At 39.3% G+C, this 115,343-nt stretch carries 90 protein-coding genes, 7 tRNA genes and 1 pseudogene (1 of these 98 running past the window's edge); 46 read left to right on the top strand and 52 right to left on the bottom strand.

Annotated features, from left to right (window positions below; all coding sequences use genetic code 11):
• The 9 genes from ACJAZP_RS07785 to ACJAZP_RS07745 form a co-directional block, all read left to right on the top strand.
• Positions 1 to 401: the final stretch of a DNA internalization-related competence protein ComEC/Rec2 gene (locus tag ACJAZP_RS07785; RefSeq protein ID WP_415230174.1), read on the top strand. Its footprint begins 1,996 nt before the window's first position; the window shows 401 of its 2,397 coding nt (coding positions 1,997-2,397); its start codon lies off the left edge, out of view; its stop codon occupies positions 399 to 401.
• Between the two features lie 19 nt (positions 402 to 420).
• Complete coding sequence (gene msbA / locus ACJAZP_RS07780) at positions 421 to 2,172, top strand: lipid A ABC transporter ATP-binding protein/permease MsbA (protein ID WP_415230173.1); 1,752 nt, start codon at positions 421 to 423, stop codon at positions 2,170 to 2,172.
• The gene (gene lpxK, locus ACJAZP_RS07775; protein ID WP_415230172.1) at positions 2,172 to 3,134 is read left to right on the top strand and encodes a tetraacyldisaccharide 4'-kinase; all 963 of its coding nucleotides are present in this window, start codon (positions 2,172 to 2,174) and stop codon (positions 3,132 to 3,134) included. The genes msbA and lpxK overlap by 1 nt, the downstream gene beginning before the upstream one ends.
• Positions 3,128 to 3,307: a Trm112 family protein gene (locus ACJAZP_RS07770; protein WP_415230171.1), complete on the top strand. Its 180-nt coding sequence runs from the start codon at positions 3,128 to 3,130 to the stop codon at positions 3,305 to 3,307. Before lpxK ends, ACJAZP_RS07770 begins: the two co-directional genes overlap by 7 nt.
• 2 nt (positions 3,308 to 3,309) lie before the next feature.
• Positions 3,310 to 4,077, top strand: a complete 768-nt coding sequence (kdsB, locus tag ACJAZP_RS07765) for a 3-deoxy-manno-octulosonate cytidylyltransferase (RefSeq protein ID WP_415230170.1) — start codon at positions 3,310 to 3,312, stop codon at positions 4,075 to 4,077.
• A gap of 8 nt (positions 4,078 to 4,085) precedes the next feature.
• Positions 4,086 to 5,024, top strand: coding sequence for a hypothetical protein (locus ACJAZP_RS07760; RefSeq protein WP_415230169.1), 939 nt, complete (start codon positions 4,086 to 4,088; stop codon positions 5,022 to 5,024).
• An 11-nt stretch (positions 5,025 to 5,035) separates the two neighbouring features.
• Complete coding sequence (locus ACJAZP_RS07755; RefSeq protein WP_415230168.1) at positions 5,036 to 5,935, top strand: DUF350 domain-containing protein; 900 nt, start codon at positions 5,036 to 5,038, stop codon at positions 5,933 to 5,935.
• Positions 5,936 to 6,074: 139 nt separating this feature from the next.
• Positions 6,075 to 7,787 carry a polyamine aminopropyltransferase gene (locus ACJAZP_RS07750; RefSeq protein WP_415230167.1) on the top strand — a complete coding sequence of 571 codons (1,713 nt, stop codon included), beginning with the start codon at positions 6,075 to 6,077 and terminating at the stop codon, positions 7,785 to 7,787.
• 77 nt (positions 7,788 to 7,864) lie between these two features.
• Positions 7,865 to 8,626, top strand: coding sequence for a DeoR/GlpR family DNA-binding transcription regulator (locus ACJAZP_RS07745; protein WP_415230166.1), 762 nt, complete (start codon positions 7,865 to 7,867; stop codon positions 8,624 to 8,626).
• 115 nt (positions 8,627 to 8,741) lie between these two features.
• On the opposite strand, the gene ychF is transcribed toward ACJAZP_RS07745, so the two are convergent.
• The 10 genes from ychF to nadK all read right to left on the bottom strand — a co-directional run bounded on the left by ychF (position 8,742) and on the right by nadK (position 25,310).
• Positions 8,742 to 9,833, bottom strand: a complete 1,092-nt coding sequence (gene ychF, locus ACJAZP_RS07740; protein WP_415230165.1) for a redox-regulated ATPase YchF — start codon at positions 9,831 to 9,833, stop codon at positions 8,742 to 8,744.
• 54 nt (positions 9,834 to 9,887) lie between these two features.
• Positions 9,888 to 10,481, bottom strand: coding sequence for an aminoacyl-tRNA hydrolase (pth, locus tag ACJAZP_RS07735; protein ID WP_415230164.1), 594 nt, complete (start codon positions 10,479 to 10,481; stop codon positions 9,888 to 9,890).
• A 2-nt stretch (positions 10,482 to 10,483) separates the two neighbouring features.
• Entirely contained in the window at positions 10,484 to 11,128 is a 645-nt protein-coding gene (locus ACJAZP_RS07730) for a 50S ribosomal protein L25/general stress protein Ctc (protein WP_415230163.1), read from the bottom strand.
• A 281-nt stretch (positions 11,129 to 11,409) separates the two neighbouring features.
• The gene (locus ACJAZP_RS07725; protein WP_415230162.1) at positions 11,410 to 12,354 is read right to left on the bottom strand and encodes a ribose-phosphate pyrophosphokinase; all 945 of its coding nucleotides are present in this window, start codon (positions 12,352 to 12,354) and stop codon (positions 11,410 to 11,412) included.
• 94 nt (positions 12,355 to 12,448) lie between these two features.
• The gene (ispE, locus tag ACJAZP_RS07720) at positions 12,449 to 13,303 is read right to left on the bottom strand and encodes a 4-(cytidine 5'-diphospho)-2-C-methyl-D-erythritol kinase (protein WP_415230161.1); all 855 of its coding nucleotides are present in this window, start codon (positions 13,301 to 13,303) and stop codon (positions 12,449 to 12,451) included.
• 231 nt (positions 13,304 to 13,534) lie between these two features.
• Positions 13,535 to 16,285 carry a sulfide/dihydroorotate dehydrogenase-like FAD/NAD-binding protein gene (locus tag ACJAZP_RS07715; protein WP_415230160.1) on the bottom strand — a complete coding sequence of 917 codons (2,751 nt, stop codon included), beginning with the start codon at positions 16,283 to 16,285 and terminating at the stop codon, positions 13,535 to 13,537.
• Entirely contained in the window at positions 16,282 to 21,306 is a 5,025-nt protein-coding gene (locus ACJAZP_RS07710; RefSeq protein WP_415230159.1) for a 2-oxoacid:acceptor oxidoreductase family protein, read from the bottom strand. Before ACJAZP_RS07710 ends, ACJAZP_RS07715 begins: the two co-directional genes overlap by 4 nt.
• Positions 21,307 to 21,742: 436 nt before the next feature.
• Positions 21,743 to 22,354 (bottom strand): lipoprotein insertase outer membrane protein LolB, encoded by a 612-nt coding sequence (gene lolB, locus ACJAZP_RS07705; protein WP_415230158.1) that lies wholly within the window; start codon positions 22,352 to 22,354, stop codon positions 21,743 to 21,745.
• 275 nt (positions 22,355 to 22,629) lie between these two features.
• Entirely contained in the window at positions 22,630 to 24,306 is a 1,677-nt protein-coding gene (recN, locus tag ACJAZP_RS07700) for a DNA repair protein RecN (protein ID WP_415230157.1), read from the bottom strand.
• Positions 24,307 to 24,410: 104 nt separating this feature from the next.
• Positions 24,411 to 25,310, bottom strand: coding sequence for an NAD(+) kinase (nadK, locus tag ACJAZP_RS07695; RefSeq protein WP_415230156.1), 900 nt, complete (start codon positions 25,308 to 25,310; stop codon positions 24,411 to 24,413).
• Positions 25,311 to 25,532: 222 nt separating this feature from the next.
• On the opposite strand from nadK, the gene grpE reads away from it, so the two are divergent.
• The 4 genes from grpE to ACJAZP_RS07675 all read left to right on the top strand — a co-directional run bounded on the left by grpE (position 25,533) and on the right by ACJAZP_RS07675 (position 30,528).
• Positions 25,533 to 26,147 (top strand): nucleotide exchange factor GrpE, encoded by a 615-nt coding sequence (gene grpE, locus ACJAZP_RS07690; RefSeq protein WP_415230155.1) that lies wholly within the window; start codon positions 25,533 to 25,535, stop codon positions 26,145 to 26,147.
• Positions 26,148 to 26,352: 205 nt separating this feature from the next.
• Positions 26,353 to 28,290 carry a molecular chaperone DnaK gene (gene dnaK, locus ACJAZP_RS07685; protein WP_415230154.1) on the top strand — a complete coding sequence of 646 codons (1,938 nt, stop codon included), beginning with the start codon at positions 26,353 to 26,355 and terminating at the stop codon, positions 28,288 to 28,290.
• A gap of 128 nt (positions 28,291 to 28,418) precedes the next feature.
• Complete coding sequence (gene dnaJ, locus ACJAZP_RS07680; protein ID WP_415230153.1) at positions 28,419 to 29,543, top strand: molecular chaperone DnaJ; 1,125 nt, start codon at positions 28,419 to 28,421, stop codon at positions 29,541 to 29,543.
• Positions 29,544 to 29,907: 364 nt separating this feature from the next.
• Positions 29,908 to 30,528 carry an FKBP-type peptidyl-prolyl cis-trans isomerase gene (locus ACJAZP_RS07675; RefSeq protein WP_415230152.1) on the top strand — a complete coding sequence of 207 codons (621 nt, stop codon included), beginning with the start codon at positions 29,908 to 29,910 and terminating at the stop codon, positions 30,526 to 30,528.
• A 95-nt stretch (positions 30,529 to 30,623) separates the two neighbouring features.
• On the opposite strand, the gene mtnN is transcribed toward ACJAZP_RS07675, so the two are convergent.
• Positions 30,624 to 31,319 (bottom strand): 5'-methylthioadenosine/S-adenosylhomocysteine nucleosidase, encoded by a 696-nt coding sequence (gene mtnN, locus ACJAZP_RS07670; protein ID WP_415230151.1) that lies wholly within the window; start codon positions 31,317 to 31,319, stop codon positions 30,624 to 30,626.
• Between the two features lie 146 nt (positions 31,320 to 31,465).
• On the opposite strand from mtnN, the gene tyrS reads away from it, so the two are divergent.
• The 3 genes from tyrS to ACJAZP_RS07655 all read left to right on the top strand — a co-directional run bounded on the left by tyrS (position 31,466) and on the right by ACJAZP_RS07655 (position 34,416).
• Positions 31,466 to 32,737, top strand: coding sequence for a tyrosine--tRNA ligase (gene tyrS / locus ACJAZP_RS07665; protein WP_415230150.1), 1,272 nt, complete (start codon positions 31,466 to 31,468; stop codon positions 32,735 to 32,737).
• A gap of 4 nt (positions 32,738 to 32,741) precedes the next feature.
• Positions 32,742 to 33,422, top strand: a complete 681-nt coding sequence (locus ACJAZP_RS07660; RefSeq protein ID WP_415230149.1) for a hypothetical protein — start codon at positions 32,742 to 32,744, stop codon at positions 33,420 to 33,422.
• A gap of 88 nt (positions 33,423 to 33,510) precedes the next feature.
• Entirely contained in the window at positions 33,511 to 34,416 is a 906-nt protein-coding gene (locus ACJAZP_RS07655; RefSeq protein WP_415230148.1) for a TIGR01212 family radical SAM protein, read from the top strand.
• Positions 34,417 to 34,753: 337 nt separating this feature from the next.
• Here ACJAZP_RS07655 and folE2 read toward each other — a convergent pair whose 3' ends face one another.
• Complete coding sequence (gene folE2 / locus ACJAZP_RS07650) at positions 34,754 to 35,674, bottom strand: GTP cyclohydrolase FolE2 (protein WP_415230147.1); 921 nt, start codon at positions 35,672 to 35,674, stop codon at positions 34,754 to 34,756.
• Positions 35,675 to 36,127: 453 nt separating this feature from the next.
• Between folE2 and arcB the strand changes: the two genes are divergently transcribed.
• Positions 36,128 to 38,386: an aerobic respiration two-component sensor histidine kinase ArcB gene (arcB, locus tag ACJAZP_RS07645; protein ID WP_415230146.1), complete on the top strand. Its 2,259-nt coding sequence runs from the start codon at positions 36,128 to 36,130 to the stop codon at positions 38,384 to 38,386.
• Between the two features lie 84 nt (positions 38,387 to 38,470).
• Positions 38,471 to 39,430 carry a S49 family peptidase gene (locus ACJAZP_RS07640; protein ID WP_415230145.1) on the top strand — a complete coding sequence of 320 codons (960 nt, stop codon included), beginning with the start codon at positions 38,471 to 38,473 and terminating at the stop codon, positions 39,428 to 39,430.
• A 64-nt stretch (positions 39,431 to 39,494) separates the two neighbouring features.
• On the opposite strand, the gene ACJAZP_RS07635 is transcribed toward ACJAZP_RS07640, so the two are convergent.
• Complete coding sequence (locus ACJAZP_RS07635; RefSeq protein WP_415230144.1) at positions 39,495 to 40,940, bottom strand: M48 family metalloprotease; 1,446 nt, start codon at positions 40,938 to 40,940, stop codon at positions 39,495 to 39,497.
• 215 nt (positions 40,941 to 41,155) lie between these two features.
• Between ACJAZP_RS07635 and ACJAZP_RS07630 the strand changes: the two genes are divergently transcribed.
• Positions 41,156 to 41,443, top strand: a complete 288-nt coding sequence (locus tag ACJAZP_RS07630; protein ID WP_415230143.1) for a sulfurtransferase TusA family protein — start codon at positions 41,156 to 41,158, stop codon at positions 41,441 to 41,443.
• A gap of 183 nt (positions 41,444 to 41,626) precedes the next feature.
• Positions 41,627 to 42,712, top strand: a complete 1,086-nt coding sequence (locus ACJAZP_RS07625; RefSeq protein WP_415230142.1) for an AI-2E family transporter — start codon at positions 41,627 to 41,629, stop codon at positions 42,710 to 42,712.
• A 37-nt stretch (positions 42,713 to 42,749) separates the two neighbouring features.
• Here the strand turns inward: ACJAZP_RS07625 and bcp are convergent, their stop codons facing one another.
• The 11 genes from bcp to ccoN all read right to left on the bottom strand — a co-directional run bounded on the left by bcp (position 42,750) and on the right by ccoN (position 52,418).
• Entirely contained in the window at positions 42,750 to 43,214 is a 465-nt protein-coding gene (gene bcp / locus ACJAZP_RS07620) for a thioredoxin-dependent thiol peroxidase (protein ID WP_415230141.1), read from the bottom strand.
• A 10-nt stretch (positions 43,215 to 43,224) separates the two neighbouring features.
• Positions 43,225 to 44,160: a universal stress protein UspE gene (gene uspE / locus ACJAZP_RS07615; RefSeq protein WP_415230140.1), complete on the bottom strand. Its 936-nt coding sequence runs from the start codon at positions 44,158 to 44,160 to the stop codon at positions 43,225 to 43,227.
• Positions 44,161 to 44,280: 120 nt separating this feature from the next.
• Entirely contained in the window at positions 44,281 to 45,030 is a 750-nt protein-coding gene (locus ACJAZP_RS07610) for an FNR family transcription factor (protein WP_415230192.1), read from the bottom strand.
• A gap of 154 nt (positions 45,031 to 45,184) precedes the next feature.
• The gene (locus ACJAZP_RS07605; RefSeq protein WP_415230139.1) at positions 45,185 to 45,880 is read right to left on the bottom strand and encodes a sulfite exporter TauE/SafE family protein; all 696 of its coding nucleotides are present in this window, start codon (positions 45,878 to 45,880) and stop codon (positions 45,185 to 45,187) included.
• A complete protein-coding gene (gene ccoS / locus ACJAZP_RS07600; protein ID WP_415230138.1) occupies positions 45,873 to 46,085 on the bottom strand; it encodes a cbb3-type cytochrome oxidase assembly protein CcoS in 213 nt (70 codons plus the stop codon). Before ccoS ends, ACJAZP_RS07605 begins: the two co-directional genes overlap by 8 nt.
• 79 nt (positions 46,086 to 46,164) lie before the next feature.
• Positions 46,165 to 48,570 (bottom strand): heavy metal translocating P-type ATPase, encoded by a 2,406-nt coding sequence (locus ACJAZP_RS07595; RefSeq protein ID WP_415230137.1) that lies wholly within the window; start codon positions 48,568 to 48,570, stop codon positions 46,165 to 46,167.
• A complete protein-coding gene (locus ACJAZP_RS07590) occupies positions 48,567 to 49,046 on the bottom strand; it encodes a FixH family protein (protein WP_415230136.1) in 480 nt (159 codons plus the stop codon). The genes ACJAZP_RS07595 and ACJAZP_RS07590 overlap by 4 nt, the downstream gene beginning before the upstream one ends.
• Positions 49,047 to 49,164: 118 nt before the next feature.
• Positions 49,165 to 50,130 (bottom strand): cytochrome-c oxidase, cbb3-type subunit III, encoded by a 966-nt coding sequence (ccoP, locus tag ACJAZP_RS07585; protein ID WP_415230135.1) that lies wholly within the window; start codon positions 50,128 to 50,130, stop codon positions 49,165 to 49,167.
• The gene (locus tag ACJAZP_RS07580) at positions 50,130 to 50,321 is read right to left on the bottom strand and encodes a cbb3-type cytochrome oxidase subunit 3 (RefSeq protein WP_415230134.1); all 192 of its coding nucleotides are present in this window, start codon (positions 50,319 to 50,321) and stop codon (positions 50,130 to 50,132) included. Before ACJAZP_RS07580 ends, ccoP begins: the two co-directional genes overlap by 1 nt.
• A 48-nt stretch (positions 50,322 to 50,369) precedes the next feature.
• Entirely contained in the window at positions 50,370 to 50,972 is a 603-nt protein-coding gene (ccoO, locus tag ACJAZP_RS07575; protein WP_415230133.1) for a cytochrome-c oxidase, cbb3-type subunit II, read from the bottom strand.
• Between the two features lie 15 nt (positions 50,973 to 50,987).
• Positions 50,988 to 52,418, bottom strand: a complete 1,431-nt coding sequence (gene ccoN, locus ACJAZP_RS07570; protein ID WP_415230132.1) for a cytochrome-c oxidase, cbb3-type subunit I — start codon at positions 52,416 to 52,418, stop codon at positions 50,988 to 50,990.
• Between the two features lie 230 nt (positions 52,419 to 52,648).
• Between ccoN and ACJAZP_RS07565 the strand changes: the two genes are divergently transcribed.
• Positions 52,649 to 53,128, top strand: a complete 480-nt coding sequence (locus tag ACJAZP_RS07565) for a hypothetical protein (RefSeq protein WP_415230131.1) — start codon at positions 52,649 to 52,651, stop codon at positions 53,126 to 53,128.
• A 101-nt stretch (positions 53,129 to 53,229) separates the two neighbouring features.
• Here ACJAZP_RS07565 and ACJAZP_RS07560 read toward each other — a convergent pair whose 3' ends face one another.
• From ACJAZP_RS07560 to ACJAZP_RS07540, 5 genes are all read right to left on the bottom strand, one after another.
• Positions 53,230 to 53,667, bottom strand: coding sequence for a DoxX family protein (locus ACJAZP_RS07560; RefSeq protein WP_415230130.1), 438 nt, complete (start codon positions 53,665 to 53,667; stop codon positions 53,230 to 53,232).
• 8 nt (positions 53,668 to 53,675) lie between these two features.
• Positions 53,676 to 54,422: a DNA-binding domain-containing protein gene (locus tag ACJAZP_RS07555; RefSeq protein WP_415230129.1), complete on the bottom strand. Its 747-nt coding sequence runs from the start codon at positions 54,420 to 54,422 to the stop codon at positions 53,676 to 53,678.
• A gap of 175 nt (positions 54,423 to 54,597) precedes the next feature.
• On the bottom strand, positions 54,598 to 55,323 hold the full coding sequence (locus tag ACJAZP_RS07550) for a CAP domain-containing protein (protein WP_415230128.1): 726 nt from the start codon (positions 55,321 to 55,323) through the stop codon (positions 54,598 to 54,600).
• Positions 55,324 to 55,445: 122 nt separating this feature from the next.
• Positions 55,446 to 56,279, bottom strand: a complete 834-nt coding sequence (locus ACJAZP_RS07545) for a DUF692 domain-containing protein (protein ID WP_415230127.1) — start codon at positions 56,277 to 56,279, stop codon at positions 55,446 to 55,448.
• Positions 56,280 to 56,376: 97 nt separating this feature from the next.
• Positions 56,377 to 56,640 carry a DUF2282 domain-containing protein gene (locus tag ACJAZP_RS07540; RefSeq protein ID WP_415230126.1) on the bottom strand — a complete coding sequence of 88 codons (264 nt, stop codon included), beginning with the start codon at positions 56,638 to 56,640 and terminating at the stop codon, positions 56,377 to 56,379.
• 269 nt (positions 56,641 to 56,909) lie between these two features.
• On the opposite strand from ACJAZP_RS07540, the gene ACJAZP_RS07535 reads away from it, so the two are divergent.
• From ACJAZP_RS07535 to ACJAZP_RS07510, 6 genes are all read left to right on the top strand, one after another.
• Entirely contained in the window at positions 56,910 to 57,419 is a 510-nt protein-coding gene (locus tag ACJAZP_RS07535; RefSeq protein WP_415230191.1) for a sigma-70 family RNA polymerase sigma factor, read from the top strand.
• Entirely contained in the window at positions 57,412 to 58,125 is a 714-nt protein-coding gene (locus tag ACJAZP_RS07530; protein ID WP_415230125.1) for a DUF3379 family protein, read from the top strand. Before ACJAZP_RS07535 ends, ACJAZP_RS07530 begins: the two co-directional genes overlap by 8 nt.
• A gap of 308 nt (positions 58,126 to 58,433) precedes the next feature.
• Positions 58,434 to 58,509, top strand: a tRNA-Asn gene (locus tag ACJAZP_RS07525).
• Between the two features lie 336 nt (positions 58,510 to 58,845).
• Positions 58,846 to 58,921: transfer RNA gene (locus tag ACJAZP_RS07520), tRNA-Asn, on the top strand.
• A gap of 622 nt (positions 58,922 to 59,543) precedes the next feature.
• A tRNA-Asn gene (locus ACJAZP_RS07515) sits at positions 59,544 to 59,619 on the top strand.
• Between the two features lie 122 nt (positions 59,620 to 59,741).
• Positions 59,742 to 59,817, top strand: a tRNA-Asn gene (locus ACJAZP_RS07510).
• Between the two features lie 418 nt (positions 59,818 to 60,235).
• On the opposite strand, the gene ACJAZP_RS07505 is transcribed toward ACJAZP_RS07510, so the two are convergent.
• Genes ACJAZP_RS07505 through ACJAZP_RS07495 form a run of 3 tightly spaced genes read right to left on the bottom strand, consistent with a single transcriptional unit; the run spans position 60,236 to position 63,631 of the window.
• A complete protein-coding gene (locus ACJAZP_RS07505; protein ID WP_415230124.1) occupies positions 60,236 to 61,987 on the bottom strand; it encodes an FAD-binding protein in 1,752 nt (583 codons plus the stop codon).
• 5 nt (positions 61,988 to 61,992) lie between these two features.
• Positions 61,993 to 62,208, bottom strand: a complete 216-nt coding sequence (locus ACJAZP_RS07500; RefSeq protein ID WP_415230123.1) for a ferredoxin family protein — start codon at positions 62,206 to 62,208, stop codon at positions 61,993 to 61,995.
• A gap of 25 nt (positions 62,209 to 62,233) precedes the next feature.
• Positions 62,234 to 63,631, bottom strand: a complete 1,398-nt coding sequence (locus ACJAZP_RS07495; RefSeq protein ID WP_415230122.1) for a ferric reductase-like transmembrane domain-containing protein — start codon at positions 63,629 to 63,631, stop codon at positions 62,234 to 62,236.
• Between the two features lie 503 nt (positions 63,632 to 64,134).
• Between ACJAZP_RS07495 and ACJAZP_RS07490 the strand changes: the two genes are divergently transcribed.
• From ACJAZP_RS07490 to ACJAZP_RS07480, 3 genes are all read left to right on the top strand, one after another.
• A tRNA-Met gene (locus ACJAZP_RS07490) sits at positions 64,135 to 64,211 on the top strand.
• 226 nt (positions 64,212 to 64,437) lie between these two features.
• Positions 64,438 to 64,514, top strand: a tRNA-Met gene (locus ACJAZP_RS07485).
• Positions 64,515 to 64,740: 226 nt separating this feature from the next.
• Positions 64,741 to 64,817, top strand: a tRNA-Met gene (locus tag ACJAZP_RS07480).
• Positions 64,818 to 65,282: 465 nt separating this feature from the next.
• Here ACJAZP_RS07480 and ACJAZP_RS07475 read toward each other — a convergent pair.
• The 12 genes from ACJAZP_RS07475 to ACJAZP_RS07420 all read right to left on the bottom strand — a co-directional run bounded on the left by ACJAZP_RS07475 (position 65,283) and on the right by ACJAZP_RS07420 (position 82,154).
• Positions 65,283 to 66,302 carry a hypothetical protein gene (locus ACJAZP_RS07475; RefSeq protein ID WP_415230121.1) on the bottom strand — a complete coding sequence of 340 codons (1,020 nt, stop codon included), beginning with the start codon at positions 66,300 to 66,302 and terminating at the stop codon, positions 65,283 to 65,285.
• 160 nt (positions 66,303 to 66,462) lie between these two features.
• Positions 66,463 to 67,014 carry a PEP-CTERM sorting domain-containing protein gene (locus ACJAZP_RS07470; protein WP_415230120.1) on the bottom strand — a complete coding sequence of 184 codons (552 nt, stop codon included), beginning with the start codon at positions 67,012 to 67,014 and terminating at the stop codon, positions 66,463 to 66,465.
• Between the two features lie 609 nt (positions 67,015 to 67,623).
• Positions 67,624 to 70,266, bottom strand: a complete 2,643-nt coding sequence (locus ACJAZP_RS07465; protein WP_415230119.1) for a tetratricopeptide repeat protein — start codon at positions 70,264 to 70,266, stop codon at positions 67,624 to 67,626.
• Positions 70,267 to 70,321: 55 nt separating this feature from the next.
• Positions 70,322 to 71,674, bottom strand: coding sequence for a PEP-CTERM-box response regulator transcription factor (prsR, locus tag ACJAZP_RS07460; RefSeq protein WP_415230118.1), 1,353 nt, complete (start codon positions 71,672 to 71,674; stop codon positions 70,322 to 70,324).
• A 259-nt stretch (positions 71,675 to 71,933) separates the two neighbouring features.
• The gene (locus tag ACJAZP_RS07455; RefSeq protein ID WP_415230117.1) at positions 71,934 to 73,229 is read right to left on the bottom strand and encodes a hypothetical protein; all 1,296 of its coding nucleotides are present in this window, start codon (positions 73,227 to 73,229) and stop codon (positions 71,934 to 71,936) included.
• 7 nt (positions 73,230 to 73,236) lie between these two features.
• Positions 73,237 to 73,989 carry an AAA family ATPase gene (locus ACJAZP_RS07450; protein ID WP_415230116.1) on the bottom strand — a complete coding sequence of 251 codons (753 nt, stop codon included), beginning with the start codon at positions 73,987 to 73,989 and terminating at the stop codon, positions 73,237 to 73,239.
• A complete protein-coding gene (locus tag ACJAZP_RS07445; RefSeq protein WP_415230115.1) occupies positions 73,986 to 75,551 on the bottom strand; it encodes an XrtA system polysaccharide chain length determinant in 1,566 nt (521 codons plus the stop codon). Before ACJAZP_RS07445 ends, ACJAZP_RS07450 begins: the two co-directional genes overlap by 4 nt.
• Before the next feature lie 2 nt (positions 75,552 to 75,553).
• The gene (locus tag ACJAZP_RS07440) at positions 75,554 to 76,162 is read right to left on the bottom strand and encodes an XrtA/PEP-CTERM system exopolysaccharide export protein (protein ID WP_415230114.1); all 609 of its coding nucleotides are present in this window, start codon (positions 76,160 to 76,162) and stop codon (positions 75,554 to 75,556) included.
• Positions 76,163 to 76,211: 49 nt separating this feature from the next.
• Positions 76,212 to 78,284 (bottom strand): XrtA/PEP-CTERM system histidine kinase PrsK, encoded by a 2,073-nt coding sequence (prsK, locus tag ACJAZP_RS07435; protein ID WP_415230113.1) that lies wholly within the window; start codon positions 78,282 to 78,284, stop codon positions 76,212 to 76,214.
• A 126-nt stretch (positions 78,285 to 78,410) separates the two neighbouring features.
• Positions 78,411 to 79,661 carry a UDP-N-acetyl-D-mannosamine dehydrogenase gene (wecC, locus tag ACJAZP_RS07430; protein ID WP_415230112.1) on the bottom strand — a complete coding sequence of 417 codons (1,251 nt, stop codon included), beginning with the start codon at positions 79,659 to 79,661 and terminating at the stop codon, positions 78,411 to 78,413.
• 37 nt (positions 79,662 to 79,698) lie between these two features.
• Positions 79,699 to 80,871 (bottom strand): non-hydrolyzing UDP-N-acetylglucosamine 2-epimerase, encoded by a 1,173-nt coding sequence (wecB, locus tag ACJAZP_RS07425; protein ID WP_415230111.1) that lies wholly within the window; start codon positions 80,869 to 80,871, stop codon positions 79,699 to 79,701.
• A gap of 590 nt (positions 80,872 to 81,461) precedes the next feature.
• The gene (locus ACJAZP_RS07420) at positions 81,462 to 82,154 is read right to left on the bottom strand and encodes a PKD domain-containing protein (RefSeq protein ID WP_415230110.1); all 693 of its coding nucleotides are present in this window, start codon (positions 82,152 to 82,154) and stop codon (positions 81,462 to 81,464) included.
• Positions 82,155 to 82,405: 251 nt separating this feature from the next.
• On the opposite strand from ACJAZP_RS07420, the gene ACJAZP_RS07415 reads away from it, so the two are divergent.
• Positions 82,406 to 83,530 carry a GNAT family N-acetyltransferase gene (locus ACJAZP_RS07415; RefSeq protein WP_415230109.1) on the top strand — a complete coding sequence of 375 codons (1,125 nt, stop codon included), beginning with the start codon at positions 82,406 to 82,408 and terminating at the stop codon, positions 83,528 to 83,530.
• 7 nt (positions 83,531 to 83,537) lie between these two features.
• On the opposite strand, the gene ACJAZP_RS07410 is transcribed toward ACJAZP_RS07415, so the two are convergent.
• Together ACJAZP_RS07410 and ACJAZP_RS07405 are read right to left on the bottom strand one after the other, a co-directional pair.
• Positions 83,538 to 85,544, bottom strand: coding sequence for an alginate lyase family protein (locus tag ACJAZP_RS07410; protein WP_415230108.1), 2,007 nt, complete (start codon positions 85,542 to 85,544; stop codon positions 83,538 to 83,540).
• A gap of 9 nt (positions 85,545 to 85,553) precedes the next feature.
• On the bottom strand, positions 85,554 to 87,041 hold the full coding sequence (locus ACJAZP_RS07405) for an exosortase C-terminal domain/associated protein EpsI (RefSeq protein WP_415230107.1): 1,488 nt from the start codon (positions 87,039 to 87,041) through the stop codon (positions 85,554 to 85,556).
• A 530-nt stretch (positions 87,042 to 87,571) separates the two neighbouring features.
• On the opposite strand from ACJAZP_RS07405, the gene ACJAZP_RS07400 reads away from it, so the two are divergent.
• The 8 genes from ACJAZP_RS07400 to ACJAZP_RS07365 all read left to right on the top strand — a co-directional run bounded on the left by ACJAZP_RS07400 (position 87,572) and on the right by ACJAZP_RS07365 (position 97,658).
• Positions 87,572 to 88,375, top strand: a complete 804-nt coding sequence (locus ACJAZP_RS07400) for a WecB/TagA/CpsF family glycosyltransferase (protein ID WP_415230106.1) — start codon at positions 87,572 to 87,574, stop codon at positions 88,373 to 88,375.
• A 24-nt stretch (positions 88,376 to 88,399) separates the two neighbouring features.
• A complete protein-coding gene (locus ACJAZP_RS07395) occupies positions 88,400 to 89,392 on the top strand; it encodes a sulfotransferase (RefSeq protein ID WP_415230105.1) in 993 nt (330 codons plus the stop codon).
• A gap of 2 nt (positions 89,393 to 89,394) precedes the next feature.
• Positions 89,395 to 90,945 (top strand): lipopolysaccharide biosynthesis protein, encoded by a 1,551-nt coding sequence (locus tag ACJAZP_RS07390; RefSeq protein WP_415230104.1) that lies wholly within the window; start codon positions 89,395 to 89,397, stop codon positions 90,943 to 90,945.
• A 38-nt stretch (positions 90,946 to 90,983) separates the two neighbouring features.
• Positions 90,984 to 92,195 carry a hypothetical protein gene (locus ACJAZP_RS07385; RefSeq protein ID WP_415230103.1) on the top strand — a complete coding sequence of 404 codons (1,212 nt, stop codon included), beginning with the start codon at positions 90,984 to 90,986 and terminating at the stop codon, positions 92,193 to 92,195.
• A 13-nt stretch (positions 92,196 to 92,208) separates the two neighbouring features.
• A complete protein-coding gene (locus ACJAZP_RS07380) occupies positions 92,209 to 93,630 on the top strand; it encodes a phenylacetate--CoA ligase family protein (RefSeq protein WP_415230102.1) in 1,422 nt (473 codons plus the stop codon).
• Between the two features lie 92 nt (positions 93,631 to 93,722).
• Entirely contained in the window at positions 93,723 to 95,063 is a 1,341-nt protein-coding gene (locus tag ACJAZP_RS07375; RefSeq protein WP_415230101.1) for an O-antigen ligase family protein, read from the top strand.
• A 202-nt stretch (positions 95,064 to 95,265) separates the two neighbouring features.
• A complete protein-coding gene (locus tag ACJAZP_RS07370; RefSeq protein WP_415230100.1) occupies positions 95,266 to 96,543 on the top strand; it encodes a glycosyltransferase in 1,278 nt (425 codons plus the stop codon).
• A complete protein-coding gene (locus ACJAZP_RS07365) occupies positions 96,543 to 97,658 on the top strand; it encodes a CapA family protein (protein WP_415230099.1) in 1,116 nt (371 codons plus the stop codon). Before ACJAZP_RS07370 ends, ACJAZP_RS07365 begins: the two co-directional genes overlap by 1 nt.
• Positions 97,659 to 97,819: 161 nt before the next feature.
• On the opposite strand, the gene ACJAZP_RS07360 is transcribed toward ACJAZP_RS07365, so the two are convergent.
• Both ACJAZP_RS07360 and ACJAZP_RS07355 read right to left on the bottom strand, forming a co-directional pair.
• Entirely contained in the window at positions 97,820 to 99,565 is a 1,746-nt protein-coding gene (locus ACJAZP_RS07360; RefSeq protein WP_415230098.1) for a hypothetical protein, read from the bottom strand.
• A 512-nt stretch (positions 99,566 to 100,077) separates the two neighbouring features.
• The gene (locus ACJAZP_RS07355) at positions 100,078 to 102,024 is read right to left on the bottom strand and encodes an acyltransferase family protein (protein WP_415230097.1); all 1,947 of its coding nucleotides are present in this window, start codon (positions 102,022 to 102,024) and stop codon (positions 100,078 to 100,080) included.
• Between the two features lie 860 nt (positions 102,025 to 102,884).
• On the opposite strand from ACJAZP_RS07355, the gene ACJAZP_RS07350 reads away from it, so the two are divergent.
• The 7 genes from ACJAZP_RS07350 (at position 102,885) to ACJAZP_RS07320 (ending at position 111,568) form a co-directional block, all read left to right on the top strand.
• Positions 102,885 to 104,042 (top strand): glycosyltransferase family 4 protein, encoded by a 1,158-nt coding sequence (locus ACJAZP_RS07350; RefSeq protein WP_415230096.1) that lies wholly within the window; start codon positions 102,885 to 102,887, stop codon positions 104,040 to 104,042.
• A 167-nt stretch (positions 104,043 to 104,209) separates the two neighbouring features.
• Entirely contained in the window at positions 104,210 to 105,487 is a 1,278-nt protein-coding gene (gene tviB, locus ACJAZP_RS07345) for a Vi polysaccharide biosynthesis UDP-N-acetylglucosamine C-6 dehydrogenase TviB (protein ID WP_415230095.1), read from the top strand.
• 253 nt (positions 105,488 to 105,740) lie between these two features.
• Positions 105,741 to 106,766, top strand: a complete 1,026-nt coding sequence (locus ACJAZP_RS07340) for a polysaccharide deacetylase family protein (protein ID WP_415230094.1) — start codon at positions 105,741 to 105,743, stop codon at positions 106,764 to 106,766.
• A gap of 125 nt (positions 106,767 to 106,891) precedes the next feature.
• Positions 106,892 to 108,019, top strand: a complete 1,128-nt coding sequence (locus tag ACJAZP_RS07335) for a glycosyltransferase family 4 protein (RefSeq protein ID WP_415230093.1) — start codon at positions 106,892 to 106,894, stop codon at positions 108,017 to 108,019.
• Positions 108,020 to 108,030: 11 nt separating this feature from the next.
• Positions 108,031 to 109,176 (top strand): glycosyltransferase family 4 protein, encoded by a 1,146-nt coding sequence (locus ACJAZP_RS07330; protein WP_415230092.1) that lies wholly within the window; start codon positions 108,031 to 108,033, stop codon positions 109,174 to 109,176.
• A gap of 120 nt (positions 109,177 to 109,296) precedes the next feature.
• Positions 109,297 to 110,265: a carbohydrate binding domain-containing protein gene (locus tag ACJAZP_RS07325; protein ID WP_415230091.1), complete on the top strand. Its 969-nt coding sequence runs from the start codon at positions 109,297 to 109,299 to the stop codon at positions 110,263 to 110,265.
• Between the two features lie 262 nt (positions 110,266 to 110,527).
• Positions 110,528 to 111,568, top strand: a complete 1,041-nt coding sequence (locus tag ACJAZP_RS07320) for a LacI family DNA-binding transcriptional regulator (protein ID WP_415230090.1) — start codon at positions 110,528 to 110,530, stop codon at positions 111,566 to 111,568.
• 264 nt (positions 111,569 to 111,832) lie between these two features.
• Here ACJAZP_RS07320 and ACJAZP_RS07315 read toward each other — a convergent pair whose 3' ends face one another.
• The 4 genes and pseudogenes from ACJAZP_RS07315 to ACJAZP_RS07300 all read right to left on the bottom strand — a co-directional run.
• Positions 111,833 to 112,858, bottom strand: a complete 1,026-nt coding sequence (locus ACJAZP_RS07315) for a LacI family DNA-binding transcriptional regulator (protein WP_415230089.1) — start codon at positions 112,856 to 112,858, stop codon at positions 111,833 to 111,835.
• 163 nt (positions 112,859 to 113,021) lie between these two features.
• Positions 113,022 to 114,458 (bottom strand): 6-phospho-beta-glucosidase, encoded by a 1,437-nt coding sequence (locus ACJAZP_RS07310; RefSeq protein WP_415230088.1) that lies wholly within the window; start codon positions 114,456 to 114,458, stop codon positions 113,022 to 113,024.
• A gap of 16 nt (positions 114,459 to 114,474) precedes the next feature.
• Complete coding sequence (locus tag ACJAZP_RS07305) at positions 114,475 to 114,831, bottom strand: PTS lactose/cellobiose transporter subunit IIA (protein ID WP_415230087.1); 357 nt, start codon at positions 114,829 to 114,831, stop codon at positions 114,475 to 114,477.
• A 113-nt stretch (positions 114,832 to 114,944) separates the two neighbouring features.
• Positions 114,945 to 115,343, bottom strand: a pseudogene (locus ACJAZP_RS07300) (hypothetical protein); the annotation flags it as partial.

The raw sequence follows: 115,343 nt of genomic DNA, 5'->3' as shown, positions 1-115,343 counted from the left end.
ATAACAACTCTTGTGTTTTACGTATTGATGATGGTAATTATTCACTTTTGTTGACTGGAGATATTGAGAAAAAGCAAGAGCTTAAGTTAGTTGCAAAATATGGGCAAGCTTTGAAAAGCACACTTTTGCTGGCCCCTCATCATGGCAGCAAATACTCATCAAGCGAAACCTTTATCAAAACCGTGGCGCCGCAATGGGTGATTTTTAGTGCCGGATTTATGAATCAGTGGGGATTTCCGGCTACGCAGGTAAAGTTACGTTATCAAGATCAAAATGTTAGAATGGTAAACAGTGGTTTAAATGGATTTATTCGTTTTAAAATAACAACAGAAAACATTATCATGCAAACATATAGAGAAGATCTTGCCCCTTATTGGTATCATCACTCTTTTTCTCTCTAACAAAAGTACTTGGTGAATCATGGAAAATAAAGAAGTAAATAGCTGGCTGGTTTTTAGGCGTCTATTGGGATACGTTAAAGAGTTTAAATTAGGCTTAGCTGCTGCGATTATCGCTATGATTGGTTATGCCGCCATTGATACCGCTTTTATCTATTCAATTAAACCCCTGATGGATAAGGGGTTAACCGGGCAGAGTCCGGAAATTTTAACCTTTATGCCTATTTTTGTTATCTTAATTGTTGCAGCAAGGGGATTGGTTTCCTTTGTCAGTTCATACTGTATGTCCTGGGTCGGTACCCATGTGGTCATGAAATTACAACGGCAGTTATTCAGCCATTTAATTGCTTTACCTATTAGTTTTTTTGATAAAACTAACACCGGTGATTTGCTCTCTAAAATCACCTACGATGCAAACCAGGTCACCACCGCTTCAACCAAGGCCCTGATAAAAATATTCCGCGATGGTGCTACTATCATTGCTTTGGTCGGTCTGATGTTTGTCCAAAGTTGGCAGTTATCATTAGTTTTCTTTTTGATTGCACCTATCGTCGGTATCGCTATTCGCATTGTCAGCAAACGTTTTCGTAAAATCAGTAAAAAATTACAAGATGCAATGGGCTCAGTGACCACAGCGTCAGAGCAGATGTTAAAAGGACATAAAGAAGTTTTAATGTTTGGCGGCCAAAAACTTGAAAATAAAAAGTTTGATCAGGTCAGTAATTCGGTTCGTTCGCAAAATATGAAAATGGTCAGTGCGCAGGCGATCAGTACGCCAATAGTACAAAGCATTGCCTCTTTGGCTTTAGCTTTTATTTTATTTCTGGCAACCAAACCCTCAATTATTAACGACTTAACCTCGGGTACCTTTATTGTCATTATTTCTTCTATGATGGCTTTAATGAAACCGGTAAAAGTTATTACCGAGGTGGTTGGTGATATACAGCGTGGTATTTCTGCCAGTGTGAGTTTATTCAAGGTGCTAGATACAACGGCTGCGGTAGATTCCGGCACTAAAGTGATTAAACGTGCCAAGGGTAATATTGAACTGCAGAACATTGTGTTCACCTACCCAACCACTGAAAAACCGGCATTAAATAATGTGAGTTTTAAGATCAACGCGGGAGAAACCTTTGCCTTAGTTGGACGCTCGGGTAGTGGGAAATCAACCATTGCCAATTTATTAACCCGTTTTTACGATATTAATAGCGGGGCGATCAGCATAGATGGGGTCAATATTCAGGAATATACCCTTTCGTCGTTACGCGATCAAGTGGCGATAGTTTCACAAAGTGTACATCTGTTTAACGATACTATTGCCAATAATATCGCCTATGCAAGTGATGGTAAATTTACTCGGGAAGATATTATAAAAGCGGCTGATACAGCCAATGCGATGGAGTTTATCAAGCAGTTTCCAAACGGATTAGACACTATTATTGGTGAAAATGGGGCCCTGTTGTCGGGCGGACAACGTCAAAGATTGGCCATTGCACGTGCATTGTTACGTGATGCTCCTATTTTAATTCTTGATGAAGCGACCTCCGCGTTAGACTCTGAATCTGAACGTCATATCCAAACGGCACTTGATATATTACAAAAAAACAGAACCTCTATTGTTATTGCCCATCGTTTATCAACCATTGAACATGCCGATCAAATTTTAGTGATTGATGATGGTCGTGTGGTAGAGCGCGGCACGCATGCAGAGCTTATTGAGAAAAAAGCGATTTATCACAGCCTCAGTAAAATTCAAGCAGCTGGAGAGTTATAATGCCGTTTTGGTACCGCCCTGTTAGTTGGGCGTGGTTACTTTTGCCCCTTGCTTTGGTGTTTAAAATAATCAGCCTATGCCGCCGCTTGGCTTATCAAAAAGGTTTTTTAAAAAGCTATAAGAGTCAATTACCCGTTATTATCGTTGGTAATATTTCTGTTGGCGGCAACGGTAAAACACCTTTTGTTATCTGGTTATGCGAAGTGTTGATTTCTGCAGGTTACAAACCCGCGGTGATTAGCCGCGGTTATGGCGGGAAAAGCAACCATTATCCGTTGCTTGTTAGCGAGCATATCAAGGGTAGCGAGGCGGGCGATGAGCCGATATTAATTCATCAGCGCCTGGGGATTCCGGTGGTGGTTGACCCGATCCGTAAAAATGCAGTTAAATATATTGAGCAGCATTGTTTAGCTGATATCATTATCAGCGATGACGGATTGCAGCATTATGCATTACAACGGGATATTGAAATCGTTATTGTTGATGGCAAACGCCGTTTTGGTAACCAGCAGCTTATACCGATGGGTCCGTTGCGGGAAAATTTATCACGTTTAAGCAGTGTTGACTTTGTGATTAATAACGGTGAACAGCAGGTTAATGAAATGACCATGTTATTAAAAGCGCAAAGCTGTAAACGTGTAGATGGAAAAGCGGCACAACTTAGCAGCGGCCTTAAAGTCAATGCCTGTGCGGCGATTGGATATCCACAACGATTTTTTGAGACCCTTAACCAGCAGCAGTTTGAAATATTAAAAGCCGTTGGTTTTAATGACCATCATGCCTTTTCAAAAGATGACTTCAGTCAATTTGAAACCTCTGTTCCACTATTAATGACCGAAAAAGATGCGGTTAAATGCACTGATTTTGCGCAGCCAAACTGGTGGTATTTACCTGTTTCGGCGGAATTGCCGGCGCACTTTGAACAACAATTATTAAATAGGATTAAGGAAATAAAATGTTAGACATTAGGTTACTTGATATTATCGCCTGTCCATTATGCAAAGGTAAGTTAAGTTATAAAAAAAACACCAATGAACTTATTTGTAAATTTGATCATCTTGCTTACCCCGTTATTGACGGTATTCCCGCTCTGTTGAAAGTCAAAGCGCGGACCATTACGTCCGATGAGGAATAATTATGTCATTTATTGTGGTGATACCCTCTCGTTATCATTCAACTCGTTTACCGGCTAAACCTCTGCTTGATATTTTGGGGAAAACCATGATTGAGCGGGTCACCCAACAAGCTTTAAAAAGTGGTGCAAAACAAGTTATCGTGGCCACCGATGATCAACGCATTGTCGATGCTTTAAAGCATATTAAGAAGATAGATGTATGCATGACATCCAAGGAACATCAGTCCGGAACGGACCGTTTAGCCGAGGTTTGCCAGCAGTTTAACTTTGCCGATGATGAGATCATCGTTAATGTGCAGGGAGATGAGCCGTTAATTCCCCCGTCAGTCATTAAACAGGTTGCGAGCAATCTGCAACAAAACAGTCATGCCAGTGTCGCGACATTAAGTGCGCCGATTGATGAAGTTGACGATGTTTTTAATGTTAATGCAGTGAAAGTCGTTTGTGATAAAAACAACATGGCGTTGTATTTCAGTCGCGCCACCATTCCATGGGATCGTGACCATTTCAGTTTAGAAAATCAGACTGACAAATCGCTAAATTGTACTGCCCTACGACGTCATATTGGCATTTATGCCTACCGTGTTAGTTTTCTTCAAGAGTATGCGACATTATCTGTTTCACCGCTGGAGTTGATCGAGAAGCTTGAGCAGCTGCGCGTATTATGGCATGGCTTTAAAATTCACGTTGAGCAGGCAAAGGAAATTCCGCCACCTGGCATTGATACTCAGGATGATTTGCAGCGTGTTATTGATTTTTTGTCAAACTAGGGAAGCGCATGAAAACTAAAATGTTACTTATTTTGGGGCTGAGTTTTTTACTGCTTGCCTGTGGAGATGAGCGCCCCGAACAACTTCAGGCTAATATCAGAAGCACCGAATATTTAACAACTAACCTGGGTGAAAATCTTGATACAAAGGCATTACGTAATGCCACTATTTTACGCGAATATGCAAGACTGTTAGCTGAAGATAAGCCGCAGCTTGCGCCTTTATTAAAGGAATTAAGTCGTGATGCAACGCGTCAGGGACCTATCTATCAAGGTCTGCTGCAGCGCTTAAAAACACTTAAAGAACAGCCGCAGGTGCTCGGCGATATCGAAATTCAGCTGTTTGAAAGTGAAAATCTGATGGCGGCATCGGATCCGGCTTTATTTAATGATGCCTTGTCTGATCCGGTTAATGTTATTGCGGATCTGTCCGATGGCAAATTAGCACGCGTTAATGCCATCAGTAAGCAGCAGAGTCTGCAGGCAAATGCGGCGGCAGATAATGGTGCAGGCAGTCAGTTAATCGGTAATCCGGGCTACGGGCAATGGCAAACTAACAGTAGCGGTAGCTCATTTTGGCAGTGGTATGGCATGTATGCCATGTTTTCAGCTATCTCGCCGAACCGTACTCGCTTTGACAGCTGGTCATCCCGTCGGGATTACAGTTATTACAATGATGTCGGGCGTAACCGTTATACCTCACCACAGCAAGCAAAATCTCAGGATAATTTAGCCGCCAGAACCAAAAAACAATTTGCTAATAAGGGCGGCTTTCAAAGCCCCTACGCAAAATCTAAAACCGGATCAAGCCGTATGTCAACTGCCAGTCGGCAGGCGCAGCAAACAACCTCTTTTGCCGGAAAGTCTAATTACTCAAAAGCAAAATCATCGAGTAGTTTTAGAAATAGTAAAACAACGACCTCTCGCGGTATAAGTCGCGGAAAATAAGGCTAAAAAATATGAATGAATTGATGGCAACATTAGAGCAGAACGGCGGTTTGGTCATTTACTTATTAATTGATATGGCGGTTGCGATTATTTTATTAGGTGGAATGCGTTATAGCATGGGCATTACCGGTAATATTAACAGTAAAAATGAGCTGTCGGTAAATGATAACTTTGCCTACGGTATTAGCCTCGCGGGCAGTGTCGCAGCCATGGGTATCGCCTTAAGCGGTGCCATCACCGGCGCGCTAGCCGGGTCCTATTCAGCCGAGCTGATAGGAATGTTAACCTACGGATTGATTGGATTATTATTGATCAAAGCGGGACGTTACATTCACGATAAATTCGCTCTCCCGGATTTTGATAAACAGGATCAAATCCTGAAAAAAAATATTTCCGTGGGGGTGGTTGATGCCGCATCCGTTATTGCCACTGCGATTGTGGTCCGTGCCGCACTGCTCTGGGCAGAGGGGCTTGATATTAGAACCTTTGTAGCAATTTTCTGTGCGTGGATAATTTCACAAATTATGCTGGTGATGATCACGCGCATATTTGAATGGCGATTTTCTCAAAATAACGGTATTAGATTTCAGGCCACCTTAGAAAAAGGGCAGCTGGCTTTAGCTATTCGTTACTCCGGGTATTTGATTTCAACCGCTATGTCAGTGACAGCCGCAAGTTATTTTGTGGTCTACGACGCGCAATCTTTGTGGGTTGGAATAACACAATGGGTCATCATGAGTGTCATTTTGATGCTGGCATTAACATTATTAAACGCCATTGCTAAGTTTATCGTGCTTTGGGGAATAAACCGCCGCGAAGAAGTTGAAGATCAGAATAATATTGGTATTGCCACGGTCGAGCTGATGACCTCTTTTGCAATCGCATTGTTACTGATGGCATTAATGGCTTGAGCTACGATTTGCGATTTGCGATTTGCGATTTTCTAGTTGCTAGCTAATAACTAAGAACTAAGAACTAATAACTAAAAACCAAACGTTTATTTAATCGGTCATCTTTGATGACCTTTTTTTATCCCTGTTAGAGAAAAAAATGGTCCACTCAAAAAAATTAAGACTCCTGATCGATGACAGTCTGTTGATATTAATCATGGCGGTACTGGCCTGCTGCGGTCTGATTTATGAGTATCTGCTTTCTCATTATTCCGCGCGTATTCTCGGCAGTGTTGAAACCGTTATTTATGCGATTATTGGTATTATGATTGTATCAATGGGGCTGGGCGCCTTTGCCGCCAAAAAAATATCCAACGCCTTTCAGGGTTTTGTTATTTTAGAGTTAGCGGTTGCGTTGATTGGTTGTTGTGCGACCTTGTTTATCGCCTCTGTTATCGGCTTTGGGCAGACCTTACCGCATCTTCTGGCTGAAACCTATCAAATTCCCATGGACACAAGACCCGAGGGGGGAATCATTGCCCAACTAAACTGGTTGAGCATACAATTACCTTACTTTTTTGCCTTTCTGCTGGGTTTTTTGATCGGCATGGAGATCCCGCTTATTGCGCGCATTCGCGAAACCGTATACGGGCATCATTTAGCCCATAACGCCGGGACGATTTATGGGGCTGATTATATTGGAGCGGGTTTTGGTGCAGCGATTTGGGTGTTGTTTATGCTGCGCATTGAAATCAGCCAGGCTGCCGCGCTCACAGCTTCTCTGAATTTAGTGGCCGGGTTTGTTTTTCTGATCCGCTTTAAGCACTATTTAAGGCACATAAAAAAACTGTTGCTGGGACATGCACTGTTAACTATTTTAGTGTTGCTGGTGTTCCACTATGGTGGTCATTGGCAGCAACAAATGCAGAATCTTCTGTATCAAGATAAGGTCGTTTATCAAACCCAAACGCCTTATCAAAATTTGGTATTTACGCAGCGTAATTTAGGCGGCAATCTTGAGCCCATTTATAATTTTTATATTAACGGACGCTTACAATTTTCCAGTCTGGATGAAAAAATTTACCATGAGTTTTTAGTGCATCCCGTGATGCAGGCCGCAGCACATCACAATAAGATATTGATTATTGGCGGAGGTGACGGTTTGGCGGTGCGCGAGGTGTTAAAATGGCAGCCCGAGCAGGTCACATTAATTGATTTGGATGAAAAGTTAGTTGGATTATTTAAATCTCCCGAAGCTGAACTACCACCTTATTTAGCAAACAAAATTAGCGGGTTAACTGAAAACAGCTTTAATGATAAACGGGTCACCGTTATTAATGATGATGCATTTATAACCATTGATAAGTTATTACAGAATAAACGAATTTTTGATGTGATTATTATTGATCTGCCGGATCCCAGTCACCCGGATTTAAACAAGCTTTACAGCGTTAATTTTTATTACCGGCTTAACCATTTGCTAAATGGGGATGGCGCGATAGCAATCCAGTCCACATCGCCATTTCATGCTAAAAATGCTTTTATATCAATCGCTAAAACCCTAAAAGAAGCTAAATTTCCCTTTGTGGAGCAATACCATCAAAATGTACCTTCATTTGGTGAGTGGGGCTGGACCATTTCCACAAAATTAGGCGCTAGTGCCAGTACACGTTTACAAAAAACAACAGAACTTTCGGTACCAACAAGCTGGCTAACCTTGCCTTTGTTAAAAAGTGCTTTTGTTTTCAATAAAGGTTTTTATGATGATATCAATGCCGTTAAAGTAAACTATTTAGGATCAAATCAACTCTACCTATACCATCAGCGGGCATGGGAAAGAGAGACAGAGTTGCCGCCTGCAAATAGCGATTGACGGTTATATAACGCGGACAGTATCAATTCGCTATAGACTGAAAAATAAAATTAGGCAATAAATATCGAGGAAAAAATATGTTACAACAAGAAAGGCATGAGAAAATATTAGATTTGATCAGCCAGTTAGGCCGGGTTTATGCCGCCGGATTAAGTCAAACCCTGCAGGTCTCTGAAGATACAATCCGTCGTGATTTAAAACAATTAGATGAGCTTAAAAAGTTGCGCAGGGTGCATGGCGGGGCATTGCCGCTGCAGCAGGAATTTCAAGAGTATCGGGATCGCCAGGATGAAGTTGATCCTCTAAAAAAGCGTGTTGCATTGGCTGCCATTCCCTTTATTCAAGCTGAGCAAACGATTCTGATTGACTCGGGCACGACCTGTTTGCAGTTAGCCATGAATTTACCGACTCATTTTAATTTTACCGTGGTCACGCCAAGCCCTTTGGTTGCCACTAAATTAATGCATCATAATAATATCGAATTAATTTTATTAGGCGGTAAAGTATCTAAATCTGCGGTGATGGCGCTTGGCGCGACAACCAATGCGATGCTCAGGAAAATTCATTTTGATGTCTGTTTCTTAGGCGTTCACGCGTTACACCCAAGTCAAGGCTTGACCATTAATCGTTTAGACGAAGCTGAAACATTAGCCGCAATCATTGAACAATCTGAGTTGGTTATTAGTTTAGGATCCGCCTTTAAACTCGGGAAGGTGGCGACTTATAAAATTTGTGACAGTAACAAATTAGATGTGTTGGTGACTGATTCAGAATCGAATCCGAAGGAACTGAAGTTATTGCAGAATAAAGGTGTGAAAATAACTATTTGTAGTGATTAATTAAAAATAAAAGACCATTTAAAGTGCTATCAAAAAGGCAACCGAAGTTGCCTTTTAATGATAAGAAGTTGCCTTTTAATGATAAGAAGTTGCCTTTTAAAGATAAATTATAGCGTTAAACGTTAAAGCGGAAATGGATAACATCACCGTCTTTTGTCACGTAGTTTTTACCTTCCAAACGCCATTTACCCGCTTCTTTAGCACCGGCTTCGCCTTTGCATGCAATAAAGTCATCATAACTGATAATCTCTGCACGGATAAAACCACGCTCAAAATCAGTGTGGATAACACCCGCTGCCTGGGGTGCTGTTGCACCGACTTTAACCGTCCAGGCACGCACTTCTTTAACACCTGCGGTAAAGTAGGTTTGTAAATGCAATAATTGATAGCCGCTGTTGATCACACGGTTTAAGCCAGCTTCTTCCTGACCAATTCCCTCAAGGAATTCTTTTTTGTCTTCTTCATCAAGCTCGGCGATTTCAGATTCAATGGCAGCACAAACAGGCACCACTACTGAACCTTCTTTTTCGGCGATTTCACGGACAATATCTAAGTACGGGTTATTTTCAAAACCATCTTCACTGACATTGGCAATGTACATGGTCGGTTTACCGGTCAGAAAGTTAAGGTAGGCAACCGCGGCTTTTTCTTCTGTCGTTAATTCAAGCCCGCGCACTAAACCGTCGGCTTCAAGATGTGCTTTTATTTTTTCCAATACAGGCACTTCAAATTTGGCATCTTTGTCGCCACTTTTGGCTTTTTTGGTGAGACGTAAAAGAATGCGCTCACAACTTTCTAAGTCGGCCAATGCCAGCTCTGTATTGATAATATCAATATCGTCTTTAGGATCGATTTTACCGGAAACGTGAACAATGTTGTCATCTTGGAAGCAACGTACAACGTGGCCAATGGCATCTGTTTCACGAATATTTGCGAGAAATTTATTACCCAGCCCTTCACCTTTAGAAGCGCCTTCAACTAAACCTGCGATATCAACAAATTCCATTGTTGTTGGTAAAACGCGCTGCGGGTTAACAATTTTAGCTAATTCATCCAGGCGATGATCCGGTACCGGCACGATACCCGTATTAGGCTCAATCGTACAAAATGGAAAGTTAGCAGCTTCAATGCCCGCTTTTGTTAACGCGTTAAATAATGTTGATTTACCAACATTGGGTAAACCGACTATGCCACATTTGAAACCCATGATTTGTATCCTATTTTGTTAGTTATTTGTGTTGATTGCGGGGTGTTAAGCGGATTATTTTTCTGCTTTAAAACTGTGTAAGCGATTCATCGCTTTTGCGAGTCCGTCCAGCCCTAAAATTTGGGTGCAACGTGCTGCTTCATCAATACTTTGGTCAATTAAGTTTTGTTCGCTACTGGGCGCTTTGCCGAGCACATAACCACTGACTCTGTTTTTGTCACCCGGGTGACCGATGCCAATGCGCAGGCGATAGAAATTCTTATCATTCCCCAGTTTGGAGATAATATCTTTTAAACCGTTATGTCCACCATGACCGCCACCTAATTTAAACTTTGCTATACCGGGAAGCAGATCCAGCTCATCGTGTGCAATGAGGATCTCTTCAGGTTTAATGCGATAGAAATTCGCCATAGCAGCAACGGATTTTCCGCTGAGATTCATAAAGGTAGTTGGAACAAGAAGACGCAGGTCATTACCGGCAAACTGAATTCTGCCCGTTAGGCCGTAAAATTTAGCTTCGGCTTTAAGTTGAATGTTTTCTTGAGAGGCGAACCGTTCTACAACCCATTGTCCTGCATTGTGTCTGGTTTGTGCATATTCGGGGCCTGGATTAGCCAGGCCCACAAGCAATTTAATAGTAACTGACACTATTATTCTGCAGTTGGTGCTTCTGCTGCTGCTACTGCTGCTGCGGCTTCTGCTTCATCTTCTTCAGTCGGAGCTGTTTTAGAAACTGCAATTGAAACCATAGGAACGTTGTATTCTTCGCCTTTATTAAGTGCAACAGACTCAACGTTAGCAGGAAGTAGGATATCAGAAAGATGTAATGTATCACCAATTTCCATTTTAGAGATATCTACTTCAATGAATGAAGGTAGATCTGCAGGTAGACATAGAACTTCAATGTCGTTAATAGAGCGGTAAACTACGCCACCATTTTTAACAGCTTCTGTAATATCTTCGTTGATGAAGTGCAGAGGAACTGTTGTGTGAAGTTTATGTTTTGCATCAACACGCAGTAGATCTAAATGTTGAATGCGTTCTTTAAAAGCATGACGTTGTAAGTCTTTAAGCACTACTTGCTCAGAAACACCATCAATTTCCAGATTTAATATTGAAGAGTAGAACGATTCAATACCTTCTGCTTTGCTGATTTCTTTATGTGTAAAAGTAAGAGAAACTGCTTCTTTATTAGCTCCGTATACGATTGCTGGTACTAGATCCGCATGACGCAGGCGGCGGCTCGCACCTTTCCCTAGGTCTGTACGGGTTGTTGCTGTTAATTTAATAGACATGGTATAACTCCAATAGAGAGGATACTGTTATAAAGTTCCTCAAATTTAAAATAGGTTTCATCTTGCGACCAGATAAAACCACCTTATCGACAGTTTTAAACTGCGGATAAAAAAGGCGCGCCATAATAGCGTGCCCGAATGATTTTGTACAACATTAAAACTAATTTCGCGATCGAAAAAGACTTCATGGTAAGACCATGAAGTCTTTTTTATGCTGCAAGGCAATTAACAAAGGTTAAAAAGGCTAACTTAACAGTTGTTAATAGCGGAATATACAGAGATTAGTGGAACATTGCCGAAATTGATTCTTCGTTACTTACGCGACGAATTGCTTCAGCCAGCATACCACTTAAGGTTAACTGCTTAACTTTACCGGTTGCAATGATTTCTGCTGAAAGTGGAATTGAATCAGTAACAATAAATTCATCAATAACAGAGTTTTTGATATTTTCAGCGGCTTTTCCAGAGAACACCGGATGCGTAGCATAAGCGTAAACAGAGGTTGCACCACGTTCTTTAAGCGCTAAGGCTGCCTGGCACAATGTACCGCCGGTATCTATCATATCATCAACGATAATACAGTTACGTCCTTCAACATCACCGATTAGGTTCATTACTTGTGCAACGTTTGCTTTTGGACGACGTTTGTCGATGATTGCCAAATCGGCATCATCGAGTAATTTTGCATGTGCACGTGCACGCACAACACCACCGATATCAGGGGACACAATCATTGGATTATCCAGTTTCTTCTCTAACATATCTTCAAGAAGCACCGAGCTGCCAAATACATTATCCACAGGCACATCAAAAAACCCTTGAATTTGCTCTGCATGTAGATCTACAGTCAATACACGGTCTACACCGACATTGGACAAGAAATCTGCAACCACTTTTGCGGTGATCGGCACACGACTGGAGCGCACTCTGCGATCTTGGCGGGCATAACCAAAATAAGGAATAACAGCCGTAATACGTCCGGCTGATGCACGACGAAATGCGTCAATCATAACGATTAATTCCATTAAATTATCATTGGTTGGTGCACAGGTCGATTGTACGATAAAAATATCATCACCACGTACGTTTTCATTAATTTGCACGTGGATTTCGCCATCGCTAAAGCGCCCAACATCCGCATTTCCTAGTTTAATGAAAAGACGATCTGCAACTCTCTGGGCTAGATCGGGTGTCGCGTTACCTGAAAATAGTTTCATATTTGGCACTGTGAGGACCTCTGTAATCCTGATGGGTGTGTGTTAAAAAGCAATAATGCTAATTAACTTTTGTTATTAATTACTTTGACGCAATTAATAAATTTTATTTAAGTGTTGCTAATAATTCGTTTAATGGAGAATTATTCAATCCTTTTGCGGTAAATGCTGCTAACCAGTCAGGAGTGTTATTTAACACAATTTTAGCTTCATGAATACTGTTAAATGTGCTAAAAACACATGCACCAGTGCCAGTCAACTGAGTAGGTGCGTATTCTACCAACCACTGTATAACCTTGGCAACCTTAGGATATTTTTTTTTCACGTAGGGCTGGCAGTCGTTCAGCCAATTTTGATTTATTAACTGCAAATGTGTTCTTTTTTTTGTATTGCGAATCAGGTCACTTGCTCGAAAAACGGCAGCTGTTGAAATATGGCAATCAGGCACAGCAATCAGATAACTCTGCTCTGCGGGCGAAGCCGGACTTAATTTTTCACCTATGCCTTCTGCTATCGCAGCTTGGCCAAATATAAAAACAGGTATGTCAGCCCCCAATGAAACTCCAATTTCTGCCAGTTTGTTTTTTGTAAAATTGACATTCCAGTGATAATTTAATGCAGTCAGGGTTGTGGCGGCATCGGATGACCCTCCACCAAGTCCTCCGCCCATAGGTAAATTCTTTTCCAGATTAATGTGCGCCCCGTTGATCTCTGCCGTATGGGCTTTTAACCTCATGGCGGCTTTATAGATTAGATTATTTTCTAATGGTAAACCTTCGATGTCTGGGGAGAGGGTAATTTTTCCGGAGAGATTTGGCGTGACAGTTAAATAATCGCATCGGTCGATAAATTGGAATAGCGTTTGTAATTCATGATAACCGTCTTCTCGCCGACCGGTTATATATAAAAACAGGTTAAGTTTAGCGGGAGCAGGCCAACGAATAGTTTCAGTCTTTGTCATGCGTCATATCTCTGTCTGGCAATGATTATCGTTAAGGACGTTATTTTAAAGAGCAGATAGTAGCGATTTATGGCTTATAAATACAGCTCAGAACAGAATAAGTTTTAATTCTGTTTTCCCTGATCGCTTTAGCGCAGCTTAGATGAAAAGAATAAAGCTAACTCTTTAAAGGTCGACCTTGTTGGTCGAAGAGTTAGCTTGCAGATATTACAACTGTCTTCAGAAGATGCATTACTCATCGATTAAGTGATGATCGATTTCGCTCTGATGTTCCTGCACTTTAAATTGATTAAACCGCGGTAAGAACTTATCCCAGTCGATAACATGGCTGTTTATTTCCGGACCATCAATGCAGGCATGCTTACGGATCAGTTTGCCATCTTCCATGACCGGTACCATACACGCCCCGCACATTCCCGTTGCGTCGACCATGATCGAGTTAAGGCTGGCCATACAGGGCACATTATAATCTCGCGTTAAATCACTCACTGCGCGCATCATCATTGGCGGACCAATAGTAATGACTTGAGCAATGACAATAGGCTCTCCGATACCGTCCCTATGACTGATTAACATCTCTTCAAGGGGCATAGTGACAAAGCCTTTAATGCCAAATGAGCCATCGTTACTTGTATAAATGACTTCAAGCTGATCCGGGTATTGGCGGCGCAGGGTTTCAATACGGCCGTCTTTTTCTGTCCAAAAGCAAAAATCCAACCCTCTGAACCCTGCTATCAGGGTGACCTTGTTACCTGTTTCAAGATGCGCGCGCACAATCGGGTATACCGCAGGTAATCCGACCCCGCCGGCGGTGAAGATGATCCGTTGATTATCTGGATGTTTGAGCAGATGACTTGCCTGACCAAGCGGACCCGCAATAGCCGCAAAACAATCTCCGACTCGCATTTTGTTGATGATTTTTGAGCTGCTACCCAGACCTTGAATGACCAGCATAATAGTACCGTCACTTTCGTTCCAGTCAGCCAGAGTTAGAGGGATCAGTTCCCCCTTATCATCGGCTAACAGACGGACAAACTGACCGGCTTTGGCTGACTTTGCAATTAAGGGCGCTTTGATGGTGAATTCCACAACACCAGCGGTTAATTGAGTGCGTTTAACAATTTCAGCGCGGGTTTGCGCCAGGTCTGTATAGCGACTGGCTTGCGTCACAAGATTGAGCACTTCTTTCGGATTGAAATGTGCATCCTGCATAATTTCTTTGGCTGCAGCCTGGCCATCACCCGCGGCTTTAATCGCAGTCGACCCCCCGCGGGTTGCATCACCGCCACTGTAAATACCGCTTAAGGAGGTTTGTTGTGAGTCTTTATTAAGCAATACTGTGCCCCATTTAGATGTTTGTAAATCGGGCTCTGCATCTTTGACTATCGGATTGGAGCTATTACCGAGCGCCATGATTACTAAATCAACGGGCATCAGCTCAGTATCACCCGTGGCTTTCGGGCGACGACGACCCGATGCGTCGGGCTCACCCAGTGTCATTACCTCAAGTTTGCTACTGGCAACTGCGTGGTTTTGATCACCGATAAACTCACAGGGAGAACGCAGCTCTTTAAGCATGATCCCCTCTTCCTGTGCATGCTGCAGTTCTTCAACGCGGGCAGGCATTTCCTGCTGGGTACGGCGATAAACTATCGTTACATTAGCGCCCAAACGGCAAGCGGTACGGGCGGCATCCATGGCGGTATTGCCACCACCAAGCACCATCACCTGTTTACCTTTTACCTCAGGCAGGGGAGTTTCATACTCGGCTTCATTGGCATGCATCAGGTTGACCCGGGTTAAAAACTCATTAGCGGACATGATATTGAGCAGGTGTTCACCCGGTATATTCATAAAGCGGGGTAAACCCGCGCCGGTTCCCACAAATATTCGCGTAAAGCCTGCGCGTTTTAAGTCAGCAAGCGTAGCGGTTTTACCGACAATGTAGTTAGTCACAAAGCGGCCACCCAGCGCTTTGATTTTGGCAACCACATCATCGATTAATTGATTCGGTAAACGGAACTCGGGAATGCCGTAACGCAGTACACCACCGAGTGCGTGGAATGCTTCAAATACCGTAATAGGGTAACCCGCCTTGGCCAGCAGGTAAGCGTTAATCAACCCTGACGGGCCTGAGCCTACGATAGCCACCGGCGGTTTAGTTGCCACTGCCCAAGGGTTGCAGAGCAGTGCATCCGTTGCTGCACCGCCGTCCAACTGACGTTGTCGTTGTGGTAAGAACCATTCGAGCTGCCCGATCTCAATGGGGCGTTCTTTGAGAGTACAGGAACCCTGACATTGCACCTCTTGAGGACAAACTCGCCCCGTTACATTGGGCAGCGGGTTGGCATTGCGAATAAGTTCAAAGGCGTCTTTAAACTTGCCTTCTCCCATCAGATTCAATACTTGAGGGATATGAATTTTTACCGGACAACCGCCCTCATTATCGGAGGTTGTTTCTCCCTGCTGGTTATCGTGTGGGATCCCTATTTCACAGGGCCTGTCCTGGCACTGTTTGTCGCGCAATACTTCGAGCCATACAAACAGCTCAACTTCCCGTAAACTGTAACCCAGCCCCATGTAACCAAGATAACCCTGATTAACCAGATTAAAGTCTTTGCGCCGCTCAAGAGCCGGCCGAACATAAGGCGGAATATTGTTTTTACCCGGCCAGCCCTCGGACAAGCCTTTAAACATAGGATAACGCTTGCTTAGGTGCTCGTCTAACCCTTGGATAAAAGTGCGTTTTTGTTTAAGGGTAACGCGCCATAGATAGCGTTGTAAGGCGATGCTGAGGGCATTATTCACCACTAACAGCTCCCACAGTTTTTTGGTAAAGGCCGCGTTGAGTTTGCCCTGTTTGAGCATTTTTTGAATAGCCTTCTGACTATCGTCAATGATCATTCGCTGAAAGCGCTGCGGATCCTGTTCCATCCGCTGCATCAACAAGTCGCGTTGCGGCCCTGATAATGTGGCTGTCATAATGATACCTCCACCATTACTGGCGCATTGAAGTGGATAATTCCCGCATCACACTGATCGGCGATACGAGCTGCCCGGCTAACCAATTCATCGGTTATTACGATATTCTCCAGTGCGCCTGGAATAACCCGGCTGACGACCTTCGCGACACCGTTATCGACAATGGTGACCTTCTCAAATAATTCACTTAATTGCTGATAACATGTTTTGCAGTCAGTACATTCATGTTGATCTTCATCCAGAATGACGACTAAGGGTTTGGCTACTGGACTGCTTACTGATGGTGCTGCTTCTACCTCAGTAACCGGGATAGACTGCGAAGGTGCTAAAGCATCGGCTGTCATCGCCAGTTCCGCTAAGCCATTGGCGATGCTGTCGATTGCCTGCTCTTTGGATTCAACAGCTTGTTCATAACGTTGCTGCCATTGTTTGATCTGCAGTTGGTGATCCTGCTCAATTTTAACAAGGTGCTGACCGCTGATATATTGCAGCATTCGCCAATTGCGCAAACGTTCTTCCGTGAGGCGAATAATAGAATCAGTAACACTTAATTGGATAAGATGGCGCTGCTTATCCGTTGACCAGATAAAGGGCACTTTTCCGATCCGCTCGGATCTGCTCAGTACTATGTAATCTGCTACTTCTACGAGCGATGCATTACTTTCGAATAGTTTGCTGTCGATCACTTGGAAATGTTTTTTAAAGCGTCCTTCCTGCAGCGCAAAATCTGCCGGGGTAAATGGCAGCTGTTTTAATTGGGTCATGCCGTCGGGATCGTTATAAGTAATAGTTTGTATTGCCCAATCCTGCACAATTTCAGGATTTCCTTCTAATGAAAAGCGCTCTGCTAATGTTTCTCCCTTACGCGGATCATGAACAAAAACAGGGTTCATTCGACTTTCAACAGCCCATCTTGAATGGCGGGTACTGGCATCATCGGCAATACCGTGTTCACCCATGCAGGGTGTGTATACGTCAAGCAGAGCAGGGGCATCCTGATAGTTCAAGTAGTTCATCAAGTTTGACATAAAGTGACCCTGCAGCGCAGTTGAGGTTTGGACAACCAGCACTTTCGGGTGGAAGGTTGCAATAATGCCTAACTCTTTGCGCGCTTCCTCTTTACCGCTGTGCTCACGGCCAAAACGACTAAGATCCGAGTCTTGAGCCGTGAAGCTTGCGGTAGATGCTTGACCACCGGTGTTAGAGTAACTGCCGGTATTAAGCACCACGACTTTTATGGGCGTCGATGTGGTCAGCAAGCGCGACAGGGCACCGAAACCAATATCATAAGTTGCACCGTCACCTCCGATGCTGAAGACGGTTGGCAGTAACGCCAGTTCTTGTTCGGAAAGGTGGGTCCATTCAAGATAGCGTAGTTGATTGTCATGGATTTGCGGGTCATAAAGATCGCCAATATCCAATTTTGCACTGCGGATAGCTTTAATTTGCGCAAGCTGGTTGGCAACTTCTCCTTCAAATAAACCCTTAGCAAGCGCCGGGGTATCCTGGAATAAACTATTTACCCAGGGATCATGATAAGGATTCGACGGGAAGGTTGAGGCGTAAACACTGCTGCAGCCTGTGGCGTTGGCAATCAGGGCATCGGACGGCCCGTTGCCCGTTGGGCCATGTTCAAAGAGGAATAGACGTTTGTCTAATGTTTTGATGGTTTGTCTGATACGTGCAGATCTATTTGCATCTTTTGGATCAGTTGCCGTTGAGTTAAGTTTCACCTCTAACTGTTCGATCAGAGCTTCTAACTGATCGATATGCGTATTATAGCGTTGTTGTTGCAGCGCGCGGTTGATTGAGGTGACTAAACGCAGTGCAGTTACTTCACCACAACCTCGGCAAGCGCCATGACCGGAGCTCATTGCATAGTAATTATCGCGATCCAGCAATAATCGTTTCGCTTCTCCCCCGGGCTGGGTTGCCTGTTCGATAAAGCGGGACGGGGTGTTTGGCATTTCAGCGAAGGTATCAAAGCGTTGATGCATTCGAATGTTAAGTTCAGTGGTTTGGCGGGTCTTTTCAAGTGCTTTAGGGCCACAAACATCGACACATTCCATACAGCCGCTGCATTTGCTTGGGTCAATAGTGACGCTGAATAATCCACCGGATCCCGGCAGCGCATTTTCCATAACATCAAAAAAAGCTTTAGTGCGGCTCATCGGCATATTTTCAAGGATGATACAAACCGCCGCCAGATGCTGTTGCAGCGTGTGGTTGGTGAAAGTCATTTTATCAACAACGCTTGCCATTAGCTCATGTAAAGCGGGTGATTCGCCTTTAGTTGCACTGTGATATTGCTGACGAATACCATCACAAATAGGAGGAACCTGCGCCTTGAGAAGTTCAAGCTGTGCGGGTGGCAGAGTCAGCCTGCCGATGGCAAAATTTAAGATTTCGTGGAGTTCATGCACTGCATTAGGAATTGCCCCGTCCGGGCAGGCAATAGTACACTCCATGCAGCCAGTACAAATGTCTGGATTAAATTTTGGGACATATAAACGGAATAAGCCCTTGTCTTTTGTAACCGCACTCGCGGGCGGCAGAAACATACCAGAGCCGGGAATAACAGGCGCTTCGCTGATACTGCCGTCGGCGTAGTTTTTACCGGCAATATTATCAAAGTAAGCCTGGTCGAATAGACCACAGCTGGCGTTGCTGGATTTGTTGTGTTGTTGCTGCGTTGCAGCTGCTTCGATTGTCTTGTCATCGATGAAGTCGGCGTAACACACTTCTTGTGTTGCCTGTACGCCATCACGAATCACCGCCATATTACTGGCCACCACTTTTTCACCTTTGGCGCTAAATTTCTTATTAATTTGTCGTTCAATACGTTCAAGTATTTGCTCTGCATCGGTCCCCTCTATCACCTGCTTGGCATGGCCACACAAGGCACCAATAAAGGCAATACCCATCATTCTAATTTCTAAATCAGGTGTTGGCGCATGCTGACGGGCAACTTTAAAGGCATCGACGATATAAAAATTTATATTTTTATCGCGTATGTATTGACGGGCACTTTGTGGTAACTCTTGCCATACACGCTCCGGCGTATGGTAGGTTTGCAGAATAAAAGTGCCGTTTTTGGTCAGGCCTGCAAGCGGGTTGGTGTGCATAAAGACTTTGTGGTCTGGTGACAGGACCAGATCAACTTGCTGCAGCTCAGCGTTGGTTATTTTAATCGGTTCAGGTGACAACGTTATGAAAAAATTAGTCGGCGCGCCACTTTTTTCGCTGCCGTATTTAGGCATTGATTTGGAATGTAAACCGAGCGCACCAGAGAGGATATCGGTGAGCAGTTTACCCGTTGCAATGGTGCCGTAACCACCGACGGAATGGAAACGGATGCGCATCGCGCTGGTCGGCAGCAAGTTCGGATTTTCACCGGTTTCCAAGGCCATCAATTCAGTATCGGGATAGGCTTGACGGAGACGCTGCTGAGCATCGTTTAAGGCCTCCGATGCCTGATGCGCAAAGAACTGACTGCCTAAATAGAAGAAAGGTTTAGTATTTTGTGCAAACATATTTTCAAATGCGGCGATCAGATGACAAGGCTGTAAATCGTGACCACCGAGTCCAAAGATTCCAGTATTAACCTGCGGTGGATTGGTGAGCGGCATAATGCCTTTGTGACGCAGGGTGACAGTATTTTCAGTGGCTTTAAATAAAGCCCGCGAGACACGTTCAGTAAGGCGCGTTTCATCACAACGTTCAAGCACCGTAAGGGATTTTTTACCCGCCAGTTTTTCAATTAATTGTGCTTCAGGAAAGGGGTGGAGTTGTTTAATGGCAATCACTCCGACTTTATGGCCCTTGGTGCGCAGATAACTGGCAACTGCTTCGGCATCATCGGTAACAGAGCCTAAACCAAGCAGCAGGTACTCTGCATCAGCGCACATAAATTCCATCACCGGTTGATATTGACGGCCGGTTAATTGTGCATACTCAATCATCGCCTGTTCAATAAACTGCGGAACATCACTCATAAAATGGGTGCGATGGTCGACTATGCCAGCTTGATAATCGGGTTGATTCTGCACGCCGCCGGTCAGCCCGGGGTTGTGCGTGTCGACTAAAGCGGGTACCCGTTGACGACTGTCTTTTTGATAGGCGTTTAGCCATGTACGGCGCCATTTTTTGTGTAAATCGGCAGGCACAAATTCATTGGTTTCACTGAGGTGATCGCCATTAGCATCTTCTTCTAACTGCTCGGCATACTGCTCAAGATAGTCTTTTAAATTCTGGCACTTCTCCGGCCAAAACTGTTGCTGATATTTATCAATAAAACGGGTGAGTTGCCAAACTCGTCCTTTCGCGCCATAAAGCATGCGCTGCGCTTCTGTTGGCGCGGTAATGCGATCGCGCGGATCGCCTAAATACTGCTTTAGCATTTCAGGTTCAGGCAGCAGCACTTCACTTTGAATATGGCTGGTGGCAAAACCGTCCATGGTATTAGCGACCGGAATAAGAGAGAGGGCACTGATACGATAGGAAATGGCCGCTAAATCGGCGGCCTCTTGAGCGTTGCTGGCAAATAATATGGTGTAACCTGCAGAAAGTAGGGCGTAAACGTCATCATGGCCGGCCATTACATTGAGTGAATGGCGAGAGACAGAGCGCGCTGCGACATGCAGGACAAAACCTGCTGCCTTTTTGCCAACCGTCACATAATGAGATTCTAAGGCGTACAGGATACCCTGACTAGATGATGCATTGGATATATATTTTCCGCCGGTCAATGCGGCGCCTAATGCACCACTTTGTGCAGAGTGTTCACCTTCAGGTTCAAAGAAAAAGGGATGTTCACCCCAAACATTGCACCCGCCCTGTGCTCGGAATGCTTCATATAGTTCAGAAATTTCTGTCGAGGGGGTAATTGGATAACCAATCACTCCACCGCAGACATGATCCATAACATGTGCAACCGCGCCATTACCATGAATGACAGTCGCTAATCCGGGGTATTGCGGGAAATTTTGTGGCTGCTTATCAGATTTGGATAATAAGGACATGGGTTATTTCTCCTCGTATGTATTAGGCAAGCTAATGGATTGATGACTTTGACCAGCAACATACGAATCGCCATGAAATTCCGCAGGTTAGGAATTTTTAGCGTGTATCTCAGCTTTAAACCTTAAAACCATGACTGGTGAAAAACAAAATGAGTGTCATTGAAATACTAGACTAGTCACTGGCAGAAAATGCGCCATTCTTCACAAAAAACGACTTGAATTACTTTTATTACAGGGATCACTGAGGGGGACTTGGAAGAAATTAATTAATAGAAAAGAAGATTATTCTCTTGAGCCTTAGATTATGTAAATTTATGTAAGACACAACCGGGCGGCATTTAACCAAACCGCTAAATATTATGTTGATATCAGTAAATAAGTTGTGATTCTCTGAGACAGAATTTTGTTAATTATCTGTTTTAGCTGCAGTTCTTATTTAAAATATGGCGCTTTTCTCTAACAGCCATTTTCGGATTGCAAATTTTATCAGTAGATCCTGACGTTTGAGCTGCAGCTGGTGGGGCAAGCTTGTTTGCTGAACCGTTTTATAATTGTTGTAATCGATAGACCAGTTGTCATCTTGGTTATCTTGTCCGGTAAGACTGACTAACTGATTATTTTCATTAAGCTGATAAACAGCACCACTCGGATTGCCTTTAATCCATTGCTGTAAAACATCTACGGGTAACTCAATCCCTGACAGTTGAGTAATTAATGTCTGCGCATTTTTACCAAAATAAACTTTACCCTTATCGTCAATGATGCGTGTGCCAAGTGCTGTCTTATTTATATCTAAAATTGTCGATCCGAGAAAGCTGCTTAAAGTAATATGAAAATCATCTCCGCTTTGTTGCCAGTAAATATTTAGGCTATGACGTTCTTCTGGGGTGATAATGGCCACTTTCCCGCTGAGTGACCAGTCGGTCAATTCATCCAGCTGTTGTTGATGTGCCGACCAATCGGCAGTCTCGGTAGGGGGAGGTGTTGGTATTTGCGCACAACCAGCAAGCATTAAGATGAGAGATAAACAGGGCAGGAATGTTTTCATATTTGATAAAACCACTTAGATAAATGAATATACAAATAAATAATACTAAACAGTCATAAAAATAAAGACAGGTTTATTTTTATTTAAAAACAAAACGGCTACACATTTCTCCTTTTAAAAAGCACGAAAATTTATAATGATAATAGTTTTTTCAATGAATGCGGCTAAATACAAGTTTAAACAGCCATTATTCAACGGCTGCAGAAGCAAACAGTTAACATTCTGACGCACAAAGGTTAACTGTCTAATCTAATTCATCTAATTTATTTAATCATTTATTGGACTAATAATTCCTGTGCATTAGCTAAGGTGTGTTCAGTGATGCGGTCTCCGCCTAATAACCTTGCTAATTCACTTAAACGATCCTTTGGATTTAGTTTAAACATGGTGGTATTAGTGGTTTTACCATCACTTTTTTTATCCACAAACATCTGCTGATGGCCATTACCGGCTACTTGAGGTAAATGCGTGACACAGAGGATTTGCGTATTATCTCCCAGACTGCGTAATAATTTTCCAACAACGGCGGCGGTAGCGCCACTGATCCCGACATCAACTTCATCGAAAATCAGTGTTGGAGTAGAAACGCGTTGGCTAATAATCACTTGAATGGCCAAACCAATACGTGATAATTCACCACCGGAAGCCACTTTCCCTAAGTCCTGCAAGGGTTGCCCGGCGTTGGTTGCGACTTGAAATTCAATACTGTCTATCCCTAAGGGGCTCAAGGTAGTGCGACTTGATTGGGTTAAGGATACTTCGAATATGCCTTCTTCCATATTAAGTTGTTGAATACTTGCGGTGATCTTTTTACTTAATTTTTTACTGTAACGTAAGCGGCTTTGACTGAGTTTATTTGCCTGCTTGAAATAATTAAGCTCTGCTTGCTCTAAGTCGATCGTAAGTTGTTCTATTTGCGCATTAACATTAGTTAACGCCTGGTATTCTTTGTCTAATTTTTGATGATGTTCGAAAAGAAACTCAGGTTGAATTTGATGCTTACGCGCTAAAGATAATGCTTCACTCATGCGCGTTTCCAGTTGCTGAAAATGCTCCGGGTCAAGTTCTAAGTTTTCACTAAAATGACGTAATTCATAACAGGCATCTTCGATTGGAATAATAGCTTCTTGCAAGCTTGTAAGAATAGACCCCAGTGATGGATCATTATCTATCTGATGCTCCAGTGCGGCGACACTTTTACGCAATAAGCTCAATGCATCAAATTCTTCACCATCGCTTAATTGTGACAGGCTGATTTGGCAGGTTGTTAATAAAGCACCGCTATTGGCTAAACGTTTATGCTCCTGCTCTATCTCTTGAAACTCATTTTCGGCGAGTGCAAAGGCATCTAATTCTTCAATTTGGTATTCAAGCAACTGTTTTCGGGCTTGTTTTTCTTGCTGGTTAAGTTGTTGCTGCTTCAATTGTTTATTCAGAAAGTGCCAACCTTGATAGGTATCTTTTACTTTTTGTAAGCAAAGATGATGGCCTGCATATTCATCAATAATAGAAAGTTGAATATCATTTTTGAGAAGACTTTGGTGGGCATGCTGACCGTGAATATTAACCAGCAATTGTCCCAGACTTTTGAGCTGCGAGAGGGGCACGGGGGTGCCGTTAATGTAAGCACGGGAACGGCCTTCTTTAGTGATAACGCGGCGTAATAAACATTCTGCATTGTCACTTGGGGAATCTTCAAGGTCGTTATTGACTAACCAATTTTTTGCCTTAGGGGTATCGCTTAATGTAAAACGCGCATTAACTTCAGCCTGTTCAGTGCCCACCCTGACCATATTAGCGTCGGCGCGATCCCCCAGACATAACCCCAGAGCGTCAATGGCAATGGATTTACCCGCACCTGTTTCACCGGTAATAGTGGTCATACCTTGATGAAATTCTAATTCTAAAAATTGAACAATGGCAAAATGTTGAATAGTTAATTGGCTAAGCATAATTTTTACATCCCAAAGACCGAATATTAGTACTGTGTATTTGCACAGTCTAATACTGTTTATTTAAACAGTAAAGTGAGATGTGTTGAATTTTCTGCTAATTATTAATAAAGCTTATTACCCCAGCCTAATTTATTTTGTAACACATGGAAATAATTGTAGTTTTCAGGATGAACTAATTTTAATTGATCCTGGCTTTTTTTGATTATTACATCATCGCCAGGTAAAGCCGATAAATTTACATGGCTATCACAGCTGATTTGCATTTCGCTTTTATTAGATAGAGCGAGTTTTAGACGTACATGACTATTAGCGTCAATAACAATCGGGCGGCTGTTTAATGTATGAGGAAACATAGGCAATAGACTGATGGCATCTAAATTTGGCGTTAAAATGGGCCCTCCGCCCGATAGGGAGTAAGCGGTTGAACCTGTCGGTGTCGCAATAATCAGACCGTCAGCGCGTTGATTGAGCATGAAGTTATCGTTCACATAAACTTCAAATTCAAGCATATGCGCGATTTTATCCGGATGTAAAACCGCTTCATTAACCGCAGTGTTGGAACTTTTCATATCACCATGACGATGTACTTGCGCTTCTAATAAAAAACGTTTTTCAATTTGGTAATTACCCAACAAGACTTGCTCTAGGGGCTGTTCAAAATTCTCCGGATCAAGATCCGTTAAAAAGCCTAAATTACCCCGGTTTACACCAATAACAGCAATATCAAAACGTGCCAGAACACGCGCTGCGCCAAGCATGTAACCATCTCCGCCTACCACTATCGCTAAATCACAACTGATCCCGATACCGACTAGATCTGCGCGCTCGAATCCATTAATAGGAAGTTCATCGGCGATACGCTGATCGATCACCAGCTTGATGCCCTTAGCTTTTAAAAACCGATATAAAGCCAGCAGAGTTTGTTTGGCTTCGGGATGTTGGGTTTTAGCAATCAAACCGATTGTTTTAAACTCAATTAAATTGTCGCGCTGGGCAGCCATAAAGCTCCTTTATTAGTTAAACCTTAATATTATCGTTAAAGGATAACCTGATATTTTGTTTTAGTAATGATTGTTTTCTTTTATTTCAATTTGTTACTATTTATTCTTCGCGAAAGCGGAGGATAATTTATTCATATCCCCATAACAGGCTTGAAACTATAATTGTAATCCCCATAATAGAGTATATAAAAATTTAAATCTTTAATTGATTAGGATAGAGACATGACGGTAGAAAAAAGTATCACTCCAGAAGAACAAGTTGAAGCTGAGCAGGTTGAAGGCGAACTGCTCGATGCAGAGCAAGTTGAAAATGACGAATCTGCACAACCACAAGCTGAAGCCGCTAATGAAGAGTTAAACATGATAGAAGTAATGAAGAAAAAATTAGCGCTTGCCGAGCAACAGATTGTTGACCAGCAAGATGCGGTTGTTCGAGCACAAGCTGAAGTGGTAAATGCACGTCGTATTGCAGCACAAGATGTTCAAAAAGCGCATAAATTTGCGCTGGTTAAATTTGCAGACGGTTTATTACCTGTGATTGACAGTTTGGAAATGGCGCTAAGCCATGCTGATAAAGAAGATGAAACGCTTAAACCTATGATTGAAGGCGTTGAATTAACACTCAAATCTATGATTGATACCGTCGAAAAGTTTGGCTTAAAAGTGATTGATCCAATAGATCAACCTTTTGACCCTGAAAAACATCAAGCAATGAGCATGCGCCCAGTCCCGGGTGTTGCTGCCAATCAAGTTATCGCAGTGATGCAAAAAGGCTATGAATTAAATGGCCGTGTTATTCGTCCGGCAATGGTGATGGTCTCAAAGGTTGAGGAATAATCCTCCTTTTTAGGCAGTTAATTAAAGGTGCTATGCGTGCTTTTTATCGAGTGAACACAAAATAAGAAAAATACATTTTTTTTGATGTTAGCCCTTGAAAGTAAAAAATAGCACCTCATATATAAAATAATTGAAGCGACGCAGTAATTTACAATAAAATCACACGCTGGGTCTGCTTATTAAACAACACAAAACATACATAAGTTTGGAGAAGAGTAAAATGGGTAAAATAATCGGTATTGATTTAGGTACAACCAATTCATGTGTATCTGTACTTGTTGGTGGCGTAGCTAAAATCATCGAAAATGCAGAGGGTGAGCGCACCACACCTTCAATCATCGCTTACACTGATGGTGAAACCTTAGTTGGTCAACCTGCAAAACGTCAGTCGGTCACTAACCCTCAAAATACTCTTTTTGCGATTAAACGTTTAATCGGTCGTCGTTTTGAAGATGAAGAAGTACAACGTGATCTTAAAATCATGCCGTACAAAATTGTTAAAGCTGACAATGGTGATGCATGGGTAGAAGCGCACGGTGAGAAAATGGCACCTCCGCAAATATCTGCTGAAGTTTTGAAAAAAATGAAAAAGACCGCAGAAGACTATTTAGGCGAGAAAGTGACTGGCGCGGTAATTACTGTTCCTGCATATTTCAACGATGCTCAACGTCAAGCAACTAAAGATGCTGGTCGTATTGCCGGTCTTGAAGTTAAACGTATTATCAATGAGCCAACAGCTGCTGCATTTGCATACGGCGTCGACAGTACTAAAGGGGACAGTGTTATTGCTGTATACGACCTTGGTGGTGGTACTTTTGATATCTCAATCATTGAAATCGATGAAGTAGATGGCGAAAAAACCTTTGAAGTGTTATCAACAAATGGTGATACGCATTTAGGTGGTGAAGATTTTGATAACCGTTTAATCAACTTTTTAGTGGCTGAATTTAAAACCCAACAAGGTTTTGATTTGACTAATGATCCGCTGGCAATGCAGCGTGTTAAAGAAGCAGCTGAAAAAGCAAAAATCGAATTATCAAGTGCACAACAAACAGATATCAACCTGCCGTACATCACAGCCGATCAATCAGGTCCTAAACATTTAAATATCAAGATCACTCGTGCTAAATTAGAGTCGCTTGTTGAAGATATGGTTAAAGCAACGCTTGAGCCTTTACGTATCGCTTTAAAAGATGCGGATCTATCTGTTGCTGATATCGATGATGTTATTTTGGTTGGTGGTCAAACACGTATGCCACTTGTACAAAAAATGGTTACTGAGTTTTTTGGTAAAGAAGCACGTAAAGATGTTAACCCTGATGAAGCGGTAGCCATGGGCGCAGCGATTCAAGGTGCGGTACTTTCTGGTGATAAAACTGACGTATTATTATTAGACGTTACACCTTTATCATTAGGTATCGAGACAATGGGTGGTGTTTTAACTAAAGTTATTGATAAAAATACAACTATCCCAACTAAACAATCGCAAACATTCTCAACGGCTGAAGACAACCAAAGCGCAGTAACGATTCACATTTTACAAGGTGAGCGTAAACGTGCGAATGATAATAAATCCCTTGGTCAATTTAACCTTGAAGGTATTCGTCCTGCTGGTCGTGGTACACCGCAAATCGAAGTAACATTTGATATGGATGCCGATGGTATTTTACACGTATCTGCTCAAGATAAAGATACTAAGCAAGAGCAAAAAATAACCATTAAATCAAGTTCAGGTCTTTCTGAAGATGAGATTAAAAATATGGTTAATGATGCCGAAGCAAATGCTGAAGCAGATAAGAAATTTGAAGAGGTAGTTAAAGCACGTAACCAGGCTGATGCCATCGTTCACACAACCCGTAAGCAAATTGAAGAAGCTGGTGATGCGCTACCGGCCGATGAAAAAGAGAAAATCGAAGCTGCACTTAAAGAGCTTGAAGAAGCAAGTAAAGGCGAAGATAAAGATCTTATCGAAGCTAAAACAACAGCACTTGCTGAAGCTTCTGCAAAACTAATGGATATTGCACAACAAAAAGCACAGGCAGGAGAAGCTGGCGGCGAAGAAAAGCCTACAGAAGATGCCAAGAAAGATGATGATATTGTTGATGCCGAGTTTGAAGAAGTAAAAAAAGACGATAAAAAATAATTAGAAAAATTAATTAAGTTCTAATCGTTTTAATGACGCGCGGATTATGGATTTTTCTATAATCCGCGTGTTTGTTATATCCCTATAGCCAATTAATTTGGCTGTAAACTGCAATTTTGAGAAAAAATATGGCAAAACGTGATTGTTATGAAGTACTTGGCATAAGCCGTGATGCGACAGAAAAAGAAGTAAAAAAAGCCTATAAACGCCTGGCAATGAAATACCATCCAGATCGAACCAGTGGTAATGAAGAACTGGAAGTAAAATTCAAAGAAGTTAAAGAAGCATACGAAATTCTTAATAATGCACAAAAAAAAGCAGCCTATGATCAATACGGACATGATGGTGTAAACCAGCAGGGACGTGGCGGATTTGAAAATGCTGATTTTGGTGACCAGTTTGGTGATATTTTTGGTGATATTTTTGGTGGTGGTCGTCGCGGCGGCGCACAGCGTCCGCAGCAGGGGTCTGATCTTCGCTATAACATGGAATTAACGCTTGAAGAAGCGGTTAAAGGTATTTCCAAAGAGATTCAAATTCCTACCCAGGTTCATTGTGAGCAGTGTAATGGCAGCGGTGCTAAAAAAGGCACAGACGTAAAAACCTGTAGTACTTGTCACGGACAAGGGCAAGTGCAAATGCGTCAGGGCTTTTTTGCGGTCAATCAAACCTGTCCGACATGTCGTGGTCAGGGACAAATCATTAGCGACCCATGTCATAAATGTAACGGTCATGGCCGTTACGAACGCAGTAAAAGCATGTCAGTTAAAATCCCGGCCGGCGTTGATACCGGCGATCGCATCCGTTTAAGTGGTGAAGGAGAAGCGGGTGAACATGGCGCACCTGCAGGTGATTTATACGTACAAATGAATGTGCTTCCGCACCATGTGTTTGAACGTGATGGAAACAATCTCTATTGCGAAGTGCCGATTAGCTTTACCGAGGCTGCATTAGGGAGCGAAATTGAAGTACCGACACTTGATGGTCGCGTCAAGCTTAAGATTCCTGCAGAAACGCAAACAGGACGTATTTTTCGAATGCGTAACAAAGGTGTTAAATCAGTGCGCAGTCATGCCACCGGTGATTTGTTGTGCAAAGTAATGGTTGAAACACCGGTTAAATTATCGAGTAAACAGCGCGAATTATTAAAAGAATTTGAAGCTTTATGCTCATCAAGTTCAACCAAACACAAGCCAAAATCGGAAGGTTTTTTAGCCAGCATAAAAACCTTTTTTGATGATTTAAGCAGTTAATGTATAAAACTGTTAACGCTGATTATTAATGCCTCCTCATTGGAGGCATTTTTTTTGACCTCAATAGATTGCCTAATCAGTGATCTTGGTATCGAAAATTTAAAAAAAAATATTTTCCCCTTTAAAACTAAATTAAGTGCCCCATATATTTATTAGGTTGAGCTTTATTTGTTTATAGACAGTTTTATTATATCCGCCTGACAATTTGTAAATACTGCAATGGTAATAAATTACATTGTTTGATAACTGATTGTAATTTAAAAGGGTATAACCGAAGCTGCGGGCAAATGGAACAGAGCCGTTTATTAAGTCATCATCTATGATAGAATTAGGTAAATACATTCAATAAATTAAGAGAATAAATATGTCTGAATTACAGCTAAACACTCAAGAAAAACAAGCAAGTTACGGTATTGGTCTACAAATGGGCGAGCAACTTGCCGCTAATCCTTTTGATGGTTTAGAAATATCTGCTATTGCTGCTGGAATCAGCGATGCATTTGCAGGCGCAGAAAGCAAAGTATCTCGCGAAGATTTGCAAGCTGCTTTCGAAGTTATCTCTGGACGTATGCAAGCCGCTGCTGCTGAGCAAGCTGAAGTATTAGGTGCAGCTGGTGCAGCTTACCTTGCTGAAAATGCAGCTAAAGAAGGTGTTACTGTTACTGAATCCGGTCTTCATTATGAAGTGATCACCCTAGGTGAAGGCGAAACACCTACTGCTGAATCTACTGTAAGTGTTCATTACCACGGTACTTTGACTGACGGTACTGTATTTGACAGCTCTGTTGAACGTGGTGAACCGACTGAATTCCCTATTGGTGGTGTTATTGCTGGTTGGACTGAGGCATTACAACTTATGCCTGTTGGATCAAAATATAAATTAACTGTTCCTGCAGATCTTGCCTATGGCGAACGTGGTGCCGGTGCTGCAATCGGACCGCATGCTACATTAGTATTTGAAGTTGAATTATTAGCAATTAAATAATTTACTTGCCTGCTGTATAAGCAGGACATGAAAATATTAAGGCCCTTCTCTGGTAACAGATTAGGGCCTTTTTTTATATCATAAAAGGGGAGACACTAGGTTAAGTTATTGACCATTTGTTCAACCAGTATTGATGCGTTTTTAGCGGCAATCGGCAGATACTGCTCAAAGGATAATTCTGATTTTTTACCGGCAATATCCGAAAGTGAACGGATTACCACAAAGGGCACCTTAAACTGGTAACAAACCTGTGCAATGGCTGCCGCTTCCATTTCACATGCGGCCATAGTGGGAAAGTTATTACGTGCTATTTCAGCTTTTTCCGGATCTGCCATAAAAATATCGCCGGTACAAATTAATCCCTGAATGGTTTTTAAAGGTGCAATACTTTGTGCGGCCGTTTGTGCTGCAGCAATCAGGTTTTTATCTGCGGGAAAAGCTGCGGGCAATTGCGCCATTTGGCCAATTTCATAACCAAATGCGGTTAAATCGACATCATGAAAACGTACTTCTGTTGAAATTACAATATCGCCTACATTGAGGCTAGTATCATAACCGCCCGCAGAGCCCGTATTAATGATCCTGTCGGGATTAAACCTTTCGAGTAACAGGGTTGTTGCCATCGCAGCGGCAACTTTACCTATGCCTGATTTGGTTAAGATAACCTGCTTAGCATTTAATTCACCCTGGTAAAATTCACAGCCTGCAATGACCGTTGTTTTCATGTTAGTCAACTTCGCTTTTAGAATACTAACTTCTTCATCCATTGCGCCAATAATGCCTATTTTCATCTATTCTGCTCTTTGCCATTAAAAAATAAGGCTAATGCTAACATAAACTCGCTTATATCGGCACTCTATGGTTTTTTTGTGTCTCTTAAATGTGTAATATCTTGAGCAATAAAATATCGGATTCTTAATGATTAGGAAGTAAATGAATGAATGCTCTACTTGAAGATTTACAAGCGCGAGGCTTGGTCGCGCAAATGACTGCAGATGAAGAATTACATGAACATTTATCAAGTGGCTGTAAAACACTTTATTGTGGGTTTGATCCGACTGCAGACAGCTTGCATATTGGCAGTTTAGTGCCCTTAGTGACCTTAAAACGTTTCCAGGAAGCAGGTCATAAGCCGTTAGCTTTAGTTGGAGGCGCAACCGGATTGATTGGCGATCCGAGCTTTAAAGCGGTGGAGCGTAAATTAAATACCGATGATATTGTTGCAGATTGGGCGCAAAAAATAAAACAGCAAGTCAGTGGGTTTATTGACTTTAGTGACCAAGAAAATTCAGCAGAGGTGGTTAATAATCTCGATTGGATTGGCAAAATGGATACTATTTCCTTTTTGCGTGATGTTGGTAAGCATTTCAGTGTCAATGCTATGATTCAAAAAGAATCTGTTAAACAGCGTATTGACCGTGATGGTTCGGGCATGTCATTTACTGAATTTACCTATATGTTACTGCAATCTTATGATTTTGCAGCTTTGAATAAAGCCAATGGCTGTTCACTGCAGATTGGCGGATCGGATCAATGGGGAAACATCACCGGTGGTATTGATTTAACTCGGCGCATGAATCAGCAAAAAGTATTCGGTTTGACGCTGCCTTTAGTGACCAAATCCGACGGTACAAAATTTGGTAAGACAGAAGCGGGCACGATTTGGCTTGATCCCGCAAAAACATCGCCCTATGCTTTCTTCCAATTTTGGATAACAACCTTAGACGCGGATGTTTACAAATTTCTTCGTTACTTTACTTTCTTATCGGTTGAAGAGATTACAGCCATTGAAGAAAATGATAAAACTATTCAAGGCCGTCCTGAAGGTCAAAATATTTTGGCCGAGCAGGTCACCGCAATGGTGCACGGTGAGCAAGGTTTGACTTCAGCCAAACGTATTACCGAAGCCCTTTTTTCTGGCGATTTAAGTGCGTTGGATGAATCTGATCTGGCACAACTTGCTCAGGATGGTTTACCAACAACCTATGTTGAAGGTAGCGAAAAACCGTTAATTGAACTGTTGACCAGCTGTGAGCTTGCTAAATCCAATAAAATGGCGCGAGAATTCACTAAAAACGGCGCGGTCAGTATTAATGGTGAAAAACAAACTGACAGCGAAGTCATTTTACAAAAATCGAATGCGTTATTTGCTAAATACACTGTGATTAAACGTGGTAAACGTTTATTCAACTTATTTATATGGAGCTAAGGATATGAGCAAAATGATTAAAATAAAAAAAATAAAGCTGTTAAGCAGCGCCTTCTTTTGTGTTTTTACAGGTCAAACCATGGCCCAAGAGCCGACTCAAAATCAATATTCCGGCGTAGATTTTTCTGACCCTACTGCGGTTTACTCTCGAGCGGGAATTGGCGGCGGGACTGAGGGGGTTGATGTGTTTGGTTCATTTGCCGGTTATTTAGGCTGGCAACTGAAACACCAGCTAACCCTGGAAGCAAAACATGATTTAGATTATTACAACGTAAATTATATGGTCTTCAACAGTCGTAATAATAGCGGTTTTTTACTCGACAGTACTTGGAGTTACGATTATAAAGGAACATCAGTTGATAAGACTTCATTGGGTGTGGTTAAAAAAGTGCCATTAAATAATGACAAAATCGTTCTTTATCCTGCACTGAAGCTTGGCATGATGTGGGGTAATGATATTAATACTACCACTTATTTAGATGTTCAAGTGGCTGCACGTTATACCGTCACGGATAAGTTTTGGGTTGGCGCGACTCCCCGCTACCTTTATGCGCTAAAAGGTATCAACGTTAAGGAATTTAAAGGCACAGCCGATCTGGGTTATGAGCTTGCTAAAAATGTAGGCGTTGCGGCGCATTTGGATGAAGACGCTGAATTTTCGGCTGATTTTACCTTGGCTTTTTAACTTTTTCTGTTTTACTTATTTAGCCTCAAAATAGTTATCAAAAAGCCACTGTATAGTGGCTTTTTATATTCTAAGAATTAAGAATAAAATGCAATTAACCGAATATATCAACACCCTGGGTAAAGATTTAAAAAAACGTTATGGTGAAAGAGTGCATAAATTGACACTCAATGGGGATTTTACCTGCCCTAATCGCGATGGTGTGTTAGGCCGGGGAGGTTGTACCTTCTGCAATGTTTCAGCGTTTTCAGATGAGAGCCAGGCGCAACAGTCAATTGCAGTGCAATTAGCCTCGCGTGCGTCAGAAGTTTCCCATAAAGCAAACAAATACCTTGCTTATTTTCAAGCCTATACCAGTACCTATGCCGAAATAGAGCAGCTGGCTTCTCTTTATGAACAAGCCACCTTTAACCAAAATATTGTCGGCTTATGCGTGGGAACCCGGCCCGATTGTGTCTCCGATGACGTCTTAAACTTACTCAGCAGTTATTTATTTCGCGGCTACGAGGTCTGGTTAGAGTTAGGTTTGCAATCCGCCAATGACAAAACGTTGAAACGCATTAATCGGGGACATGGATTTGCTGAATACCAATCAACATGCCAAAAAGCACGTGCCCGTGGTATAAAAGTGTGCACCCATCTGATTTTAGGATTGCCGAAGGAAAGTGATACGGATTATCAACAAACGTTACGACAGGTTGTTGAGGTCGGTGTTGATGGACTCAAGCTTCATCCGCTGCATATTGTGCGTGGTGCTATTATGGAAAAATCCTGGCGGGCAGGGCGCTTAACAACGCTCTCTTTAGAGCAATACAGTCAGAGTGCGAGCAGTTTAATTCGCCATACACCGGCAGACGTTATATTTCATCGTATTTCAGCCACGGCCAAAATTGAGCAACTTGTATCACCCTTATGGTGTGAAAAAAGATGGCCTGTGCAGAACCGGATAGGGAAGTTGCTGCAAGAGCTTGGCGGTCAGGGAAGTGCATTATAATTTTTAGCGCAATCACAGACTTTGCAAATAGGGTCTTATAGGCTGAACGGATTATACAGTAAGCTTAAGGCCTTAGACTACAGAACATAGCAGTAGCATATTTTTTACTCAAAAGGGCAATTACAAAAGAATTGGTTAGTGTGGCTTAAGGGCATCTGCAGTTGAGGCGTGACAGTTAGAAAGTAGCGATACTGCAATTAGCGGGCCTGCAGTGTATTTCTTGCTGCAAAATTAATGGCTGAAATTGACGCTGGTTTTTATGATCAAAAATGCCAATTGTTAATTTTATATGGGAGTCTAAACTCCCATTTTAAAGGCACCCTCTGCGGCTTGTATGTTAAGCCGAGTAACCACCTTCAATACCTTTAGTTGTCATTGCTACGGCATCGTGAGCATGCAGGCTTTCATAATGGTTTACACGTAACCAAAAATCATCAAATTTAGTTTCCTGGTGGAGCGCGTATTGTAAGTATCTCGCTGCGTCTTCACAAAACATTAAATTCTGACCGTTTAAACGCGCAAATTCCTGCTCATCTTCTCTTTTTACGGCTGCTTGTACGGGCGTTTTTAGGGTCTTTTCAATTAAATCAATCAATTCAATAAGAGGGAAAGATTGGTTTAATGAACTTAGTTTAACTTTAACTTCAACGATACTGCGTTGGCTATGCGGAGTGGCAACAATACCTTGGGTGGAGCCCAACCAGGCAACTATCTCATCTTTGTTAATTTCAGTTTGCTGCTCATATTTTTCAGAAAAAGCGCGTTGGATAAGTTGTCTGGCTAATGCAGCAGAGCAGGGACAAGTAGATGAGTAAGGGACATTTACCTGTAGCTCAATTTCATAATTACCATCGATCAGATGACCAATAATAATCACAGGGTAAGCTTTCCAGCCGCGTTTTTCGCTAATTAATGACTTGCGACGGAGGTGATAGTCAAATGAAAATTTAACAAAAGCACTCTGACTTAATTCATGGTGACTGCTGATAAAACCCTGGAGTAAGGCAGTTAATGTGCTGATATTTAATTCAGACTCTGTAGAAAGCTCGTCAAGCTGGAGATATAAGCGAGACATATGAATGCCTTTTGCCTGTGGGTCGCCGAGATTAACAAATACTTCTGCATTTGCACTGACTTGTTGGGCAGGATAATCATCCGTTTGAACCATAATAGGTAACTCAATATTACTCATTCCAACCCGATCTAATTTACCTTCAGTTTGAGCTTGTGCACTATTTGCGATATCTGGCATTGCCATTAAGAAAAACTCCAATAAACATGCAGCAGCATGTATGAAAATATAGAAATTAAAAGCGAGCATTATAGACGTGTTACGCAGAATTAAAAACCATGAAATGAAAAGGTTTACTTTAATGACTCAAAACAAGGTATGTTTTTAAAAATTCTGACTGTTTTGATTTTGTGTGCGATCTGTTGTTTATGTTGTTCTTAATCTGCTGTAATAGTTATCTTGTGCTGCTATACAAAATTATATTGTGATCCGCTTTTAGCACACAAGGGAAGCCTTATTTGCACAGGAAGTCGCCAAGTTTATCCTGTTTTTCGATTTATTAATTTAGGCATCTGCAAGTGGTTGAGTATAGAATAGTGAATCAATGCATCTCTTTTGAAGCCGAACCTTTAGTCACTTTCTAATGTCCGCTTCCCGGGCTGGCATAAGAAAATATATATCTATTTAATTGGAGTCAATTTGAGCTTATTTAACCTTAAAACCTGGGTACACTATTATGTTGCACTACTAAAACGCTTAGGGGTTGTGCGTTTTAGTTTGATCCTCGCCGTTGCAATTATAAGTGCTGATTCCGCGTTACAGATATTAATCGGAATGTACTTTAATGAGCCGTTAAGCACCGCCGATGCCTTACGTTCAGTTTTAATCGGGCTTTTAATAACCCCCTGGGCAGTGTATTTTTTAACCGTGGTTGTCGGCGATCTGGAGGAAGCCCGAGCGCATTTAGATAATACCGTCGCGACCCTTAAGGATATGCGTCAAAAAGATCGAATCAAAACCCACGAATTAGAAAAAGAAATTATTGAGCGCAAAACCAGCCAGCAGAAATTGGTCGAATCCGCTATTTTATTAAAATCATTCCTCAATACCTCGCCTGATTTGGTCTTTCACCGAGATTTAAAGAGTCGCTTTATCATCTGTAATAAAGCGATGGAGACGCTCACCGGTAAAACAGAAAAACAACTGATTGGTTTAACCCCCTTTGATTTATTTCCTGAGGATTATGCGCAGCAGGTAGTCGCGCGGGATCAAACCGTGAAGAAGCACAAAAAAGAGCAAATTCATGAGTACTGGTTACATTTTCCGAACGGCCAAAAGGCTTATTTTGAAGTCAGAACCTTGCCACTTTTTAACAGTGAGTCGGTGTGTACGGGTATTATTGGTTTCGGTCGGGATATAACCGAGCGTAAAAAACATCAAGAATCTATCGACAAAAATATCCGTGATAAAACCGAGTTTATTTCTACTATTAGTCACGAGCTGCGTACCCCTTTAAACGGCATAGTGGGCTTAAGCCGAATGTTATTAGATGAGCAGCTGACCAGTGAACAGATGAAATATCTTAAAACTATTCATATCAGTGCCATTAGTTTGGGTAATATCTTCAATGATATAATCAACTTGGATAAATTAGATCGTAACCGTTTGAATTTGATTACTAATAAGATCAATATGTTAGATTTTATTGGTGACTTAAAAAGTTTGGCTTTTATTCAGACAGAGCAGAAAGGATTAACATTAAAGTTTGAGCAGCAAGAGCATTTTCCTGACACTGTTGAAGCAGATGATACCCGTTTAAGGCAGGTTTTATGGAACCTTATCAGCAATGCGGTGAAGTTCACTCAGACAGGCACGATAACAATGCGCTGTTCCTGCCGCCCGCTCAATCAAAATCAGGTTGAATTGTGTTTTGAGGTTGAGGATCAAGGTGTTGGTATTCCCAAGGATCAACTCGATAAAATTTTTGCAATGTATTATCAGGTTGAAGGTAATACATTTGCCAGCGGCACGGGAATCGGGCTTGCTGTTTCCTCTAAAATCACAAAGGCCATGGGCGGCGTAATAAGCGTAAAGAGCAAACTTGGCGAAGGCAGCACTTTTAAGCTGACCTTAGCAGTCAATTGCCCGGAAGAAGAGCATCAAGAACAACACCTTCAGAATAATCTGCCCAAACTTTCTATTTTACTTGTGGAAGATATCGAACTTAATATTCTGGTGACAACCTCGTTATTAGAAAAACTCGGTCATAAAATAGATAGTGCGGTCAACGGTGCGCAGGCACTGAATATGGTTGCACATCATAACTATCAATTAATCCTGATGGATATTCAGTTACCGGACATGGATGGCTATCAGATCACTCAAAAATTACGAGAAATACACGGGAATAAGCTGCCTCCTATTGTTGCCCTGACCGCTAACGTATTTGCCGACAGTAAGAATTTTATCGACCAGGGAATGGATGGTGCATTGGGCAAACCTCTTAGTGTTAACCCTTTTAATGCTATTATTCAAAAACTATTTGTTCCTTCGGATAAGCATCAGAAAACGGATTTTTTATTAAAAACGCCAATGGTCGAACAGACTAATAGTTTGTTTGATCAAGAAATGCTTTTAGAATTAATGGCGTTTTTGCCAACGTCGGTGATTTTAGAGAATGTCTCTTTATTTGAAAAGTTACTGCCGGAATACCTTGATATTTTGGATTCTAATATGGTTGCCAAGGATCAAAAAGGAATTGTAAATGAAGCGCATAAAATTAAGGGAGCTGCAGGCTCTGTCGGCTTAAAGCGAATACAGGGAATTGCCCAACAAATTCAATCGCCGGATCTTCCTGCCTGGTGGGATAATATAGATGATTGGGTGGCATTAATTAATTCTGAATTTCGCAGCGATATAACGGCATTGAAAAAATGGATTGTCGCTAACGGTAAATAAAACGCCTAGCATCTGTTTGTTTTTCGATCTGCTGGTTCTCGTGTGCAGTAATTTCACAGCAACTTTACAAACTGAGTATATAAAATGGAAAATAGAACAGCAGCTGAAGAGTACTGGGTAAAAGCGTTCATTAAGGAAAATTTCGCAGAGCAGAAAAAAACACGGCGCTGGGGAATTTTTTTCAAATTATTAACTTTTCTGTATCTGTTTGGTGCCGCTTTTTTGTTTTTTAATGCTCAAACAAATCTGCTCAGTGACCAGCAAAAAGCCCCACATACCGCCATGGTAAAAATAAATGGCGTTATTGCTGCAGATAAAGAGGCGAATGCGAATGTCATTGTCTCAGGTTTGCGTGCGGCATTTAAAAATGAGTTCAGTCAGGCTGTTATGTTAGTGATCAATAGCCCGGGCGGCAGTCCCGTGCAGGCTGGTTACGTCTTCGATGAAATACAACGTCTGCGTCTTTTATATCCGGACAAAAAATTGTATGCGGTCATTGCTGAATTAGGTGCCTCGGGTGGTTATTATATTGCAGCCGCGGCTGAGCAGATATACGCGGACAAAGCGAGTCTGGTGGGGTCGATTGGAGTGACTGCATCAAGTTTTGGTTTTGTTGATCTGATGAAGAAAGTGGGGGTTGAACGTCGCCACTATACCTCCGGTGAACATAAAGCTTTTTTAGATCCGTTTTCACCCAGTAAAGATGCTGAACGAGATTTTTGGCAGGAAGTGCTGGATGTAACTCATCGGCAGTTTATTAACGTCGTTAAAACCGGACGAGGTGATCGCCTTAACTTGGATAAAGCGGAGCTGTTTTCCGGTTTGATTTGGAATGGTGAACAAGCCTTATCGCTAGGTTTAATTGATGGTTTAGGCAGCCCGGGGTTTGTTGCCAGAGAGATTGTCAAAGCAGAAAATATTGTGGATTATTCCGTACAACCTTCTGCTATTGAAAAATTAACTAAACGTTTAGGTATATCAATAGGCAGTGGTTTTGCTGAGCAAGTGGTTAGTGGCAATAGTGGAATAAATTTAAGTCTCTAAAAAATAGAGCTTGCAGATGACTTACAGATACTGATTTTTGTACCTTCAAGTCACCTGCATAGCATTATTTTGTTAATGCCTTTAAACGTAAATCATCTTTTTGATAACCCTCCATGGTTGCCGCGTACCTTGCTTTATCTAACGGATTCTCCGTATAAATAAGCGCATTGCCGACTTCTTGTATTGCTTCCCTGAAACGTCCCTGTAATGCTAAATATTGCGCTTTACTGGCGTGTTCCTTGGCGCGATTATTTAACAGCCTGTAAAGATCAATGGCGATTATATGCGCCAAAATATAGCGAGGATGAGAGCGGATAAACAGTTCAAGAATCTTTTCAGCATCTGCATAGCGTTTATTCTCCTGCAGAGCAGCAACTAAGTTAATGGTATAAACGGGATTTTCCGGCAATTTTTTATATAACTGCTGCAGCCGTTCTATTATTTCATCTGCCTTATGTAAGGCGAGTGCCGTATCCGTTGCCAGGTCTATATAAAACGGTTCGTCGGGTTGTGTTTTTAATAATCCGTCAATAATATTTTGTGCTTGTAAAAAATTTTTATTTTCAAAATATGCCAAAGCAAGACCATATAAGGCTGCCTCTTTGATCTGATACTTTTTATTTTTGAGCTGACTTTCATATAAATTGATGGCTGAAGTAGGGTTGATATTACTATAGCGGACGGTAATACGTACTTTACTAAGTTGATAATCTAAACTGTTAGTATAATTTTTTGTTTTGTATTGACTGGCCCGTAAACGCGCTTCAGATAAACGCGCTTCAGGTAACGGATGAGTTGATAACATTTGCGGAGGCAGGCTGGCATACTTATATTTTTCAGCAAGTTTGCCAAAAAATTGTGCCATACCATTGGGATCATAACCGGCATCAACTAAAGTTTGAATACCAATTCTATCGGCTTCATATTCATTCATTCGCGTATAATTAATTTGTGACTGAATCGATACTGCCATGGTGGTAGTTAAAGCGGCCATCCCTGCGGCGGGAGAGACTAAGGTAAGTAAAATTGAGCCCGCCATTGCAGCAAGGGATGCAGGAGTACGGGTAGACTGTTGTTCTAACATGCGGGCAAGATGACGTTGAGTGATGTGTGCTATTTCATGGGCAATGACGCTCGCAAGTTCACTCTCATTAGTGGCATATAAAAACAATCCGGTATGAATTTTTATATTACCGCCTAAAAATGCAGCAGCATTAATCTCATTGTCTTCTATCAGAAAAAAATCAAAGGGCATTCTCACCGATTCTGCATGAGAAACTAAGCTTTGACCAAGTTCATTGATATACTGATTAAGAACCGGATCATGGATGATTGGCAGGCTTTGATTTGCCATTAGTCTAAATGCCCAACCAAATTCTTTTTCTTTTTCTATGGTTAATGTGGCAGCACCTACTGTTCCAATCTCTGGAAGCGAATTACTTGAATTTGCCATGCCGGGGAAAAAAGAAAGGAAAAAATAAAGTGCAAGAAGCAGAGATTTATTGAACACTATAGCTACTCAACATAAAAATATATTAAAAGCATAAACAATCACCACTTTATTGCAAGTGATGATTGTATGAGATGATGATTACTCTATTCAAGACGCCAATATTTAACAATTGATTATCTATGACAGGTTTTACTGTTAATAATCACCCTATGAATATAGTTATTGGCAGACTGTACTGGCTTTAATTTCAAATTGCAGGACAATTACTGGGTATGGAGATTTTAGATTTACAAAATATGCGTTGTCCAATGTCATTAGTCAAACTAAAACGTTATTTGTTAATGCATGATAGTCCTTCCAATAAACCACAGGATAGAAAACTTTGTCTGCTCTTTTCTCATCAGCAGGCAATGCAGGATATTATTTTATACCTGGATAAAAAAAGGTATGACTATTCAATCGTTATAACAGACAATCAGGCATCTCTGGTGATGCGTATCGGTACTAATACCAAAAGAACTAAAAAGGTGATCACCCTTGCTGGTCAAAATCATCCCTAACTGCGTTGTGAGTTTTGAAGTGAGAACAACTATCTCCTACAACTCACGCCTTATTAGTGCTGATTTTTCCTTCGCAATCATTGATCACTTAATTAATTCTTTTGGTATAACAACTAAAATCGTAAGTGGCCTTGGTCATTTTAATCAGTTTCAACAACCCAATTTAAAGGTGTAATAAATTTCATGTTAAAAAAGTTAAATGAGTGGTATCAACACCACTTTGCAGATCCCAATCTTAGTGTTCTTTTTTTACTGCTGCTCAGTGCTTTTGCCGTTTTTTACTTTTTCGGTGGGATTTTAACCCCTGTTTTTGTGGCATTAGTTTTGGCCTATTTACTTGATTGGCCGGTAAACTATTTAATGCGTTTTAAGTTAAATAGAACCCTGTCGACATTAATTGTAATGGCTATTTTTTTAGCCTTGGCATTTTTTGCCTTCTTAGGTATTTTACCAACCGTATTCAGGCAGGGGGTTGCTTTTGTTCGCGACCTGCCCGTGATGTTCAACCAAGTGCAGGAATACATTTTAACGCTGCCTGTGCTCTATCCCGAGCTTATCGACCCTGCTACTTTTACCCTGATTGTTGGAAATTTTCGTACTTATATTTTAGATACGGGGGGCTTTCTATTATCACATTCAGTGGCTTCATTATTAGATATCGCGGCATTGCTTGTTTACTGCATTTTGGTACCTTTGATGGTACTTTTTATGCTCAAAGACAAAAAACAGTTAATTACCAGTTTTGTTAAATTTTTACCTAACGATCGTAAGCTCGCCGATCAGGTTTGGGTTGAAATGAACGGTCAAATTATGAATTATATCCGCGGTAAGATCATTGAAATTCTGATTGTTGGTATTTCTACTTATTTTGCTTTCTTTTTAATGGAGTTACGTTATTCAGCACTGTTAGCTGTATTGGTGGGTTTATCCGTTTTAATACCCTATATAGGCGCGGCTATTGTCACTGTACCGATTGCCATTGTGGCATTTTTCCAATGGGGATCATCACCGGAGTTTTTCTATTTGATGATTACATACGCAATTATTCAGGCGCTTGATGGTAACGTTATTGTTCCGGTATTGTTCTCCGAGGCGGTTAATTTACATCCTGTGGTGATCATTGTTTCGGTATTAATATTTGGTGGGTTGTGGGGGTTTTGGGGGGTATTTTTTGCTATTCCTTTAGCAACGCTTGTTAAGGCTGTATTAAATGCCTGGCCGAGCACTCTGGTTCAAGGTGATGATCTGGAAGAGGATAACTTAAGTTAAACAAAAAAGGGCCAATGGCCCTTTTTTAAGTACTTTATTAATTTTTTAAATAGTCCAGAACTACCTGATGATGGTCAGTGGTTTTAAATTTATCAAATACATGCTCAACAAACCCTTTTTCATCTATCAGGAAGCTGATGCGGTGAATACCATCATAGATTTTACCCATGAATTTTTTCTCTCCCCAAACGCCAAATGCTTCTGCTAGCGCATGATCCTGATCTGATAAAAGAGGGAAGTTCAGCTCTTTTTTAGTGACAAAATTAGCTAAACTTTTCACCGGATCCGGACTGACACCAAAAACCAGCGTATTAACATTATCAAGTTCAGTTTTTACATCGCGCAAACCGCAGGCCTGGTTAATACAACCTGGTGTCATCGCTTTAGGGTAAAAATAAATTAAAACTTTTTTACCGATTAAATCCGCTAAAGCAACCATATTGCCTTGATCATCCTGCAAATTAAATAATGGAGCTTTATCTCCGGCCATTAATCGTTTCATAACTTTCCCTTTATAGTTTAATTGGACTGATAAAACCAGCTGGTTTTAAAGCGAGCAAATCACAGTTTAAATTATCTATAACCTGCTCTGCTGTGTGCCCTAATAATGTGGCACTTAAACCGGAGCGTCCGACAGTGCCTAAAATGACTAACTCGGCATCAATTTGTTCAGCTACTTCACTAATCACATCTTCAGGTAAACCTTGGGCAAGGTGGATCTGTTGTTCAGGCAGTTTTAATGTTTGCGCATATTCATTTAATGTTTTTTGGTGGAATTTTTTTAAACCATCTTCGTAATTTATCGGATCAAATTCCGGTAATTCGAGCATAATATTCATCGGCGGACTAGGGTATGCATTAACAATATGAATCTTTGCATTTATAATTTCAGCCATGGCCGCGGCTTCGTGTAAAATTTGTTGATTCAACAGATGATGTTCATCATCCTGAATACTTTTACAATCAATGGCACAGAGAATATTACCGTTTTCAGGCCATAACTGATTCTTCACTAATAGTACCGGGACTGGACATTTACGTAATAAATTCCAATCGGTAGGCGTGAATAAAATGGCACTGAGTTTGGAGTGTTGATGAGTGGCTTTAATAATAAGATCGTGTTTATTTTTTAACACTTCAAGAATAGCTGCCTGAAAGGGGCGATTATGCCAACGTACTTGGCAGTGGACATCTAAACCTTGCTCTACAACGGGTGCGGCAATAGATTTAAGCCACTCTTCGTTCTCTTTAATAACAAGGCGTTGCATTGTTTCTCGTTCTTCAGAAGAGCTCAGAGAGGTCATTTCAAAGGTCAAATCATAACAGCATAAGAACAGGGTTATTTTTGTACCCGGTTCTTTTGCTGCAATAGAGGCCGCTCTTTCCAGCGCCGGTTGAGATTCCTGGTCCACATCAATAAAAACTAAAATATTACGATATTTAAGCATAAGAAGATCCCCAAATAGAATTAAAGATATCTATAACTTAGATCAGATGAAGTAAAATTGTTAGCCTTTTGTAAATCAAAAGGCGATTTATTCAGGAGAGTTATAGAACTGTGCGTCAACCTAATCTTTTTTTAATGCGCCTGCGAGAATGGTCAGTTGCGCATCATCTAAGATACTGATGTATTTGCCTTTAACAGCAATCATATCCATTTTTTGGAAACGTCCCAAAAGACGGCTGATGGTTTCAACGGTGAGACCTAAATAATTACCAATATCTCCGCGGGTCATGGATAAACGAAACTCTTTCGGTGAAAATCCTCGCGCAGCAAAACGCTGTGACAAACCGTGAATAAAGGACGCAAGTCGTTCTTCAGCATTTTTCTTCGACAGTAATAAAATCATGTTTTGATCACCAACGATCTCAGTGCTCATTAAACGTAATATTTGCTGTCTAAGTTTTGGCATGCTGATAGATAGAGTATCCAGCGTGTCATAGGGAATTTCACAAATCATTGAGGTTTCAAGTGCCTGGGAAAAACTTGGATGAGTCCCCGAGCTAATACCATCAAAACCAACTAAATCACCCGCGAGGTGAAAAGCGGTAATTTGTTCATCACCTTGTTCTGTAATCGTATAGGACTTCAACGTACCTGAGCGAATGGCATAGAGGCATTTCATCTCCTGGCCCGCTTTAAATATTTCTTGTCCTTTTTGAATGGGTTTTTTCCGTTCGATAATATTATCTAAACGCTCTAATTCATCTTCATTAAGTGAATAAGGGATGCACAATGGGCTTATACTGCAGTCTTGGCAATGAATGGCAGAACCGCCACTTTGGATTCGATTGGTATTACTTTTTTCCATAGTAATTATTCTTCTCATAATTGATACACATCAATATTAGCATCTATTCAGCTGGCTTTGAATAGATGCTAATAATTAAATATCTAAAATGCTGAACCTATCAAATAAGTGTGCGCTAAGCGTGATAACTTATTCATGTCATTCGCTATTACCAATCAAATCAGCTTAACTGCAGGATTGCGATATACAGGGTATGGAACGCAAAAATGGCTAATAATGCGCCACTGCCGTAGCGAAACCAATGGTGGTTAAGTATCTTTTTCAAATGATGACTAAAGGCACCCACAGTGAGCATTGCCGGCATCGTCCCTAAGCCAAAACCTAACATAATAAACAAACCGTTAAGTGGATCACCGCTGCTTGCAGCCCAAGATAAGGTTGAATAAACCAAACCGCAGGGTAACCATCCCCATAAAAATCCCAGAGGAAATGCAAAAAGCGGGTGTTTTAACGGAATGAAGGTTTGTGCTAGCGGTTTAATAAATTTCCAGACAAACTGACCCGCTTGCTCTAATTTTAATAAACCATGCCATAACTTAGCCACGTATAAGGCTAGCATGAGCATTAAAATAGCGGCGAATATGCGTAAATAAATTAATGCTTCTTTACCACCAAACCAGATAATAAGCGTGCTGCTGCTCGCTGCAAATAAAAACCCTGCAAGTGAGTAACTGCTCACTCTCCCGAGGTTGTAAAGTAATAATGAAAACATTGAAGTTGATTTTTTTTGATCGGCTTTCATGGAGAAAGTGATTGCACTTGCGATACCCGAGCACATACCTAAACAATGTCCCGCGCCTAATAAGCCAATTAAAAGCGCGGCAATAAAATCATTTAATAACGTCGCTTCAATCATTTAAATCAACGGGTTGGGTTGTTTTTTGCGGATTGTTGGGGTCTTCTTGTATTGATGGCGCTTGCAAGTCTTCATCGAATAAAATATTGAGGCCTTCGCGGTCTAAATCCTCATATTGATTAGATTTTACAGCCCAAAAAAACACGATGACAGCGATCGTAACGAATACCATGGCGATCGGTATTAATATATAGATAATACTCATCTTAATAAACTCTTAGTACTCTTAATAAAAGATATAAATAGTACAATTAATGAATGAAAAAAATCATCGAAAACGGTCATTATTTTAATAATCGTAAAGAATTACTGACTACAATTAGCGAACTGCAGGACATCCCTATTACTGCGATGTAGGGCGGGACATATCCTGCCACCGCTAGAGGGACAATAATAATATTATAACCAAAGGCCCAAAGGAGATTTTCTTTAATTATTCGTGTCGTTCTGTTAGCCATTTTATGTAAAGCGGCTAATTTATTTAGGTCTTCGCCTAATAAAATAACATCGGCACTATTTTTAGCAAGATCAGTGCCGCTTGCTACGGCGACTGATACGTGTGCACCGGCCATCACCGGCGCATCATTGATACCATCCCCAACCATCATAACCTTATCTGTTTTTTGCAGTTGCTGTATATAGTGCAGTTTTTGTTGCGGAGTAACTCCTTTTTTTAACTGCTTAATATTAAGCAGCTTGCAAATCTCTTCACTTTTTAAGGAGATATCACCCGTCAACATAGTGCTGTTAATATGATGATGATGACAATAGCTAAGAATATGTTGTGCACTGGGGCGTAATTCATCACCTAATTCAAAGGTCGCAAGCAGTTGTTTATCCAGGGTGAGATAGATGACTAATTCTTTGCTGTTTATGTTTTTATCCACTTCACAAAAAATAGCATGACCCAATTTTAAGGTTTTATTTAAATAGCTGGCCTGCAACCCTTGTCCGGGTTTATTGACCACATCATTTAATACTACGCTATTTTTCTGCTGTTGTTTAAATGCAAGTGAAATAGGGTGCTCTGAATTTCTTTCCAGTTGCGCCGCTAAATCGATACATTGCTGTTTTGAATAAGGGTTATAACTGTGTGTATTTAGGAGCTTAAAGTTGCCCTTTGTTAAGGTGCCGGTTTTATCAAAAACAACATGATTAATTTTGTTCAATGTCTCTAACACATGGTGCTGCTTAATTAATATACCCTGTTTATTAAGTTGCGCCGTTGCACAGGTCAGGGCCGTAGGCGTGGCCAGAGAGAGCGCACAGGGGCAGGTTGCTACTAGGACTGAAAGAGTGATCCAAAAAGCTTGATCAGGTGCAATAAAACTCCAACCTATATAAGTCAGAGTGGCAATAATAAGCAGTGCACCGACAAAGTATCTTGCTGCGGTATCTGCCACAATTTCGATTTTTGGTTTATTAAGCTGGGCGTTATCCTGCAGGTGAATGATGTCTGCAATTAAAGTGTTATTACCCACTTTTTCAACCCGAATAATCAACTGGCTGGTTATATTAACACTGCCGGCAAAAACAGCCGCGTTGTTGGTTTTGCTAACGGGTAAATGCTCACCCGTCAGCATAGACTCTTCAATATTGCTGGCGCCCTTTAGTATAATGCCATCGACGGGAATAGTTTGTCCTGGCTTAACGACAATATATTGGCCGACTGTTAAGGTTTTTGCAGGGATAACAGATTGAATTTGCAGATCATCGGGATCCTCAATAAGGGTCGCCATCGAGGGTAATAAGCGCAATAAATTACTGCTGCTTTCAGAGGCTTTACGACGGGCGCGTAACTCCAATAAACGACCGAGCAATAATAAGAAAGTAAACATTGAAACAGATTCAAAGTAAACTTCTCCCCGGCCAACAATGGTCGCATAACCAGAAGCGCTGTATGCGCCTAATAAAGCGATGGATATGGGAATATCCATGCCTAAGGTTTGGTTGCGAATATTACGCCAGGCATTTAAATAAAAAGGTTGAGCGCTGTACAGCAGAACGGGTGTTGCTACGATAAAACTAACCCAACGAAAATAGTGTATAAATTGCTCTTCCATCCCTGAAAAAAAATCCGCATATAACGCGATTGCAAACATCATTACCTGCATGGTAGCAAGGCCTGCGAGACCTAAGCGTTGCAGGTAAGATTTTGTCAGTTGGGTATAAAAGGCTTCCTGTTTATTAACTTGAAAGGGGTAAGCTTTATAACCTATTTTTTGGATGGCAGTTAAAATTTGACTGAGTTTAAGTTGTTGTTGATTCCATTTTATAACCGCGCGGTTAAGTGTTGTATTAACATTAATAAAGATTAATCCGGGTAATGAGCGCAGCTGTTTTTCTATTAACCAAGCACAGGCCGGGCAGGTTATGCCTTCAATACTGAGGGTGGTGGTACTGAGGTTTTGATTGTTATCTGTAACATTATTGACAAAATCTTCCTGGATTTGTTCAATATCATAATCTTCAAGCTGCAATAATACATCAGGAATCAGCAGCAAACCTTTTTCGGCAGGTTCGCTGCGATGATCGTAATAGGAGGTTAAGCCACTATCAACGATTGTTTGGGCAACGGCTTGACAACCCGGGCAACACATTCTTTGTGAAATACCCTTTATTTGCACTTTAAAATCAGTGGATGGCGGATTTTCTTCGCCACAGTGGAAACAACTTTTTTGTAAGATCATTCTAATGTGAAATTTTCTGCTGGTAAGCTAACCCATTTTTGTAAGCGCCAACTTTTATCGAAAGGTTCGATACGTACCTGCCATTTACCCGTTATTGATTGCTCTGACTGGTAGCGGTAATTACCACTGCCATCGGCGGTTAATAATTGTGACAAATCTCGTTCAGCTTGGGTTGAATGATATAAAAATAACTGAATAGAGCTTTTCTCCTGCACCCCCTTTAAGCTGATGATGAGTTCATTACCTGTTTGTGTAATTGCGGCACTGATATTGTTAGCACGCGCATTTTTTATCAAGGTAAGATCATGATTAATTGCTTTACCTTTTTGATAATAATCATCAACGACCATATCCGGTTTATTATTTATTGCGATAAAAACCGTAGAAATCCCGCCAATAACTGCACAGAGAGGCAAAATGATTAAAAACCACGGCCAGAATTGTTTGAACCAGGCTTTATTAATATTGTTTTTCATGATTATCCCGTGAGGCGTTAAGCAGTTGCTCAATTTATCATTTGCACTAATTTTTAGCTATAAAAAAAGCCTCTGAGCGAGGCCTTTTTATAGCTAAATATGAGGCATTTATTTGACTTTATTGCTCGTTTGACTGAGAAAGTGAATACACATAGGCTGATATTAAATGGATTTTATCTTCGCCTAACACTTTATCCCAAGCTGGCATTACGCCATTACGACCGTTTCTAATGGTCGCTTCAACGGCATTACGTGAACCGCCATATAACCACACGGTGTCTGTCAGATTAGGAGCACCAAGCGCTTGCATACCCTTACCATCAGCGCCATGACATGCACTACAGACAACAAAACGTTTTTCTCCGGCGGCGGCTTCAATCAAATCAACACGGCGTCCACTTAATTGTAATGCGTAGCTAGCGACTTCTTTAATGCCTTGTTCGCCCAGAATTTCTGCCCAAGCCGGCATCGCTCCGCGACGACCATGCATAAGCGTTTGCTTAATAGTATCCGCCTCACCACCATATAACCAATCATTGTCGGTCAGGTTGGGGAATCCGGTACTACCACGTGCATCTGAACCATGGCATTGAGCACAATTCTGCAGAAATAAACGTTGCCCAACTTTTATTGCATCGGGATCTTTAGCGACTAAGGTCAGGTCCTTATAAACACCATTTTCATCATAAGTAAGTTGTTTAAAAACCGCGCCATATTTTTCCTCGGCAGCATCCATTTCACGTTGGTATTGAGAATGTGACGTTTGAGCTAATTCTTCCGATTCTTGCAGTGATGTTATACTTTGCTCTGAACTTGTCCAACCCAGCAGACCATTCCAGTTTGCAGTATAAGCCGGGAAAGCAACGCTATAAATCAATGCGATCACAATAGTAAACCAGAATAAACCCACCCACCATCTTGGTAGAGGGTTATTTAATTCTTGAATTCCATCGAAGGTATGCGGCATTGGTTGACCTTCCTCAACGCCGGTATTGTTTTTTGAGGTCGCTCTAAGGAGAACCGCACAACCAATAACAACAATCAGGGTGATCACCGTTATCCATAACGTCCAAAAAATGCTCATTATTTTTTATCCTCTGTATGTTGGCCTAAGCGGTCTTCATACTTTATTGTGTCTTGATCTTCGTCAAAAATAGAATTGGCGATATCATCAAAAGCCTTTTTTTGTTTTTTACTGTATGCCCATAAAATCAAGGCGACAAAAATAACGATTAGGAACAAGGTATAAAGTCCGTTAAAAGTTGCAAAATCCATAAAGCCTCCAATATTTGAAAGCAATGCCCGCTAAATGGGGCATTGCTATTATCTTAAAGCATGACCAAGTGATTGCAGGTAAGCAATTAACGCCTGCATCTCAGTTTTGCCTGCAACAGCTTCTTTTGCACCGGCTATATCTTCATCCGTATAAGGTACACCGAAGTTATTTTTAAATATGTCTAATTTACGGGCCGTATCTTCACCTGTTAAGTGGTTCTCTGCAAGCCATGGGAAGCCGGGCATATTTGATTGCGGCACCACATCGCGAGGATTAGTAAGGTGAACTTCATGCCAGGCATCGGAGTAACGTTGACCAACACGTGCCAAATCAGGACCGGTACGTTTTGAACCCCATAAAAAAGGATGTTCCCAAACACCTTCTCCGGCAACACTGTAGTGACCGTAGCGTTCTGTTTCTGCTCTAAAAGGGCGAATCATTTGGCTATGACAGACACTGCATCCTTCGCGGATATAAATATCACGACCTTCCATTTCTAATGCCGTGTAGGGGCGTAAACCGTCTACCGGGGTATTAGTTTCTTTCTGGAACAGTAATGGCGTAATTTGTGCCAGACCACCAAAACTGATTGCTATGATGATAAGGATAGCCAGTAAGCCAACATTTTTTTCAATAAATTCGTGTTTCATTATTTAACTCCCTGACTAACCAAGTTCTTGAGGCTGGATAGAGCCATCTTTTGCAGCAACTGTTTTGTATGTATTGTAAGCCATTACTAACATACCAGTTAAGAAGACTAAACCACCGACGAAACGGATAGTGTAGAACGGGTAGGATTTTTCCAATGATTCAACAAAAGTATATGTCAAAGTACCGTCATCGTTCACAGCTCTCCACATAAGACCCTGCATAACGCCTGAAATCCACATTGAGACGATGTATAAAACCGTGCCAATAGTTGCCAACCAGAAATGTAAGTTGATCATGGCGACACTGTACATGCTTTTTTGGTTAAACAATTTTGGTACCAAGTGATAAATCGAACCGATTGTCACCATCGCAACCCAACCTAATGCACCGGAATGCACATGGCCAATAGTCCAGTCAGTATAATGAGAAATGGCATTAACCGTTTTAATGGCCATCATCGGACCTTCAAAGGTAGACATACCGTAGAAAGACAGTGAAACCACTAAGAAACGCAGAATAGGATCGGTACGCAGTTTATGCCAAGCACCTGAAAGTGTCATGATACCATTGATCATGCCGCCCCAGGACGGAGCAAATAGGATTAACGACATCACCATGCCTAAGGATTGTGCCCAATCAGGCAGTGCAGTGTAATGCAGGTGGTGTGGTCCGGCCCAAATATAAACAGCGATTAAAGCCCAAAAATGGACAATCGATAAACGATATGAATATACCGGTCTGTTTGCTTGTTTAGGAACAAAATAGTACATCATGCCTAGGAAACCAGCAGTTAATAAGAAACCAACAGCATTATGTCCGTACCACCATTGCACCATCGCATCAACCGCACCAGAATAAACTGAATATGATTTCATGCTGCCCATTGAAACAGGGATGGCCATACTGTTTACTATATGCAATACAGCTACGGTTAAAATAAACGCACCAAAGAACCAATTTGCCACGTAAATATGTGATGTTTTACGTATTGCTAAGGTGCCAAAAAACACAATAGCGTAAACCACCCACACGGCGGTAATCAGCAGATCGATTGGCCATTCAAGTTCAGCGTATTCTTTTGACGTGGTGTAGCCTAAAGGAAGAGAAATAACGGCTGAAATAATAACCAGTTGCCATCCCCAAAAGACTACAGCTGCGAGGTGCCCGCCAAATAAACGAGTTTGACAGGTTCGTTGCACAACGTAGAAGGAGGTTGCCATTAATGCCGATGTACCAAATGCAAAAATAACCGCATTTGTATGTAACGGGCGTAATCGACTGTAGGTTAACCAGGGCGTATCAAAATTGAGTGCAGGCCAAATTAATTGAGCCGCAATGAGCACCCCAACGGACATGCCAATGATACCCCATAAAATGGTGGTAAGTGTGAACTGACGGACAACTTTATAGTTGTAATCAGGTTGAATCGTAGTTGCGCTTGTCATTAGTTTGATTCCATGCATTTATTTACAATTTACGTATTTTAAAACGCCATAATAAGTAATAATCATCCATAAATATCTATGTTTCAGATCACTGCATATAAACATAATTATTCGAGCGAAGTTTACTTGAACATTTTTCTAATTAACAGTTGTTGGTTGATTAATTGTTAATAAACTTGTTGTTTATGTTAATAAATGCGCGGTAACCATTATTTTTACAAGGATTTTAAATGTTAACAAAAAGTAGAATTGTACAATTGCTGGTTATGATGATTGTTTTAGTTGCGCTTTTTACGTGGCGCACGATGACCATTGAGACAAAACCACAGACTAATGTTGATTTAATCTCCGTTGAACCCTCAACCGGACTGCTTGAGTGTGATTATTTTGTTCCCTGTGAGGTGTTTGGCGAGCAGGGACGCTTCTGGTTAAGTGTCGATAACCCACCCATTAAAGCGGAACAATGGATTAATTTCAAGCTTAAGAGTAATGCACAAGAGTGGCGTGTGAATGATGCCAAAATAGTCGGAAAAGAGATGTTTATGGGGCGTATTCCGGTGACTTTTAGCAATACAGGCAAGGGTATTTTCTCTGCAAAAACCTTAGTCGGGGCTTGCACAACTCCGACTATGATCTGGCAATTGCAAATTAAGGTTGTAGTTAACAATATTGAAGAGCAGCTATTATTTGATTTTACGGTTAAAAAATAAAATTTCCTGCGCTGCAATATTCAAAAGAGGTAATTACGGATGGGATCTGTTTATCCTGCGGGAATTTACCACGAAAGATAAACAGCCTTTAATACTAACTATTATCGTGCAAAAAAATGTTTTTTTAATGGCTGATCAATCGAGATTAACCCCGCACCCCACACAACATTTATTAATATCATTAAGCCCCATAACTGGTGATCATAGAAACCTCCTTCCCACAGCACCGGGTATGACACCACCGCCATGATATTAAAAACAAATAAAACGGCAGCCATAGGGCGGGTTAATAAACCTAAAATCAGGAATACCGGCAGTATCAACTCAGCGGCTGTGCCTGCGTATGCGGCCAACTCCCAGGGGATAATAGGGACCTGATACTCCTCTTCAAACAGATATAAGGTACTATCCCAAGTGGTTATTTTTAAATAACCTGATTTTAAAAACACAGAGGCGACCCAAAGGCGGGTGAATAACAGTAAGATGGGGGTAAAATAACATTGCATTTTGTCCACGATCAGTTGATAAAAGTTGAGCATAGTGCCTCCTAGGCGTTTAATGTAAATCCACAAAGTAGATCTTTTTCCAATAACTGAGGCAGACCCTCAAGTAATGATTGCGGCGCAATTGTTCCCATTGTTTTATGCTGCATAATTTGCTGCAGCAGCAGGAATTCAGTTTCACTCAATAAAATAAGCTCGACGCTAAAATTTTCCTGCTTTTTAAGGACTAAATAGCATATTTGGTTTAAATCACTTTCCTGTATTTGTTTGCGGATTATCATGCTGTATAAATGCTCAATATTCTGCTTACTTGAAAACGTCGATACCTGGGTAGCAATTTGAAAAATAATGTTTTCTAATTGCTCTGCTGGTATCGATTTTAACTGTTCAATATCAAGTGAAACGGTTTGTAATTTTTTATTGCTTGTTTGTTCTAATAACCATTCAAAACGTGCCATTTCTGCTACATAAGGTAACTCTTTGAGTTGCTCAAGATGATCCAGATATTCACTAAAACCGTCACCGTAAGTCATCATGTTATTTTCTTTTGGAGGGTGTCTTAAAATAAACTGTCGCGCGACTGCATTAAAAAACGTTTCACCGACCAGCGATAAAGTATGCTGATAAGTCGCAGAGAGTGCTTCCGTTACGCCCATCACAAAATTATTCCGGTATATCTGTAATAAATCATCACTGGCGAACGCTTTTTTGGGTTTGATTTGATCCGCAATTTGATCGTTTTTATATAAAAGTGTATCGCTAAATTGTCGCTGAAGCTGCTTGATATTCATCGTTGAAACTCCATCCTGAGCGTATTACAAGCGCTTGAGCTTTTGCTCAAGGCCGCTAAGTGTAGAATGATCAGAAGCGCTAGTTGAAATGGATAGATGGTTAAAAAAACACTAAAGTAAAAACAGTGAGCGCATCTGTAAAATATTCCAAGGGATAAGTCACACAGAGAAAAATTCACTCGATTCCCCCTGCAAAATCCATCACGCAAACACTTCGGTAGGAAGGATGTTTAGCGCAGGAAACTCCTACTACCTGATAATCTTTTTGCAGTATATTGGTGCGATGACCGCGATTTTTTACTCCATCATCTATCAATAATTCAACCACAACTTCACGGCCAGAATGTGCACCGTAAATAATATTTTCACCTATTGTATGCTGCCATTTCCCGTAACGTTCAACTCTATTTTGCAGGGTAGAACCATTCTCACCAACATGTCCAACAGCGTCAGATTTAGACTGCTCCGTTGCGTGATCTTGAGCCGCCAAGGTTAATGTTTTATTTGCTTTTAATGGACCTATGGGCATTGTGTTGTTCATTATTTCTGCTGCTTCATAAACCGCACTCAGACCTTCTTGGGTCTGCAGTCCGATAAAATTTACCGGTCCGCCTGGCTCTAAGTACATTTTGTTATTATAAAAAGCGCTGCGCGGTGCGATAAATTCCTGGCTGTAGCGAGGCGGATCTGTTCTTGCCATATTCAGGTGTAAAATTATATTTTTCTCTAATACGCTTAAATAACTCAGATCCTTGGCTGGCGCTAATTTTTTTACAGGCCAGTCATCTGTCGGCCAGGCGAGAGCGGGCGTTGCATTAACGGTCATGCTTAAGCTGGCAGAAAGCCATAATGCTTTTTGCATTAAAGACATAAAATCCTTAAGTAAGTTAATTTTGTTCATGCCTATTTCCCGTAAATTTATGTCTTAGCTATTTTAAAAGCGGTTAAAAGTCTCTGTAATATCTTGTTAAATAATCTTTTTAAAATGAGTCTAATGGTTTTACATAGGCTGATATCAGCCCTTTAAAGTGATGCTTTGATATTAATGGCTTTATTGTGCTCTTCTATTAAGATATCAAGTTTGGGAATTTCCAGATCCCACTCGATCAGTGTCAGCGCATTTGTTTTTGTTGCTGATATATATGTTTGGTAAATATCCCAAACAGATTGGCTCACCAAAGTGCTGTGGGTATCAATCAGCAGGGTGCTATTGTTAATCTGTTTTTGAGTAAAACCGGCTAAATGAATTTCTTGCACGGTTTTATGGTCGATAATATCGAGATATTTTTCCACTGAAAATTGATGATTAGTGGCGCTAACATAAACGTTGTTAAGATCTAATAACAATCCACAGCCCGTTTGTTTGACAATTTCATTGATAAACTCCGGCTCGCTCATTTCACTGTCATTATATTCTAAATAGGAAGAGGGATTTTCTATCAGAATTTGCCTTTGCAGGTGCTCTTGAATCTGGTTGATATTATTTACAAAGCACAATAATGCTTCTTTAGTGTAAGGCACTGGTAATAAATCATTAAAAAAATTCCCTTGTAAGGAGCTCCAGCTGAGGTGATCTGAGACTAATGCGGGTTGAAAAATATCAATAATCTCTTTAAGGTTTTGCAAATGAGGTTTACTGATTGCATCGCTGCTGCCGATTGATAAACCAATACCATGGAAGCTGAGAGGGTAATGATTTGCTATCTTTTCAAGGTAGAAACGGTTTTGACTGTGCGGGTTAAAATAGTTTTCACTGTGCACCTCAAGAAATCCCAGTTTTGGCAATTCATCTAATAGAGTCTGATAATGGGGGCAACGAAGTCCTATCCCGACAGCGCCTGCCTGTATTTTTTCCAATGTTTTTAATCCTCAAGATTGACTATTCAAACCACTTATAAAGAAGTGGTTTGAATATGGATTAGCAGTTAAAAAATATCAACATCAAACAAAAATGTTATACTTTTTTGGACTCTAAAGAACCTCCTGCTAATTTAGCGCATAATCCTTCAGGTACTGCCAAGAATGCGTCGCCCTGGTTATCAACTTTAGAGGTCCCTGCACATGAGCTTGTTTTTGTCGCGCAGTCATTTTGACCCGCAGCCGCAACGCCATAACATTTTTCTTTACCGGCGGCCATTGCAGGTGTTGAAACAAGTGCACTACCAACAGCTATAAGTGTTGAAAAAGTAGCAGCCAAAGCAAGATTAGATTTTTTCATGGGAGATATCCTTTATAATAAAATTAAGCAAGTGCTGAAATAGCAATCATGCTTTATTGTGGGTTCAAGTATATAAACCGAGTAATCGGCAAAAAAATTTCACAATTAGTAATTATTTTTTAACTTCTCTTTAACTTTTAAAGATTAATCGTTTGTTTTCAGTCGGTTGTGGTAAGTTATCGTATAAGTGTTTTTTCTAAGAAGAGAAACAAATGAATTTATTTAATCGCAAACGAAATATAAGTGCAGAGTCCTTGGTCTTTAAGGATATGAATCAAAAACAGAAACGTTACGAAGCACTGGTCAATGTCTATAGCCCGGATCTATACCGATATGCCTATTGGATCTGTCGTGATCCTGATATTTCACAGGATTTAGTGCAGGAGACCTGTTTGCGCGCGTGGAAGAGTCTGGACAGTTTATTGGACGATAAAGCCGCTAAAGGTTGGTTGTTTACTATATTACGCCGTGAAAATGCACGTCGTTTTGAGCGCAAGCAGTTTTCTTTAGTTGATATCGCGGAGTATGAAGTGGCGGATGATCATGATTCATCACAAGAGATGGATAAAGAGTTATTACGTCGTAAAATATTACTTTTATCGGACGAATATAAAGAGCCGTTGTTATTGCAGCTTATCGCAGGTTTCAGCACAGAGGAAATTGCACAGCAGCTAAATTTAAATAAAAACACCGTATTAACGCGCCTGTTTAGGGCAAAGAATTTATTAAAATCATCATTATCAGCAACAACTAAAAGTAGTGGGGTAGCACATGGATGATATATTATTTCGTCATACTGCAATTGCGACGCCGAATGACAAAAGTGACGAATTTTTACGAAGGCAGTTTGATTCTGAGCAAGATAAAACCTTAGTGGATCAGGCAAAACAATTTGATTTAGAATTACAGTCTATATTAAAAGTTGATCAGCCCGATGACTTGGTCGATAAAATTCTGTTAGAGCAAAGTTTTGCTATCGAAAATAAAAAGAACTTAAATCAGCGCTGGCACTTAGCTATCGCAGCATCAGTTGCATTTATTATAGGAATAAGTTTACCGTTATTAAATAACCTGAATAATTTCACTGAAGATATAGGGTCAGTGGCCATGCAACACGTGCAGGATGAGTATTATTTTACTGAAAAAATAAATGAACAAGCCAACCTGTCTACTGTCAATGCCAAGCTTGCAACTTATGGCGGTCGAGCAAAAAATGATTTAGGCGAAGTACTTTATGTAAATTACTGTGGTTTTGAAGGGACATCCGCACTGCATATGATTATTCAGGGTGAACAAGGCCGTATTACTGTATTTGTTGTGCCGGAAGAGGCTGGGTTAAAAAATTCACCTGCTTTCCATAATCAACGTTTAAAAGGTTTAACTGAAAAATTAGGTAAAGTAAATCTGGTTATTGTTGGAGAAAAAGACGAACCACTTGAAAAAATAAAATTAAAACTAAAAGAAAATATTCAGTGGCAAATATAAAAACTGGATATTTTTCTCCATTATTTCATCTATAAGCGGTACTTTTGTGATTGGTTGCTTGAATTATCGGCAACCAATCTTTTTATACACCTTTTTTGTTGACAGTAAGTACCGCAAAAAATATACTGCGCCCGTCTTAAAGACTCCTGCATTTAATTGCATGTTGTTTTAAATAAAAAGAAAATTAAGTTATCTTGAAATTGTTTGATAAATAAAAGATAATTTAAAAGACAATTCCTCTTTGCTTAGTTGGTAGAGCAGTGAGGTACGTTAAGCCGGTTACACTGATTAACGTAATAAAAGACAATTCCTCTTTAGCTCAGTTGGTAGAGCAACGGACTGTTAATCCGTTTGTCGCTAGTTCAAGTCTAGCAAGGGGAGCCACATTTAGTTATTATTGCTAAGGTGATAATAACAAGTCGAAAGACTTAAAATGCTTACAACTTCTATTAGAGCAGTTGAGGCACGTTAATCGGGTTACACTGATTAATGTAAAAAGATAATTCCTCTTTAGCTCAGTTGGTAGAGCAGTTGAGGCACGTTAATCGGGTTACACTGATTAATGTAAAAAGATAATTCCTCTTTAGCTCAGTTGGTAGAGCAACGGACTGTTAATCGGGTTACACTGATTAATGTAAAAAGACAATTCCTCTTTAGCTCAGTTGGTAGAGCAATTGAGGCACGTTAATCGGGTTACACTGATTAATGTAAAAAGACAATTCCTCTTTAGCTCAGTTGGTAGAGCAACGGACTGTTAATCCGTTTGTCGCTAGTTCAAGTCTAGCAAGGGGAGCCACATTTAGTTATTATTGCTAATGCGATAATAACGAGTCGAAAGACTTAAAATGTACACTGCTCGTTTAATAGGGTGGTGTAAGTAAAAGACAATTCCTCTTTGTTTAGTTGATAGAGCAGTTGAGGCACGTTAATCGGGTTACACTTGATTGACGTAATAAAAGACAATTCCTCTTTAGCTCTGTTGGTAGAGCAGTTGAGGCACGTTAATCGGGTTACACTTGATTGACGTAATAAAAGACAATTCCTCTTTAGCTCTGTTAGTAGAGCAGTTGAGGCACGTTAATCGGGTTACACTTGATTGATGTAATAAAAGACAATTCCTTTTTGCTCTGTTGGTAGAGCAGTTGATGCACGTTAATCGGGTTACACTTGATTGACGTAATAAAAGACAATTCCTCATTAGCTCTGTTGGTAGAGCAGTTGAGGCACGTTAATCGGGTTACACTTGATTGACGTAATAAAAGACAATTCCTCATTAGCTCTGTTGGTAGAGCAGTTGAGGCACGTTAATCAGGTTACACTTGATTGACGTAATAAAAGACAAAACCTCATTAGCTCTGTTGGTAGAGCAGTTGATGCACGTTAATCGGGTTACACTGAATTAACATTAAAAAGACAATTCCTCTTTAGCTCAGTTGGTAGAGCAACGGACTGTTAATCCGTTTGTCGCTAGTTCAAGTCTAGCAAGGGGAGCCACATTTAGTTATTATTGCTAAGGTGATAATAACAAGTAGAAAGACTTAAAATGCTTACAACTTCTATTAGAGCAGTTGAGGCATGTTAATTAGGTTACACTAAATTAACATTAAAAAGACAATTCCTCTTTAGCTCAGTTGGTAGAGCAACGGACTGTTAATCCGTTTGTCGCTAGTTCAAGTCTAGCAAGGGGAGCCACATTAAAAAAATCTAAGCTTAAATATAAGCTTAGGTTTTTTTTTGCCTAAAATATATAAAAAGAATTAATTGTACTAAAAGTAATAAATTTATGATCAGTTTCTTCAAAGGGAAAATTTACGATCACAAAGCCGCCGGAATGATTTTAAATAGTAAATTTGATCACTTTATTAATACATTTTGTCTGATGCTATCGGTAGGGTGCATTCTATGCACCGCAGGTAGCGGTAATCGGTGCATGGAATTCACCCTACGAGCTGAATAATACTCATAACATAGTTAGGGATGATTTTAACCAGTAAGGATAATCACCTTTTTAGTTTTTTTGGTGTTATTGCGTCGCTTTGATAATGGTAAACTGACCTCCCGCTCTGCCGAAGGTCAGTTGATTTATATGTTTTTGTAGAGAAGAAAAATATCAGCTGAATTTTGGCCATAAATCAAAAGGCTGTTTCTCAAAGATCATCTCACCTTTGTTATCTTTACTAATATTAATCCAAGCCTGCCAGTTTTTATAATCAATATCCGGATAATCCAGACGGTAGTGACTGCAGCGGCTTTCTGTGCGCATTAGTGAGGCTTTGAGCTTCATCTCAGCGGTAATGATCATGTTCTCTGTTTCATGGGCAAGTCGTAACGTATGTCGATCCTCAGCCATCAACATCGGAACGTGATGCTCTTTTAGCTCTTCAACATAAGCCAGGGCTCCTTGCATCATGCGCTCTTTTTTTATGTATAAGACAAAGTTGGGGATCATTATTCCCTGTAAAACCTGTGTAACCCATGCTGGGCTGTAACCGGTTTTGCGTTTCAGTGGTGCTAAAATCGCCGCCTCAACCTCAGCGAGTTTTGTATCTGATACGCTAAACGATTGAACGACTTTGCTTGCTTCAGCTGCCGCTTCTCCTGCAAAGGTTCCCTGCACCGCAGAGCCTGCTGCCGAGCCGCCAATCTGAGTGTAGATACCCCCAGACATATAAGAGCCAAGGGCATCGCCAGCTGCATAAAGGCCTGGGATGGTTGTTAATCCATTTTCATCAATGGGTACGAGCCCCTCTGATTTGTGAATCGCCATTCCAGCAGTGGAACCTCCTACTTGTTCTCCTCCCATTCCAGGAGGACCGGAATGACCTTTGCTGCTACTAAATATGGAGAAAAGCCCACCTTTTTGTTGTGGTGGTGCTGACATTCCTTGTCGTTGAAATGCAGGAGGCGTGTATGGACCGCCCACAATTTTCGTTATTTTTTGATCTGGATTGCCGGGACCCATTGTGACAGGAGCTCCCACTGTATAAGCTTGATAATTAGTTTCTATACCCAGATCGTGGTGAATCTCAGCGCTGGTTGTTGATGGTTTTTCTTCTATCTGACCATGCCAGTTATCGTAACAGGAGCCAGAGTTTTTTGCTGAAGCGGGGTGCCCGTCATTCCACTCTTTACCGGTTATTTTAGCGCCAATATTATAGGCCATAATAGTGCCATCGTGAGTCAGATCGCACATTGGGAAACCGTTAGGTTTAAAACCTCCAGAGCCGGTGCAAAGAACAACCGTTTTAGCTTTAAAATGGATTATTTTGTTTTCTTTTAGACTGAAACCGGAAGCGCCAACCACGCGGCCGTTCTCTTTTAACAAGTGGGTCATCATGACACGTTCGACAAGTGTAATATTGCGTTCTTGTACCGGTTTTATAAAGCTGGTGCGGCATAATGGTGAATCGAAAAATCCCCATGATTTGAGCTCTTGAACTCTATCATAGGAGTGCTCGGCCAGTTGACGGGTAAACACCGGATTATTAGTGCCAATTGCCGAATCTGATACCTTGGCAACAAACTCATCTATGCTCATTTTTGCTGTATTTTGATCATAGCTGAAAATACCTTTAGCAAAGGGTGTTAATCCAGATGTACCGAGTCCTCCTTTGGATACCATCATTACTTTGGCGCCAGCATCGTGTGCTTTAACTGCTGCAAAAAGACCAGCGAAGCCCGCACCAATAACGAGAACATCGGTTTCCTGCTGCTCTACTTTAAAATCTTTACTATTTATTTTAGTTTTATTTTGTGTTGGTGCTGCGCCTAATGGCATCGCCGCTGCGAGCGCAGAGGCACCGATAATACCGCCGGTAATTCCAATAAATTGGCGACGCGATAAATTCATCTTTTCGTTCATATTGGTTATCTCCATGAAACCATGACGGGGAGTGTCTTTTCCGGGGTGATGCTAATAGCGCCAACCGGACAATATAAACGACACAGGTGACAGATCTGACAATCTTCCGGATAGGTGATTACCGCTCTGCTGTTTTCTTCATCAAATTGAATGACATCCGTCGGACACGCTTCCACGCAGGCTCGACAACCGATACAACCGGAGATCTCATGAATAGGCATAATTATTTCCTCATAAATTGGTTTATTAAAACGATAGTCGCTCGTAATGAATATTAGAATTAGGGATGTGCAGCACTTTTAAACTGTGCTTAACAGCAACAATCATAGGTTTTGGTCCGCACAGATATACGGCCCATCGATCGGCTTGAGTGAGGTCAATATTGTTTTCGATACATTGTTTATCGACAACCCCTGCATATATTTTGTATTGCTCGCTTACCTTCTGACAAACTAGCTGCTGACAAACCAGCTGTAACTTAAAGTGAGGCATCTGTTGCGTTAACTTCTGGATTTCATCGAGCAAAACCATCTGTTCCAGACTGTTATTCCCATAGATAAGACGGACCGGACGAGTTTCTCGATTACTGACTAACCCGCGTAACAGACTCAGCATCGGGCCAATACCCACACCACCTGCAATCAGAGTGATCCCTTTTGCTTGCATGCTGTCATTGAGGCTCATGCTGCCATAGGGGCCGTCAATATAGACCTGCTGTCCGAGTGTTAACCTATCAAGGTTATTGGTGTAATCACCGAGTTCTCTAATAATAAAGGAGATTTTCGGCAGATCATTCTGGCAGGAGGCGATTGAGAAGGGGTGTTCGTTGACACCATGCACTGAGCTGCTGGTATTAAGCCAGACGAATTGACCGGCCTCAAAGTAAAAATCATCACCTTGTTGCTTTTCAACCGTTACCTGCCAATCACAACAACTGACCTTAGTAACTTCTTTTAGGGTAAAGGGCTGATGTTTGAGTCGTGTTGGTTTGAGCAGGTAGTTATAAGTCACCATCAGCAGAGAAAAACCACAAAGTCCCCACCAGACTAGATTGAACTGATCTTGGAACTGTCCATGACGCCCTACACTGGTGATATGCAAGGTAGCCAAAATAGTGATAGCCACAAAACCAAGCAGATGAGTCAGCCGCCAAGTTTCATAACGCATAGGAAGCTTGTCTTTGTAGATTGAAAGTAGCACCCAAAGGATCAGCAAAACCCAAGCAATAATGGCAGTCAGCATCTGTGGTGCAGTTAGCGTCTTGATCAAGCTAATAACACCATCATCAAAAGAGACAAAAAATCTCGGAGCAAGAATCAACATTGGATGGAGCAAAAAAATAATACCTAGCCATTTACCAATTTGTTTATGTTGGTTCATACTCCAATCAATATTGGCAAACAGGGGAAGTTGCTTAATGCGGCTGCTAAGTGGGAACTGAATAAAAAATGCCATCATAGCAAGTATATTAATTAAACTTAACAAGCTGACATACCAGCCTTTAAAATCCATATCCAGGATTTGAGCTGCGACAAACGGAAGCATTAATAACGTTACGTAGCCGATTAATAATTTATGGTTCTTTCCAAGACTAAAGCTGAATTTCGCTTTGGACTTAGTACTGATTTCTGCCTGAGTAGTCATATTTAACTCCAATGTGGTTGGCATAATAAGGTTTTCTATAACATTACTAAAAAGAGGGTTAAGAGGGGGTTAAGAAATAGTTTTTTGGTTTTAAGTTTATTGGCTATTTGCTCAAAGCAATATACTTTTTGAATCATTAAAACGACGGCTCAATGAAAGAACAGAAATGAGTATTTAATGTTAATAAAAATATTTTAAAATTGTGACTTAAAGTAAAGTTGATAAATTGTTACTGCGGGGAAAATAGTTTGTTTTTTATTTATAAATTAATCGCTTATCTCTTCATTAACTGTATCTGCAATAACAACAGGAAGGATTTATTTAAGATATAAGGCGTTATTTCGTTAATATTATTATTAATGATTATTATTTGAACAGTCAGTGTTTGTGTGTTAAATAGTACTTGCTATAATTATGTGATCTCTATATCATTTGCCGCTCTTAAACGAGTAAGCCTCATTGAACTGATGTTTGTTTACTGTTTAAGTGTTGTTAATTACGGACGCGAGATGGAGCAGTCTGGTAGCTCGTCGGGCTCATAACCCGAAGGTCGTAGGTTCAAATCCTGCTCTCGCAACCAATTTTAATATGTTTAAAAGAAAAGTTCATCGGGCTCAACTCTTTATAAACATTGGCGAAGGACATAGGTATAAATCCTGTTCCCGAAAGCAATTTAATATGTTTAAAAGAAAAAGCTCATCGGGCTCAACTCTTTATAAACATTGGCGAAGGACGTAGGTTTAAATCCTGCTTTTGAAACCAATTTTATATGTAAAGATTTAGAAAAAAGAAATATCAATATCGGACGCGAGATGGAGCAGTCTGGTAGCTCGTCGGGCTCATAACCCGAAGGTCGTAGGTTCAAATCCTGCTCTCGCAACCAATTTTGAAACGTTTAAAAGAAAAAGCTCATCGGGCTCTGCTCTTTATAAATACTGGCGAAGGACATAGGTGTAAATCCTGTTCTCGCAACCAATTTTGAACTGTTTAAAAGAAAAAGCTCATCGGGCTCAGCTCTTTATAAACACTGGCGAAGGACGTAGATTCATATCTACTCTAGAAACCAATTTTATATGTAAAGATTTAGAAAAAGAAACATCAATATCGGACGCGAGATGGAGCAGTCTGGTAGCTCGTCGGGCTCATAACCCGAAGGTCGTAGGTTCAAATCCTGCTCTCGCAACCAATTTTGAAGCGTTTAAAAGAAAAAGCCTATCGGGCTCAACTCTTTATAAAAACTGGCGAAGGACATAGGTACAAATCCTGTTCCCGTAACCAATTTTAAAATGTTTAAAAGAAAAAGCTCATGGAGCTCAGCTCTTTATAAACACAGGCGAAGGACATAGGTTTAAATCCTGTCTAGCAACCAATTTTTGAAATATTTAAAATAAAATAAATACTTTTCAAGTCATACCCCGATTAAAATCCCCCGAACAAATACCTATAAAAACATTTAACAAAGATCTTAACTGAGCTTTCATTATTTTTTATCAAAATATAACTGTCTTACTAAATAGACTACATAATCAGTGGAATTTATATAAGTATAAAAAGCTGAAATGCATTAAACGTCTTTAGATAAGCTCGGCAGCTGAGAAAACTCAATTAAGGTTGTGCGTTCAAATCTAAAGTAGCTAAAAATCATTCATATTTATGTATTTTTAAGATGCTTAAGATCTTGATAGGTGATGGAAGTTAACTCTGTATGTTTTCTTATAAAATCTTCTAATTTTATAAGTGAGCAGGGAGATAAACTTTTCGGATGTCCCATTACATTAAAAATACTATTTTTATCTGCTAATTTGAGATGCTCTTTAAAAGCTTTTTCAAGCTGTCCCGCTTTTGAACCATCGATCATAACTGGTCCATAGGTTGTTTTAGTTAATCGCTCAATATAATAGCTGCGATTGGCTATCATTGCTTGTCCATCACTAAAAGGAGTAAACAGATGACTGGAAAACTTTTTGCGCAATGCAAGCTTCCAAAAAAATAGCGGCGATGTTTTAATTGCGCTGATAGGAAGCTCCGTAAAATAGCCATCTTGGCGTTCCGTTAAAGGATCATTATCAAAGTGCCAATATGTTTTATCAGGTATTGTATCAAACTTAAACCAGCGTGTTGAATCATCAGAGTGTCCCTGCGAAAATACGGTACTGTCCAACCAGATACCATTATCTTGCAGTGCCTGTTTAATTTTATCAAAGGGCTGCAGACACCAGCCGCCAGCTCGAAAAGCGAATATAGGTTGCTCACTGCATGATTCTAGCTCTTGTTTATAACTTGCCACTATTTTATTAATGTCGTGCGGGCTAAAGTCATGCAGGCGGTAACGCTGGGTATTGATAACCCATGTATGGCCGTCATAGTAACTATCCTCCCAGTGCGGGTGAATATGCAGTTGTATATCATGCCCTTGTGATGAGAGTGTCTTTAGCTGCTTTTTAATCGCGGCGTATTGTGGCTGTAAAACGGGGAAATCAACGGCATACTCTTTTAGTTTTAGCAGAAATCCCGCATCAACAAATAAGCTGAGTTTATAGTTGTATTTATGCAGTAAAGTTAATAATTGTTGTGTCGGATGAATAATGCATTTTTCAACGCTACCACAATTCTTACCAAAAAAAATCTCGTAATCTAAGCTGAGTAACAACTGCACATGATTGTTTTCCATTATTCATTCCAATTGAAGTAAGTAGATGGATGATGATAACGCATTTAACAGGAGGGGATAAGTGTCTGTTAGTCTTTGCAGGGAAGTTTTTCAAGTCTATAAAAAAACCCAAGAGTATTATTACTCTTGGGTTTAAGGGGAATGCTATTTTTAAGTTTTATTATGCTTTTTTGTTACGACGCGCGAAACCAAAACCTAATAAACCTAAACCTAATAATGCTGCACCGGCTGGCGCAGGAACCGCTGTTGATGAGAAAGATACCTCACTGCTAGCACCATTTGAAGTGATTGCCCATTGACCTGCAGTTTCATCTAAAAGCGGGTTAGTACTAGTAATAGTACCTTCACCACCAAGAATCCCTACAGTTATTAATCCTGCATCTATAACTTCATTGTTAGTGAAACTTGTAATGTTAAAAGTGAATCCACCGACCGACCATAAAGTGAATGGTGTAGCACCAACAGTAAAGTCTGTAAATGGAGAGAATGAATTCTCTAACCCATCAAAATCACCTGTTACAAGAACGTCATCAGACTCAACTCTTGTTGTACCATTAAAATCTAATGCTGAGACTTCAGTTCCAGCACCGTTATAAGAGATGGTAGCGCCACCAGTGAAATTGATAACCCCCTCAATAAGCCTTGCAGAAGCAGTGCTGGTTGCCAGCATAAGTACCAGTGAAGTTGCTAATAATGAAATAATTTTTTTCATTTGTATTCTCCTTAGTATATGGATAATTCCATATGCTAGGTAATGCATTCAACGTGCCAATTTTAAAAAAGATACAAATATCAAGCTTTTATGCTTTTGTTGTCTTTTCAGGGTAGGGTAGGGAGATTCAATTTGTAAAATTATTCAACAGTGTCGTTTTATAAGTTTTGCACGAATCATGGTTTTTAACGGGGTTAGTTGATAGTGTTTTAGCAAACTATTCGGGTTGATATATTATAGGAAAAATTGTTGTTCTTGTGGTTAGTTGTAAGTTGCTGTTTAATTGATGTTTTTTGTTGGTTATTTTCCTGTGTCACTATTGTTTTATTGTTGCTTTGGTTAGACATAAACAATATATTGATTATTACTTAAAATATATTGTAAATTTTTCTGACATGCGATAACTAATGCTTTGAATTAATTAGTTAATAGAGCTCAAACTTAGGTATTAACCCTGTTTTTAGTCCCCAGTTAACAAAATTTGATGAGAATCGGGAGTGAGGAATTGTTATAAATAATATTTCTTTGTTGCTCTTTTGTGTACTCTCTATAATAGAGGATGAAAATACGGCAACTGACCTTAAAAGGCCAGTTGCAATAAACTGTCATTTATTTACTATTTATTTCCAGTAAGTGAGCTTTGATATCCGGGTCTTCCGGAGATAATAACACGGCTTTTTCAATTAATTGTTTGCCCTGTTGCAGTTGTCCACTCTTATATAAAATCCAGCCGTAAGTATCTATAACGGCAGCATTGTCGGGCATAATTTTATATGCTTTCTCAGCTAGGTCGACAGCAACAGGATTTCCTTGCTCAAAGTGTAACCAAGCTGCGTTATTTAAGCTGACAACGTCATTCGGCGTCCGTTTTAGTTGTGCTTCATAGATCTGTAGAGCTTGCTCTTTGTTGCCGTTATTTTGCAAAATAATTGCTTGATAGCGTATTGCTGTTAAGCTTTTAGGAAATGCTTGCTGCCATTCACCAAGAAAAGTTAATGCTTTTTCAGACTTATTATTTCCCAATAATTGGTACAGCTGTTCGGCAACCTGTTCATCTTTTGTTTTTTGCCAGTAATCCGTTAATAAATTGATTGCTTGTGGTTGTTTTTCTTGAGCGACGAATATTCCTGCATACAATCGTGTTGCTAAAGAGCTCTCTGGTAAGATTTTGGCAATTTTTTCTGCGGTTTTTCCTGCATCAATATATTGCTCTAAGCGGATATCTATATCAGTTAACAAACTTAACAGTGTAATATTTTCGGGTGCCTGTTCAAGTGCTGTGATCAGTATTTCTTTGGCTTTGGGATAATCATTTTCTGTGAAAGCTTTACGCGCTTTTAATAAATTAAGTTGTACTGTTAATTCATTAAGACTTGTTTGATATTTTTGTGGAAGTTCATTTTTAGCTTCTTTTACATAACTTGTTGCCAAGTCAAGCTTATTCTGCTGTAGGGTTAAAGTTGCCAGAGTCAATGCTAACAGGCTAGCTTCATAATTTTTGGGCAGGTAGTCGGCTGCCTTCAGCGGATCTTTTTGCTGTTCTATTAAGCTTCGAACAATACCGTTATAAGGCGTAATTTCCGTCGGATAATAGTTTATGATTTGTTTGTAATTATCTAATGTTGCCAGCCAATTTTTTTCGATTTGGTTGATTTTGACTAGGCTGTAAAGTGCTTGAAGATTGTTATTTTCCAAAGCCAGAATTTTTTCTATTATTTTTCTGGCTTCTACTGATTTTTTTTGATGAATATAGTAGTTTGCTACAATTAATTGGGTATCGGTATTTCCGCTATACATGCTTTTTAAATTATCAACATACTGATCCGCTTCGGTGAATCTTTTATAAGTAAGCAGTTGACGAATATATAACATTTGCAGTTTATTATTTTCGGGATGAGAAAATAAAGCTGCATAAATTGAGGCTAATGCTTTTTCTGCTTGCGGTTCAGGTAAACTGTTGTAATAAAAACTTTCTGTTAATGCGACTTGAATTGATTGCGGTGCTAATGATTTTGCTTTATCAAGCGCCATTTTTGCTTTTGTAAATTCCTTCTGCTGTATTGCTGCATTTGAATAAAGTACCCAGGTATCAACATTTCTGCTTTTTTCTGGTATATATTCAAGTAAGTTTAAGACTTCTTCTGATTTGTTTTGCTGTAATTGGGTTGCTATATATAACTCAGTGAGTTTGATAGGAGATATTTCCGGATCGATGAAACCTTCTAAGTATTTTCCTGCACTTTCAGGATTCCCTTCATTGTAGAAAATTAAAGCTAATAAAGTGGCTGATTTTTTGTGCCCGGGACTGTTATCTAATATTTCTAACAACATCTCTTTCGCTGTAGAAAACTGTTGATTTTCAAATAGTTCAAGTGCACGTGTATATTGTATTGAAACCGACTCCGCTCCGGGAAACTCTTCGGATAGAATACGTGTATATATCAGAGCTTCTGAGCCACGCCCTTGTTGTGTCAGTACATTGGCCAAATTTTGAATAATCTGGACACGTTGGGAAGTGAAAACGTCGCTGCTTGGAATGACGGCTAGCGCTTCCGATAGTGATTTCTCTGCATTAGCAAGATCCCCTTTTTTAATGTAAATCATACTTTTCAGGAATATAGCATCGGTGTTCCTTGGCTCTAATTTAATGATTTCATCAATCCCGTTGAGAGCTGCTGTATAATTGTCTGAGACCGCTTCTATTTTTGCTAGTGCAAGCATACTCTCAATTTTATAATCTGGATTTTGTAATGATGCTGTAAAGGCTATCTTTGCCTGTTGCAAATTATTACTGTAAAGCAACTGTTGCGCTTTTACGAACTGCAAACGTTGAGGTTGAGTTTGTAAAATTTCTTCTTGTTGCTCTATTAGGCTTTGAGCCGAGATTACTTTTCCAGATTCAAGATAAGCATCCAGTAGTGCAAAATAATATTCAGCATCTTTTATACCTGTAAAAGATTCAAGCAGTTTAACGCTTTCTAATGGTTGTCCCGATTCTTTGTTAATTTTTGCCAGAATCAAATAACCATCAATACTTGTTGGATCTATTTTTATTGCATCATTGGCCGCGTTAAATGCAGCTTTAAATTGGTGAGCGTCCAGATATGATTGTCCCTGCGCAAGGTAGGCACTGTTGTTGGTGCTTTTCTGTGCCTCTTTTGAATCTCCGCAAGCAGAGAGCAAGATAGTTGCAGCAAGCATTGATATCGTTAATGTTTTTTCTATTTTAAGATTAAACCCATTTAATTTCATATTTATCTTACCTATTTAAATTTTCTTAATATGCAGCCTGTATTACAGGGGGATTTTAATTTGTATTTAAATTATGCTTTTTCATCAAGTCATACAATGTCGGTCTGGTTATGCCAAGTAATTTTGCGGCAGCAGAAATATTATTATCCGTTGCATTGAGTGTCGTTTTTAGAGCATTTACTTCGGCACTTTCTCTAACAACTTTTAAGTTAAGTGGGCTGCTTTCAGATACTTTTAATCCGATATCTTCTGCTGTTATATATTTTTGTTCACACATAATTGCAGCACGTGTTATTTTATTGCTGAGTTCTCGAATATTACCGGGCCACGAATAATCTTCTATTGCATTAATTGCATCTTCAGTAAAGCCTGCTACTTTTAAGTTTTCTTTTTGGGTGTATTTTTTAAGCAGATATCGTGCTAAGAGGACTTTATCTGAGCCGCGCTCTCTTAACGGAGGGATATCTATTTGTATCTCTGCGATTCTGTAATAGAGATCTTCGCGGAATTCACCGCTAGCCATCATTTCTTCTAAATTCCTGTTAGTGGCGCAAACAATCCGAGTGTCCAGGTGGATTAATTTTCGACCGCCAATACGTTCAATTACCTTTTCTTGCAGGAAGCGTAGTAGCTTTGCCTGCAATAATAGTGGCATTTCACCTATTTCATCGAGAAAAACTGTTCCATTATTTGCCAGCTCTAATTTACCCAGTGTACTTTTTATCGCCCCGGTATAGGCACCTTTTTCATAGCCGAACAGTTCACTTTCAAATAAATTTTCAGGAAGAGCCGCGCAGTTAATGGCAACAAAGGGATGTTCACTGCGAGTACTTAATGCATGCAGTGATTTTGCTAATACCTCTTTACCGGTACCGCTTTCACCCAGTAGTAAACAAGCTGCACTGGTGGGGGCAACTTTTTCGATTAGTTTACAAACCTTTAACATGCGTTCATCTGCAGTTATTAACCCTTCAAGATGACTGCTTTTAGATAAATTAAAGATTCTATTTTTGGTCTCAAGTTGATGCATATGAAATGCGCGTTGTACGATAAGCGCCAAGGTATCAGGATTTACCGGTTTACTGTAAAAATCATATGCGCCAAGGCTGACTGCTTTTAGAGCATGTTCATTACAATCATTACCGGTCATCACAATTAATTTCATGTGCGGATTCATAGAGAGAGCTTGTTGTACTAAAGAAAAACCTTGTGTTACACCGTCGGGATCAGGGGGTAGACCGAGATCTTGAACCATTACTTGCGGTTCATGTAAACGAATTGCAGCAATTGCATTCTCTAAGTTCGCAGCAACAACAACATTGTAATCCGAAAAATGCCATTTCAGTTGTGTTTGCAGGCCTATATCATCTTCAACAATTAATAATGTTTTGTTCTCATTTTTTGACAAAATAGTTCCTTAAAAGTTTCATTCGTTATACCAAAGGAATTAATGAAGTGCTCAAGTATTGCGAAGGAAAAATTAACACTAACAGAGCGAGAGTTGCATTCGATCCTTATTTTTACTTCACAAAATCGTATGGAACGATTTTGAACAGCTTTAGCTGACCACATAGTGGTGAACAACAGGATGTTCTGAATAAAACTCACAACGCGATTATGGGTAATTTTAACCAGCAAGGGTGATCACCTTTTTAGTTCTTTTGGTATTAGTATCTATAAGCAATTCTGCTGGTGTAATATTGCTCTTCATAACCGGAGGAACTTTGCGTATAGTCTAGTTTTTTAAAAGCAGCGCTAAGCTGGATATACAGTGATTTAGTTAAATAATATTTAGCAGAAACTTCCGTTTCAGTAAACTTATTTATTTCGTTGGTTGACAGGTCTGATTTGTAATAATCAACCGATAGACTGGAGCTTAAACTTTCTGTTAATGACCAGGTTAGTTCCCCGAATGCACCATATTTATCTTTAATGTAAGTATCAATATCAGTACCATCTAAAGTAGCTACTTGATCGTTATTATTATAATAAAAGCGCAGGTTAGTGATTAATTTATCATCCAGCATTATATACCGATGTTCTAATGATAAAGTAGTATACCAAAACAATTGATTTTCATTAGAGCTTGTCGAATCATCTGTACCAACCTCTGTCGATGAATTGGTTAGTGTTCTTGATGCGTTGAAGGTAAATAAATGTCTGCGAATTTCAGCGTTAGCAGTTAACCCATAATATTCCCCATCATACGTATTCGTTAGGCCATTGACCCATGTTTTGCCTAGATTCACGGAATAGGTTCCCAAACGATAACTCTGGGTTAATCTTGTGCCAAGGTTATGTTCTGTGTATGTATCATCATAATTGTCAAACATTTTTTTGCTACCAGAATATTCTATCTCAACCTGAATCTTCTCTGTAAGTGCATATTGCCAACTAAACTGCCCTTCATTAGTATTATAATCACTGGTACTAGTATCTCCTGCATACCAGGTTTCAGTGTGATTTACACCAGCAACAAACGAGGTTCGAGGCGAATAAGGAATAAACCATTTTAAACCAGCATCAAGTAAATCTTTTTCATTCTGGTTATCCTCATTGTCAGCTTGGCTTAGATCGATAAGATAACGCTGGCGTGTATGGGCAAGATTAAAGAGCAGGTTTTTACTAAAAACTTGCTGCGAAATTAATGCATTACCTGTCCAATAATTATTGTCTTCTAATTCGGCTGCATTTTCCTTGGTATATTCAGTGTAATAATTAAGTGTAATATCTGTACTTGCCAATTTATTTTTGTAGCCCAGTTCCATATCTGCGGTTGCTGAGCTGCCTGTTTTTTCGTTATCCGCTGATTTATAAATATTGTCACTCACTGTATAGCCGGCACCCAGTTCAATAAATGAGCTTTTATTATCAGTTGTTGCCGCTGCAGCATGAGCTTGAAATGACAGAGCAAAAAGGAAAATACTTGAACATATTTGAGTTGATATTCTATTAATATTCATAAGTATCTCATTTATTGTTAAGAATGATGCCTGCAAGCTTATCGTTACTGATGAGCTCAATGCCTGTCTTTATTTGTGATTCAGTGGTCTGTCCATAGCGCACGACTAAAATAGCCATATCGCAAATGGATGCTAAAATTTGGCTTTCAGCATAATATCCAATAGGAGGAGTATCAAGAATAATGAAACGATCCGGATAGCGTTTTTTGGCCATCTCTATGAATTTTTCCATTTTCCCCGATGAAAAGTTTTCCGCTGCGTGCTCAGTTTTAGATCCGGCGGGAATAATTCTTATTCGACGGATGCCTGATGGATAAATAATATCCTCAATTTCTTGGGTGTCTTCCTCAAGAAAATTTGACAAACCAAATGTTGGCTTTTCTTTAAGGTAGTTATCCAAACTTGGTGTGTAGCTATTACAATCAACAATTAATGCCGTTTTTGTATGATCCAAGGCAATACTAGCGGCTAAATTAACCGCAACATGCGTTGTTCCTGAGCCTTGGTTGGTACTTGAAACCATGCAAACAAAATTTTTGTTGTTCGCCTTTTTTAATAACTTAGTGCGTAATTCGCGATAATCATTGAGTGATTTTTCATCCCGGCAACCAGGATAAATTATTTTTAATGCATCAACTTCATTCGATGTTAATAACCAATCATCACTCATTTCACGAATCTGTTTTCGGCTATCATTTGCGATGTTCATTGGTTTATTAGTTCTCTCTGTGACCTGTTTTTCTAAAGGTGTTACTGTCATCTTATGCGCTCCATTAATAGAGAATACAGTGGCGTAAACAGCTCTGATATTGGGTAGTCATAACGATGACTAATGGCAATGCCGACATAAACAATCGCAACAAACAGAAAACCAACAAAAAGGGTGATATTTTCTAACCTTTTTTTGTTTTTTTCAGCGCTATTAAGCTTATGATCAATACTGACAAGAAGTGGCGCGTTCGTAAATTGTGCAAGTTGAGATGCAAAACGGATTTTATTATCTAGCAGTATTTTAACGATAAACAGCGAGACCAGTAGCAACAAACCGAGAATAGGGCCGGCAATAAAAAAATGCAGAAAGCGCGGACCCGACGGTAGTGTTGGATAACTTGCTGGTTCCTGAATTTTGTAATTAACCCCTTGACCCTCGATATCAAGTACCATTGATAATCGCGCTTTCTCTTTATTGGCAAGCATGTCTTCATATAGTCCTTTGATGACACTGTAATCTCTGTTTAATTCAGAGAGCTCCGCCTGGTTATTGGCGATACGTTTACGTCGCTCATAGGCCTCTTCAAGCAGCGATTTAAAAGCATTAAGTCTATTTCCTATGGTATTGTGTGAAACTTGTGCCGTTGATAACTTACTACTTATTTCCTGGTACAAAGGGTTAAATTCAGATCCTATTAGAGAATTATCTTTTTCTTTAGAGGATAAATTCATGATGTTGTTTTTCATATCACTAATCTGATATCTGACTTCAACTACTTCAGGGTAGTCGTCTTTGTAACTAAGTAACAGGTTATCAAGATATTGTTGTAACTCTTTAAGCCGGCTGTGATAAATAGCTGCCTCATAATCATTAGATGAAAACTTATCTTGTGATCTCAGCTGTTTTTTGAGTGATGAAATTCGAGTTAAACTCTCCATTTGTTGAATCTTCATATCTTCAATTTCATTACGTAATTGTGATATTCGAGACTCAACTTCTAATTCTGTTCCATCTAAATGGCTGGATTTAAATATTTTCAATTTCTTTTCAGCTAACAATAACTGGTCTTTATAACTTTCAACTTGTTGTTCGATGAATTTATATGCGCTACGACTCTCATCCTGTTTGGTATTTGCACTGTCTTCCACAAATAACGATACAATTTCATTAAGCAGGCGAAATGTCATGTCGGCGGTATCATCCTGATAAGAGATCTTTAGATAGTTGCCTGACATGCCCTCAACGTCGATACGTTGTCGTAAAGAGGCTAACTTGTCTGCTCGAAGCTGCGGTGTTGGAAAGGCATTTTTTCCATACACAGCATCAATCACTTTATTTAATTGCCGAGGAGAGAAAATGACATCACGAACTTGTTCTGTTTTGCTTTGTTTTACGTTAGTGATTGATGTTTGCTGACTTAGCAGTGGTTTGATTACATTTTGAGTATCAGCAAAAATAGTTGTCTCACTATAAAATATTGATGGCTTATATATTCCTATTGCTAAAATAGAAAAACTAATCACGGTAACAAGTAACGCTGCCTTGAATTTTCTCAAGCATATTTCTTGCCATACTGCTGCTACGTATTTAAATAGTTCATTAATTTCCATGTTTAAAATATACTCTCTGGGACAATTAGGATATCTGACGGGCTTAATTCGTAATTAGTCGCTATATCACCTTGTTTTATGATGCGGTCAAGTTTTATAGAATAACGTTTAATACCACTGTCTGTTTTTCGGTACAAAATCGCATTATCACCGTTAGCAAAGGGGGTTAAACTACCCGCCTGCAGAAGTAAATCGAGTACTGTCATTCCTTGTCTATAGGGAACAGACAGCGGAGTTTGCACTGCGCCAGTAATACGTACTCGAGAGAGAAACTCGGAACTTATAGCTGAGGTTACAATAACGGTGACTTCCGGACTGCGAATAAACTTTTTGAGGTCTTGGCTAAGCTCTGCCGCTAGCGCCTCTGCAGAAAGACCGACCGCTTGGGCATCACCGACCAGTGGAACTGATATTTTTCCATCGGGGCGAACGGAGACGCTTAATGATAAGTCCGGATTTTTCCAAACATTGATAGACAACTGGTCACCTGCCCCTATTTTGTATTCAGAGGTTGTTATAATCTCTTGAGAATCCATCTTTTGAAGAGGTTCTGTCGTAGAGCAGCCTGCCAGCATGTAAATTGCCAAAGTCAGTAGTAATGTTTTAATCATTTTATCCTCTAAAATTAATTTTCGAACTTTTATATCTAAGTTAATGATTTTAAGCGTAGTTCATTTCTTTTTTAGTGCCATTTAAAGGTAAATAAATTGAAAATTTAGTGCCTTTTTTAACTGTACTTTCAATAAATATCTCTCCTTGTAGAGAATGAATGAGCTCTCTTATTTGATATGCGCCGATTCCCATTCCCTGATCTTGTTTGGTGCTGGAAAAAGGTTTAAATAATTGTTCCTTAATAAAAGACTCATCCATACCACATCCTGTGTCTTTTACTTCTAACCATAAATCATTATTTTCGGTGATTAATTTTACTGTGATTATTCCACTGTCATCCGTTGCATCCTGTGCATTTTTAATTAAATGGTACAGTGCCATTTGCAATTTATCTTTGTCGGCCATCACAAATGCATTGTCTCCTTTTACGACGGACAATATTGGCGTTGGAAGGCTGGATGAATTCATTTCTATCGCATTTTCAAGCAGTAAGTTTACATTGATAGATTCAAGTTTACCGTGTGGATCTCCCTGCAATTTGACTAATAATTGATTCATTTTGTCAACTGAATTATTGATAGTTAGTATTACATCATCAACAAATTCAGGGCGATGCTTGAATTTTTCTGCATTATTGACCATTAAACTTTGTTGCGCTATAAGATTTTTTATATCGTGGATTGCAAAAGCTGTAATTTTATTAAACAGGTCGAACTGTTGATTTTGAATTAATTTTTCTGATGCCTGATAGTTACTGATATAACTGCCTATTTGACGACCTGTTAGTTTTAATATGTCCAAGTCCTCCCAAGTTAAGGAGGTATTAGCTGATTTTTTACAAAGCACCGCAAAACCAATCAAGCCTTGATGCGCATTAAGTGGAACAATTGTCCATGCGTTATTCATATTTATGAACCATTTAGGCAAGTATTTATTATTTTTTTTATCATGAATACCGGTGTTTTTGGGGGCTTGAAAGACCCATTCATTTTCACTCATCAGTTCTATAAAATGGCTGTTATTTGCTTCGATTGCCCGTGATGATGGCAGCTCGATATTTTTTAATACCACTGGGGAATAAAACTGTTGCCCTTTAAGCCAAATTCCACCACTACTACAGCTAAACAGCGAAGTCATCGTTGATAGTGCAATTTCATAACCATTGTTATCTTCTCGTTTCTGTGCAAGTTGGGAATCTAACTCGATCCATTGTTTTTGATAATCATATTTATTGCTAAAGAAATTCTTACTAATCCAAACGGTCACGTGTGAACGGAATTTTTCATGACATGACAGTACTGCAATCGAAAATATTGACATAACATACAACAGTATTTTTGAAACCTCCGCCCATTCAACATTAAAAATATTAACAACCAAGCCTAATAGTGCCATACAGAGCAGAAATATCCCTGCTAATATAAAGCTTGTATTGAATATGATAATTGTTCGGGATAATTGAAACTTACTGTCTTGTTGTTGTTGGAAAGGATATATAACAATTGCAAGCGCTAATATTAATGACGTTGATGTACTAATAACGCCTCTTGTATACCACAAAATATGATTTCCGCTGGTAAACAGCAATAAATTTGAAAAAACCAGCATGTCATAGGAAAGTTGAGTAATAGCAATCAGTGCAACTAACTTGCTCACTCGACTCGATTGGTCATGCCTCAACAGTTGTTCGGCAATGACTATGCCAGTTAAACAAAACACTATTTTTATATAGAGCCATAAGGTTATAGGTAAAAAAGGTGTTAATGGGCTGCTTAAATTTAGTATAAATAAAGCGATAATTGCAGCAATGGAAATGCAAATTAAAGCGCTCCAATGTGTCGGGAGTCTGGTTTTTTGTGAGTACAATAATAAATACATTAAGACAATAAACCAGCCTATATAACGCAATATTTCAACAAGTTGAAATTGATAACTTGACGATAAATTGTGAAAGGGTTCATTACCCAAGCTGGTATGCCAGATCGCAGCGGAAAGAGATAAAATGCAAAAACTAAGCTTTATTTTTAAATTTTTTATTTTAACCAGCGCTGTAAGCGCTAATGCTATTTCAACACAAGCAATTAAATAATCAAACATTGTTAGTTTTGAGTAATAATCCATCATAAGCGCTTTGCTTCCGTTGTGTTGGTATTGTACATAAATGAATACCAGTAGCTTCGTTGTTTAAGTTATTGCCAATAGACTGAAACTGCTGATTTCTGGTAGTTCAATAAAATGGCATTTAGGCTAGAGTATTCCGCGTGTATCAATGACAACTTTCTTAGCAAATTGTGTTTTATCTGTTCTTTTAAATTCCTGATGATCGACTAATATGACGATGATATTGGCCAGCTCCAAGGCGTGCTCTAAGCTTGTTAATGTTACATTATCTTTCACTAAATGCGCCGGCAATGATTTAATATTGGGCTCTACTGCAATTATTTGTCCGACCTTTTTATCGGCTAGTTGCTCAACTATCTGCAATGCTGGACTTTCTCGCAGATCGTCAATGTCAGCTTTAAAAGCCAGTCCTAAGCATGCAATAACAGGTCGCTTAAACTCGTCAGCGGCATTTGTTATTTGTTCGATGACATAATGAGGTTTGTGATCATTGGTTAAGCGTGCTTGTTTAATAAGATTTGCTTCTTCGGGGCAACTGTCGACGATAAACCAAGGATCAACGGCAATACAATGACCACCGACACCAGGCCCCGGGCTTAAAATGTTAACGCGCGGGTGGCGATTGGCCAGTTTGATTAATTCCCACACATTTATTTTTAATTTATCACAAATAATGGACAGTTCATTTGCAAATGCAATATTAACATCGCGAAACGAGTTTTCAGTTAATTTTGCCATTTCAGCGGTGCGAGCATTGGTGATGATACATTCACCGCGCACAAATGTGCGGTAAAGTGCAACTGCTTTCTCGCTACAGGTTTTACTCATGCCACCGATAACGCGATCATTAGACACTAATTCTTGTAGAACATAACCTGGCAGAACACGTTCAGGACAATGTGCTACGTTGATATCTGCCAGATCGCCGACATCTTGTGGAAAGGATAAATCAGGTCGAGCTTCAGCTAGCCAATAAGCCAGTTTTTCAGTCGTTCCTACCGGAGAGGTTGATTCAAGAATAACCAAATTACCTTTTTCAAGTACAGGCGCTATCGTATTAGCAGCAGATTCAATATAACTGAGATCGGGTTGATGGCTATCATCAGCACTATGAATAAAGGGGGTTGGGACGGCAATCATAAATACATCAGCAGGTTCAGCTATCGTTACCGCTCGTAAATTACCGGTTGAAACAACACTGCGCACGACAATGTCAAGATCTGGCTCGACAATGTGAATTTTCCCGGCATTAATAGTGTCTACGGCATTTTGGTTAACTTCTACCCCAACTACGCTCATGCCACGAGAGGCTATAATTGCAGCGGTAGGCAAACCAATATATCCGAGCCCAATGACGGAAACCTTTTCAAACATCATATTAATTCCTTTTAATTTTTGTTTATCAATTACGCAATCAAATAATAACGGGTTCTGAAGTTACTATCATTTCTTCGGGTGCTGGCGTACCTAAAGAATTCATTATTTTATTGATTATTTTCTCGCAAGCCTGGCCGTCACCGTAGGGGTTATGCGCCCGGCTCATTCGGTTATAGGTAATTTCATTTTGTAGTAATTTTTCAATGGCACTGACAATCTTGTTTTTGTCAGTACCAACAAGCTGAACCGTTCCTGCGGAGAGCGCTTCGGGGCGTTCAGTGACGTCGCGCATGACTAATACCGGCTTGCCCAAACTTGGTGCTTCTTCCTGAATGCCTCCTGAATCTGTTAAAATAATGTGTGCTTTATCCATCAAATAGACAAAAGGAAGGTAATCCTGCGGCTTTATCAAATGGACATTTTTGACATTGCCTAAAATTCTATTCACAGGTTCGATAACATGTGGATTTAGATGTACCGGATAAATTATTTGTACATCATTATTTCTACTGGCAACTTCTGTAAGCGCCTCACAAATTCGCTCAAATCCGCCACCAAAACTTTCTCTTCGATGCCCCGTGACTAAAATTAACTTTTTGTTGGCGTCCAATAGGGAGAAATGAGCTGCTAATTTATCTGATAACTGTGTATTGTTTTTTAATTTATTGATCACCTGCATCAGGGCATCAATAACAGTGTTGCCGGTAACTTCAATTTTATCAGCGGAGATCCCCTCGCGTATTAAATTCGCTTTGGATCTTTCAGTTGGCGCAAAATGAAGTGAAGTAATAGCGCTGGTAAGCCTACGGTTTCCTTCTTCAGGCCATGGAGAATATAGATCGCCAGTCCGTAAGCCGGCTTCGACATGGCCGATAGGAATCTGTTGATAAAAGGCGGCTAAGCTGCTTGATAATGTTGTAGATGTATCTCCGTGGACCAATACAAGTTGGGGCTTGAAGTTTTTTAAAATTGGTTCAAGCCCTAATAAAATATTGGTAGTTACATCGGATAAAGATTGCCCGGGTTTCATTATATTAAGATCATAATCAGGTGTAATTGAAAATAATTCAAGTACCTGATCAAGCATCTCTCTATGTTGTGCTGTAACGCAAACTTTAGCGTCAATACCCGGCTGTTTTTTTAGCGCATCTACAAGTGGAGCCATTTTGATTGCTTCTGGTCGAGTACCAAAGACAATTAATATTTTCATAAGCATAATAATATTTCCGTATGAGCTGTAAATATAATGATGGAGACAAAATAATATTAAAGTTGAAAAAAATCACTTAACTTGTAATAACCTGAATTATGATACTTAGAAAAAAAATTTTAATACTTTAATTCTATATTATCAATAAAAAAATCACGACATGTGAGCGGGCCATCAGGTTTGGGTTATGATGATTTTTTTATATTATTTTATTCTACAATTAAAATTAAATTATCATATGGTTATGGTATTGACAATGGCAGATTGTTTGGTTTCTTCAATATTGGTATCGAAGATTAGTTGAACGGAAATAGTAATATTTACTTTATTTGCAACCGATAAAAAGGGTCAATTAATTGCCTAAGATAATAAGGTTTATTATTATCTTAGAATATATTCAACAAGGTTTGGTGATGAAGTTGTGGATTTAAATGTACAGCTTGATTATGCTCAATTACTTAGTTAATTTGCTACTTGATAAATTGATTTTAGAGAGTCTTTAAGCCACAAAAAAGTATTTTGTTGATACCGTTAGAGTGGCTGCTGAAATGGTATTGATTTTTTAACTGCTATTTTTATTATTAGGGTGGCTACAGAATATATTCTACCATCTCGCTTTTTTGACTTTCATATCCTGCGCTGTTAATGGCTGTTACGCAGAAAAAATAGTTAATGCCAGAGGGTAGATCATCAATAGTGTATGAGGTTAACCCAACATCGCTAACCAGTATGGTTTTATCGAGTTGTGCTTGATCTTGCCCATAATAAATTTTATAGCCTACTAAATTGGATAATTCTGAACCATCAGTATTTAGAATAGGAGCATTCCAGCTTATTAAAATACTATTTAATATTTCATCCGCTGGTAATACCGTTATATTTATTGTGTCTGTGTATTGAATGCCATCACTATCGGTAGCGACAACTTCAAATGTTAAATTATCGTTTACGGGGGCCGTAAATTCTAAATACAGTCGATCATTTGTTGTCAGCGTTACCGCCGAGCCGGATGTTTGTTTCCATTGATAAGTAACTATAGTGGTACTTTCCCCATTAATTTCAGGGGTTAATTCAACGATGTCACCAGCCTTTACTGTTATACCTGCAGGTAAATTAATAGTAAATTCAGCACTTTCAGCACTTTCAGCACTGTTTGGTGCTAATGTTAACGTGTCAGATGAAGAGCCACTATTACATGAAGTTAAAAATGATAAACAAAATAAACACGATAATAATAGATGAAAAGAGTTAATTGTAATGGATAAGTTTTTTAAATAGTTCATTGGATCCCGGTTCGTAATTTTAGCGATTGGGGACTCTAGCTTATAATCATAAAATGTATAATTTTTCAGACATGTTTAGGTGATTCTTAATGTAAATTTGTTATTTCATTGGTGTTTTTTATCCTGACTTTTTGCTCTTGTAATTTTGTTTTTAGAGTGATTTTTTATTGCATTGATTTTAAAGGTATTTAAATTTTTAAATGTTCAATCTAAATGTTCAATCTAAATGTTCAACTTATAAAAGGGTTAATATGTTAGTAAGCAATATAGAATCATTTGTATTCAGAGTGATTAAAGACTGGAATGATTTTGCAACGTTAAAAGAAGATTGGCAAAAATTACTTGTGCAATCGGATGCCGATAATCTATTTTTGACTTGGGAGTGGATCAACTGCTGGCGAATAACACAAGGAAAGTTGATAAAGCCGCTTATTATCGTCATTCAGGACAGTCAGGGTATTTTCGCTATTGCCCCTTTTTATATACAAGAATACCGTCTGGCTAACTTACTGACGTACCAGGCCTTACGATTTGTGGGCGATAAAGGCTCTGGCTCGGAATACTCCAACTTCATTGTTAAAAAAGAAAACAGTATCGCCCTTAAAAGCAGGCTCTGGGAATATCTGCTTAGCCCAGAGGTTAAACCGTGTTGGGATTTTATTTGGTTCACCAATGTAAAGGCTTGGGCTGAGGGCGGTCAAACGCTGCTGCAATCATTAGCTAGTGTTAAGGGACTTAACTGCAACCATCGTAACGTCGAATTTGCTCCGACTCCTTTAAATGATTTTTCTACTGATTTCTTACCTAAGCTATCTAAGAGTTTGCGCACTAACATTCGTCAAACCACTCGCCGTCTGGATAAGCTTGGTTCATGGGAAATGCTAACTTGCAAAGATGATGATGAGATTAGTGAACTTCTTGAGCAACTATTCAGCTTACATAATAAACATTGGTTACATTCTGGATTGGGTACCTTTGAACGACGTCCTGAATTAGCTGATTTTTACCGACTTTTTGTACCTTTAGCTTTAAAAAAAGGCTGGTTGAGGTTGCTTAGGCTTGAAAGTCACGGTGAAATTCAAGCGATGCAGCTTGGTTATGTATATAACAACGAATTCTTAGCCATTCAAGAAGGGTTTAATCCTGAGTTCATTCCTGGCATTGGGCAGGTGTTACGTTATTATTCATTCACTCATTGTCAGAAAGAAGGGCTAAGCTGTTATGATTTTTTGGGTGTTTATACGGATCATAAAAGGCGCTGGCTTGCCGAAAAAAAAATCGGTGCCAATCTTTTTATCTGGCAGACAAAAATAAAAAACATCCCTTTTACGGTTAAAAAAATCTGGCCTACGGGACGCTATCTCACAGCACTTTAATCTTTTATCAAAACCAACGAATAGATGTTATAAATTGTTGGCTAGCAGCTGTCTTTCCTGTGGCGATTAAAGTAGTAATTGGCGTTCTTTGGTGATAACCGCGGCTTACCCAGCCTAGTGATGTATGATCAGGATCTTTGTGCCACGCTCCCCGTACGGCTTCTAAGGTTAAGTTATCGGGTAAGGTTATCATCACTTTAGAAGTGCCTAAGATGAGACTGCAAACTTGACCATCAACTTTTATATCACAGCAATATTCTGACAAATGGAAATAGAGCGCAATATCATGATTGCCTTGTGATTGTATTTGATCTGTTATTTGTAACTCTTTTTGCTGTGCATCTAAATTTAAACTACGTTGATGGGTGACGGGGGAGACTAGTCGTAAATAACCATTATGCAGTCCAGTGACGATTCCTCCTCTAGGATTTGGCTGCCAAAGGGTACATTGTGCTTGTGCATGCTTTTCCCACATAAACGGACCACTCATAAGCGATTGATCTAAGGCATCGACCTCTATTGTATTGTGAGCTTGTGTTTTTCTGAGTTGATCACGCCAGTTCGGAAAACTGTAATAATCATAGGTGCCGCTATCGACTAACAGATCTTTACCATTGATTCGCATAACGAGACTTAATGCATCTGCATGTCCATGAGCCGCAATGGAAGTATAGCCAAGTTCAGCACAATCAAATAAAACACTGACCTGATCATTGTTGTTCAGGCTACCGGATTGTAGTAAATAATAGCCAGATTCAAAAAATCGATGCGATGTTAAAGGCGCTGATTGTAATGGAGGCGCAATATTTTTAGCTTTGCCCCGCTGATTAAATAACCAAAATGCAGCTTCGCTTGCTTCCTGGTAGTTGATGCGAAATATTTCATTATCATAAAGATGAGAAGCTAAATCGCAAAGAGCATTGATATCATGCACATGATTACCAAGATCCAATACATAACCATCATCTTGATCACCGAGCATAGGGTAGTCTTCTCCCCCTTGTGCAATGATGGCGATAAATTCGGCTAGTTTGTTTAAGGTATGTCGGTATTCCGAAGAAAAATCATCATTTTGCCAGTGCGCAATTTGTAATGAAAAAAGATAAAACTGGAAAACAAAAAATTGATAGCTAAAACCGTGCTCTTTGGAGCCGCCATCTGCAAAAGTTTGTGCTTGTATTTGGTTTTCTAAAACGGCTTTACTTTTTTGCCGCCATGTTGTCGCATCTTTTAGCATTGAAAAATAGCTGGCAGCAATATAAACCCCCGCGGCTTCACCAACTAAATGATTATTCGCCGATGAACCTTGCGAGAATTTACCACTCACATCTCGACAATGTAGATAGACGCTAGCTAACAAGCGCGTTTTAAATTCACCGGTAAATAATCCCGAATCGAGAATCAAGTCAATTGCCCATACCCAATTAATGATTCTTATTCCCAGTTCAAGCGGGTTTTTCCAGTTCATGCCATAACCGTAAGGGTTGGCATCCAACCAACTGGTTATCTGAGTGATGACACCTTGCGCATATTTTAACTCACCAGTAACCTGATAAGCGCGCGCTAATACAACAAACTGATGATGGCGGTTAGGCTCCCAAACCAACTTGCAGTCACCATTTTTTTTAATATCTCGATAATTGACCGACATGATAGCAGCGCGGCTGGTTTGTTGTCCTGTCGCATGATCTTTATGCCAGTTAATCGGTGTTTCTAAATCCACATCATGCAAATCAAAATAGCTAAGCTTGTGCTGTAAAATTTTATCTGCTTTAGCTACCAATGCCGGGCGCCATTGGGAATTAAACTGTTTAATATCTCCAACAAAAACTCGAAATGGTGGAGAAAAGGGCGCTTGTTGTTGATAGCCTGCTTGAAATGCAGGCGCGGCAACCATGTTCATCTTTACACGGAGATCTTCAAACAGTGCGGCAGATAAAGATGTAACACGCCAACTAATTTCTTGTATTGACATGGTTTTAATACGTTTTATATACCAAGACAGAGATTGCATAGGATCTTCTTATATCGATTTTTTAATATTAATAGGTTGTGCGCTAAATGCTGTTGCAAAGTCAGTCATTGTTTTTAAGGCCTGCTCCTTATCCTCATTATTATAATTAAATTCGATGGCGATCAGCGTAGCACCGGGCCGGCCTTTCAGTGCCGCTTGTACTTCATACCATTTAGCCATTTTTTTATCGGCGATATAATGCCCATCTACTAAATACCAATATGCGATTAAGCGCGAACGGTGACTATTTCGGTGCAGGGTTAACAAATTTATCTGCTTTAGAGGAAAAGAGGCTAATTCAATTGTCTGTTGTTGATCTTTAAACCAGCGGTCTTGATCAAATAGACTATTTTCAATAAAAATCATTTCAGCGCCTTGATATTGCCTGACGTAATTCGCTAAATAAACTTGGATTAAGTCTTTCTCCTGTAAAAAATGGCTATATTCTTCGCTTGTTACGCCTTTTGAGACGACTTTCCAATTATAACTGCTAGTTTGGCTCTCTCCTACTTTGGTATAATTGGGAATGCTTGGTAATATAAATTTATATTGAGGGTCATAGCGGGAAGAAATAATGGATGTGCCCACAGAAAAACAGATCACAATTGTAAATATTGAAAATAGATAGGTGATATTTAAACGTTGCTCTTTCTTTGGTGCGTTTTTATCATTGCTTTTAGCGGCTACCCGCTCTCCAAAATAGATATTACCGATAATTATAAGAGGAATAAAGCAGGCCGCAAAAACCAGCCAACCAAAGGTTAAATGATCTTGTACGATAAAGTGTTGCATTGCAGTTTGGCTGCCGACAATAACTATCACGGTGATACGAATCCAATTGGCGATGATAGCAACAAGCACCGCTAAAACGAAAAATAAGACCGCTGATTTACGCGAAAGATGATTAATTTGTGCAACAAAAACAGCGTATAAGGCCGAAGCCAGAAAAAAACCCAGTCCAGAACAGGCCTCTTCAACTACAAAAACACCACCCGGAGTCAGTAGATGATATCCATCTCTAATTATTTCAAAACCAAGTAAGTCTACGCTGTTGAAACTTACCCAAGTTGAGATCTCCCGCAAGGGTATTTGTAATACATTCCAGACAGGCAGGAGCAAAAAAATCATCAATAAAGGAAGAAATAAAGTGTTAATGATTTTAATACCGTAAAGAGAAAGTAATAAAGCCACGATAACAAGAAACAGACCGAGCATCTGTAACTGACCAATGCTAGCAAGATTTGCTACCAGCAGTAACAGGCTAGCCGCGCATAAGGGCAGAAGATTCACAAAACTGCTGCGGGGGGATGAAAACGCCTCTTTTTTTATCCAAAAAACATATAAAGCAAGCCCTAAACCTAATAAGCCATGATTATAAGGACCGGCACTCAACCATTCATCAAGAAGATCAAAAATAACCGATGAATTAGCCGCTACAATAATGGAGAAATTAAAAAGAAAAAATAGCGTTAAGTTTCTTCTATTTTGTACCCGCATGTCATTATCCCTAAAATAGTTTATGGTTCCGTTCAAGCGGACACCCGAGGTTGTAAATTATCATAATTAACCGATGTTAAATCACCGAGTTTGCTAATGGTTGTGATAACAAACTATCTTTCGATTTCTATCTTCATTGCTTCAGTTGTTAAGTGAATAATATTTAATCACCATTCATTCTTTTATGCATTCAATAATTCAAAAAAATCATATGAAGAACATATTTTTTAAGAAATCTTAAAGACACAATGGGAGATTAAAATGCATGAACTTGATTAATCTTTTAAATATATAACGTAAATAACTTTGAATATCAAAAAGCGACATTTTTTTGATTTATTGTTTGTTTGAGCACTTGGCAAGTATAACCACTGCTATTTTTATGGCAACCATTTGATTAATAATGTGAGAGAGAGTGGTTATAAGTGATAAAGATGAATAGAATAAATTACAATTTGCTATATTCTAATTATCTTCTTATATTGTGTGGTTTGTTATTTAATTACATTTTCAATCATGTGGAGTAGTTTATGTCAGTTTTACAAAATGTTGAAGATGACTCCCCTCTTTTTGCATTTGAAGTGACGCAAAGGGATGTCTGTTTATTCGGTATCAAGGTTCATGCGTTAGCTGTATCGCAAGCCTTAGATAATATTGATAGTGCAATAAAAAATAAACAATCCTTACATATCGGCATGTTAAATGCCGCCAAGATTGTCAACATGAAGCGTAATCCTGCTCTGGGTGATGATGTCCGTAGTTCAAATATGATCCTTGCCGATGGCAGTGCCGTTGTTATGGCGAGTAAAATTTTAAGAAAAACTTTACCTGAACGTGTTGCCGGGATTGATTTAATGCATGGCATCTTGAGCCGCGGCAATAAAGAAGGCTACCGTGTATTTTGTCTTGGTGCGACACCTGAAATATCGGCCAAAACAGAATCTGAAATTCGCAAACAATATCCTGGTGTTGTTATTGCAGGCACTCAACACGGTTATTTTAATGACAGTGAAGAAGCTGCGGTAGCACAACAAATTGCCGATTCTAATGCCGATGTTTTATTTGTAGCCATCACTTCCCCCAAAAAGGAGCAATTTATGGCGCGTTGGAATAAAACCATGCGTATACCGGTTGTGCATGGGGTTGGCGGTTCGTTTGATGTATTAGCGGGGAAAGTACAGCGTGCACCACTAATTTGGCAAAAATATGGGATGGAATGGCTGTATCGCGTGGTACAAGAGCCGGGGCGTTTATGGAAACGCTATCTGGTCACCAACACTTTGTTCTTAGGCATGTTAGTCAAAGAACTGTTTCTGCCGAGCAAACCTTTCTAGCCAATAAAATTAAGATGTTAAATTATGAGCAGTAAAAAACAACAATTAATTTATTTAGCCGCAGCCAGTCATTCTGGTTCAACCATGACCGCTATGCTGCTTGGGGCGCACCCTGATTTATGCAGTGTCGGAGAATTGAAAGCGGTTAATTTAGGTGCTAAAGAGAGTTATTTATGTTCATGTAAAACGTTAGTCAGTGAATGTGCTTTCTGGCAGGGTGTTAGTGACAAAATGGCACAAAGGGGCCAGGATTTTTCAATCTCGGCAGCAGGGATGGATATTCGCAGTGGTGCAACACCTTATATATTAAAACTGCTTAAACCGTTAGTGCGCGCGCCATCTGTGGAATTGATTCGAGATTTTTTATTGTCGCTTTCACCAACATGGCGCAAGCAATTGCCGATATTACAAAAACGTAATGCAGATTACGTTAGCGCAATTGCAGAGCAAGCAGCCGTTGAGGGCGTTGTTGACTCCTCAAAAATAGGTATTCGTCTTAAATATTTACTAAAAAATAAAGCTCTCGACATTAAAGTGATCTGGATAGTGAGAGATGGTCGTGGTGTATCGCTTGCCTATAAAAACCCCTCCGAATATGCAGATGCCAAAGATCCGACGCTGCGCGGTGGCGGTGCGGGTAAAACCCAAGAGCAAGGACGTGGCATTGAAGTAGGCGCTTATGAATGGATACGCTGCAATCAGGAGACGGAAGCGGTATTAGCAACCATGGACAAAGAAAAGTGGATGCAGGTTCACTATGAAGATATTTGTAACAATACAGAGCAAACATTAGATCGTATTTTTGAATTTATTGGCGTTGACCCAACAAAAAAACGCTTGGATTTTAAAACGGTAGAACATCATGTAGTCGGTAACGGTATGCGCTTGGATGATTCTGAAGTGATTAAGCTTGATGATCGTTGGAAAGAACAATTGAATGAAGCAGACCTTAAATATTTTTATGGTGTAGCGGGTGAGTACCATCGAACACTTGGCTACACTGAAGAAGAAAAATAATAATGACAGATTCGCAGAACAACAAAAAAGAAGATTTAAGTGGGCAGGATCGCTTTGCATGGAATTTAATGGTGAGTTGGGTTAGTCAGCTTGTTCTTATCATTTCTGGCTTTGTTATGCCGCGCTTAGTGGATGAAAAGGTCGGTCAAGTTGCACTGGGTATCTGGGACTTTGGTTGGTCTTTTGTTAGCTATTTAGCTTTACTTGGATTTGGAATGGGGGCTTGTTTTAATCGTTATATTTCAAAGCATCGTTCTGCAGGGGAGTTCGATAGGTTGAATGAAGTAGCAAATTCAGCTGTATTTGTGCAATTAGTAGTGGGCTCTGCCGTTATGCTTTGTACTATTTTATTTTATTTTTTACTGCCCAGTTTTTTTAGCGAATCATTAAAAGAAAATACAGCAATGGCGCAATGGGTGGTACTTTTTTTAGGTTTTAGTTTGTCAGTGGGAATGATTGCCGGATCTGCAAAGGGGTTATTAACCGGTTACCATCGTTGGGATATTCATAATGCATTGCATGCAGGCGATAGCATTTTTTCATTAACATTGATGGTTGCAATGCTTTATTTAACAGATTTTGGCGTTGCCGGAATGGCGTTAGGTTATTTATGTTCAACGATTGTTTTTGAAACCATTCGCTTTGTTTTTGCTAGCCGGATTTGTAAAGAGTTTCATTTTAATTTACGCCTGGCTAATTTAGTAACTTGCAAAGAGATGTTGATTTTTAGCATAAAAAGTATGCTGTCTAATCTTCCTCCAATTATTTTACTGCAGACAATTAATATCATATTAGTTAGTTCAATTGGCCCTGCTGCACTGGCTATTTTTGCAAGGCCTATGGCGTTAACTAGGCAAATAAAAACTTTTATAACTAAATTTACCTTAATGTTAACACCAACAACCGGCTCGATGCAGGGAGCCGGCGATATTAAAGGTATTCAGTCACTTTTTGTCAATACGACCGCTATTAGTTTTGCGCTTACTTTACCTGGTTTAGGTTTTTTATTTATTTACGGTGATGTGGTTTTACAATATTGGATGGGCAGTGATTACGCTCTATGGGGATTAATGATGGTTCTTGCATTAGGGCAATTATTACCAATGGGGCAAGATACCTCGATTCGAATATTGATGGGGATGAATCAGCACGGAAGGATATCCATTTGGGCCTTTATTTTAACATTTGTTATTTTTGCTATTGGGCTTCTTTTTTCTGGATTTAAAGACTGGGAGCTAACAACTGCTGCACTATTATTTGTTATACCAATGAATATTGTTTACGGTTTTATTGTGCCAATTTACACCTGCCGCGAATTGAAATTATCGTGGTTTAGTTATGTACGGAGTAGTTTTATCAGGCCGGTAATATATATTATTCCTTTTTTGGGATTGCTTTTTTGGTCTCGGCAAGCTTTTGATGCAAATGATAATGTCACCGCATTGACTACTTTTATCTGTTCTGGAGTCGTTACTATCATTATCTATTTTATATATCTAGTCCCTACTGGGATGAAACACAAGATCTTATGCCGTTGTAAGTTGCAGTCGTAACATATGTTGGCGTTTTAGTTTGTTAAGGTTTCCTCATTATGAACGTTAGTTTACGAAAGTACCCTTACCCTTATAGCGCAATGCTGGCTATTTGCAGTGATTTAGATGAAACGCCAAATAAAGAGATTTACTTTGAAACAGCGCGTTATTTAAATACCACGGAAGAGACCTTGTTAGGGAAAGGGGTGGGTTTAGAAGTCGGTAATACGATCTATTTTGATATGCCTGCTCATAATTTTTCTTATACGAATACCGATGATGATGGGCGAAGGAAGATCCAAAAGCTTATTCAATCCGGGCATATTGATTGTCTGCATTCTTTCGGTGATTTTGTCGCAAACCGAGATAGACTTGAAGAATGCTGGTTAGCTGTACGCCAAGGCGCAAGAAAAATAGAGGTATGGATAGATCACGCTCAAGCACCCACAAATTTAGATAATGACATCATGAAAGGCCAAGGTGCCGAGATGGGCAAGCCTGCTTATCATACTGATTTAACGGTGCAATCAGGCGCTTTACCTTTTATTTGGAAGGGCCGAGTGACCAGTTGTGTAGCGCAAAATAGCAAACGTAGTTACGCTAGTATATTTAACCTAAAACAGATTAAAGCCTCGAGCAAAACCATTTTATTGGAATTTATTAAAGGTTGGTTTGCGCGTTTGGGCAATAAAAAATATGCCATGCACAAAGCCAATAAAGTATTAAGAAAAACAACATTAATAGATGGCACGCCTGTTTTAGAATTTATGCGTTGCAATCCTTCTTGGGGAGGGGTGTCAATGTTTGATACTGCCCGAGGTATACATAATGTATTAACTACCTCAGTATTAAATGCATTAGTGAAGAGGCAAGGTTGTAGCATTTTTTATAGCCATTTGGGTAAGGTTTTTAGTAAAGAGGAGCCGTTTCAAGATAAAACTCGTCAGACTTTTGAGTTGTTGGCCAGTTATCAAAACAGAGGGGATATTTTAACTGCGACGACTCGGCGGTTGTTAGGGTATTTAAGAAGCATAGAAGAGTTAAGCTTTTCAGCGGAAGAAATTAATAATCAAGTGCATATACATGTAACTACTATGGCAAGTGCAAATGATTTACAAGGGTTAACTTGGTATGTACCAGCGAATAAAGAATCTGTTCTATGGATTAATAATAAAAAATATATGGATTTAATAACACACGGCCCTGATGAATGCGGAATACATAGTGTTTCAATTCCATGGCTCGAATTACAATTCCCAAGTTTTAACTAAGAATGGGCTCAGTATGAAGAAAGCATTTTCAAAGAAAAACCTATGGGAAGCAATGCCTTCCGTTTTAAAAAAAATTGCTGGCCTTTCGCTCTCATTTATACCTTTAGAGTATTTAATTGGTCGGAAATTTAGAGATACAACAAAAATTATTATATCTGCCGATAAGTGGACAAAAGCTGAGGTCGATGCCTATCATTTCGAGCAATTAAAGGAGCAAGTGAATAATGCTTATAATAAATGCCCTGCATATAAAAAATTATATGACACAGCTGATCTAGATATTTCAGTTTTTAATGAGTTAAGTGATTTTAAAAAGTTCCCATTAATAGATAAGGCTTTTATTAATGATAATATTGATGACTTGCTTTTAGTCGATAAAAATAACTCGGATGTCGATTATGTTACGACAGGTGGGACTAGCGGTGTTCCTTTGAGCTTTTATATTAATGCTGGTCGTTCACAAATAGAATATGCCTATTTAGTGGATGGTTGGCGTAAAGCTGGTTTTAAACTAGGAAATGTTAAAGCGGTATTACGGGGCCGTGTAACAGAGACTAGGGGCACGGTGCACCAAAGTTATGATCCGATATTTAATGAATATTATTATAGTAACTTCCATATGAGCAATGTTGATATGAAAAATTATATCAGCCATATAAAAACGTTAAAAAATTGTTTTTTACATGTTTACCCTTCTTCAATATATCAGTTGGCACGTTTTGCTAAAAAAGAAAATATAAGTTTTGATAATATTCAAGCAATTCTCGCCGAATCGGAAAATGTCTACCCCGAACAACGTACATTTGTCGAGTCTGTATTCAATTGTCGCTATTTTTCATCGTATGGACATAGCGAAAAGCTAATTGCAGCGGGGGAATGTGAGTATAGTAGCGATTACCATGTATGGCCGACTTATGGTTATTTAGAATTGCTAGATACAGATGGGTGCGTAATTACAAAAAAAGGACAAGTGGGAGAGATTGTCGGAACAGGTTTTATAAATACGGTAATGCCATTTATTCGTTATAGAACGGGGGATTTTGCTGAGTATGTAGGCCATTACTGTGATAAATGCAAAAGAAACCATTTAATTATTAAAGATATCAGAGGGCATAATATTCAGGAGCATTTAGTTGCTATTGATAACAGCTTGATTCCATGGTCAGCAATTAATATGCATGATGATACCTTTGATGACGTATTGCAGTATCAATTCTATCAAGAAACTCCCGGGGTTGCAGTGATAAAAATAAAAACGGGAGAAAGTTTTACAGACGAAAATAAACAGCGAATTATCAGCAATATTAGTCGTAAATTACAACATCGTGTAGAAATATCTGTAGCACAAGTGGATGACATCCCATTAACTGTACGTGGTAAATCTGTTTTTGTTGATCAGCGCATTAATATTTCAAATGAATCGATTATATTATGATTCGTATAACGCTTCTTACTCTGTTAATTGCGTATTTAAGTGTGTATGCCTGGAAAGATTGGTTTAGAGCCGCTTGCTGGTTGGTATTACTAATGGCTGTTTTTCAACACCCAGATATGCCTAAATCCATTGCAGGCGTACCGGGTTTAAACCATTGGAATTTTTTATTTATAAATACCGTTTTTTCTTGGCTCTCCAATCGGAAAAAAGAAAAGCTTTCTTGGGACATGCCTAAAAATATCAAAATATTACTATATTTATACACTTTATTCATATTTATTGGTGTGATCCGTTATTTTAATGACCATAGTGGTGTAATTGAATTATTTGAATCCATGGGGGTAAACCCACCAGGGGGAATAAATAGACTCAATGAATATCTGTTCAACTGTTTTAAGTGGGTGCTGCCGGGAATGATTATTTTTGATGGTTGCCGTAGTCGCAAGCAGTATAACTTTGCCATTGGCACTCTAACTTTAATGTTTATATTATTGGCACTGCAAGTCATAAAAGCGATGAAACTGGGATCGCTTACATTGGGAGGAGATGCCTTGCAGCATAAGGCGCTTAAAATCATATCAGATAGTGTCGGGTTTCATCGAGTAAACATATCAATGATGATGAGCGGCGCTTTTTGGGCTATTTTTTGTTTAAAAGAGTTAGTTAGTACAAAACATTACTGGCTATTGATTTTACCCAGTTGCTTAGCTATTTTTACTGCTATGGCAATGACGGGAGGGAGAACAGGTTATGGTACTTGGGCCGTTCTAGGTGTTTTTTATTGCTTGTTTAAATGGCGCAAATATTTGTTATTAGCACCGTTAATGCTCTTAGCTATAACAATGTTTGCTCCTTCTGCGATTGATCGTCTTAGCTTCGGTTTTTCAACTGATGATTCGTCTGAAATGCAATCACTTAATGAAACAAACAATGTGGAATTTGATGGAGCCGAAGTGGATCTTTATGAAGTTAGTTCAGGTCGAGTCTTTGTGTGGCCACTTGTTTGGCAGTCAATTAAAGAAGCCCCATTCTTTGGTTATGGGCGAGAGGCTATGCAAAATTTAGGGATTACTTTGAAAATTAAGCAAGATTATGGGAAGGGTGAAAACTTTCCGCACCCTCATAACGCTTATTTACAATGGATTCAAGATAATGGCTTTGTAGGTGCTTTCCCAGTATTTTTATTATATCTTCTGTTATTAAAGTATTCTTGGAGCCTCTTTCGTGATAACTCTGAAAAAATATATGTAGTCACGGGGGGCTTTTCATTAGCCCTACTGTTGGCCTTTTTGATAGCCTCGACAGGAAGCCAAACCTTTTACCCTAGAGAAGGGGCTGTCGGGATGTGGGTTGCAATAGGTTTGCTATTAAGAGTGTATGTTGAACGAAATAAAATAAATAATGAGGGTATAAGTCGTTTATTAGATAAATAGATTTATTTGTACTATTGTATTTAGGGTGCTCTGTTCTAGAATAATGTTGTCAGCATTTTATCTATATCTAACTCTTTGTAAATGTTGGAATTACAGTTATTTAGAAGTTTTTATAACATCTTGTGATTTATAGGATTACAAGATTGACAACAGTAAAATGAAACAGAACTAATTAGGTGGAATCTTATAGAAAGGGATGCTTGTGGAGAAATATGAATATACGGTTCAAAAATCACGTTTAATTGACTCTCAGAAAAACACATTGTTCAAACAACTATTATCAAGATTCGTTGTTTATCAAATAATAACGATTTCAAATTTAATTACCACTCTGTTCTCAAATAAATACAAAAACAAAAACAAAAACAAAAACAAGTTTGTATTTATGGGCCGCTTTGAGTCTGATAATTGGATTGCCGCTCATATTAAACCGTTAGCGGAATCTAATGTTTGTGCGCATATTTGGATTGTTGCAGATAAAAAAATGTTAGAAATAGACAATGTAACCTATGTTACTCCTTCTCTTTTTGTTCAAAAAATATTTGGTAGTGTTTTTGCACGAACTTATACTGCTTATAAAGTTACAAAAAACAACGATGTTGATTATGTTGGTGGTTTTCATTTATTGTTAAACGGAATCTTTGCGCATGTTGTTGCTAGAATGAACGGTGTTAAATCTATCTATTTTTGTGTTGGAGGATGGTCTGAAATCATAGGGGGCGGAGTGTATAGCGGAACCCCCATTTTTAAAAACACTGGTAAGCATGATTGTATTTTAGAGGGATGGTTAATTAATTATATAAAAAAAATTGATCATGTCGTAACAATGGGGACTAAAGCTAAATTATACCTAGAAAATAAAGGTGTTGAAAATGTAGTTGTAAACCCTGGAGGAATAGATAAAACAGTTTTTGAAAACTTGTTAGACGATAAAAACAAAAAGGTTGATTTGATTCTTGTCGCTAGATTAGATCCTGTTAAAAGGATTGATCGGTTTTTAAAGGTAGTAGAACAATTAAAACTAAAGTTGCCTAATATTTCAGCGTTAATTATAGGCGGTGGTAATCGACTTCAAGAATACAAAATTTTATCAGAGCAATTGGGACTTAATGAAAATGTTAAATTTATAGGAGCAACAGGCGATGTTTCTTCATATCTATCATGTGCGCGAATTTTTGTGCTCACATCTGATTCTGAGGGCCTTCCCTTGTCATGTATGGAGGCCGCAATACACGGATTACCAATCGTAGCATCTGATATAGGAGATTTATCAGATCTTATTGAATCAGGAAAAACAGGCTATTTGATTAATAAAGATAACATTATAGGTTTTGTTGATAGCCTGCAATCATTACTGATTAATAAAGATTTAGCAGAATCGGTTTCACTAGCAGCTTTACATAAATCAGAGACATTTACCCTTCATGCAGCCTCAAATATTTGGGATAAAACTCTAGGACAATCAGGTTCAAGTAAATAATGGACATTTTAAATCGAAGTTGGACAGTAAAATTAGAAGAATATACCTTAGAAATACCCAGATCTAATATGCTGTTCTTAGGGGACATAGCATTGGCTCGGGGAGTTGCTAGAACAATTGAGCGATATGGGAACGACTATAGTTTTGCGCATATTAGAGAGGTGTTTCTAGATAAATCTGCAATAATTTTTAATTTAGAATGTTGCTTAACAGATAGGGGGCAGGCTTGGGAGCCAAAACCCGTTTTAATGAATGGTAAAGCGCAGTATTTAGATATTTTTCCTCAAGGGGCTAATTATGTGGCAAATGTGGCAAATAATCATTTTTTAGACCTAGGTGTCCTTGGGGCTCAAGATACTATTGATGCGGTATATAAAAAAGGAATGGGTTGCTTTGGGGCGATTGATGATAATTTCAAAAACTTTGAACATACAATTAACTTACCAAGTTCAAAAATTTCGTTAATTGCTTACTCACCTGCTGCGCATCCTTTTACTGATAGCGCTGAGGTAAACGTTTCCTACAAATCAGTAAATAATATGATAAAAGATGTCGAAAAATTAAAAATAGCAGCAGATTTATTGATTGTATCTTTGCATCAAGGTGTTGAATTTTGTCGTTATACCGATAGAGTTTCAAGAAAAAGAGCATATGCATTAATAGATGCAGGCGCAGATTGTATTATTTGTCACCATACTCATGTCATACAGGGAATTGAAATATATAAAGGGAAGGCAATATTCTATGGAATAGGTAACTTTTTGATTGATATTGATACTAAAGCAATGCCCAATACTAAATACAGCCTAGGACTTGAATTTAGTACGCAAGGTGAAAAAATAAAGGAAATAAAAGTTGTACCATTTTTTATCAATGATGAATTGCAAGTGGAGTATTTAGAGGGAGAAAATAAGAATAAGCTACGACTTGAAATTAACTGGTTGTCATCTTTTTTCAATAATTCCTCTTTTAGTTGGATTAATTATGCGTTAGCGCGTTATATGTGGCTAAAATTACACTTAAACTCAGTAGCCAGTATGTACAAAAGAGCTGGGCTGGTGGCTGTTGTACGCTATTATTTATCACGCACTATTGCTAAAACACTTAATCGATGAGATATGCAGGTGTAATATTAATGAAGCATTTACTTCTACTGGCTCTGATTTCTCACCTCGTATTTTTTATCTCACTGATGATTAAAAACACTCGATAATACTATGCTATCGGATATCTCGAATTTTAAACCACCGACATTAGTCGGTGGTTTTTAACCTCATTATTGAGTATCAATAATGAGGTTACTTGGGCTCATAGGAACACTATCTTCTTCTGTTCCACCTGTTACTTGTTTAACAGACGAGCTTTCAAACGGGCCAATATCGATGCCAGAACCTTGAATACGATTCATTCCGAACATATCACTATCTACACTAGATAGCATAGGGAAAGCGGCAGTAAACGCCGTTGTTAAAATTTCATCAACGTTAGCGCCTGCATCTGTGAGTAAAGAATAATCTAAGCTAGTAATGCTTGTCCCTGCAATAAGAGCGTCAATATTAGCAAGTGTTATAAAATCATCACCCGCAACATTTCCGCTTGCTCCAGGGAGTGCATTCAATGCGGCGGGTGTTGTGTATATAGTAGAATTACCATCTCTGACCCTCATACCAGAACCAAAGTAATTGTTTTCAACCCAATAATTAGTGTTAAGCAAAGCCTCTAATGCCCATATATGATAACCACTACCTGCTTCATTGAAGCCTGGTGTGACATCTAATATAATATTGTTTTTCATATGTACAGGAATCCAACCAATTTTACTTATACCGTTGAAAGCATCAAATATTAAGTTGTTATATATCCAAATTTGGTCTGATCCATAAGAATTTATCCCCGCAGATTGATACGCATTAGTTGCCCCGTATGGCTGTACTGGCCTAATGTCATATATAACATTACCTATAATGTACTGGTTGCGATAATACTCATAGGCTGTGTTTGAACTCTGTGTTGATGGAAGCCTGATACCATACTCCATTCCGTGGATGTGATTATTAATAAACCACACGCCAACGGGTACAGCTTGTGCCGCTATACCTTTTGAGACAGACCATGAAGTTGATATTATATCGTGAACATGGTTAGTGGATATTACTGTATTAGTCGCCCACTTCACGCCAATGCCACTTTGTCTTACACCGTAAATATGATTAAGCCCTATATAGGTATTATGGGTCTGTATTTCTTTCCCAGTTGGGCCTACTTGGACACCTGCACCAGAACAGGCAGTAATATCATTGGATAATATCCAAGTATTAGAAATAGACTCTTTTAAATCTATACCTGTTGCGTCAGAGTCACCTGTACTCGCCATCGGGCCGTAATTACTAATAGTATTGTTGTATATAATAGTATTTGTGGTTGGTATAGTTTCTGTTCCCATTGCAATAATACCCGAATGGACAACATCACCTGTGCCAACCAAGCTATTATTTCTAGCTACAATATTATTATTACCAGTTCCCGTTGTATAAGACCCTATATGTAGACTGCCACCATCTCTAAATGAAAGTCCATCTAAGAATACATTAGTCCCAATTAATACTGTTAGAGCTTTGAATGTTCCATCCGAGACTTCGGTTGTTGTAACCCATACAGGGCCAGTAACTCCGGCCTCCCATGTATCTTCCGTTCCCTGACCATTTATAAAAAATGCTGCTGTGTTTGAAGGATAAGTTCCGGATATTTCCACATATGAACCGGCGGGGATTGGGCTAGGTATAGATGCTCTGGGAGCTGTTGGCGTACCATATACATTGGAATTTGACCCCGTTGATGCGTTTATATAATAGTAACCAGCGATAGTCCTACTCCAATCACTTGGCCTAACAGGTGCATCTTGTGTAAAATCAATATCTGTATCCGGTATCCCTGTGGGCATAGTATATGCGGATACATAGTTAAACACTGAAAGTAGTAATATTATTAATAAATAATTAATATTTTTTATTAATTTGTTCATTGTTAGCTCCATGTTAAAATATACGAGGTATCTCCAAGTATAGGTTGGTTTTACTTGCATGCTATTTACAATTGGCGTTCCTTAGGGAATGAAATAAAGTGTAGTTATTAAAAATAATTGCAATAAAAAATGTTTAACTACTTATTTACTGACGTTACGCACTACATTATTATAAATCAATAAGTTACTGTTTTTAGACCTTGCTGTAAGCCCTATTCTATCAGGGGACTGTGTAACATCTGTTATTTATAATCTAACTATTTGGAAAGATAAGTATTTATGGATTAGAAACAGAAAATGAGCTTAATTTAAGCTCATTTTGAATGAAAATTAAAAAATCACTAACTCCAGTTAATTCTAGCTAAACTTATGTCAGTCTGTTTTCACTAAATGACGTTGAATAAATTATAAGTAGATCAACTATAAATAGGTATAAAAGTCGCTCCTTTTTCCTTAATCATTTCTTGATATTAGCAGGAATTTGTCAGTTTTTAAAAAGTGTCAAAATGCCATTAATATATTAAAAAGTCACTTGGAAGTCGTTTACCTAAAGTTTCTTCTCCTAAGCTTGATAAGTGATCACCATCATCCCACAATATTTTTTCACAACTCATAAAATCCTCTGGAAATTTATAGTCTAAAATTTCGTTTTGAGATAAAAATTTAATATTATTGATCTGGGTTATATTACTTTCAATTTTTTTATCAAGCATTCTAAACGCAGCTAACTGATTCTTTCTTAGCTCAAATTTAAAGTTGCAACCTCTATTTAATACCTGCCTATTGGTAAATTGAGGTTCAACCCTACTACTAAACCACGTAACTGGTGCAAAGTTACTGATTTTTTTAAGGTAATCAGTAACTCGAGATATATGCACAGTATCAAGACTAACCCCCTCTACTTTTTCAAATAAACCTAATTTACGAAGCATATCCCTTGATCCTTTATTTCCTTTTTTATCTAGTAATAAATACAGCCCACCTTGCTCATAAATAATATGCTTGAATATATTTGCGTTCGTAGATAAAAATTTTCTTACTTTTTCATATTGACAAAATTTCTTGTGTGTGTGGGGGCGGCATCCTTCTGAATTTGTAATACCAACGATAAAAGGATCATTAAATCTAGAAGACACCATGCCAAATAAATCTTTTGCGTGACTGTCACCCAGTATCATTATGCCAGCACCATAACTTGACTCACACTTTTTTAACCTTAGTTCAATTGTGCTTGTTAAGTTTTTAACATTAAATCGGCAATCGGAGTAGTCTTGTTTCCCATTTAAATTAGTTCCCCAATTACCGGCTTGCGGAGACATTTCTGCCAAAATACTATATGTTTGCTTTGTTAATAAATCTTGCTTGACTATCCATCCATTTTTCCCGTTGATAGACGAAATATAAAGCGAAAGCAACACAATAAATGAAAGCATATATATAGGTTTGCATTTTAAATGCTCAAGTACCCCCCTGAAATCGTTTCTAAACTTGATTTTTTCAATATAAGTATAACTCATTCCTCCTAAAAAAATTGATAAAAGAATCCCTAGATAAATTTCATCTAATGAAAAATAATAAAAAGCAGCAACGATAGGCCAGTGCCATAGATAAATAGAGTAAGACCAAGAGCCTAATTTCTGAAAAATAACGTTGCCTGTAATAAAACTATCACCACATTGTGATTGAATAACTAAAAAAGAACCTAAGACCGGAAATATAGCTAAATAGCCAGGCCAAGGGGTATCTTTAGACATGAATAAATAAGATCCCATTATTAAGGTTAAACCACACCATTCTAATATTTTGTTTTTTTTGTGTTGTCCTGAGAATGGATAAAGATAAGCAACTCCACCGGCCATCATTTCCCAAAACCTAGTCGGTAAAAGGTAATATGCAGGGGTAGGCCATTTATAGGTTGCAATTGTGCAAAAAATGAAACCTAAAATGGTTCCAAATAAAATGGTAGTTTTCATTGCTTTAAAAGATATACATTTCCTTAGAGCAACAAGCAGTAAGGGATAAATTATGTAAAATTGCCATTCAGTAGACAATGACCAAGTGTGTAATAACCATTTCTCATGTGAAGCAGCGTCAAAATAACCGGATTCCTTCCAAAACATAATGTTAGATAAAAAAGTAATGCTACCACTGGCATGCTTGCTCAGAGCTTTATAATCAATAGGAGTAAGGTAAAACCACCCCAAAATGAGTAAAAAGAAGCAGAGTACTGCTAATGCAGGAATAATCCTATTTACTCTAGCAATATAAAAGTTCAAAATAGAAAAATTATTTTGTTCTATCCCTCGAAAAATTATCCCTGTCATTAAAAAACCTGAAATGACAAAAAAAACATCTACCCCTGCAAATCCTCCTGGCATCCAAGATTCATTAAAATGAAATAGTACAACAGCAATGACTGCAATTGCTCTTAAGCCGTTAAGATCTTTTCTAAATGTCAAAATATAATACCAACTATGAATTAAAGTAAATTAAATACAAAAATATATATCTTAAATGTAAATAAGTCATAACTATAAGACAAACTGTTATTATATCTAGGTTGTTATCTTATAAATGCAATTGTTCGTATCGGTGATTTAATATTTGCCAAGACTAAACGGTATTTTTACCAATTTTTATGTAACTTTGAAAGAGCAATGTCGTCCTTTTATGATCAGTGACAGTAACTGATGGAGGCCCTAAAAGCGTCACTAAGGAGCAGCTCATCAAGGTTAATACAATGATTGGTAACGCAAGGAACTCATTTACAAGTACTTACCATTCAACTAATACTAGGCATTTACCGAGATACTCAGCAGAATATTGATCAAGATTCAATCGTCGTTTCAATCTTGAGAATAGGTTCCTCGCTTTATGCGTACAGCGCTGCGAATACCACCTATACCACAAAAGTTGTTAGTATGACTGAACTTCATGGGTAACCAGGTAAATTTTTATGATATTCAAAAGGAACAACTAAATTTCAGTATTTCAGCTATAGTTAGTTAAATTACAAAAACTTAGACAATATCAAATAAAAAAATACAGACGAAGGCAAGGGGCGGTGTAAAATATCAAATAAATAACATAACTTTTCGCATTGAATTTATAAGCATGGGTTCGATTTAATGGGTAACATTAGTTACTTTTTTTCATTTTGCTAGCATTCACTGGGAAGGAAGATTTTATTTATAAAGTCATTTTTTAACAAAAAAGTAATGGTTAGGTTTTTCATAAAAGCTTATTTTTAATCTATTTTAAGTTAGGCTGCTATCATTGATAAATCTAGCTTTCAATATGAAATTCAAGGTGGTTACAGTTGGGAAAGGAAATAAATATTGTTCATTACTGGGGAGGGTTCCCAATTGTTGCGACGTCGAAATGGCTTCGTTCGGTAAAGTTGGTTAATAAATGTGCAGAACATGGATGGAAGAATTGGTTAGTTTTATCAAAGAAACCAGATGATCCCGCATTAATTGAACCCTTTATAGAAGCTGGTTGTGAAATCATTTATCAATCGAGATCTAAAGGCAATTTTGATCTGGCGAGTGTTTTTCGTAATTTTAAGCTCCTTCGAAAAGTAAAGTGTGATGTATTTCATTGCTATAACGATCATACTAGCCCAATCATAGGAGCTATGTTTGCAAGAGTTCCTGTTAGAGTGTGGTCTAAATTAGCTATGTCTTCTTATTATGAGCAGGGTATCCCTCCTAAAGGCTTGAAAAAATTAATGCTAAGCACCAGAATTACTTGCTTATTTTCGAATCGAATATTGGCAATAAGTGATGCTGCGGGAAAAGAGATATGCGAGCAAGTTGGGTTTCAAAAAAAAATAACCACAGTGCGTGCTCCCGTACCACTCGAGAGATTTTTTGCCGCAACGGGTGCGGGCATAAGAGATGAATTTAATCTAGAACAGTCAGATGTTGTTATAACTGCAGTTGGTCATTTTGTTGAAGTCAAAGGGTGGGATATCGCAATAAAGGCCTTTGCAAAGGTATATAAAAAAATTCCCAATACAAAATTGTTATTGGTCGGGAAAAAAACATCTGAAGCATATTATCAAAAAATATGCTCACTAATCAATCAATATGATTTAGTAGAGGGTGTGCTTTTTGCCGGAAATCGTAGTGATATTCCTGAGATTCTTAAAGCAAGTGATCTTTTTATTTTTCCTTCCCGCTCAGAAGGTGCAGGTGCGGCACTTATTGAGGCAATGGCTACAGGTTTACCCTGTATTGGTACTGACACGGGAGGGATTCCTGAGGTGTTAGAAAATGGTAAAAATGGTTTTCTTTTTCAAAGAGAAAATTCAGATGAGCTAGCTGAAAAAATTATAAAAGTTATATCCGATTCTGAACTGCAAACTCGGTTGAGCAAAACTGCACAACAAAACTTACAGAAGTTCAGTATTGAAATTTATGTAGAAAGTTTGTTTTCTCATTATCAAGGCTTGCTTAAAAGTGATAGAAGGTAATGTTGATTTTTTTCGCATATTATCTATTAATGTATTTGTACTTAAAATTACCAATATCCGCACACTACTTAAGCGCAATAAATAGAACGTATTCTACAAAGAAAATAAATAATACACCGTGGATTATCACTAACCTTAAAACTAATATGTCAAAAAGGATTTCATAGATGTTTGATATCTCAAATACGAAAATAACAATTATTGGTCTCGGCTATGTAGGTTTACCTCTGGCTGTAGAGTTTGGTAAAAAGTGCCCCACAGTTGGTTTTGACATAGATAAAACTCGAATTTCGGAACTGTGTAAAGGGGTAGATTCAACGCTAGAGTGTTCTTCAGAAGAGCTGAAAGAGGCTGAAATGTTAAGTTACAGTTACTCTAGCGATGATTTAAAACAATCTAATGTTTATATCGTTACAGTACCGACACCTATTAATGAACATAAACAACCGGATTTTTCACCACTTATTAAAGCCTGTGAAATGCTCGGTAAAATCATCAGTAATGGTGATGTTATTATATATGAATCAACGGTTTACCCTGGAGCTACGGAAGAAGTTTGTATTCCTATTGTTGAGCAGGTGTCGGGGCTTGTTTTTAATAAAGATTTTTTTGCGGGTTACAGTCCAGAACGTATAAATCCTGGAGATAAAGAGCATCGTGTAACAAACATATTAAAAGTTACTTCGGGCTCCACTCCTGAAGTCGCAGAGAAAGTTGATCAGATCTACAAATCAATTATTACTGCGGGAACACATAAAGCAAGCTCTATAAAAGTAGCTGAAGCAGCTAAAGTTATTGAAAATACACAGCGTGATGTAAATATTGCATTAATTAATGAACTTTCTATTATTTTTAATAAGCTTGGTATTGATACATTGGAAGTGTTAGAAGCAGCAGGGACAAAATGGAATTTTTTACCATTTCGTCCAGGGTTAGTTGGAGGTCACTGTATCGGTGTTGATCCTTATTATTTAACGCATAAAGCGGCTGCTGTCGGTTATCACCCAGAGATGATTTTGGCGGGACGTCGTTTAAATGATGGAATGGGAGAATATGTCGTTTCACAACTCGTTAAGCAAATGCTTAAAAAATGCATTCATGTGGGAGGAGCTAAGGTTTTAGTGATGGGGTTAACTTTTAAAGAGAACTGTACTGATTTACGAAATACTAAAGTTGTTGATATTGTTAAAGAGTTAAAAGAATACAATATCATCCCTGATATTTTAGATCCTTGGTGCTCAAATGAAAAAGCAGAGAGTGAGTACGGTTTGTCTTTAATCAGAACAGCAGAAAAAGGAACGTATGATGCGATTATTTTAGCTGTTGCACATAATCAATTCAAAGTGATGGGAGCGGATAAAATACATGATCTAGGGAAAAATAACCATATACTCTATGATTTAAAATACGTGTTGCCAAAAGATGAGGTAGATATTCGTTTGTAAACTGATATTCGTTATTTGCATTGTAATAAAGAAAATATTATTTATGATAATCGTTAAATCAAGATGTTATTTAGAAAAATGATATTTGTAACTCTTTTAGCGTGTTGATGATGAAGTGTTCTTGTAAGTTTATTGAGTTCGCTCTTTGAACTAACTTAGTGACATATTAGTGTTGCCGTAGTTCGGCAACACTAAGCTGGTTAATAAACATAAATATGACACACGTTATTAATTAATGAGGGTTGATGTATTTATGAAAAGCAAGATTTTTTTAAAAAAATCAATATTAAACTGTTTATCTAAATTAGGTTTTTTAGATTTTGTACACTACAAAAATCGTCATAAAATCTGCATCTTAATGTTGCACGGTGTTATGACTCAGCATGAAAAAACAAGCTGGAATCCGCTAAGGCCTCAGCTCTCCCCGGGTGAATTGCAACGTGTGCTTGGCCTTTTATCTCATTATTATCAATTCATTAATATTGATCAATGCATCGCTATGTTAGAGGGGAAAATACCATTAATTAATAATGCGCTACTCATTACCTTCGACGATGGGTATCGTAATAATATTGACTATGCACTGCCTATTTGTGAGCTGTTTGGCATCAAGCCCGTCTTATTTGTTGTGACGGGGCATATCGATTCCGGTCTGCCATTTTGGTTTGATCGCCTAGATTATGCGCTGCAACAGAATATGGGGGAATTAATTTCGTTTGAGTACCAAGGTACGGCATATAAATTTAATGCAACTTCTCGACAAGCCTTAAAAGCGAGTTATCAAAAATTCAGAGATGACTGCAAGAATATATTTACTGACGAGATTGAAATGAACCAGCTATTTAATGCATTATCTGAGATGCTTGAACAACGTTCAGGGATGGCTCTTAGAGATATCTGCGCAGATGATGATTGGTCTGCGATAGTTTCTTGGTCACAATTACGAAATGCTGTTGAGCAAGATCGATTAGATATAGGAAGTCATACTGTTGATCATTGGCGAGTAGATAACTTATCTAAAGAACAAATGTTATCACAATTACAGCAATCAAAATCACGAATAGAAAAAAAATTGCCAATAAAATGTCATTGTTTTTGTTATCCTAACGGCAATTATAATGATTTGGCTATCAGCTTGCTGAAAAAAACTGGATATAGTGCTGCTTTTTCGACGGATGTTGGATTGTGTGAAGTAAATGATAGTTTAATGACTTTAAAACGTTTTAATTTCCCTGCAAATAAAACAAAATATGAGATTCTTTATCAGCTCAATAATTAAGCTTTTTCTGCATATGAAAAATTTTATAATTTAAATATAATTCATTGAGTAATTTACCTGAGCGAAATTTTGGTTGTTTGTAAATATATTAATTAATGCTTACTTAAATTCAAGGTTAAAATAATATGGTAAATATTTGTCTTGTTGCACATTTTGCATATGGTGCAGTTACGGGAGGAAGTCAGGGGGCAATTGGTGGTGTAGAAAGGCAGACTAGTCTGATGGCTAAATGGTTGCAGGCAAAAGGTCATAAAGTATCGTTGCTAACTTGGACCGAAGGTAATGAGCATGATGAAATGATTGATGGTGTGCATGTCATTAAAATTTGTCGCCAAGACTCCGGGTTACCTGGAGTTCGTTTTTTTTATCCTCGTTGGACGGGATTAATAAGTGCCATGAAACGTGCAAATGCTGATGTCTATTATCAAAACTGCGGTGAGTATATTACCGGGCAGGTCGCTTTATGGTGTAAAGCAAATAACAAAAAATTTGTTTATTCGTTAGCCAATGATGCCGATGCAGATCCTAGTTTTCCAATTATGCATACACTAAGAGAGCGTTGGTTATATAAATATGGTTTGTTAAATGCGGATCAAGTCATCGCACAAACTACAATACAAAAGAACTCCTTAAAAAAAGGTTTTAATATTGATTCTTCAATTATGCCTATGCCATGCCCTGGGCCCGATCAAAATCAATACCAGCCATTAGAATGGTACACAGATAAACCTACCATATTATGGGCAGCTCGTATTCATGAAAGTAAGCGCTTAGAGCTTTTTTTACAAGTGGCCTCTGAATTGCCTGAATATAATTTTATTGTCGGAGGAAGCCCAAGTAAAGAAGATGCTTATTCACTAGGATTAACGGATAAGATGAGACAATTAGAGAATGTAACTTACCTTGGTATGGTCGCACGTGCTGATATGCCAGCACTCTATCGCTCTAGTATTTTGTTTTGCTGTTCGTCAGAATATGAAGGTTTCCCTAATACATTTTTGGAGGCATGGAGCCAAGGTTTACCTATTGTTTCGACTTTCGATCCAGATCATTTGATACAGGAAAGAAAACTGGGGATCCGCGCAACTAATAAAGATGAATTAGTCTCGGGAATAAGTGAACTTTGTACTAATCGTGAATTATGGCAATTACATTCCTCCAATGCGCGTCGTTATTATCAGGATAATCATTCCGTTGATCATGTTATGGAGCGTTTTGAAACAATCTTCATTAATATTGCGACTCAAATTTAAAAGGTTTTGTCATGAAATTAATAAGACTCGCTTTTGTCACACAGTTTCCCATTGATATAAATCGACCCCTTGGTGGAGTTGAAGCGGTTAGTGTTAACTTGGTCCACTCTTTATCGGCTTATGTCGAACTTGATATTCAGGTTGTTACTCTATGCCCTAATATCACACAAGTAACGCAAGAAAGCTGGGGGAGGGTTACAATCCATCGTTTACCCAAGCCGCGTGGTAGTGAACTAATCAATGCGGTCACTAAAAGTAAAAAACTGGTTGAGGATTATGTGCGGAAGTTACAGCCAGATTTAATTCATGCTCATGATACTTATGGAATTATGGTTAACGACTTAACTATTCCTAAAGTGTTTACCGTTCATGGTTTTATTTACGGAGATACGTTACTTGCGAATGGTCGATTTAAGTGGCTAAGATCAAAGTTATGGGAATATATTGAAAAGAGAAGTTGGGCTAAACAACTAAATATAATTTCAATCAGTCCTTATGTTAGAGAGAACCTATCGTCAGTTACGTCTGCCATTATTTTTGATATTGATAATCCTATTTCTGATAAGTTCTTTACATTAGAGCGCAGCGAAAAAGTAGGTACTATTTTTACATCGGCCGTAATCTGCCCACGTAAAAATTCATTGAAATTGGTCAAAGCGGTTGGTCTGTTGGTGGCTGCCGGGTATAACGTTCAGCTTAGAATAGCAGGAAGTGTAGGGGATGAAGTGTACGCACAGGAGCAGGAACAGTGGATATTAGAAAATAACCTTGAAAAACATGTGCATTTATTAGGTAGGATATCGACTCAAGATGTCATGAAAGAGTTAAGTTCCGCATCTATTTATGCATTAACGTCTTTAGAGGAAAACTCCCCGATGGGTATTGAAGAGGCGATGGCAGTTGGTGTGCCCGTTGTTACCTCAAATAGATGCGGTATGCCTTATATGGTAAAACATGGTGAAACAGGTTATTTAATTAATCCATTTGACGAGGTAAATATTGCTGATAAATGTAAACAAATATTAGATAATAACCAATTAAAACTGGCAATGGAAAAGAAATCAAAAGTGCTAGCACGCGATTTATACCACTCTGATAATGTGGCTCGACGAACTTATGCGGTATATCGAGAATTGCAAAGCAATCCTAATCCATAATTCAGGGTACAAGGGCGCACAAGCTAAGCAGCTGGTTTTAATGTCTCTATTTGATGGCTAGATAGATATCTGCTTTTGTTACACCTTCCTACATTTAGCCTTTAAAGGTAACAATTGATTGTGATTTTAAAAAAAATATTCGCCTCACTTATTACTTTCATATTGATCATTTTGTTCTTTTCTCGAGTACCCGTGGTCATTTCTGAAAGATTGGTAGAGGCGTTATGGCCAATCGGGCATATTGTCAGTTTTGCTTTTTGGGCTTGGTTGCTACTCTCATTTAATGCGTATATAAAAAGCCGTGGTAGTAAGCAACAACTGTTTTTGTTATTACTACTCACTCTTATTATCGGTGGTGGAATAGAACTTCTGCAGCCGTTCTTCTCTCGCAGTGCCCAGCTTGGCGATCTCTATTCTGACTTGTTTGGTGCATTTTTTGCCTACTTGTTTTTTGGAAATTTTAACAAAAACAACAATAATTTTTTAATTGCTTCTCGTTTTCTCTATATTATTTTACTTTTATACCTCATGTTTCCAGCTATGCAAACGGTTAAAGATGAATTTGAAACACGTATTGATTTTCCCATTATTGCCAAATTTGATAGTTCATCTGAATTAACACGTTGGAAAGCAGATCTGCCTTTATCGATAGTCAACTCGAGTGAATTGCCAGTAACAAGGAAGTCGGATACAAATTTAATGAAAATAACCTTTGCCGCAGAAAAGGATAGTCGTGCGGTATTGCGTTTTTTTGCTGGGAATTGGCAAGGGTATAAGCAGATTAAATTTTCATTTTTTAATCCGAACCAAGAATTATTAAAGGTTAGGCTTATTATCACAGACCAAAATTATGATAAGTCAACATCTGAGAATCATACATCTAACCAGAATGATAGATTTGGAAAATGGTTATTGATCGATCCCGGGTGGAATGAATATTTTGTGGATTTAACCGATATAGAAAATGCACCTACAGAAAGGGATATGGATCTAAGCAACATAGCAGGTGTTGATTTTTATATGTACAAACTAAAAGAGCCAATTATTCTGTATGTTGATAACATAGAGCTTATATCTCCTTTAGATTAATAACTCATTGATAAACTGCCAGTTTATTCGAGGGTTATTTATAGGTTTTACCGTGGCAACGATAAGCGCCATATTTGCTTGACCAAAAATGATAATTGACTTCAAATACGATCAACCAAATTAAGGTTATGTTGGGAATATTATCTATATTTGGACGGGTGAAGGCTGGTTATACCTTGCTCAATACTTTTATTCGGCCATTTTCTTTTTAAATATTGGCTATCACTTTTTTCTATTTTCTTTAATAAGGTCGGTATCATTTATGGCTACTATGCTGGATGTGTCGCGCAAAGCAGGCGTTGCGGTATCTACTGTTTCTCGAGTATTAAACGGCACGGCAAAAATTTCCCAGGCAACCTGTGAAGCAGTTTTTAAGGCGGTTGATGAACTTAATTACCGACCTAATGTATTAGCACAATCGCTTTCTAAAAAGCAAACCAATACCATTGGTTTAGTGATCCCGAGGGGCGCGAGTATCTCCAGTTACCTTTCGCAACTAATTGAAAAATTTCAAAAAATGGCCGATGAAAGTGATAAGTTTTTACTTATTGCGCAGGCCAATGATGAGCCGGATGGCGGGATGAAATCAATTCGCGCTTTAGTGGATCGTCGCTGTGATGCCGTTTTGTACTACCATAGTTCCTTTTTTAATAACTCTATGAATGAAAAAACCTTAAGTGAATTGATAGAGGAATTTGAGGTGCCATTAATAGTAATGAACTGCGAATTGCCTAAGCACCCGGACCATTGTGTCTGGCTGGACAACATCAAAAGTGCGTTTTTACCCGTTGAGTATTTATTACAACATGGACATAAGCGTATTGCTTATATTTCAGGGCCGTTAAATCAAAAAAGCTCGAAAGCACGTTTGAGCGGTTACCAGCAAGCCCTGAATAAATATGGGGCGGAATTAGATCCTTTATTATTAGCAGAAGGCGAGCGTACTTATCAGGGGGGGTATTTAGCCTGTCAAAATTTACTGCTGCGAGATTGTGATTTTACAGCGCTTTGCTGCTTTAATGACGGCATGGCGATTGGTGCGATGAAGGCGATACACGAAGCGGGTTTATCTATCCCTGAAGATATTTCCCTGTTTGGCTTAGATAATATTGAAATCTTAGATTTTTTAGAGCCAACCATTAGCTCTGTTTCTCAACCTATGAATGAATTTGTAACCCATTCAGCTAACTTATTGTTTTCTCATCTAAATAATTCTGAATTACCCGATAGTATACAAAACGTGTTTTCAGGTGAATTAGTGATACGGGAATCAGTGCGCAGTCTAAATACAGCGATAAGTTAGATTCAGTGTGTTCTTCTGCTTAAAGTGATTTTTATAATAGCGACAATGAGTGTGCTGTTTATTGCCCTGTGAGCTAAAAAGGTGAGTAATTATTCTCAATTGAGCGCTTGAAGTGAGCTTTATTAATTTTTTAGAGATGCTTTGATCGTGGACAGCTAAACTTACCTGCTGATGCTGATTTATAAGCGGCCATGCCAAAACCCCGATTAATTATACTGTCCTGATTGGGGAACACACTGGTGACTTATTTGGCTGCGAGTTAGGTTAGCTTGTAAGCCAGTTTATATTAGCATTAAGCGGGATAATTGAATCTCTTTGGATCAGTGTTCCTTTGTATTGAGATATGAGCGGGCAGGTTTTTTCTTCCGCCAGTTTGAGTGCTATTTTGATCGCCTGTTTCATCATTTCCTGAATGGGTAAATCGACTGTACTGATGGCTGGTTGAGAAAAACGAGTCATAGGGTTGTTGTCTATTCCGGCAATAGAAACTTGCTTCGGGACGCTGATCCCAGCCTCTGTTAATGCTTTTAGTGCACCCAGCGCCATATCATCATTAAAGGCCAGTAAAGCGGTAAAAGGCAGCTGACTGCTAATCAGCTCCTGGCAAGCCTCATAACCATCCTGAAGGCCATAGTTGGCCTTTTTTGCAAGGTTTGGATTAAATGGAATGGCATATTGTTTAAGGATATCTTGATAAGCTGCAAATCGAATTTGATCGTTGGCGCTATTTAAGGGGCCGCTAATACAAGCTATTTTTTTATGTCCATAGCTTATTAAATGATTCATTATCATGCTCACAGCCCCCCCCTGATCTAAGCTTAGCGTATGAAAAACAGGCTCTGTGAGTTCACTATTGAGCAGTACTAATGGGATAGTTAACTGTTGTTTGAGTTTTTGTAACTGCGCCATCGACATTTTACGACTATATAATACGATGGCATCACAGCGGCGATCCGCCAGTCGCAGAACAGCCTCATACTCTCGTTTACAATCGTTATGTCCATCGGTGATGAACAGCTCTTTATGTGCCAGCTCGGCACTGATGGAAGCTTGGTTGAGTAAGGTTTTCCAGTAGGCGCCTTGGAAGTCTGAGATAACCAGCCCAAGACTGTTAGTTTGGTTACGAGCTAGGGCTTGAGCCAAACTGTTAGGGCGGAATCCCAGTTGCTCCATGGCACTCTGAACGGCTTTTTGAGTTGATTTTTTAACTTGACCGGTGCCGTTTATTACCCGTGAGACGGTGGTTTTTGATACTCCAGCTAAGTTGCAGACATCGATAATTGTACTCATTTATCACCTTTTTTGGAGCTGTTAATAAGGCTCGGAATACATATATATTCGAGTGGGTTAATAATCAAACTTACTTTTTATTATTAAGAAAAGGACTCAAGTTACATATACAAAAGTCCTTTTTCTTCAGGGGTTTTAGACTAGCTTTGACTGTAAGCTGCTGTTATAAAACCTCACCATTACTTTCAATCACTTGTTGATACCAGTTGAAACTTTTTTTGCGGCTGCGCTCCATCGTACCTGTGCCGTCGTCATGACGGTCTACATAGATAAAACCGTAACGTTTACGATACTCTCCCGTACCGTAAGAAACACAGTCAATACAACCCCAAGGCGTGTAACCCATCAGATCAACACCATCGTGTATCACTGCTTTTTTCATCTCTTCGATGTGCGCTTTTAGATAATCGATACGGTAGTCATCGTTTATCTCACCGTTTTCTTCAACAACATCTAACGCGCCAAAACCATTTTCTACCATAAACAGTGGTTTGTTGTAGCGTTCATAAAGTTCACATAATGAGTAGCGAATGCCAACGGGATCAATTTGCCATCCCCAGTCAGATGCTTTGACATAGGGGTTTTTAACACTACCGGTAAATCCGCTCATTGAACCTTGATCGTCGTCTTTAGCATCCGCTTTAACGGCAACCGACATGTAGTAGCTGAGGCCAATGTAGTCACATACGCCTTCTTTCAAAATTTCAAGATCGCCAGGCTCCATTTTGATGTTATAACCTTTGCGTTGCCAATCTTTTAATGTATACGCAGGGTATTCACCGCGCATATGAACATCACTAAAGAAGTAGCGGTTGCGCATCGCTTCTTGCGCAAGCATCACGTCATCGGGATCACATGAGTAAGGATAAATTGGCACCCAGGCGACCATACAGCCGATTTGGAAATCCGGATTGATTTGATGACCGAGTTTAACCACTTTTGCACTGGCAACGAACTCATTGTGCACCACTTGATACATGCACTCTTCGGGGTTTTCTTCGACAGTGTAATCAACGCCGGAGTTAGAATAGCCCCACAATGGTAGATGTAGATCACGCTGGTTGTTGATCTCGTTAAAGGGCATCCAATATTTAACTTTGTCTTTGTAGCGAATCATTACCGTTTCTGCGTAACGTACAAAGAAATCCACTAAACGACGATCTTTAAACCCACCGTACTCTTTTGCCAGATGCAGTGGCATTTCGAAGTGAGACAAGGTGATAACAGGCTCAATACCGTACTTTAGCAGCTCATCAAATAGATCATCATAGTATTGCAGACCGGCTTCGTTTGGCTCTAATTCGTCACCCTGGGGGAAAATACGCGGCCAGTAAATAGAAGTGCGGAAACATTTAAAGCCCATTTCGGCCAAAAGTGCTACGTCGCCTTTGAAATGGTGATAGAAGTCCGTCGCTTGGTGATTTGGATAGTGGTATCCATCAAGTACTCCCTCTGTAATTTGACGATGAGTATTAACATCACCACCTGACAGCACGTCCATAATACTTGGGCCTTTACCGTCTTGATCCCAGGCACCTTCTACCTGGTGAGCAGCGACTGCGCCCCCCCACAAGAAATCTTTTGGTAATTGATTAGTCATAATTTTCATTTCCCCTTTAGTCTTTTGCTTGTAGTTTGCGATGTACTTCGATCAGCTCCTCGATTAGCTCCCGTGCCAGCATAGAGGTCATAATATGATCCTGAGCATGTACCATGATTAAATTAACCGGTACTTTTCCCGTCCCTTCATCCGCGCCAATTAACTGTGTTTGTACTACATGAGCACGTTTGGCTGCTGCTGTTGACTCTGCTAATAATCCATCAACTTCATCCCATTTACCGGCTTTTGCGGCATAGAGTGCCTGCATCGCGCAGCTGCGCGATTCACCGGCGTTGATAATTAGCTCCATCACGGTTTCTTCTAAATCTTCAAGGGGGGATTCCACTGCTATTGCATTTGCTTGGATTGTCATAATCTTGTTCTCCAGTCATTGTTGAATCGACTATTTATTTGAGTAAGCAGGACTCGACTTTTGTCGAGTCCTCTTATTTTATGATGGTGTTATAATGATTTAAGGCGGCTTTGTCAGACAGTTTCGGGTTGTAAATCACCGTCTTTTTTATTAGCTTCAGCTCCGCCATTGGCTTCGGCAAAATCCGCTTCTTCTTGTTTCATTAATTCTTTTTCATAGACCTTAAAGAACGGGTAGTAGAGAACCAAATCAAGTGCGATTAAGCCAAGCACCAGTAAGCCATTACTCATCTGCCAACCGGCACTCCAAGCTGCGCCGATAGGGGCGGGTGCAGTCCAGGGAACTAATGAGATGATTTTACCAATCATCTCTGTTTTGACCGCGACAAAGGCGATGGTGGCATTGATCATCGGAATTCCGACAAAGGGGAAAAACAAGATAGGGTTCATTACGATTGGGCTACCGAAAATAACCGGTTCATTGATATTAAAGATTGAAGGTATAACACATAA

The sequence above is a fragment of the Psychromonas sp. genome, assembly GCF_047632955.1.
In the GTDB taxonomy this organism is placed as follows: domain Bacteria; phylum Pseudomonadota; class Gammaproteobacteria; order Enterobacterales; family Psychromonadaceae; genus Psychromonas.
Note: the sequence above shows the minus strand (reverse complement) of the source record. Positions and strands in the feature narration are given on the sequence as shown.

Excerpts from the sequence above, each read along its gene's own strand:
- ACJAZP_RS07505 (WP_415230124.1), bottom strand. The coding sequence starts at position 61,987 with ATGAACGAAAAGATGAATTTATCGCGTCGCCAATTTATTGGAATTACC.
- ACJAZP_RS07395 (WP_415230105.1), top strand. The coding sequence starts at position 88,400 with ATGAGCAGTAAAAAACAACAATTAATTTATTTAGCCGCAGCCAGTCAT.
- ACJAZP_RS07675 (WP_415230152.1), top strand. The coding sequence starts at position 29,908 with ATGTCTGAATTACAGCTAAACACTCAAGAAAAACAAGCAAGTTACGGT.
- ccoN (WP_415230132.1), bottom strand. The coding sequence starts at position 52,418 with ATGACAAGCGCAACTACGATTCAACCTGATTACAACTATAAAGTTGTC.
- ACJAZP_RS07715 (WP_415230160.1), bottom strand. The coding sequence starts at position 16,285 with ATGACAGCCACATTATCAGGGCCGCAACGCGACTTGTTGATGCAGCGG.
- ACJAZP_RS07770 (WP_415230171.1), top strand. The coding sequence starts at position 3,128 with ATGTTAGACATTAGGTTACTTGATATTATCGCCTGTCCATTATGCAAA.
- lpxK (WP_415230172.1), top strand. The coding sequence starts at position 2,172 with ATGCCGTTTTGGTACCGCCCTGTTAGTTGGGCGTGGTTACTTTTGCCC.
- ACJAZP_RS07730 (WP_415230163.1), bottom strand. The coding sequence starts at position 11,128 with ATGTCTATTAAATTAACAGCAACAACCCGTACAGACCTAGGGAAAGGT.
- ACJAZP_RS07445 (WP_415230115.1), bottom strand. The coding sequence starts at position 75,551 with ATGGAAATTAATGAACTATTTAAATACGTAGCAGCAGTATGGCAAGAA.
- ACJAZP_RS07375 (WP_415230101.1), top strand. The coding sequence starts at position 93,723 with ATGGCTGTTTTTCAACACCCAGATATGCCTAAATCCATTGCAGGCGTA.
- ACJAZP_RS07465 (WP_415230119.1), bottom strand. The coding sequence starts at position 70,266 with ATGAAATTAAATGGGTTTAATCTTAAAATAGAAAAAACATTAACGATA.
- ACJAZP_RS07420 (WP_415230110.1), bottom strand. The coding sequence starts at position 82,154 with ATGAACTATTTAAAAAACTTATCCATTACAATTAACTCTTTTCATCTA.
- ACJAZP_RS07470 (WP_415230120.1), bottom strand. The coding sequence starts at position 67,014 with ATGAAAAAAATTATTTCATTATTAGCAACTTCACTGGTACTTATGCTG.
- ACJAZP_RS07340 (WP_415230094.1), top strand. The coding sequence starts at position 105,741 with ATGAAAAGCAAGATTTTTTTAAAAAAATCAATATTAAACTGTTTATCT.
- kdsB (WP_415230170.1), top strand. The coding sequence starts at position 3,310 with ATGTCATTTATTGTGGTGATACCCTCTCGTTATCATTCAACTCGTTTA.
- msbA (WP_415230173.1), top strand. The coding sequence starts at position 421 with ATGGAAAATAAAGAAGTAAATAGCTGGCTGGTTTTTAGGCGTCTATTG.
- ACJAZP_RS07305 (WP_415230087.1), bottom strand. The coding sequence starts at position 114,831 with ATGACAATCCAAGCAAATGCAATAGCAGTGGAATCCCCCCTTGAAGAT.
- recN (WP_415230157.1), bottom strand. The coding sequence starts at position 24,306 with ATGCTTAGCCAATTAACTATTCAACATTTTGCCATTGTTCAATTTTTA.
- ACJAZP_RS07555 (WP_415230129.1), bottom strand. The coding sequence starts at position 54,422 with ATGAATATCAAGCAGCTTCAGCGACAATTTAGCGATACACTTTTATAT.
- ACJAZP_RS07655 (WP_415230148.1), top strand. The coding sequence starts at position 33,511 with ATGCAATTAACCGAATATATCAACACCCTGGGTAAAGATTTAAAAAAA.
- ACJAZP_RS07605 (WP_415230139.1), bottom strand. The coding sequence starts at position 45,880 with ATGATTGAAGCGACGTTATTAAATGATTTTATTGCCGCGCTTTTAATT.
- ACJAZP_RS07595 (WP_415230137.1), bottom strand. The coding sequence starts at position 48,570 with ATGATCTTACAAAAAAGTTGTTTCCACTGTGGCGAAGAAAATCCGCCA.
- ACJAZP_RS07365 (WP_415230099.1), top strand. The coding sequence starts at position 96,543 with ATGGACATTTTAAATCGAAGTTGGACAGTAAAATTAGAAGAATATACC.
- ACJAZP_RS07530 (WP_415230125.1), top strand. The coding sequence starts at position 57,412 with ATGGATGATATATTATTTCGTCATACTGCAATTGCGACGCCGAATGAC.
- ACJAZP_RS07500 (WP_415230123.1), bottom strand. The coding sequence starts at position 62,208 with ATGCCTATTCATGAGATCTCCGGTTGTATCGGTTGTCGAGCCTGCGTG.
- ACJAZP_RS07580 (WP_415230134.1), bottom strand. The coding sequence starts at position 50,321 with ATGGATTTTGCAACTTTTAACGGACTTTATACCTTGTTCCTAATCGTT.
- ACJAZP_RS07625 (WP_415230142.1), top strand. The coding sequence starts at position 41,627 with ATGTTAAAAAAGTTAAATGAGTGGTATCAACACCACTTTGCAGATCCC.
- ACJAZP_RS07400 (WP_415230106.1), top strand. The coding sequence starts at position 87,572 with ATGTCAGTTTTACAAAATGTTGAAGATGACTCCCCTCTTTTTGCATTT.
- ACJAZP_RS07750 (WP_415230167.1), top strand. The coding sequence starts at position 6,075 with ATGGTCCACTCAAAAAAATTAAGACTCCTGATCGATGACAGTCTGTTG.
- ACJAZP_RS07440 (WP_415230114.1), bottom strand. The coding sequence starts at position 76,162 with ATGATTAAAACATTACTACTGACTTTGGCAATTTACATGCTGGCAGGC.
- ACJAZP_RS07475 (WP_415230121.1), bottom strand. The coding sequence starts at position 66,302 with ATGGAAAACAATCATGTGCAGTTGTTACTCAGCTTAGATTACGAGATT.
- ACJAZP_RS07330 (WP_415230092.1), top strand. The coding sequence starts at position 108,031 with ATGAAATTAATAAGACTCGCTTTTGTCACACAGTTTCCCATTGATATA.
- wecC (WP_415230112.1), bottom strand. The coding sequence starts at position 79,661 with ATGATGTTTGAAAAGGTTTCCGTCATTGGGCTCGGATATATTGGTTTG.
- ACJAZP_RS07455 (WP_415230117.1), bottom strand. The coding sequence starts at position 73,229 with ATGAATATTAATAGAATATCAACTCAAATATGTTCAAGTATTTTCCTT.
- grpE (WP_415230155.1), top strand. The coding sequence starts at position 25,533 with ATGACGGTAGAAAAAAGTATCACTCCAGAAGAACAAGTTGAAGCTGAG.
- dnaJ (WP_415230153.1), top strand. The coding sequence starts at position 28,419 with ATGGCAAAACGTGATTGTTATGAAGTACTTGGCATAAGCCGTGATGCG.
- ACJAZP_RS07405 (WP_415230107.1), bottom strand. The coding sequence starts at position 87,041 with ATGCGGGTACAAAATAGAAGAAACTTAACGCTATTTTTTCTTTTTAAT.
- ACJAZP_RS07565 (WP_415230131.1), top strand. The coding sequence starts at position 52,649 with ATGTTAACAAAAAGTAGAATTGTACAATTGCTGGTTATGATGATTGTT.
- ACJAZP_RS07630 (WP_415230143.1), top strand. The coding sequence starts at position 41,156 with ATGGAGATTTTAGATTTACAAAATATGCGTTGTCCAATGTCATTAGTC.
- ACJAZP_RS07415 (WP_415230109.1), top strand. The coding sequence starts at position 82,406 with ATGTTAGTAAGCAATATAGAATCATTTGTATTCAGAGTGATTAAAGAC.
- ACJAZP_RS07335 (WP_415230093.1), top strand. The coding sequence starts at position 106,892 with ATGGTAAATATTTGTCTTGTTGCACATTTTGCATATGGTGCAGTTACG.
- uspE (WP_415230140.1), bottom strand. The coding sequence starts at position 44,160 with ATGCTTAAATATCGTAATATTTTAGTTTTTATTGATGTGGACCAGGAA.
- ccoO (WP_415230133.1), bottom strand. The coding sequence starts at position 50,972 with ATGAAACACGAATTTATTGAAAAAAATGTTGGCTTACTGGCTATCCTT.
- ACJAZP_RS07760 (WP_415230169.1), top strand. The coding sequence starts at position 4,086 with ATGAAAACTAAAATGTTACTTATTTTGGGGCTGAGTTTTTTACTGCTT.
- mtnN (WP_415230151.1), bottom strand. The coding sequence starts at position 31,319 with ATGAAAATAGGCATTATTGGCGCAATGGATGAAGAAGTTAGTATTCTA.
- ACJAZP_RS07315 (WP_415230089.1), bottom strand. The coding sequence starts at position 112,858 with ATGAGTACAATTATCGATGTCTGCAACTTAGCTGGAGTATCAAAAACC.
- lolB (WP_415230158.1), bottom strand. The coding sequence starts at position 22,354 with ATGAAAACATTCCTGCCCTGTTTATCTCTCATCTTAATGCTTGCTGGT.
- ACJAZP_RS07410 (WP_415230108.1), bottom strand. The coding sequence starts at position 85,544 with ATGCAATCTCTGTCTTGGTATATAAAACGTATTAAAACCATGTCAATA.
- nadK (WP_415230156.1), bottom strand. The coding sequence starts at position 25,310 with ATGGCTGCCCAGCGCGACAATTTAATTGAGTTTAAAACAATCGGTTTG.
- wecB (WP_415230111.1), bottom strand. The coding sequence starts at position 80,871 with ATGAAAATATTAATTGTCTTTGGTACTCGACCAGAAGCAATCAAAATG.
- ACJAZP_RS07310 (WP_415230088.1), bottom strand. The coding sequence starts at position 114,458 with ATGACTAATCAATTACCAAAAGATTTCTTGTGGGGGGGCGCAGTCGCT.
- ACJAZP_RS07495 (WP_415230122.1), bottom strand. The coding sequence starts at position 63,631 with ATGACTACTCAGGCAGAAATCAGTACTAAGTCCAAAGCGAAATTCAGC.
- ACJAZP_RS07360 (WP_415230098.1), bottom strand. The coding sequence starts at position 99,565 with ATGAACAAATTAATAAAAAATATTAATTATTTATTAATAATATTACTA.
- prsK (WP_415230113.1), bottom strand. The coding sequence starts at position 78,284 with ATGGATTATTACTCAAAACTAACAATGTTTGATTATTTAATTGCTTGT.
- ACJAZP_RS07380 (WP_415230102.1), top strand. The coding sequence starts at position 92,209 with ATGAAGAAAGCATTTTCAAAGAAAAACCTATGGGAAGCAATGCCTTCC.
- ACJAZP_RS07590 (WP_415230136.1), bottom strand. The coding sequence starts at position 49,046 with ATGAAAAACAATATTAATAAAGCCTGGTTCAAACAATTCTGGCCGTGG.
- ACJAZP_RS07755 (WP_415230168.1), top strand. The coding sequence starts at position 5,036 with ATGAATGAATTGATGGCAACATTAGAGCAGAACGGCGGTTTGGTCATT.
- ACJAZP_RS07640 (WP_415230145.1), top strand. The coding sequence starts at position 38,471 with ATGGAAAATAGAACAGCAGCTGAAGAGTACTGGGTAAAAGCGTTCATT.
- ACJAZP_RS07320 (WP_415230090.1), top strand. The coding sequence starts at position 110,528 with ATGGCTACTATGCTGGATGTGTCGCGCAAAGCAGGCGTTGCGGTATCT.
- ychF (WP_415230165.1), bottom strand. The coding sequence starts at position 9,833 with ATGGGTTTCAAATGTGGCATAGTCGGTTTACCCAATGTTGGTAAATCA.
- tviB (WP_415230095.1), top strand. The coding sequence starts at position 104,210 with ATGTTTGATATCTCAAATACGAAAATAACAATTATTGGTCTCGGCTAT.
- ACJAZP_RS07540 (WP_415230126.1), bottom strand. The coding sequence starts at position 56,640 with ATGAAAAAATCTAATCTTGCTTTGGCTGCTACTTTTTCAACACTTATA.
- folE2 (WP_415230147.1), bottom strand. The coding sequence starts at position 35,674 with ATGGCAATGCCAGATATCGCAAATAGTGCACAAGCTCAAACTGAAGGT.
- ACJAZP_RS07745 (WP_415230166.1), top strand. The coding sequence starts at position 7,865 with ATGTTACAACAAGAAAGGCATGAGAAAATATTAGATTTGATCAGCCAG.
- ACJAZP_RS07710 (WP_415230159.1), bottom strand. The coding sequence starts at position 21,306 with ATGTCCTTATTATCCAAATCTGATAAGCAGCCACAAAATTTCCCGCAA.
- ACJAZP_RS07550 (WP_415230128.1), bottom strand. The coding sequence starts at position 55,323 with ATGAACAAAATTAACTTACTTAAGGATTTTATGTCTTTAATGCAAAAA.
- ACJAZP_RS07385 (WP_415230103.1), top strand. The coding sequence starts at position 90,984 with ATGAACGTTAGTTTACGAAAGTACCCTTACCCTTATAGCGCAATGCTG.
- ccoP (WP_415230135.1), bottom strand. The coding sequence starts at position 50,130 with ATGAGCATTTTTTGGACGTTATGGATAACGGTGATCACCCTGATTGTT.
- ispE (WP_415230161.1), bottom strand. The coding sequence starts at position 13,303 with ATGACAAAGACTGAAACTATTCGTTGGCCTGCTCCCGCTAAACTTAAC.
- ACJAZP_RS07450 (WP_415230116.1), bottom strand. The coding sequence starts at position 73,989 with ATGACAGTAACACCTTTAGAAAAACAGGTCACAGAGAGAACTAATAAA.
- ACJAZP_RS07535 (WP_415230191.1), top strand. The coding sequence starts at position 56,910 with ATGAATCAAAAACAGAAACGTTACGAAGCACTGGTCAATGTCTATAGC.
- ACJAZP_RS07560 (WP_415230130.1), bottom strand. The coding sequence starts at position 53,667 with ATGCTCAACTTTTATCAACTGATCGTGGACAAAATGCAATGTTATTTT.
- ACJAZP_RS07660 (WP_415230149.1), top strand. The coding sequence starts at position 32,742 with ATGAGCAAAATGATTAAAATAAAAAAAATAAAGCTGTTAAGCAGCGCC.
- ccoS (WP_415230138.1), bottom strand. The coding sequence starts at position 46,085 with ATGAGTATTATCTATATATTAATACCGATCGCCATGGTATTCGTTACG.
- bcp (WP_415230141.1), bottom strand. The coding sequence starts at position 43,214 with ATGAAACGATTAATGGCCGGAGATAAAGCTCCATTATTTAATTTGCAG.
- ACJAZP_RS07390 (WP_415230104.1), top strand. The coding sequence starts at position 89,395 with ATGACAGATTCGCAGAACAACAAAAAAGAAGATTTAAGTGGGCAGGAT.
- tyrS (WP_415230150.1), top strand. The coding sequence starts at position 31,466 with ATGAATGCTCTACTTGAAGATTTACAAGCGCGAGGCTTGGTCGCGCAA.